The organism is Chitinophaga sp. GbtcB8, from assembly GCF_019091455.1.
In the GTDB taxonomy this organism is placed as follows: Bacteria; Bacteroidota; Bacteroidia; order Chitinophagales; family Chitinophagaceae; genus Chitinophaga.
Map to the genome: position 1 here is coordinate 1 of NZ_JAGXJN010000029.1, position 113,170 is coordinate 113,170.

General features: G+C 48.3%; 61 protein-coding genes and 1 pseudogene. 45 read left to right on the forward strand and 17 right to left on the reverse strand.

Annotated elements, in window-relative coordinates; translation table 11 throughout:
• The first annotated feature begins 10 nt into the window (after positions 1-10).
• From KVT36_RS22205 to KVT36_RS22275, 15 genes and pseudogenes are all read left to right on the forward strand, one after another.
• Positions 11-14,017 carry a non-ribosomal peptide synthetase gene (locus tag KVT36_RS22205; protein WP_254640141.1) on the forward strand — a complete coding sequence of 4,669 codons (14,007 nt, stop codon included), beginning with the start codon at positions 11-13 and terminating at the stop codon, positions 14,015-14,017.
• A pseudogene (locus KVT36_RS33270) lies at positions 14,014-20,154 on the forward strand (amino acid adenylation domain-containing protein); the annotation flags it as partial. The gene KVT36_RS22205 and the pseudogene KVT36_RS33270, both read left to right, overlap by 4 nt.
• 72 nt (positions 20,155-20,226) lie before the next feature.
• The gene (locus tag KVT36_RS33275) at positions 20,227-31,362 is read left to right on the forward strand and encodes an amino acid adenylation domain-containing protein (RefSeq protein ID WP_368670040.1); all 11,136 of its coding nucleotides are present in this window, start codon (positions 20,227-20,229) and stop codon (positions 31,360-31,362) included.
• 28 nt (positions 31,363-31,390) lie between these two features.
• The gene (locus KVT36_RS22220) at positions 31,391-34,783 is read left to right on the forward strand and encodes a non-ribosomal peptide synthetase (RefSeq protein ID WP_217605646.1); all 3,393 of its coding nucleotides are present in this window, start codon (positions 31,391-31,393) and stop codon (positions 34,781-34,783) included.
• An 11-nt stretch (positions 34,784-34,794) separates the two neighbouring features.
• Positions 34,795-38,526, forward strand: coding sequence for a beta-ketoacyl synthase N-terminal-like domain-containing protein (locus KVT36_RS22225; RefSeq protein ID WP_217605647.1), 3,732 nt, complete (start codon positions 34,795-34,797; stop codon positions 38,524-38,526).
• A 32-nt stretch (positions 38,527-38,558) separates the two neighbouring features.
• Positions 38,559-40,196, forward strand: coding sequence for an MBL fold metallo-hydrolase (locus KVT36_RS22230; protein WP_217605648.1), 1,638 nt, complete (start codon positions 38,559-38,561; stop codon positions 40,194-40,196).
• Between the two features lie 75 nt (positions 40,197-40,271).
• A complete protein-coding gene (locus KVT36_RS22235; RefSeq protein WP_217605649.1) occupies positions 40,272-41,912 on the forward strand; it encodes a cyclic peptide export ABC transporter in 1,641 nt (546 codons plus the stop codon).
• Positions 41,909-42,697 (forward strand): thioesterase II family protein, encoded by a 789-nt coding sequence (locus KVT36_RS22240; protein WP_217605650.1) that lies wholly within the window; start codon positions 41,909-41,911, stop codon positions 42,695-42,697. Before KVT36_RS22235 ends, KVT36_RS22240 begins: the two co-directional genes overlap by 4 nt.
• A gap of 2 nt (positions 42,698-42,699) precedes the next feature.
• Positions 42,700-45,174 carry an outer membrane beta-barrel protein gene (locus KVT36_RS22245; protein WP_217605651.1) on the forward strand — a complete coding sequence of 825 codons (2,475 nt, stop codon included), beginning with the start codon at positions 42,700-42,702 and terminating at the stop codon, positions 45,172-45,174.
• 13 nt (positions 45,175-45,187) lie between these two features.
• Positions 45,188-47,623, forward strand: coding sequence for a penicillin acylase family protein (locus KVT36_RS22250; protein ID WP_217605652.1), 2,436 nt, complete (start codon positions 45,188-45,190; stop codon positions 47,621-47,623).
• An 8-nt stretch (positions 47,624-47,631) separates the two neighbouring features.
• Positions 47,632-48,009, forward strand: a complete 378-nt coding sequence (locus KVT36_RS22255; protein ID WP_217605653.1) for a hypothetical protein — start codon at positions 47,632-47,634, stop codon at positions 48,007-48,009.
• Between the two features lie 42 nt (positions 48,010-48,051).
• Positions 48,052-50,064: a beta-L-arabinofuranosidase domain-containing protein gene (locus KVT36_RS22260; RefSeq protein WP_217605654.1), complete on the forward strand. Its 2,013-nt coding sequence runs from the start codon at positions 48,052-48,054 to the stop codon at positions 50,062-50,064.
• Between the two features lie 15 nt (positions 50,065-50,079).
• A complete protein-coding gene (locus tag KVT36_RS22265; protein ID WP_217605655.1) occupies positions 50,080-51,606 on the forward strand; it encodes a sulfatase in 1,527 nt (508 codons plus the stop codon).
• An 89-nt stretch (positions 51,607-51,695) separates the two neighbouring features.
• Positions 51,696-53,300 (forward strand): Na+/H+ antiporter, encoded by a 1,605-nt coding sequence (locus KVT36_RS22270; protein WP_217605656.1) that lies wholly within the window; start codon positions 51,696-51,698, stop codon positions 53,298-53,300.
• Positions 53,301-53,358: 58 nt separating this feature from the next.
• On the forward strand, positions 53,359-54,468 hold the full coding sequence (locus KVT36_RS22275; protein WP_217605657.1) for an acyl-CoA desaturase: 1,110 nt from the start codon (positions 53,359-53,361) through the stop codon (positions 54,466-54,468).
• Positions 54,469-54,472: 4 nt separating this feature from the next.
• Here the strand turns inward: KVT36_RS22275 and KVT36_RS22280 are convergent, their stop codons facing one another.
• Together KVT36_RS22280 and KVT36_RS22285 are read right to left on the reverse strand one after the other, a co-directional pair.
• Positions 54,473-55,843 (reverse strand): sigma-54 dependent transcriptional regulator, encoded by a 1,371-nt coding sequence (locus KVT36_RS22280; RefSeq protein WP_217605658.1) that lies wholly within the window; start codon positions 55,841-55,843, stop codon positions 54,473-54,475.
• A gap of 58 nt (positions 55,844-55,901) precedes the next feature.
• Entirely contained in the window at positions 55,902-56,162 is a 261-nt protein-coding gene (locus KVT36_RS22285) for an RNA-binding protein (protein WP_089915303.1), read from the reverse strand.
• Positions 56,163-56,542: 380 nt separating this feature from the next.
• Between KVT36_RS22285 and KVT36_RS22290 the strand changes: the two genes are divergently transcribed.
• Positions 56,543-57,637 (forward strand): AI-2E family transporter, encoded by a 1,095-nt coding sequence (locus KVT36_RS22290; protein ID WP_217605659.1) that lies wholly within the window; start codon positions 56,543-56,545, stop codon positions 57,635-57,637.
• Position 57,638: 1 nt separating this feature from the next.
• Here KVT36_RS22290 and KVT36_RS22295 read toward each other — a convergent pair whose 3' ends face one another.
• Positions 57,639-58,055: a secondary thiamine-phosphate synthase enzyme YjbQ gene (locus KVT36_RS22295; RefSeq protein WP_368670041.1), complete on the reverse strand. Its 417-nt coding sequence runs from the start codon at positions 58,053-58,055 to the stop codon at positions 57,639-57,641.
• A 189-nt stretch (positions 58,056-58,244) separates the two neighbouring features.
• On the opposite strand from KVT36_RS22295, the gene KVT36_RS22300 reads away from it, so the two are divergent.
• The 3 genes from KVT36_RS22300 to KVT36_RS22310 all read left to right on the forward strand — a co-directional run bounded on the left by KVT36_RS22300 (position 58,245) and on the right by KVT36_RS22310 (position 59,887).
• A complete protein-coding gene (locus KVT36_RS22300; protein WP_217605661.1) occupies positions 58,245-58,565 on the forward strand; it encodes a hypothetical protein in 321 nt (106 codons plus the stop codon).
• 181 nt (positions 58,566-58,746) lie between these two features.
• Positions 58,747-59,124 carry a PleD family two-component system response regulator gene (locus KVT36_RS22305; RefSeq protein WP_217605662.1) on the forward strand — a complete coding sequence of 126 codons (378 nt, stop codon included), beginning with the start codon at positions 58,747-58,749 and terminating at the stop codon, positions 59,122-59,124.
• A gap of 61 nt (positions 59,125-59,185) precedes the next feature.
• Positions 59,186-59,887, forward strand: a complete 702-nt coding sequence (locus KVT36_RS22310) for a hypothetical protein (RefSeq protein WP_217605663.1) — start codon at positions 59,186-59,188, stop codon at positions 59,885-59,887.
• 5 nt (positions 59,888-59,892) lie between these two features.
• On the opposite strand, the gene KVT36_RS22315 is transcribed toward KVT36_RS22310, so the two are convergent.
• A complete protein-coding gene (locus tag KVT36_RS22315) occupies positions 59,893-61,302 on the reverse strand; it encodes a hypothetical protein (RefSeq protein ID WP_217605664.1) in 1,410 nt (469 codons plus the stop codon).
• Between the two features lie 108 nt (positions 61,303-61,410).
• Between KVT36_RS22315 and KVT36_RS22320 the strand changes: the two genes are divergently transcribed.
• From KVT36_RS22320 to KVT36_RS22400, 17 genes are all read left to right on the forward strand, one after another.
• Positions 61,411-61,887 (forward strand): ABC transporter permease, encoded by a 477-nt coding sequence (locus tag KVT36_RS22320; RefSeq protein WP_217605665.1) that lies wholly within the window; start codon positions 61,411-61,413, stop codon positions 61,885-61,887.
• A gap of 13 nt (positions 61,888-61,900) precedes the next feature.
• Entirely contained in the window at positions 61,901-62,074 is a 174-nt protein-coding gene (locus KVT36_RS22325) for a hypothetical protein (RefSeq protein WP_217605666.1), read from the forward strand.
• 210 nt (positions 62,075-62,284) lie between these two features.
• Positions 62,285-62,695: a hypothetical protein gene (locus tag KVT36_RS22330; protein ID WP_217605667.1), complete on the forward strand. Its 411-nt coding sequence runs from the start codon at positions 62,285-62,287 to the stop codon at positions 62,693-62,695.
• Positions 62,696-62,789: 94 nt separating this feature from the next.
• Positions 62,790-64,499, forward strand: a complete 1,710-nt coding sequence (locus tag KVT36_RS22335) for an arylsulfatase (RefSeq protein WP_254640142.1) — start codon at positions 62,790-62,792, stop codon at positions 64,497-64,499.
• Positions 64,500-64,544: 45 nt separating this feature from the next.
• Positions 64,545-67,037: a glutaminase family protein gene (locus tag KVT36_RS22340; protein WP_254640143.1), complete on the forward strand. Its 2,493-nt coding sequence runs from the start codon at positions 64,545-64,547 to the stop codon at positions 67,035-67,037.
• Between the two features lie 170 nt (positions 67,038-67,207).
• Positions 67,208-67,702 (forward strand): VOC family protein, encoded by a 495-nt coding sequence (locus KVT36_RS22345; RefSeq protein WP_217605668.1) that lies wholly within the window; start codon positions 67,208-67,210, stop codon positions 67,700-67,702.
• Between the two features lie 240 nt (positions 67,703-67,942).
• Entirely contained in the window at positions 67,943-69,184 is a 1,242-nt protein-coding gene (locus KVT36_RS22350) for an acyltransferase (protein WP_217605669.1), read from the forward strand.
• Between the two features lie 33 nt (positions 69,185-69,217).
• Positions 69,218-69,982, forward strand: coding sequence for a polysaccharide biosynthesis/export family protein (locus KVT36_RS22355; RefSeq protein WP_217605670.1), 765 nt, complete (start codon positions 69,218-69,220; stop codon positions 69,980-69,982).
• A 9-nt stretch (positions 69,983-69,991) separates the two neighbouring features.
• Positions 69,992-72,352 carry a polysaccharide biosynthesis tyrosine autokinase gene (locus KVT36_RS22360; protein ID WP_217605671.1) on the forward strand — a complete coding sequence of 787 codons (2,361 nt, stop codon included), beginning with the start codon at positions 69,992-69,994 and terminating at the stop codon, positions 72,350-72,352.
• Positions 72,345-73,691 carry a flippase gene (locus tag KVT36_RS22365; protein ID WP_217605672.1) on the forward strand — a complete coding sequence of 449 codons (1,347 nt, stop codon included), beginning with the start codon at positions 72,345-72,347 and terminating at the stop codon, positions 73,689-73,691. Before KVT36_RS22360 ends, KVT36_RS22365 begins: the two co-directional genes overlap by 8 nt.
• A complete protein-coding gene (locus tag KVT36_RS22370; protein ID WP_217605673.1) occupies positions 73,684-74,376 on the forward strand; it encodes an FkbM family methyltransferase in 693 nt (230 codons plus the stop codon). The genes KVT36_RS22365 and KVT36_RS22370 overlap by 8 nt, the downstream gene beginning before the upstream one ends.
• Positions 74,376-75,026 (forward strand): methyltransferase domain-containing protein, encoded by a 651-nt coding sequence (locus KVT36_RS22375; protein ID WP_254640144.1) that lies wholly within the window; start codon positions 74,376-74,378, stop codon positions 75,024-75,026. The genes KVT36_RS22370 and KVT36_RS22375 overlap by 1 nt, the downstream gene beginning before the upstream one ends.
• Positions 75,026-75,931, forward strand: a complete 906-nt coding sequence (locus KVT36_RS22380; protein ID WP_217605674.1) for a hypothetical protein — start codon at positions 75,026-75,028, stop codon at positions 75,929-75,931. Before KVT36_RS22375 ends, KVT36_RS22380 begins: the two co-directional genes overlap by 1 nt.
• Before the next feature lie 23 nt (positions 75,932-75,954).
• Complete coding sequence (locus KVT36_RS22385; protein WP_217605675.1) at positions 75,955-77,400, forward strand: hypothetical protein; 1,446 nt, start codon at positions 75,955-75,957, stop codon at positions 77,398-77,400.
• Positions 77,401-77,441: 41 nt separating this feature from the next.
• Positions 77,442-78,542 carry a glycosyltransferase family 1 protein gene (locus KVT36_RS22390; protein WP_217605676.1) on the forward strand — a complete coding sequence of 367 codons (1,101 nt, stop codon included), beginning with the start codon at positions 77,442-77,444 and terminating at the stop codon, positions 78,540-78,542.
• On the forward strand, positions 78,539-79,276 hold the full coding sequence (locus KVT36_RS22395; protein WP_217605677.1) for an FkbM family methyltransferase: 738 nt from the start codon (positions 78,539-78,541) through the stop codon (positions 79,274-79,276). Before KVT36_RS22390 ends, KVT36_RS22395 begins: the two co-directional genes overlap by 4 nt.
• A 48-nt stretch (positions 79,277-79,324) precedes the next feature.
• Positions 79,325-80,728, forward strand: coding sequence for an undecaprenyl-phosphate glucose phosphotransferase (locus tag KVT36_RS22400; RefSeq protein ID WP_217605678.1), 1,404 nt, complete (start codon positions 79,325-79,327; stop codon positions 80,726-80,728).
• Here the strand turns inward: KVT36_RS22400 and KVT36_RS22405 are convergent.
• On the reverse strand, positions 80,725-81,534 hold the full coding sequence (locus tag KVT36_RS22405; RefSeq protein ID WP_217605679.1) for an FkbM family methyltransferase: 810 nt from the start codon (positions 81,532-81,534) through the stop codon (positions 80,725-80,727). The genes KVT36_RS22400 and KVT36_RS22405 overlap by 4 nt on opposite strands.
• A gap of 119 nt (positions 81,535-81,653) precedes the next feature.
• Between KVT36_RS22405 and KVT36_RS22410 the strand changes: the two genes are divergently transcribed.
• Positions 81,654-82,421: a phosphosulfolactate synthase gene (locus tag KVT36_RS22410; protein ID WP_217605701.1), complete on the forward strand. Its 768-nt coding sequence runs from the start codon at positions 81,654-81,656 to the stop codon at positions 82,419-82,421.
• A gap of 50 nt (positions 82,422-82,471) precedes the next feature.
• Here the strand turns inward: KVT36_RS22410 and KVT36_RS22415 are convergent, their stop codons facing one another.
• The 7 genes from KVT36_RS22415 to KVT36_RS22445 form a co-directional block, all read right to left on the reverse strand.
• Complete coding sequence (locus KVT36_RS22415) at positions 82,472-83,815, reverse strand: Fic family protein (protein ID WP_217605680.1); 1,344 nt, start codon at positions 83,813-83,815, stop codon at positions 82,472-82,474.
• Positions 83,816-84,025: 210 nt separating this feature from the next.
• Positions 84,026-86,281 carry a DUF4838 domain-containing protein gene (locus KVT36_RS22420; RefSeq protein WP_217605681.1) on the reverse strand — a complete coding sequence of 752 codons (2,256 nt, stop codon included), beginning with the start codon at positions 86,279-86,281 and terminating at the stop codon, positions 84,026-84,028.
• A gap of 9 nt (positions 86,282-86,290) precedes the next feature.
• A complete protein-coding gene (locus tag KVT36_RS22425) occupies positions 86,291-89,164 on the reverse strand; it encodes a tetratricopeptide repeat protein (RefSeq protein WP_217605682.1) in 2,874 nt (957 codons plus the stop codon).
• Positions 89,165-89,179: 15 nt separating this feature from the next.
• A complete protein-coding gene (locus KVT36_RS22430) occupies positions 89,180-90,676 on the reverse strand; it encodes a glycosyltransferase family 2 protein (RefSeq protein ID WP_217605683.1) in 1,497 nt (498 codons plus the stop codon).
• A gap of 23 nt (positions 90,677-90,699) precedes the next feature.
• On the reverse strand, positions 90,700-92,151 hold the full coding sequence (locus KVT36_RS22435) for a glycosyltransferase (RefSeq protein WP_217605684.1): 1,452 nt from the start codon (positions 92,149-92,151) through the stop codon (positions 90,700-90,702).
• Positions 92,152-92,159: 8 nt separating this feature from the next.
• Positions 92,160-93,305 carry a HEAT repeat domain-containing protein gene (locus KVT36_RS22440; RefSeq protein WP_217605685.1) on the reverse strand — a complete coding sequence of 382 codons (1,146 nt, stop codon included), beginning with the start codon at positions 93,303-93,305 and terminating at the stop codon, positions 92,160-92,162.
• Positions 93,306-93,372: 67 nt separating this feature from the next.
• On the reverse strand, positions 93,373-93,750 hold the full coding sequence (locus KVT36_RS22445; protein ID WP_089915214.1) for a PleD family two-component system response regulator: 378 nt from the start codon (positions 93,748-93,750) through the stop codon (positions 93,373-93,375).
• Positions 93,751-94,087: 337 nt separating this feature from the next.
• Here KVT36_RS22445 and KVT36_RS22450 point away from each other — a divergent pair, with 337 nt between their 5' ends.
• Genes KVT36_RS22450 through KVT36_RS22460 form a run of 3 tightly spaced genes read left to right on the forward strand, consistent with a single transcriptional unit; the run spans position 94,088 to position 99,388 of the window.
• Positions 94,088-97,456: a response regulator gene (locus tag KVT36_RS22450; protein WP_217605686.1), complete on the forward strand. Its 3,369-nt coding sequence runs from the start codon at positions 94,088-94,090 to the stop codon at positions 97,454-97,456.
• 13 nt (positions 97,457-97,469) lie between these two features.
• Positions 97,470-98,294: a protein-glutamate O-methyltransferase CheR gene (locus KVT36_RS22455; protein WP_217605687.1), complete on the forward strand. Its 825-nt coding sequence runs from the start codon at positions 97,470-97,472 to the stop codon at positions 98,292-98,294.
• 5 nt (positions 98,295-98,299) lie between these two features.
• On the forward strand, positions 98,300-99,388 hold the full coding sequence (locus tag KVT36_RS22460) for a response regulator (protein WP_368670039.1): 1,089 nt from the start codon (positions 98,300-98,302) through the stop codon (positions 99,386-99,388).
• A 54-nt stretch (positions 99,389-99,442) separates the two neighbouring features.
• Here KVT36_RS22460 and KVT36_RS22465 read toward each other — a convergent pair whose 3' ends face one another.
• The 3 genes from KVT36_RS22465 to KVT36_RS22475 form a co-directional block, all read right to left on the reverse strand.
• Positions 99,443-100,000, reverse strand: coding sequence for a group 1 truncated hemoglobin (locus KVT36_RS22465; RefSeq protein WP_217605689.1), 558 nt, complete (start codon positions 99,998-100,000; stop codon positions 99,443-99,445).
• A gap of 22 nt (positions 100,001-100,022) precedes the next feature.
• Complete coding sequence (locus tag KVT36_RS22470; RefSeq protein ID WP_217605690.1) at positions 100,023-100,451, reverse strand: hypothetical protein; 429 nt, start codon at positions 100,449-100,451, stop codon at positions 100,023-100,025.
• A 373-nt stretch (positions 100,452-100,824) separates the two neighbouring features.
• Positions 100,825-101,058 (reverse strand): alpha/beta fold hydrolase, encoded by a 234-nt coding sequence (locus KVT36_RS22475; protein ID WP_217605691.1) that lies wholly within the window; start codon positions 101,056-101,058, stop codon positions 100,825-100,827.
• Positions 101,059-101,370: 312 nt separating this feature from the next.
• Here KVT36_RS22475 and KVT36_RS22480 point away from each other — a divergent pair, with 312 nt between their 5' ends.
• Positions 101,371-101,628, forward strand: a complete 258-nt coding sequence (locus tag KVT36_RS22480) for a hypothetical protein (RefSeq protein WP_217605692.1) — start codon at positions 101,371-101,373, stop codon at positions 101,626-101,628.
• A 297-nt stretch (positions 101,629-101,925) separates the two neighbouring features.
• Here KVT36_RS22480 and KVT36_RS22485 read toward each other — a convergent pair whose 3' ends face one another.
• Positions 101,926-102,381: a helix-turn-helix domain-containing protein gene (locus tag KVT36_RS22485; protein ID WP_217605693.1), complete on the reverse strand. Its 456-nt coding sequence runs from the start codon at positions 102,379-102,381 to the stop codon at positions 101,926-101,928.
• Positions 102,382-102,602: 221 nt separating this feature from the next.
• Between KVT36_RS22485 and KVT36_RS22490 the strand changes: the two genes are divergently transcribed.
• The 4 genes from KVT36_RS22490 (at position 102,603) to KVT36_RS22505 (ending at position 112,471) form a co-directional block, all read left to right on the forward strand.
• Positions 102,603-106,670, forward strand: coding sequence for a two-component regulator propeller domain-containing protein (locus KVT36_RS22490; protein ID WP_254640145.1), 4,068 nt, complete (start codon positions 102,603-102,605; stop codon positions 106,668-106,670).
• A gap of 245 nt (positions 106,671-106,915) precedes the next feature.
• Complete coding sequence (locus tag KVT36_RS22495) at positions 106,916-109,903, forward strand: TonB-dependent receptor (protein WP_217605694.1); 2,988 nt, start codon at positions 106,916-106,918, stop codon at positions 109,901-109,903.
• A gap of 23 nt (positions 109,904-109,926) precedes the next feature.
• Complete coding sequence (locus KVT36_RS22500) at positions 109,927-111,441, forward strand: RagB/SusD family nutrient uptake outer membrane protein (protein WP_217605695.1); 1,515 nt, start codon at positions 109,927-109,929, stop codon at positions 111,439-111,441.
• 4 nt (positions 111,442-111,445) lie between these two features.
• On the forward strand, positions 111,446-112,471 hold the full coding sequence (locus KVT36_RS22505) for a glycoside hydrolase family 43 protein (protein WP_217605696.1): 1,026 nt from the start codon (positions 111,446-111,448) through the stop codon (positions 112,469-112,471).
• Between the two features lie 68 nt (positions 112,472-112,539).
• Here KVT36_RS22505 and KVT36_RS22510 read toward each other — a convergent pair whose 3' ends face one another.
• Positions 112,540-113,103, reverse strand: coding sequence for a hypothetical protein (locus KVT36_RS22510; RefSeq protein ID WP_217605697.1), 564 nt, complete (start codon positions 113,101-113,103; stop codon positions 112,540-112,542).
• Positions 113,104-113,170: the final 67 nt, after the last annotated feature.

The window sequence follows — 113,170 nt, forward strand, 5'->3', positions numbered from 1 at the left end:
TGATGGTAACATGGTCTTCATAGGCCGTAAGGACGAGCAGGTAAAGATGCGTGGTTACCGCATCGAGTTAGGTGAAGTAGAAAACACCCTGCAAACACAAACAGGCATTGAAGCAGCAGTAGTCATAGCCAAAGCTAACAACAGCGGTGAAAAGGAAATAGTAGCCTACATCGTTAGCGAAACAGCACAGAATATTGCTGATCTGCGTGCTAATCTTAGCAAAACCTTACCTGCTTACATGTTGCCGGCGCATTTTGTGCAGCTGGAAGTTTTGCCCTTAACGCCCAATGGTAAAGTAGATAAGAAAAAGCTGCCGGAACCAGAAGGTTTGGGCATTACCGGTGTTGAATATGTAGCGCCCCGCAATGATACGGAAGAAAAGCTGGCTGCTATCTGGCAGGAGGTGTTAGGTCATAATCATATTGGCGTCAAAGATAACTTCTTTGAAGTGGGCGGTCATAGCCTGAAAGCCACCCGTTTGTCAAGCAAGATCTATAATGCATTTGAGGTGAAATTAGCTTTGAAAGACCTGTTCAATTATGCAGTGCTGGAAGAGCAGGCCAGCCTCATTGAACAAAGCAGTAAAGCCGCTTTTGCAAACATACCGCTTGTAAACCCGCAGCCCGCTTATGCATTATCTGCCGCTCAGCGCCGTTTATGGGTGCTGAGCCAGTTTGAGGAAGGCAGCATTGCTTACAACATGCCCGGTGTGTATGTGCTGGAAGGCCAGCTGGATGAAGCTGCATTTTCCACTGCTTTCGATCAGCTGATAACACGGCATGAGATCCTGCGCACGGTCTTTAAAGAAAATGAGCAGGGCGATGTACAACAATACATTCTTTCGCCGGAAGCTGCCGGTTTTGCCATTACATTCCAGGACCTGAGAAAAGAAAATTGCCAGCCTGCAGATATAAAGCAATTAGTACAGGCAGTTACACAGGTGCCATTTAACCTGAGCGCCGGTCCCTTAATGCGCGCCGTGCTGTACCAGCTAACGGATGCCAAATGGCTGCTCAGCTTCACCATGCATCATATTATCAGCGATGGCTGGTCAATGGGCATCCTGGTGAATGAATTATCCAAACTATACAATGCACAGATCAACGGGGAGCAGCTTGCATTAACGCCCTTATCCATTCAATATAAAGATTATGCTGCCTGGCAACAGCAACAATTAGCGGAAGGTCAGCTGGCAGCACACCGCGCGTACTGGCTGCAACAGTTTGCTGCCGAACCACCGGTGCTGGACCTGCCTTCAGATTATGCACGCCCGGCCGTGAAAACCTATAATGGCAGCCATGTACAGCTGACAGTAAATAAATCTTTACAGGAAGGTTTGCAACAGCTTAGCCAGCGTACCGGCGCCAGTATTTTTATGAGTTTGCTGGCAGCTGTAAAAGTATTGCTGTACCGCTACACCTGGCAGGAAGATCTTGTTACCGGCACCCCGGTGGCAGGCCGTTACCATCACCAGCTGGAAGACCAGGTTGGGTTTTATGTGAATACGCTTGCCATCCGCTCGGCCATTAAAAGAACAGACAGTTTTATCCACGTGCTGGAACAGGTGAAGAAAACTACCCTGGATGCCTATACGCACCAGGCTTACCCCTTTGACCAGCTGGTAGATGAGCTGCAGCCGGAGCGTAGCTTAAGCCATCACCCCTTGTTTGATGTGATGGTAGTGCTGCAGGAAAAAGAAACAGCGGCAGCTACTATTGCCAATGGCAAGCTGCAGCATTTAACTGCAAGTCCGTTCAATGTTGAGCAAAACCTCAGCAAATTTGATCTCACCTTCAGCTTTACAGAATCTGAAGAAGGCATCATTGCTGACCTTGAATACAATACAGATATTTACGCTGCCTGGCGTATAGAACAATACCTGGCGCATTTTGTGCAGCTGCTTACTGCCATTGTAAAAGATCCGCAGGCGCCGGTAGGGCGTATCAGGTACACCAGCCCGCAGGAAGAACAGGTGCTGCTGGAACAATTTAACCCCGCAGCAATAGCCTATCCCCGGAACAAAACCATTCATGAGCTGTTTGAAGCGCAGGCCGCTCAAACGCCGGACCAGGTGGCTATTGTAGCAGGCAACACACAGCTTACATACCGCGAACTGAATGAGAAAGCAAACCAGCTGGCCGCCTGTTTAAGGGATCTTTACCAGGTAAAAAATGAGGAGCCTGTAGGCCTGATCACAGAGCGTTCTATAGAAATGGCCATCGGCATGCTGGGCATCTTAAAATCCGGTGCTGCATACGTGCCTGTTGATCCCGCACACCCTGCAGAGCGTATCCAGTACATGCTGGAAGATGCCGGTATAAGAACGGCTGTAATAACAGATGAAACATTAAAAGCCAACCTTAATATCAGCGCCTGCGAGCAGGTAGTAATAAAAGATAATGACCTTATAGCACAATTCCCCACAGCAAACCTGCCACTGGTAAATGATGCCGGCAGCCTGGTATATGTGATCTATACTTCCGGCTCTACCGGTAAGCCCAAGGGAGTGCAGGTTGAACACCGCTCCCTGGTGAACCTTTGTTACTGGCATAACCGTTCTTTTAAGGTAACTGCGGATAGCAAAGCCACGGTGTACAGCAGCATTAGCTTTGATGCAGCCGGCTGGGAAGTATGGCCCTACCTGTTGAGCGGCGCTGCTTTATATCCTTTGCCGGATGAGACCCGGCTGGATCTGCCGGCATTAGTGGCTTTTATACAGGAGCAGAAAATTACACATTGTTTTTTACCAACGGTGATCAGTGAAAAGCTGGCGGACCTTGCGCCTGGGGAGCTGGCAAATGTGCAGGTACTTACAGGAGGCGATGCCTTGCGGAACACCGGCAATGGCCATCTGCAGCTGGTGAACAATTACGGTCCTACGGAAAATACAGTAGTAACTACTTCTATCAATTTACACAATAGCAATGATCCCGCTTTAATACCTATTGGTAAGCCTATTGATAACACACAGGTATACATCCTGGATGAAGACCTGCAGCTGCAGCCCATTGGCATAACCGGTGAGATCTGTATAGCAGGCGATGGCTTAGCCCGGGGATATCTGAATCAACCGGTATTAACTGCCGGCAAGTTCATAGCGCATCCGTTCAAACCGGGACAGCGTTTGTACCGCACGGGCGATACCGGCCGCTGGCTGCCGGATGGTAACATAGCATTCACCGGCCGTAAAGATGAGCAGGTGAAAATACGCGGTTACCGCATAGAGTTAGGAGAGATTGAACATACACTGCAGAACCACCCGGATATTGAAACTGCCATAGTGCTGGCACAATCGCTTAGCGAAGCCGGGCCGGAGCTGGTAGCCTACATTGTAGCAAAAGCAGCATTGCCATTAGCAGAGCTGCGTGCTTACCTGGGCAAAACATTGCCTGCATATATGCTGCCCGCTTATGTGATGCAGCTGGAGCAGCTGCCATTAAATGCCAGTGGTAAGGTGGACCGTAAAAAGCTGCCCATGCCGGCTGGTGATGCATTAACAGCCGGAGCTACCTATGTGGCGCCGCGCAATGCTACGGAGCAGGAGCTGGTAAACATCTGGCAGGAGATCCTGGGCCGGGACGGGATTGGTATAAAAGATAATTTCTTTGAGCTGGGCGGGCATAGTTTAAAAGCTACCCGCTTAGCCAGTCAGCTCTATAAACGTTTTGAAACAAAAATAGCGCTGAAAGACCTGTTCAAACACGCAGTGCTGGAGGAACAGGCCAGCCTGGTATTACAGGCGGTTAAAAATGCTTTCGTTGGCATAACCCCGGTACCAGAGCAGGCTGCCTATACCTTATCATCCGCGCAGCGCCGTTTATGGGTGCTGAGCCAGTTTGAAGAAGGTAACCTGGCCTATAATATGGCCGGCACTTATGTGTTTGAAGGCAATCTGGATATTCCTGCGTTAACAGCCGCCTTTAATGCCCTGATAGCACGGCATGAAAGCCTGCGTACCACCTTCAGGGAAGATGAGCAGGGCGAAGTAAAACAATACATTGCTGCTTCCGCCGATCTCAGCATCACGTATACGGATGTACGTCCCGAGCCTGATCAGGCGGAAAAAGTGGCCGCCTTTATTCTGCAGCTGGCTGCTACGCTTTTTGATCTTCGTACAGGGCCCTTGCTGCGCGCGGTTTTATACCAGGTGGCAGACAATAAATGGGTATTCAGCTTTGTAATGCACCATATTATCAGTGATGGGTGGTCCATGAGTATTTTGATCCGCGAGTTGTTAGACTTGTATCATGCTTATACCGTTGGCGCTGCCCATCCACTATTACCATTGCGCATCCAGTATAAGGATTATGCAGCCTGGCAGCAATCACAGTTAAGCGAAGCTGCGCTGGAACCGCATAAACATTGGTGGTTACAACAGCTGTCAGGTGAATTACCGCTGTTAGACCTGCCGGGTGATCATGCCCGTCCCGCAGTTAAAACCTATAACGGTGCTGCGGTGAATATGCTGCTCAGCAAAACACTGACCCATGGTTTGCAATCCCTGGTAAATGAGCAGGGGGGCACTTTGTTCATGGGATTACTGGCTGCGGTGAATGTATTGTTACACCGCTATACCAGCCAGGAAGATATTATTATTGGTACGCCGGTGGCAGGCCGTATGCACAGCGACCTGGAAGATCAGGTAGGGTTGTATGTAAACACGCTGGCTATACGAAATCAATTCAGCAGTACGGACAGTTACAGATCCCTGCTGGAAAAAGTAAAACAAACCACGCTGGGCGCTTATGAGCACCAGGTTTATCCTTTTGATGAGCTGGTAGATGCCTTGCCGTTACGCCGGGACATGAGCCGCAGTGCATTGTTTGATGTAATGGTGATCTTGCAGAATGCCGGTGGAGTGATAGCAGAAGGCACGCAATTAGGTGATGCCCGCATCAGCAGCTATGAAACAGCCAGCAGCCGGTTCACCAAGTTTGATCTTACTTTCAACTTCGTAGAAGCAGCCGAAGAACTACAGGCAACTATTGAATACAACCGGGATCTTTATAATCAAGATACTGTTGAGCGTCTTACCCATCACCTGGAGCAGCTGCTGGCCGCTATTATAGCACATCCTGATCTGCCGCTGAACCGCCTGAACTATTTAGGTGCCGCTGCACAGCTGCAGCTGCTGGAAACGTTCAATGCAACGGAGGTGGTTTACAAACACACCGGCACTATCCTGCAAAAGTTTGAGGAACAAGCAGCGAAAACACCGGAGCAGGTAGCTATCCTGTTTGGTGAAACAGTACTGAGTTATGCGGCGTTGAATGAGCAGGCGAATCAGCTAGGCGATTATCTACGCACGCAATACAATATCCAGGCTAATGACCGCATAGGCATTCAATTAGACCGTAGTGAACAAACCATCATTGCTATATTGGCGGTATTAAAATCCGGTGGTGCTTATGTGCTTATTGATACAGAATATCCGCAGGAGCGCATTGATTATATTATAGCAGATAGCCAGTGTAAAGTAGTGATAGATGAAACGGAATTGGCTAAGTTTAAACAAGTAGCGGATCAATATTCAGCAGAGAATGTAAACACCGCCAGCCAACCTGGCGACCTGGCCTACATTATCTACACTTCCCGTTCTACTGGCAAACCTAAGGGTGTAATGATCACCCACAGCAATGCCACTGCTTTCATTAACTGGAGCCAACAAGAGTTTAATGTAAGTGCTTTTGATGTAGTATTTGCCGCAACGTCTATCTGTTTTGATCTTTCTGTTTTTGAAATATTCTACCCCTTAAGCGTAGGCAAGCCGGTTCGGTTCTTAACCAATGCATTGGCCATTCCTCAATACTTGAATACAGCAGAAAAAATACTGATCAACACCGTGCCCAGTGTAGTAGGTAACTTACTGAGTGAGGGTATTGATCTGAGTAATGTGACCGTATTGAACATGGCCGGGGAGCCCATCCCGCCGCGTTACCTGGACCAGCTGGATGCAGAGCGCATAGAGATCAGGAACCTGTATGGTCCTTCAGAGGATACTACGTATAGTACTGTTTACAGATTAAAGAAGGATGGGGACATCCTCATAGGTAAACCCATCTCCAATACACGCATTTATATTCTCAGTGAAGCCTTGCAGCTGCAACCCGTTGGCGTAGCAGGTGAGATCTGCATTGCCGGTGATGGCCTGGCACAAGGTTACCTGAACCAGCCTGAATTAACAGCGGCTAAGTTCATAGACAATCCGTTCAAACCCGGAGAGCGCCTGTACAGAACAGGTGACTTAGGCCGCTGGTTATCTGATGGCAACATCGTCTTCATAGGCCGTAAGGACGAGCAGGCAAAGATCCGTGGTTACCGCATCGAGTTAGGTGAAATAGAAAATGCGCTGCAAACACAAACAAGCATTGAATCAGCAGTAGTCATAGCCAAAGGCAACAGCAGCGGTGAAAAAGAAATAGTAGCCTACATTGTTAGCGCAACAACACAAAACATCGCTGATCTGCGCGCTGCGCTCAGCAAAACCTTACCCGCTTATATGTTGCCCGCACATTTTGTGCAGCTGGAAGTTTTGCCCTTAACGCCCAATGGTAAAGTAGATAAGAAACAGCTGCCGGAACCGGAAGGCTTGGGTATTACGGGTGTTGAATATGTAGCCCCCCGCAATATTACAGAAGAAAAGCTGGTAGCCATCTGGCAGCAGGTATTGAGCCGTGAGCAGATCGGTGTTAAAGATAATTTCTTTGAGCTGGGAGGGCATAGCCTGAAAATTACCCGCCTGGCCAGCCAGTTGATCAAAGAATTTGAAGTAAAGGTTGAGCTGAAGGAATTATTTACCCACGCCACACCGGAAGAGCAGGCACAGTTAATACAGCGGGCGCAAAAAACAGCGTATATACATATTGCACCGGCTGATAAAAAGCCTTACTACGCGTTATCCTCTGCACAGAGGCGGCTTTTCTTCCTGCATGAATTTGCACCCGAAAGCACCGGTTATAACATGCCTACAGTGCAATACCTGGGCAAAACAGTGGATAAGCAACGGATCATCTCCGTACTGCAGCAGCTGATAGCCCGGCATGAAAGTATCCGTACCTCTTTTGTGAAAATAGATGGTATTGCCTGGCAGCAGATCCATAAGCAGGTGCCGTTTGAGCTGGAAGAACATAACTGCCGGCCGGAAGAATTTAATGCATATGTGAGTGCCTTTGTACGCCCCTTTGATGTAAGCAAGGCGCCCCTGCTGCGTTCATCGCTGGTGAATATTGCAGGTATTGGTTATGCCTGGATCGTGGATATGCATCACATTATTTCAGATGGTACTTCCCTGCAGGTGCTGATCGATGATTTTCTGCAGTTGTACAATGGCCAGCCGCTGCCCGCTTTACAACTACAATACCGCGACTTTTCCGAATGGCAGAACAGCATCCTGGAAAGCAGCGCCGGCGAAAGCCAGAAACAATACTGGTTATCGCAGTTTGCAGATGGCATCCCGCGCCTGAACTTCCCGGCCAGCCGTCCGCGCCCAGCTACCTTTACTTTTGAAGGCGCTGTACACCAGTTTTCACTGGGCGCAGCACTCACCACGCAGGTAAGGCAGTATGGAAAACAACACCATGGCACCCTGCAAATGACCCTGCTGGCTGTTTTGAACGTAGTGTTACATAAATACACCGGGCAGGATGATATTGTGATCGGTTGCGGCATTGCCGGACGCCGCCACCCGGAAGTAGAGCGTATTGTAGGCATGTTTGTGAACACGCTGGCCATCCGCAACTATCCGCAGGGTGATAAACCTTTTGAAGCGTTTTACGGGGAAGTAATGAACGCCAGCATTGGCGCTTATGAAAACCAGGATATACAATTTGAGGACCTGCTGAATATGCTGAAGGTAGAACGTGAGCCTTCCCGCAATCCCATCTTTGATATTGCAATGGTGGTGCAGAACTTCACAGAAGCTAAAGCAGCGCAACCCGGCATCATAGGTGCAGGGTCAGCAGACGACTTTAAGCAAATGCCCTCCTGGAAAGGATCCGGTACCTCCAAGTTTGACATGACCTGGTTTGTAACGGAGCAGGATGAAGACATTATCATTGACCTGGAATATTATTCAGCCATTTACGATGCAGCTGCCATTGAGCAATTGGTAAGCCATTTCCGGAATACCCTGCAAACAGTAATGCTGCAACCGGCAATCACCCTGTCAGGCATTAATATTCTTTCTGCAAAAGAAGAACAGACCTTATTGCAAAACTTTGCTACAGGACCAGCAGGCTACTATCCATCCAGCAGCACCTTGCATGAGCTGTTTGAAGCACAATGTCAGCTTACGCCGGATAACATTGCCGTTAAAAGCCCCGCAGATAATTTTACCTACCGTGAGCTGGATGAAAAAGCTAACCGCCTGGCGAATTTCCTGCATCATACCGTGCAGCTGCAGCCGGAAGAAAGGGTAGGCATCCTGCAAACAAGAAGCAAAGAGCTGCTGGTGTCCATTTTTGGTGTGTTAAAAGCCGGAGGCGCTTATGTACCGCTGGATACAGACTATCCGGAAGAAAGGCTCATTTACATGCTGGAAGATGCCGGTGTGGATATTTTGCTGGTGGAAAAGAACCTGATAGAATTTGCCAACCGCATACAATGGCGCTGCAAAGGCATTAAACACCTGGTGTGCATTGACAGTGATAATATTCACCGGGAACAGGGCACCATCCGCAATGAGCTGATGCGTAAAGACCTCTGGGATCACGTAGGGGATACTGCCACCGATGCCATTACCGGTGGTGGATGGATGAGCAGCTATACCGGTGAATACCTGAGTGAATTAGAAATGCAGGAGTATGCCGTAAATGCTTATCTGAAACTGAAAGCGCATTTACACCCGGATGCAAAAGTGCTGGAAATCGGCTGTTCCTCCGGCTTAACTATGTTCCAGGTAGCGCCGCAGGTAGCCAGCTATCACGGTACAGACCTTTCTTCTTCCATCCTGGCTTATACCCAGCAGCTGGTAAATGAAAAGGGCCTTACCAACATCAGGTTATCCTGCCTGCCTGCAGATGAAATAGACCGTTTGGAAGATGGTGATTTTGATATCGTGATCATCAACAGCGTAATACAATCCTTTAACGGGCATAACTATCTGCGCGATGTATTGATAAAAGTGATCAGCAAGATCAAAGACAAGGGCCTGCTGTTCCTGGGCGATATCCAGGATGAAGACAAACGGGAAGCTCTGATCAGCGATCTGACCGCGTTTAAACAAAACCACCGGGAAGAAGATTACCGTACTAAAACAGATTGGTCGTCAGAGCTGTTCCTGTCGCGCGATTACCTGAGCGATCTGATCCCGGACCACATTGGCATTGTAGCTGCAGAGTACAGCGATAAAGTGCATACCGTAGCCAACGAGCTTACGCGTTACCGCTTTGATGCGCTGCTGCATATCAACAAACAGCAACCCGCTCAAACTACTGGTAAAAGGAAATACCAGCATGATATAAAGGAAATAAATGCGCAGCCGCTAACCACGCTGCCGGTATCCGTTAAACCGGATAACCTTGCTTATGTTATTTATACTTCCGGTTCTACCGGCAAACCCAAAGGCGTAATGGTAGAGCACCGCACCGTGGTGAACTACATTACCTGGTCAAAGAACACCTACCTGGGAGAAGGGCCTGCGCACTTTGGCCTGTTCACCTCACCGTCCTTTGATCTTACCGTTACCAGCATCTTCACGCCTTTATTAACGGGCAACAGCATCAATGTGTATGATGCTTCCCTGGAAATAACAGACCTGCTGAAGCTGCAGATGGACCGCAAGAATGGGGTAGATGTGATAAAGCTTACACCCTCCCATATTAACCTGATTGAGAATATCGGCTTACGCACAACAGCGGTGAAAAGCGCCATCGTAGGCGGGGAGGAGCTGCGGGATGCCCATATCAGTATTCTCTGGAAGCTGGACCCGGAAATGGAGATCTATAACGAGTACGGGCCTACGGAAGCAACGGTGGGCTGCGTGGTATGGAAAGTAGAAGGTGATTTCCGGCAGATACTTATTGGTAAACAGATCACCAATACCAGCATTTACCTGATGGATAATGAGCACAGGATAGTACCGGTGGGCGTGATCGGGGAGATCTGTATAGGCGGGGAATGCCTGGCCCGCGGTTACCTGAACAAACCTGCATTAACAGCAGAAAAGTTTGTAACCAACCCTTATAATACCAAAGAACGTATCTACAAAACCGGTGACCTGGGCCGCTGGCTGCCTAACGGTAATATAGAGTTCCTGGGCCGTAAAGACGACCAGGTAAAGATCCGCGGTTACCGTATAGAGCTGGGTGAAATAGAAAGCGTGCTGCAAAGCCACCCGGAAATAGATGCTGCTGTAGTAGTAGCCCGCTTTAATTCCAACGGTGAAAAAGAGCTGATCGCTTACATCACTGCCAGAAACGTATTGCAGGCAGGCGCTTTACGCGCTTACCTCTCCGGCCTTATACCAGTGTATATGCTGCCCGGCCATTATGTGCAGCTGGATAAATTACCTCTTACTACCAATGGTAAGGTAAACCGCAAGCGGCTGCCGGATCCTGAAGGGATGGGTCTTTCCGCCGGTGTAGAATACGTAGCCCCGCAAACGGAAACAGAAAAGAAGCTGGTACGTATCTGGGAAGAAGTGTTAGGCAAAGACCAGGTAGGATTAAAAGATAATTTCTTTGACCTGGGCGGCCATAGCCTCAAAGCTACACGCCTGGCCAGTTTGATACACCGGGAGTTTGATGTGAAGGTGCCCTTAAAGGAGCTGTTCACCAACATCATCCTGGAACAGCAGGCCAACCTGATCCAGCATACCCGGAAAACAGCTTTCATAGCCATTTCACCGGTAACAGAGCAGGAGCATTACCAGCTCTCTTCCTCACAGCGGAGGTTATGGGTATTAAGCCTGTTTGAAGGTGGTAATGCCGCCTACAACATGCCGGGTGTATATGTGTTTGAAGGACAGCTGAACCAGGATGCATTGGCTTATGCTTTTAACGCGTTGATTAAACGGCATGAAATATTAAGGACCATCTTCAAGGAAGATGCAGATGGCGACGTACGCCAATACATCCGCCTGCCGGAAGATGCCGGTTTTACTATCGATTATTATGATGTAAGGCAGGAAGGAGAGGAGCAGCTGCGGGAAAGGATCCAGCAGGAAATACTGAAACCTTTTGACCTCAGCGCCGGACCGCTGTTGCGGGCAGCCTTATACCAGGTAACAGATCATAAATGGATCTTTACCCATGTAATGCACCACATCATCAGCGATGGCTGGTCCATGGGCATCCTCATTAAAGAGCTGCTGCAATTGTATAATGCATATTGCAAACACAAAGATTTTCCGTTAAGCCCCTTGCGCATTCAGTACAAAGATTATGCAGCCTGGCAGCAGGCGCAGCTTACCGGCGTTTCCCTGCAGCGGCATAAAGGTTATTGGTTAACACAGTTTGAAGGTGAGCTGCCTGTGCTGGAATTGCCTGCAGATAAAGTACGCCCCGCAGTAAAGACCTATAACTCCGGCCTGGTACAGCAAAAGTTCAGCAAACAATTGAACAGCGGTATTAAGTCACTTAGCCAGGCACAGGGCGCCACCTTGTTCATGGGATTGTTAACGCTGGTGAAAGCACTGCTGTACCGCTACACCAACCAGGAGGATATTATCATCGGCACCCCTATTGCCGGCCGTGATCATATTGACCTGGAAAACCAGATCGGCTTTTACATTAATACCCTGGCGCTCCGCACCCGTTTTAAAGGAACAGATAGTTACCAGCAGCTGCTGGAACAAGTGCAGCAGGTTACGCTGGGCGCTTATGAGCACCAGATGTATCCCTTTGATGGGTTGGTAGATGAGCTGCACCTGCAGCGGGATATGAGCCGCAGCGCCCTGTTTGATGTAATGGTGGTACTGCAGAATGAAAGCGATGACCGGCAGGATGTACATTATGTGGATGGTTTGGAGATCAGCGGTTACAAAGGTTTAGTGGACATTGTCAATAAGTTTGATCTCTGTTTCACCTTTATGGAATGGGAAGAGGAGCTGCTGTTAAACCTGGAATACAACAGTGATATCTACGATCATGAAACCATTGCACGCCTGGGTATTCACCTGGAAAACCTGCTGGCGGCGGTTATTGAACAACCGGCTGCACCCATTTATCAACTGGGTTATTTACAGGAAAAAGAAAAACAGCAGCTGCTGATCAGCTTTAATGATACCGTACAACCCTGGTCTGCAGATAACACCGTGGTAGAGCTGTTTGAAGAGCAGGTACGGCAAACACCGGATAACATTGCCCTGGTATTTAAAGATACACAGCTCACTTACCGGGAGCTGAATGAAAAGGCTAACCAGTTAGGTAATTACCTGCGGCAGCAATACAACGTGCACCCTGATGATCTGGTAGGCATTACCCTGGAACGCAGTGAGCAAATGGTGATAGCCATACTGGGCGTGTTAAAATCCGGCGCCGCTTATGTACCCATTGATACGGAATACCCGCAGGACCGTATTGAATACATGATCACAGACAGCCGTTGCAAAGTGCTGCTGGATGCAGCGGAGATGGAACGTTTTGCCGCCGCTGAAAAATATATAGGAACAGATCTGCCTGTGCTGCACAAACCGGCTAACCTGGTATATGTGATCTATACCTCCGCCACCACGGGCAAACCCAAAGGCGCTATGATAGAACATGGCGCGCTGGCTGCAAGGATCGCTTACTTTAAACGCTCTTACGGTATTAGCGCCGGTGATAACATCCTCTTTTACCGCTCCTTCAGCTTTGACGGCGCAATAGAAGAATACCTGCTGCCGCTGCTCACCGGCGCCCGCTGCTGCATTGCACCTATGGACTTTAAGCAGGATATTATCAATAACTGCATTGAATACATTGAACAGTACAGGATCACTAAAATAAATATGCCCCCGGTAATACTGGGTGAGCTGATGCAGGCAGCCGATGCCGCCACCCTGCATAAACTATCTTCCCTGCGGCATGTGGTATCAGGCGGTGATAAGCTCACGGCCAACATTATCCGCCTGTTTCTGTCAAAGAGCAAGGCAAGGCTTACCAACGCATACGGGCCAACGGAAAATACGGACGATTCCACTTATTGGGTAGCTACCGAAATACCGTTGAATGCCAATGTACCCATTGGTAAACCGGTAGATAACTCGCAGGTGTACATCCTGGATAAACACCTGCAATTAGTGCCGGTGGGTATAACCGGGGAATTGTATGTGAGTGGCGCCGGCCTGGCCAGGGGATACCTGAATAATGAGCTGCTGACCGCAGAAAAGTTTATTCATAATCCTTTCCGGGAAAATGAGCGTGTGTACAAAACCGGTGACCTGGGCCGCTGGCTGCCGGATGGCAATATAGAATTTATAGGCCGTGGCGATGACCAGGTAAAGATCCGCGGTTACCGTATAGAGCTGGGCGAAATAGAAAGCGCGCTCATGAAATACCCGGACATGGAATCGGCCGTGGTAGTGGCAAAAGGCGCAGCAGACGGGGATAAGGACCTGGTAGCTTACCTGGTAAGCAAAACAGAGATAAATCCAACGGATATACGTACGCAGCTGGCAAATACCCTGCCCGCTTACATGGTGCCTGCTCACTTTGTACAGCTGGAAGCATTGCCCCTGAACCAGAACGGTAAGGTAGACCGTAAAAAGCTGCCCGATCCAGCAGGACTGGGCACCTATACCGGTGCTGCCTATATTGCCCCGCGGAATGAAACAGAAGAAAAGCTGGTGCTTATATGGCAGGAGCTGCTCAGCAAAGAGCGTATAGGCGTTAAGGATAACTTCTTTGAGCTGGGCGGCCATAGCCTGAAAGTAGCGCAGCTCATCTCCCGTATTAACCTGGCTTTCCAGGTGCGCATTAACATCCAGAGTATTTTCAAAGATCCTACCATAGAGAACATTGCAGAACAGATCAGCTTTATTCTTGAACAGAACAATCTCAAACAAAACACATCAGCGTTAATTCAAATTGACATATGAAAGAGTTATTAAAGGATATACGTGACAATAATATCGTGCTGGAAATAGTAGACGGTGAATTAAAGGTATTTGCCGGCACCGCGGAATTTGACAGATCAGTTATTTCCAGGATCAAAGAACGCAAAAGCGAGCTGGTACAATTCCTGCTTGCCAACAAACAGGGCGCTGCAGCAGATAATGCCTGGCTGCACATTCCCGTTGCTGCACCCGCAGCCGCTTATCCTTTGTCCTCCTCACAGAAAAGGATCTGGATCCTGAGCCAGTTTAAGGAAGGTAATATTGCCTATAACATACCAGGTGTATATGTGTTTGAAGGCGGGCTGGATGCTGCCCTGCTGGAAGCTGCCTTTAATAAGCTCATTGCCCGTCACGAAATATTGCGTACGGTTTTCCGGGAAGATGCGAACGCTGAGATAATGCAGTTTGTGCAACCGGGAGATATTGCTTTCAAATTAGCATACCGCGATCTGAGGAACCAGGATGATCAACAGCTAAAAGCCCTGGTACAGCAGGAGATCAACAAACCTTTTGACCTGGCCGCAGGCCCTTTGCTGCGCGCCGGTTTGTACCAGGTAGCAGATCAGCGGTGGATCTTCACTTACACCATCCATCATATTATCAGTGATGCATGGTCCATGAATGTATTGATAAAAGAGCTGCTGCAATTGTACAACACAGATGCAGGAACCGCTTTAACGCCGCTGCGCATCCAGTATTAGGAATATGCCGTATGGCAGCAGTCGCAGTTACGGGAAGGCGCTTTGAAAGACCAGCGGAATTACTGGCTGCAGCAGTTTGAAGGGGAGATCCCCGTATTACAGCTGCCCGGTGATAAACCCCGCCCGGTAATAAAAACCTTTAATGGCGGTATTGTGGAGAAACGCCTGCCGGCAGCTGTGAGCAATAAGTTGAAAGCACTGGCGCAGGCGCAGGGCGGCACCCTGTTCATGGGTTTACTGGCAGCAGTAAAAGCTTTGTTGTACCGCTATACCGGTCAAACCGATCTTATCATAGGCAGCTCCGTATTAGGCAGGGATAATTTTGAGCTGGAAAGCCAGATCGGGTTTTACCTGAATATACTGGCCATGCGCACCCGTTTTAACGGTACGGATACTTTCCGGGAGCTGTTCACCAACATCAAAAAAGTAACCCTGGGCGCTTATGAGCACCAGCTGTATCCTTTTGATGAGCTGCTGGATGAGCTGCACCTGCAGCGCGATACCGGCAGAAGCGCTTTGTTTGATGTGATAGTAGGTTTACAGAATATGAACAGCATGCCCACCGGCACGCAGCAATTGGGCAATGTGAAGGTAAGCGCTTATGAAGGGCAGGAGCACCAGTATAATAAATTTGACTTCACTTTCCTGTTTGCTGAAGTGGGCGATGAGATCCACGCCAGCATTGGCTATAACAGCGATATTTATAACAGGGCCACAGTAGAACGTTTGGGTGCTCACCTGGAACAATTGCTGACAGCAGTGGTTAGCAATCCTGAATTACCGCTTAACCAGGTGGATTATTTAAGCAAATCAGAAAAGCAGCAGCTCTCCCTGACCTTTGCAGAAAGCAAGGTGCCTTATCCTGCAGATAAAACCGTAGTACAGCTGTTTAATGAGCAGGCAGCCCGCACACCGGATAACATAGCCCTGGCCTTTGAAGGGCAGGAGCTTACATACCGGCAGCTGCAGGAACAGTCGGACCGGCTGGCTTATTATTTAAGAAGCAGCTACCAGGTAAAAGCCGATGATGTAATAGGCATTATGCTGGACCGCTCTGCCTCTATGATAGTGGCTTTGCTGGGCGTACTGAAATCCGGCGCAGCCTATGTGGCCATAGAGCCGGATACCCCGCGTGCACGCAAGGAATATATATTGAATGATACGGCGGTGAAAGCGCTCATCACCCAGTCAGATTATGTTTTTGATATTGATTACTACCGCGGTAACGCGTTTGCCATAGACATACAGCTGGATAGCATTACGATCGGTGATCCGCTGCCCGAAATAGAGGTGCAGCCCGGCCACCTGGCCTACGTGATCTATACTTCCGGCTCTACCGGGCAGCCCAAAGGAGTAATGATCAACCATCGTTCTTTGGTGGATTATGCTTTTGGCGCGTTGGCCCGCACCAATATTGCAGACTGTAAAAGTTTTGGACTGGTATCCACCATCGCAGCAGACCTGGGTAATACTGTTATTTATACTTCCCTGCTAATAGGCGCAAAGCTGCATGTATTCTCTGCCAGAGATGTAATGAGCGGGGAACGTATGCAAAGCGTGCAGCTGGATTGTATTAAGATAGTACCCTCACACTGGAAAGCGCTGCAGCTGGATAACCAATTATTTGCACCGGCAAAATGCCTGGTGTTTGGCGGGGAGCAGCTTACCCGCGATGTGCTGGACCTCATTAAAGCAGGTAATGCTACCTGCGAAGTGTACAATCACTATGGACCTTCGGAAACCACTATCGGCAAGCTCATTAACCGCATTAACCTGGAAGATACCTCGCTGCCCATTGCACTGGGATCGCCGTTCTGTAACAGTAACGTATATATTCTGGATGCGCAGCTGCAGCTGCTGCCCACCGGCCTGGTAGGGGAGATCTGCATTGGCGGTCACGGGCAGGCAAGAGGTTATCTCAACAATGCTGCATTAACCGCAGAAAGATTTGTAGCGGATCCTTTCAAGCCCGGGCAGCAGATCTATAAAACCGGCGACCTGGGTAAATGGCTGTCCAATGGCACCATTGAATTTTTAGGCCGTAAAGATGACCAGGTAAAGATCCGTGGTTACCGCATAGAATTAGGTGAAATAGAAAATGCCTTAAAGAACCATCCTGCAGTTGAAACCGCAGCAGTATTGGTGAAACCAAATGCCAGCGGGGAAAAAGAGCTGGTGGCCTATATTGTTGGCAGCGAAGCCCCTGGCAAAGCCGATCTGCAAAAGTACCTGGGCCAGACATTACCATCCTACATGGTGCCCGGCCACTTCATACAGCTGGAAACAATGCCCTTAACCCCCAATGGTAAAGTAGATCGCAAAAAGCTGCCGGACCCGGACGGGGATCAGAGCAGCGCCGGTTATGTAGCGCCCCGCAATATTACGGAAGAAAAGCTGGTGGCCATATGGCAGGACGTGCTGGGACGGGAGCGTGTAGGCGTTAAGGATAATTTCTTTGAGCTGGGCGGGCATAGCTTAAAAGCTACCCGTTTAGCCAGTCAGATCCATAAGGTGTTTGATGTGAAGGTGGATTTCAACGACCTGTTCACGCTGGTAGTGCTGGAAGATCAGGCCCGCCTGATCGATGAAGGGAAGCATACGGAATTTGTTACCATACCGGCTGCCGCTCCGCAGGCCGCTTACCCGCTGTCATCCTCCCAGCGCAGGTTATGGATCCTCAGCCAGTTTGAAGGCGGCAGCACTGCCTACAATGTACCTGCCGTATATGTGTTTGAAGGAGCACTGAACTACAACGCGCTTATGCTGGCTTTTGAGATGCTGATAGCCCGCCATGAAATACTGCGTACCATCTTTAAGGAAGATGAGCAGGGAGAAGTAAAGCAGTTCATAAGATCAACCATGGAGGCAGGCTTTAAGATCAACAGCCTGGACCTGCAGGATGATGCAGACCGGGAAGAAAAAGTAAAAGCATTGGTGCAGGAAACCATCAGCCGGCCTTTTAACCTGTCTGATGGCCCGCTGGTACGTGCAGACCTGTACCAATTGGCAAGCGATAAATGGATCTTTGTTTTTAACATGCATCACATTATCAGTGATGGATGGTCGCAGGATGTATTGATGAAAGAATTGCTGCAATGTTATAAAGCGCATACCAAAGGCACAGCCAACCCGCTGGACCCGCTGCGCATTCAATACAAAGACTATGCAGTATGGCAGCAGGAGCAGCTGCATAGTGAGGCTTTTAATGAGCACAGAAGCTGGTGGCTGCAGCAGTTTGAAGGATCATTACCTGTGCTGGAGCTGCCGCTGGACAAGCCCCGCCCGGCCATGAAAACATACAAGGGCGGCACCATTAATAAAACGCTTGACCCGCAAATAAGCCGGCAGCTGCAGGCCATTAACCAGGAGCAGGGCGCCACCCTTTTCATGGGATTGCTGGCTGCCGTAAATGTATTACTGTACCGTTATACCGGCCAGGATGATATTATTACCGGCACACCCGTAGCCGGCAGGGAGCATGCTGACCTGGAAAACCAGGTAGGGTTTTATGTAAATACGCTGGCGCTGAGAGCGCAGTTCAATGGCGCCGGCAGCTTTGAGCAATTATTGCAGCACATTAAACAGGTGACCACAGGCGCTTACAAACACCAGGCTTACCCCTTTGATAAGCTGGTGGATGAATTGCAGCTGCAGCGCGATCTGAGCCGGCATCCCCTGTTTGATGTAATGGTGATCATGCAGCATGGCGATGAACGGAGCGCAGCTGTAAATGCTCTGGAACAGGTACAGGTGAGCCGTTATGAAGGTCTGGCGGAAAATATGAGCAAATTTGACCTGAGCTTTGGTTTCGCAGAAACAGCAGCCGGCATTAACATTGGTATTGGTTACAACAGCGATCTCTATAACAGTGCTACTATTGATAACCTGGGCAATCACCTGGTGCAGCTCATAGATGCCATAGTGGCCGCGCCCCGTGCGTCCATACAGGAGCTGGATTACCTGGTTGCTGCGGAAAAGCAGGCGCTGCTGGAAACCCTGAACGATACTACAGTGGCTTATCCAAAAGATAAAAACCTGGTGCATTTATTTGAAGCGCAGGTAAAAGCCACACCGGATCATAAAGCAGTAGTGCTGGATAATATCAGCCTCACTTACCAGGAGCTGAATGAAAAAGCCAACCAGCTGGCTGCTTATTTAAGAGAGCAGTATCACATACAGCCTAATGATCTCACAGGCATTCTGCTGGACCGTAATGAATGGACCATCATCGCCATACTGGCGGTATTGAAATCAGGTGGCGCGTATGTGCCTATTGATACCGCATACCCGCAAGAGCGCATCGATTATATTATAGCAGACAGCCAGTGTAAAGTGGTGATAGATTCCATGGAACTATCTGTTTTCAGGGAAGAAGCCAATAAATATCCGCAGTATAACGGGGCGGTGGTAAACCAGCCGGATGACCTGGCCTATATTATCTACACCTCCGGATCTACCGGTAAGCCTAAGGGCGTAATGATCACCCACAGTAATGCTGCCGCCTTTATTCAATGGTGTGGGCAGGAGTTTAAGGCTTCGGTTTTTGATGTAGTGTTTGGCGTAACGTCTATCTGTTTTGACCTTTCTGTTTTTGAGATCTTTTACCCGCTAAGCATTGGTAAACCGGTACGTTTTTTACCAAACGCATTAGCTATTCCGCAGTACTTGGCTACGGCAGAAAAAATACTGATCAACACCGTGCCCAGTGTGGTAGGCGCTTTGCTGAGTGAAGGAGTTGATCTTAGTGCCGTAAGCGTATTAAACATGGCCGGAGAGCCCATCCCGCCCCGCTACCTGGAACAGCTGGATGCAGCGAAGATCGAGATCAGGAACCTCTACGGTCCTTCAGAAGATACCACCTATAGCACCGTTTACCGGCTCAGGAATAATAGTGAGATCCTGATAGGGAAACCTATCTCCAATACCCGCATCTACATCCTGAGTGAAGCGCTGCAGCTGCAACCCATTGGCGTAGCAGGAGAGATCTGCATTGCTGGTGATGGCCTTGCGCAAGGTTACCTGAACCAGTCGGCATTAACCGCACAGAAGTTCATAGATAATCCTTATCAGCCCGGTGAGCGCCTGTACAGAACGGGCGACTTAGGCCGCTGGCTGCCGGATGGCAACATTGTCTTCATAGGCCGTATGGACGACCAGGTGAAGATCCGCGGTTACCGCATAGAGCTGGGCGAAATAGAAAGCCTGCTGCAGCAGCACCCGCAGGTAGATACCGCCGTGGTGCTGGCAAAACAATATCAGCAGGCAGAGAAAGAGCTGGTAGCATATATAGTGGCAAAAGAAGAGCTAAACGTATCGGCTATACGCGCACACCTGGGCAGCCGTTTACCCGCTTATATGCTGCCCGCACATTATGTACAGCTAACAGCTTTGCCCTTAACGCACAACGGTAAAATAGACCGTAAAAAACTACCGGATCCGCAGAGTCTGCAAATGAGCAGTGGCGTAGCTTACGTAGCGCCCCGCAATGAAATGGAAAAAGCATTTGCAACCATTTATGAGCAGGTGCTGAACAAACAGCCTGTGGGTATAACCGACGATTTCTTTAACCTGGGCGGAGACTCCATTAAAATACTGCGCACCATTAGCGCACTGAGAAAACAGCTGGCCCTGAACATTTCCATTGCAGATTTTTATAAGCACAGCACTATTGAAAGCCTGGTGCAGTATTTATCAGGACGCAGTAATGAGAACAGTGAAGCGGAAAACCGTAGCAAAGCGGAAGTGCTGGCAGATATAGCCGCACTGAAAGACCGGGTGCTGTCAGGGCTTAATGATGCAGAACAGGTGGAAGACATTTTCCCCATGAGCGATATCGAAAAAGGCATGGTGTATGAATCCCTGGTGAACAAAGGGCTGGGCGTATATCACGACGTATTCGTAAACCACCGTGTACTGCCTGGTTTTGATATGGACCGCTTCCGCCGGGCCTTTGCGCTGTTAATTGAGAAACACGCATTGCTGAGGACTGCATTCCTGTTAGGTGATGATGATGGCGATCTGCAAATAGTATACAAAACAATAAATGCACCGGTGAATGAGCACGATCTTACTCACCTGGAGCGCGAAGCGCAGGAACAGGAGATCCGCAGTTTCCTGCAGGCAGATGCAACCCATCCGTTTAACGTAACCGCAGCCCCGCTGTGGAGGGCAGATGTGTTCAGGATCAGCAGGGATGAAATTGTACTGTCTTTACAGTTCCATCACGCCGTACTGGATGGCTGGAGCCACGCCAACCTGCTTACGGAGCTGAATAATGTGTACCTGGAGCTGGAACATTCCGCCATTGACAGGCTACCTTTATTAAGATCATCCTATAAAGATTTTGTGATCCAGCAGCAGGCAGATAAACGTAACCGCAGCTTGCATACCTTCTGGGAGCAGGAGCTGGCCGGTTACAAACGCCCGGATCTTTTTACCGGTGAGTATGAATACAATAGTTTTTTACAAACCCTGGATCATGCTTACCAGGATAAGCTGCAGGCGTTAGCCGTTACATTAAGCACCAGCATAAGAACCATTTCGCTCAGCGCCTACCTGTACCTGTTAAAAGTACTGAGTGCAGATAATGAGGTGGTAGCAGGGCTGGTGACCAATACCCGCCCCGGGTTGGAGGATAGTGATAAAGTGCTGGGATGCTTCCTGAATACGGTGCCCCTGCGTGCCACTATTGGGGAAGATGTTACAGCAGCCGGCTGGGTAAAACAGGTAGAGGGAAAACTGCTGGCCTTAAAGGAGCCGGAGCGTGTAAGCCTCGTAGAGATTGCGCGTTTGCACCCGGATGCCGGCCAGGGTGGCGGTAATCCCTTCTTTGATACCTTCTTCAACTTTGTAAATTTTCATGTATATGAAGGGTTAAAAGGTAATGACGATGCTACCGGTACGGAAGCCGCCGCAGCTGCCTTCAACAATAACACCCGCGCACGTACCAACATGCCGCTGGAAGTGAATGTGAACCTTACAGGTAATGTATTTAACGCACGTTTTTTCCTGAGCCGTAAATTAAGATCAGGATTAACGGTATCGGATATAGGAAAAATGTACTTCCGCATTCTGCAGCATATAGCAGATGCGCCTGATCAGCTTTTACGGCAGGCCGCTTATATAGATGCCGCAGAAGAACAGCAGCTGCTACATACCTTCAATGATACCGCAACAGATTTCCCGGCAGATAAGACCATGGTACACCTGTTTGAAGAACAGGTAAGCCGCAGGCCTGAAAAGGTAGCGCTGGTGTTTGGCGAAAGCACATTCACTTACCGGGAATTAAACGAGCAGGCCAACCGCTTAGCTGCGCATTTACGCAGCACAGCCGGTATTCAGCCCAATGACCTGGTAAGCATTCAGCTGGATCGCAGTGAATGGATGATCATTTCCATACTGGGTGTGCTGAAGAGCGGCGCCGCCTACATTCCCATTGATCCTTCATACCCGCAGGACCGTATTGATTATATGGTAGCAGACAGCCAAAGCAAGGTATTGATCAATGATGCCTGGCTGGCGGCTTTCCGCGAACAGCAGCAGCAATATGGCACAGAGAACCTGCCCATAGTGAACCAGCCTACGGACCTGGCATACGTGATCTACACCTCCGGCTCTACCGGCAGGCCAAAAGGCTGTATGCTGGAGCACCGCGGCGTGGTGAACCGCGTGGAATGGATGTACCGCCAGTATGCATTCAGTGATGAAGATGTGATCTTACAGAAAACAACCTTCACGTTCGATGTATCTGTTTGGGAAATATTCATGCCTTTGTGCTGGGGCGTAAAGATGGTATTATGTCATAAAGATGATATTGCCTCTCCGCAGCGCATCCTGCGCCTCATAGCCACACAGGGTGTAACCTGCCTGCACTTTGTGCCCAGCATGTTAAGCGCATTCATAACCGCTTTATTTGAAGAATCATCCACAAAAGCAGCCTTACAGGGCCTGCGCCTGCTGATCACAAGTGGTGAGGCCTTACCGGTAGAAACGGTAAAAAAATGGTACAGTCTTGTAAGCACACCCATTCATAACCTGTACGGGCCAACGGAAGCATCAGTGGACGTTACATTTTACGCTACCACTCCGCAGGATAACAGGGTCCCCATTGGCCGTCCCATCTGGAACACGCAGCTGTACATATTGGGTAAGTCCTTGGAGCTGCTGCCATTAGGAGTAGCAGGGGAGATCTGTATTGGCGGCGTAGGCCTTTCAAGAGGTTACCTGCACAAACCGGAGCTGACCGCACAGAAATTTGTGGAGAATCCTTTCCGCAAGAACGAACGCCTGTACCGCACCGGCGACCTGGGTCAATGGCTGCCGGATGGTAACATTGTGTACCTGGGCAGGATAGATGACCAGGTAAAGATCCGCGGTTACCGTATAGAGCTGGGAGAAATAGAATCCGTGCTGCTGCAATCCGGGCTGGTAAGCCAGGCTGCCGCTATTGTAAAAGCAGATGCAGCGGGGACTAAACGCCTGCTGGCATTTGTAGTGCCTGCAGCTGGTTACAGCTTGCCGCAGCTGCAGCAATATCTTACCGCACAGGTGCCGGACTACATGCATCCTGCTGCCATTATAGAGTTAAGCGTCCTGCCTTTAACGCCGAACGGCAAGGCAGATAAAAAAGCGCTGGCCGCCTTACAGCATGCCCTGCTGCCGGCCACGGAATACACAGCACCCCGGAATGCGACTGAACAAACCATTGCCGCTATCTGGGAAGAAGTGCTGGCTGCAGATCGTATAGGCGTGCACGATAATTTCTTTACTATAGGGGGGGACTCTATTATTTCTATCCGCATTCTCAGCAAACTGAAAAAGGAATTTCATAAAGAAATTGAGCTACGCACTTTTTATGAAATGCCTACTATAGCGGCGCTGGCAGCCCACGTAACAGCCTACGGCCATGTGCCAGATGCAAAGTTACAGCTACAGCAGGAGATCACCGCACAGCTGGATGCCATGCAACAGGAAGTGTTGCGCACGGCGCCCAATGCCGCTGCCATAGCAGAGGTATATCCCATGAGCGATATACAGAAAGGAATGGTGTTTGAGCAGCTGAAAGACCCGGAAAACGGTACTTACCACGATCAGTTTGTGTACCAGCTTCCGTTATTTGACCTGGATATTTTTAAACAGGCCTTTACCCTGCTGGTGGAAAAACACAGCATTTTAAGGACCGGTTTTGATATTTATAACATGGGCAGCGATAGCCTGCAGATCGTGTATAAAACCGTACCGGTGAACATGCTGGTAGAGGACCTGACGGATAAAGATGCCGCAGCGCAGCAGGCTTACATCCGCCAGTATATAACAGACGAACGCAAAAGACCGTTTGATCTTTCCATAGCACCCCTTTGGCGGATCAGCATTTTTGTCACCGCTGCAGATCAGATGGTGTACCTGTTCCAGTTCCACCACGCTATCCTGGATGGCTGGAGCGTAGCTTCGCTGAACACAGAATTGCATCACTTATGCCTGCAGCTGCAGCAGGATGCAGCTTACCGCCCCGCCCCGCTGATGGCGGATAATAAAACCAGCATTATAAGCTCCCTGGCAGAGAAAGCACAGGAAGAAAATATCCGTTTCTGGCAGCAGGAGCTGGCAGATCATAAACGCCTGTCCGTTTTTGAAAACAAAGCGCTGGCCGCTTCATTTGAAAAAAACTACCCGCCTGATTATTTACCTAAGCTGGAAAATGCAGCCAAACTGCAGGGGGTTCCGGTAAGAACATTGTTCCTTGGAGCTTATTTATATACGCTGCAATTGCTCACTGCAGAAACAGACCTCACTATTGGCCTCGTATCCAATGTACGGCCGGTATGCGAGGACGGGGATAAGATCCTGGGCTGCTTCCTGAACACAATTCCACTGCGCTATCAGCAGGGCAGTACCGCCGGTAGCTGGAGGCAGTACACAATGGAGCTGGATCATAAATTAAGATCCCTGAAGGGCCGGGACCGGTTAAGCCTCTATGAAATTAACCGCTTGTCAGGTGGTGATATAAGAGAAAGCAACCCGTTCTTTGATGTTGTTTTCAACTATATCAACTTCCATGTGTATGATGCGCTGCACGTGGTACTGGATGAAAAAGCCACGAAGGAAAAGAACAGCCTGGAGCTGAAATCTTTTGAATCCACCAATACCTGGCTGGATCTTTCTGTGAGCATAACAGGTGGCATGTTAAAGCTGATCTATAAACAGAAGAAAGAGTTAACAGGCGGTATTTCTCTGGCTGCATTCAATGAATACTTTGAACGTGCATTGGAAAATATTGCGTTTAACCCCACAGGCAGAACAGATAAGCAGGTTATGCTGTCGGCGCACGACCTGCAGCAGCTGCTGGGTACTTTTAACAATACCACGGTACCTTACCTTGCGAATGAAACCATACAGGAACAGTTTGAACGGCAGGCTGCAGCTACACCTCAGCAAATAGCTATTGTAACGGCAGATACGCAGCTTACCTATAAAGAGCTGAATGAAAAAGCTAACCAGCTGGCCGCATTTTTAAGGGGGGGCTGCCAGGTAACGGCAGAAACGCTGGTAGCCCTTGTAAGCGGGCGCTCCGCAGAAATGGTTGTTGGTATGCTGGGCATTCTGAAATCCGGCGCTGCTTATGTGCCCATTGATCCGGAGCTGCCGGCAGAACGTGTACGTTACATGCTGGAAGATGCCCGCATTAAAATAGTGATAATAGAAAACGAGCACCGCAAGGCGGTGTTGCCTACAGCCGGTTTTGAAGCAGTAGTAATAAAAGATAATCCGCTGTTATTGCAATACCCCGCTGTAAACCTGCCATTGATCAACAATGCCGCTAACCTGGCGTATGTGATCTATACATCGGGTTCCACGGGCAGGCCTAAAGGCGTTATGCTGGAGCATGCTGCTTTATCAAATTTATGCAACTGGCATAATCGTTATTTTGAAGTAACGGCGCAAAGCAAGGCAACCGTGTATAGCAGCATTAGCTTTGATGCCGCAGGCTGGGAAATATGGCCCTACCTGTTAACCGGCGCCACGCTGTATCCGTTACCCGGTAATATACGGCTGGATGTAACTGCAATAGCTGCATTTATAAAAGAGCAGGGTATTACGCATTGCTTTTTACCTACTGTAATATGTGAGCAGCTGGCAGATGCTGCCACCACTGGCCTGGATCAGGTAAAGATCCTTACCGGGGGCGATGCGCTGCGGCATACCGGTAACCTGAAGCTGATTAACAACTACGGCCCTACGGAAAATGCAGTGGTGTCTGCCTCCATTCATCTGAATGAGCTGAACGGCCTGTCTGTAATACCCATTGGTAAACCCATTGACAACACCGCGGTGTATATACTGGATGTTAACCTGCAATTACAACCGGTAGGCGTTACCGGCGAGATTTGCCTGGCAGGGTATAACCTGGCCCGCGGATACCTGCACCAGCCCGCATTAACCGCCGAAAAATTTGTAGCCAATCCTTTTAAACCCGGTGAGCGCCTGTACCGCACTGGTGACCTGGGCCGCTGGCTGCCGGACGGTAACATTGCATTTGCCGGCCGTAAGGACGAGCAGGTGAAGATCCGCGGTTACCGTATAGAGTTGGGTGAAATAGAAAGTATTTTGCAACAGCAACCGGGCATACAAGCCGCTGTTGTACTGGCCAGGCCAAACAGCAATGGGCAGAAAGAGCTGGTAGCCTACCTGGTAAGTGAGGTTACGCTTAACATAACAGCCCTGCGCGCTGCATTGGGCACAATCCTGCCTGCTTATATGCTGCCTGCACATTTTGTGCAGCTGGATGTATTGCCGTTGAATGCCAGCGGTAAGGTAGACAAGAAGAACCTGCCTGATCCGGAAACCGGGATAATGGCTGCTAACGTAACCTATGTGGCGCCGCGTAATGAAGCAGAACGTAACCTGGTGGCGGTGTATGAAGAAGTGTTGAAGAAACAGTCCATCGGTATTAAAGATGATTTCCTGGCCCTGGGCGGCGATTCCATTAAATCCATACAGGTAGTGGCCCGTTTAAAACAACGGGGTTTTACCTTAACCATCCAGGACGTGATCCGCTTCCCTGTAATAGAAGAACTAGCAAGTAAAGTGCAGGTAGTGACCCGCGCGGTTCCTCAGAGGCTGGTGGAAGGTTTGGTGCCGTTAGGCCCCATACAGTCGCAGTTCCTGAACGGGGCGGTCCTGCATAAACATCATTACAATCAATCTGTGTTACTCTACAGCAAAACGCCTGTTGATATTAATGCGCTGCGCGCCGCGCTGGATAAGATTGTTCAACACCATGATGCGCTGCGCATGGTATTCCGCCAAACGGAAACCGGCTGGCTGCAGGAGAACAAAGGCAAAACGCAAGGTTATATCTTTGAAGAGATCCGCAATATCAGCGAAACAGATTTTGCTGCACATTGCGACCGTCTGCAATCCGGTATGCAGCTGGAAGAAGGACCTTTGTTCAGTGTAGGTTTATTTCGCGGTGAAGCAGGCGACCGTTTATTAATGGTAGCCCATCACCTGGTAATTGACGGTGTATCCTGGCGCATTTTGTTTGAAGATCTTTCCACATTATACCAGCAATACATGGCAGCTCAGCCGTTGGAGCTGCCTTTAAAAACGGATTCCTTCCAGTACTGGCAGCAAATGCAGCAGCAATATGCACAAAGCGAAATCCTGCAAAAAGAAGCAGTCTATTGGGATGCGTTGGAAGCCATGCACATTCCGCCGGTACCGGTGGAACATGCAGAGGGCAGCAGCCTGATAAAAGATGCTGCCCGTCAATCTTTTCTGCTGGATGAAAGTTTAACCAGCCGCTTATTAACACAGTGTTACAGCGCATACCGTACAGAGGTGAATGACCTGTTACTGGGCGCTTTCAGCATGGCAGTAGCAGAGGTGTTTGAGCTGGAAAAAGTGCTGATCAACCTGGAAGGGCATGGCCGGGAGAACATAGGCGCTAATGTAGATGTAACCCGCACCGTAGGCTGGTTTACCAGCATGTACCCCGTGGTATTTGATATGCGCCACCGGGAGGATGCCATCCGGCAGCTGATCACCGTAAAAGAAACTCTGCACCGCGTGCCCAATAAAGGCATGGGTTATGGCATACTGCGTTACACAGCCGGCCGCAACTACCGGTTGCAGCCGCAAATAGCATTCAACTACCTGGGCGATTTTGGTGCAGGTGTACAGGACGCGGAAGGCAAACAGCTGTTTGGATTTTCCGGCGACTACCAGGGGCGTGCCATCTCGCCGGACGAACCGCGCGCTGTGCTGCTGGATGTACTGGGCATGGTAACAGAAGGGCAGCTCCGTTTAACCATCAGTTATAGTACCCACCAGTATTCCAAACCGGTAATTGCAAGGCTGCTTGCCTGTTTCCAGGCGCAGCTGGAAGAGCTGATAAACGCGCTCTCTGCAACAGCTGCCACGCATCTTACCCCGGTTGACCTTACTTATAAAGAGCTGAGTATGGAACAGGTGGAGCAGCTGGATGTGGATGGGAATACAGAAGATGTGTATCCATTAAGCCATTTACAGGAAGGGCTGTACTACCACTGGCTCAGCACACCTGGTTCACTGGCGTATTGCGAGCAAATGAGCTATCGCCTGAAAGGTACGCTGAACCTGGATGCGCTGGAACGCAGCTATGAAATGCTGGTGGCGCGCCACGCCGTGCTGCGCACCAGCTTTACACAGGAGCTGGATAGCAGCGTGCTGCAGGTAGTGAAAAAGAAAGTGTTGAATAATTTCCAATACCTGGATGTTAGCGGTCAGGCGGATCCTGTGATAGAAGATATTAAACGCAACATCCGCCAGCAAGGCTTTGACCTGCATAGCGGATCCCAAATGAACCTCACCGTGTTAGGTTTGGGTGCAGATACCTATGAATTTATCTGGGGTCATCATCACATTTTAATGGATGGCTGGTGTGTAGGTATCCTGATCAAAGAATTCTCTGAATTGTATGAAGGATTGTTGCAGGGCCGCAAAACCAGCCTGCCGGAAGTACAGCCTTATGCGGGTTATATTTCCTGGCTTATGCAGCAGGATAAAGAAAGGTCGTTACAATACTGGAGGCATTACCTGGCAGATTATGATACCGTAAGCACCCTGCCGCAGCTGGCTGCCGGCAACCATGCTGCCTTTGAACCGGCAGAGCGGGCCTTTAACCTGGGTACTGCTGCCACCGCCGCCATAAAAGCCCTGTGCGCGCAGCTGCGCATTACGGAAAATACCTTCATCCAAACCATCTGGGGCTTGTTACTATCCCGTTATAACAATACAAGGGATGTAGTGTTTGGCGCAGTAGTGTCCGGCCGCCCGGGAGAAATAAAGGGTATTGAAGAAATGATAGGCCTGTTCATTAACACCATCCCCGTACGTATACGTATAAATGAAGGCGCCACTGCGGAAGCGTTACTAAAAGCCGTGCAGGAAAGCGCCATCAGCGCAGCGGCGCATCACTATACACAGCTGGCAGATGTGCTGGCAGTAAGTGAACCGGGTGGCGGTTTGGTTGATCACATCCTCATATTTGAAAATTACCCGGTACAGGAAATGGTGGAACAGCATGCAGCCGGCCGGCAGCAGCAACAGGAGCTGTTAGTGATATCGTCTGCCGGTGTGGAGCAAACCAGCTACAACCTTTCTGTTTCTGTTATTCCCGGTAATAACTTCCGCATTCGTTTTGAATATAACAGCATGGTATATGCCGCACAGCTAATGGCGGCCCTGGAAGAACATTTTACACAGCTGGTTATACAGGTGCTGGATAATCCGGCAGTACAGATAGACACCGTTTGTTATTTAAGTGAAGCGGAAAAGCAGCAGCAGCTCATTGCCTTTAATGAGCCGGGCATCATGGATTATCCGAAAGACAAAACCGTTATAGAGCTGTTACAGGAGCAGGTAACCCGCACGCCGGAAAACATTGCCGTCATTTTCAAAGACCGCACGCTTAGCTACCAGCAGCTGCACGAACAGTCTAACCGCCTGGCGCATTATTTAAAAGCGCAGTATAACATTCAGCCCAATGATCTCATAGGCATAAAGCTGGACCGCAGCGAATGGGTAATGATAACGGTATTGGCCGTGCTGAAAAGCGGCGGCGCTTATGTGCCCGTTGATCCGGATTATCCGCAGGAGCGTATTGATTATATTGTTGAAGACAGTAAGTGCAAAGTATTGGTAGACGAAGACCTGCTGGAAGCGTTCCATAAAGCAGCACAGCAATACCCTGCCAGCAATCTGTCCACCATACCGCAGCCTGGCGATCTGGCTTATATTATTTACACCTCCGGCAGCACCTGCAATCCCAAGGGCGTAATGATCGGGCACCTATCCCTGGTGAACCTGGCCCTGGGTGTTATCAGACAGTATAACGTAACGGAAAAGGATCGCATTTTGCAATTTGCTTCCCTCTCTTTTGATATGTCGGTAGAGGAAACCTTCCCCTTCCTGCTGAAAGGCGCCGGGGTAGTAATACGGCAGGATGTGGAATTGCAGCCCTCCGGCTTCCGGCGTTTTGTAGTGGATAATAAGATCACCATTCTGAATATTCCACCGCTGTTCTTCCCCGTGATCCATGAGCTGGAAGAAAGCGAAAAGGCAGATCTGTTTGCTACCGTACGCATGATTGCATTTGGCGGCGAAGCCCTGCCGGATGGTGTGCTGCGGGCAGCGCAAGGTTATGGCATACAGCTCTTTAACGCATACGGTCCTACGGAAAGCACGGTGAATGCTGTCATTGCAGACAGCACCCATGGCGTGTCTTCCGTGATCGGGAAACCCTTTGCCAATACGCAGCTATACGTGCTGGATGCAGCGCTGCAGCTGTTGCCCATAGGTGTTAGCGGAGAGCTGTATATAGCCGGCGATGGCCTGGCCAAAGGTTACCTGTACCGGCCGGAGCTTACAGCAGAAAAATTCATTGACAATCCTTTTGGTGAAGGAAAATTATACCGCACCGGCGATGTAGTGCGCTGGACACAGGATGGGAATATTGTGTTCATAGGCCGGCAGGACGACCAGGTGAAGATCCGCGGGTACCGCATAGAGCTGGGTGAAATAGAAACCACCCTGCAGCTGCATGAGCAGGTGAATGGCGCAGTAGTAGTGGCCCGCAGTGGAACCGACGGTGAAAAAATGCTGGTAGCCTATGTAACCGGTAATGTAGAGCTGAATATAGCAGAGCTGCGCACACACCTGAATAAAACATTACCCTCTTACATGATCCCATCGCAGTTTGTGCAGCTGGATAGTTTCCCGGTAACCGCCAATGGCAAGGTGAATAAAAAGCAGCTGCCCGATCCGCAGGGCGCAGGCATGGCTACCAGTGTGGAATATGTGGCCCCGCGCAATGAAACGGAAGTAACGCTGGTGAGCATGTGGCAGGAGATCCTGCGGGTGGAAAAGATCGGTATTAAGGATGATTTCTTTGAGCTGGGAGGCCATAGTCTGAAAGTGGCACGGCTGGCGGGCCAGATCCATAAAACATTTGACTACCGCATAGCCCTGAAGGATATTTTCTTTAACCCCACCATTGAAGCGCTGGGCGATATGATCCGCGCCGGTAAATGGATTGAAAGCTCCCGGCAAATAAAACAGGAGAACCGGGATGTAATTGAACTCTAAGTTGTAAGCAAATAATTTTTATACGGATATGAAAAATGTAATTGACTTAATACTGGCACTGGCAGAAAAGGATATACAGGTATACGTGGAAGACGGGAAGCTAAAGATCAATGCACCGGATGGCGCATTGAAGGAGGATGTGATACAGAAAATAAAAGAAAATAAAAACGCATTGATGGCCTGGCTGTCTGTAACCCGGGCAGATAACCATAACGAAATACCGGCAGTCGAAGCCAGCGCCTCTTACGTGTTATCCTCCTCGCAGCGCAGGTTATGGGTATTAAGCCAGTTTGAGGAAAGCAATACCGCTTACAACATGCCCGGTGTATTTGTGTTTGAAGGTAACCTGGACCTGATAGCGCTGCAGGGATCTTTTAAGAACCTGATTGCTCGGCATGAGATCTTAAGGACGGTGTTCAGGGAAAATGAGCAGTTTGAGATCCGGCAGTACATTCAGCCGGCTGCTGATGTGAATTTTGAGATCGCCTACCATGATCTGCGGATGGAAGCAGAACAGGAAGAAAAGCTGAAGGCCTTTGTACAGCAGGATGCCGGGAAGCCCTTTAACCTGGCCACCGGCCCTTTGTTACGCGCTGTTTTATGCCAGGTGGCAGATAATAAATGGGTATTTACCTACACCCTGCATCACATTATCAGCGATGCCTGGTCAATGGATATCCTGGTAGCAGAGCTGCTGCAATTATACAATGCACGCACCCGTAATGAGGAGCTGCAGCTGCCGCCCTTGCGTATCCAATACAAGGATTATGCTGCCTGGCAGCAGGCGCAGCTAAGCGGCGGAGCGCTGAATGAGCATAAGGCCTGGTGGCTGCAGCAGTTTGAAGGAGAGCTGCCGGTGCTGCAGCTGGCAGGTGATAACATACGCCCGGCCGTAAAAACGCATCGTGGCGCGGTGGTAAATAAAAGCTTCAGCCCTGCATTAAGTAGCCGGCTGCAGGTATTGCTCAAAGAACAGGGTAGCACCCTGTTCATGGGATTGCTGGCAGCAATAAATGCATTGCTGTACCGCTACACCAGCCAGACAGATATTGTAATAGGCACTTCCATTGCCAGCCGGGAACACCCCGACCTGGAAAACCAGATAGGATTTTATGTGAACACGCTTGCATTAAGAGCGCAGTTCAAAGGCGATGATAGCTACACCGCCTTGCTGCAGCATATTAAACAGGTAACCCTGGGCGCATATGAGCACCAGGCCTATCCTTTTGATGAGCTGGTGAATGAGCTGCACCTGCAGCGGGATATGAGCCGCAGCAGCCTGTTTGATGTAATGGTGGTATTACAGAACGCTGATGGTGGTGATGCAAAGGAACCGCAAACATTAGGCAATGTACAGGTAAGCAGCTATGCTTCCGGGGAAGATGCTATCAGCAAATTTGACCTCACTTTCTTTTTCACAACTACAGAAGATGCGCTGTATGTACAGGCAGTGTACAACAAGGATATTTACAGCAAAGCCACCATTACCCGCCTGTGCAATCACCTGGAACAGCTGCTGGAAGCAGCGCTGGCAGCGCCTGAGCAACCCATTCAGCAGCTGGATTATTTAAGTGTAACGGAAAAACAGCAGCTGCTGGTGAATTTTGCAGAAAGCACCATCGCCTATCCAACCAATAAAACCATTGTAGACCTGTTTGATGAGCAGGCCGCCCGCACACCGGAAAATATAGCCCTCACTTTTGCAGGGAAAGACCTTACTTACCGGGAGCTGCAGGAGCAGGCAAACAAGCTGGCTGCCTACCTGCGCAGCAATTGCAATATAAAAGCAGATGACCTGGTAGGCGTTATGCTGGACCGCTCTGCCAGCATGATCATCGCTATACTGGGCATCCTGAAGTCAGGCGGCGCTTATGTGGCCATTGAGCCGGAAACACCCCGCGCAAGAAAGGAATTTATAATACAGGATACCGGCATTAAGTCGCTCATCACCCAAACAGATTATATTTTTGACCTGGACTATTACAAAGGCAATGTGTTTGCCATTGATATTCAGCTGGACGGTATTACAGATGCTGAGCTGCCGGTACGCAATGATATACTGCCGGCCGACCTGGCCTATGTGATCTATACCTCCGGCAGCACTGGCCAGCCCAAAGGTGTAATGATCAATCACCAGTCGCTGGTGGATTATGTGTATGGCATACTGGCGCGTACCAACATCCGCGAATGTAAGCACTTCGGGCTGGTATCTACCATCGCTGCAGACCTGGGCAATACCGTCGTATATCCCTGCCTGTTAACCGGCGGAAGATTGCAGGTATTTACTGCAGCAGATGTAATGAATGCAGACCGTATGCTGCAGGCGGAGCTGGATTGCATAAAAATAGTACCCTCGCACTGGAAGGCATTACAGCAGGTACACCAGCTGTTTGTACCGGCAAAATGCCTCATTTTCGGAGGCGAGCAGCTGACCAGTGATGTAATAGATCTGCTGCGCGCTTATGATGGCAGCTGTGAAGTATATAACCATTACGGCCCCTCTGAAACTACCATTGGCAAGCTGGTGAATAAGGTGAACATTAACACCGCTAGCGGTAATGTGCCATTGGGCATGCCCTTCTCCAACAGCCAGGTATATATCCTGGATGCACAGCTACAGCCCCAGCCCATAGGCGTTGCCGGAGAAATTTGCATAGGTGGCCATGGCCTTTCCAGGGGATATCTGAATAACAATGCGCTTACCGCAGAAAAGTTTGTAAATAATCCTTTCCGTTCCGGTGAACGTTTTTACAGGACCGGTGATGTGGGTAAATGGCTGCCGGACGGCAGCATTATTTTCCTGGGCCGTAAAGATGACCAGGTGAAGTTCCGCGGGTACCGCATAGAGCTGGGCGAAATTGAAACCGCATTACAGCAGCATCCTGAAATAGCGCAAGCCGTGGTGCAGGCTAAAGCCAATGGCAGCGGGGAAAAAGAGCTGGTGGCTTATGTGGTAAGTCAAACAACGCTCAGCAAACAGGATATGCAGCAGTTCCTGCAAAAAACACTGCCATCATTCATGCTGCCTGCACATTATGTGCAGCTGGAAGCTATTCCCTTAACGCCCAATGGTAAGATAGACCGCAAAAGATTACCGGACCCCGAAGAGCTGGGCACCCTGTCAGACGAAGTATATATAGCCCCGGATACCGGCATTGAAAAACAGCTGGTGGCTATTTGGGAGGAGGTGCTGGGGAAAAGCCCTGTGGGCGTGCAAACCAGCTTTTTTAACCTGGGCGGCAACTCACTGAAGATAATCAAGATGTCGCAGCTGGTAAGTCAGCAGCTGGGCGTTAGTTTTTCCATAGATAAGTTTTTCGAGTACCTGACTATCCGGGACATTGCCCGCGCTATAGAACAGGAAAAAATGATCAAAGAAGCAGCGCCTGCGGAGAAGGAAACCGAATTAATGATCTTTTAAAAACCCAAAACATGAAAACAGCCATTGCAATTATTGGTCTTTCCATGAAAGTAGCGGAGGCAGATAACCTGGAAGCATTCTGGGAAACTGTGCAAACAGGTGAGCATAGTTTTAAGCCATTATCAGCCCAGCGCCTGAACGATATATTTTCCCGCTTCGGGGAGTTTGAAGTAACGAAAGGCTCTTACCTGGACAGGATAGACCTGTTTGACAACGAGTACTTTAAAATATCGCCCGCAGAAGCAGAGCGTATGGATCCGGAGCAGCGCCTTATGCTGGAGCATGCGGTCAAGGCCGTGTACAATGCAGGTTATGTACCGGCGGAGCTGAGAGGACAGCGCATTGGTTTCTTTCACACGTTTGGCCAATCAATGTACCGGCACTTTTTTGATGAGTTTAATAACCTGGCCCTTACTGCGCACATGCCCGGCATGGTAGGCACTCGGGTAGCCAATTTTATGGATTGGCGCGGGCCGCTGATAGGGGTGGATACCACCTGCTCCTCCTCCTTGACTGCACTCTATTATGCTTGTCAAAGCCTGGCTAATGATGATTGCAGCCTGGCCATGGTAGGTAGTGTAAGCCTGAGCGTAAGCTCCAGGGACCATGCTGTGCTTTCACCGGTAATGTCCAAACGGGAGCAATGTCACCCATTTGACGGCGATGCCGATGGTATCCTGGGTGGGGAAGGTATTGTATGTGTGCTGCTTAAAAGAGCCGATGCCGCCATCCGCGATGGCGATCCCATTCATGCCATTATTAAAGGCGGCGCCATAAACCATGGCGGCGCGCTGATCCAGAATATTTCTGCACCCAGCCCGGTATCACAGGCAGAAGTGATCCGCATGGCATGGGAGAATAGCGGGGTAAACCCGGCGCATATACGATTTATAGAAGCGCATGGCACTGGTACCATCTTAGGCGATCCTATTGAGTTCAGCGGCATAGATGCTGCTTTTAAAGAAAGCCTGCCGGGCATGGACAAAGTTTGTTCCATCAGCTCCGTAAAGGGACAGCTCGGACATTTAGGCCCCGTAGCAGGGCTGGCAGGCCTGGCCAGGCTGGTGCTGGCATTAAAACAGCAGCAGCTGCCGCCGCAGGTAGGTTTTAACAGCATTAACCCGCATATACCGGAAAGTGATTCACCTGTAAAAGTGCAGCGCACGCTGCAGCCCTGGAATAGCGAAGTGCCACGGGCAGGCGGCGTAAGCTCCTTCGGATTAACCGGTACCAATGTGCACATGATAGTGGAGGAATATGCTGCGCCGGTTAACACTGCACCTGCAACAACCGAAAATGGCGTATATGCAATGAAGTTAGGTGGCGCTACACCCGCAAAAGCGGCTAACGTTAGCGCTTACCTGCTGCAATATTTACAGCAGTACCCGCAAACAAACCTGGCGCAGCTAAGCTATTCCGTGAACCGGATCATGGGCGAGGTTACTTACGGTGAGCTGGTATTGTTTAAAGACCGGGAAGAGCTCATTAACATCCTGCAACAAAAGCTAACAGCCAACAACCCACAGCCAACTCCATTCACAACACCCCGCAAAAAGGCAACCCCGCCGCAGGTGTTCCTGTTAATACCCGGCCTGCTTACCGCAGATAAGATAACGGCGTTCTTAGATCAAAGCCCGGCCATGGCAGCATTGTATACAGCAGTAACAGCAGGGCATGAGGAGCTGACAGCCACACAACAATCTTTCCTGTTACATTACTGCGCTGCCAAAACATTGAACAATGGCGGTTTTGCACCGGATAAGATCATTGGCGCACAATCCGGCAAGCTCTTATCCCTTTTGCTGATGGATAAGGTAACCCTGCCGGAAGCCCTGTTGCAGCTGGCTGCACAGGAACCCGTTCAGGAGCCGTTTAACAGCGCAGCCTTTGTACAATTCTTAAACACACTGGATGCGCAGCAACAATACCTGCTGGTTGTAATGGGCAGCCAGGGTGAAATGATCACTGCCTGCAGGCAATGGCTCACAGCACAGGCGCCCGCGCACATCCAGGCTGTATTTCCTACGCAAGGCCGCGACCTTTGCCTGGATATACTGACCGCTTATTACAACAGCGGGCATGAGCTGCGCTTTGCAAACCTGTTCGGCAAAACGCCTTTCCTGCATAACCTGCATTTGCCGGTACTCGAACCTAAACGCCACTGGCCGCAGGTAATATCACTGGCTGTAGTAAATAATGCACCAGCAGCCTTACTGCAGGAAACAGCTGCAGCGCCGCAGGTGTTTACCACGGCGGATATTATAGCAGGGGTAACCGCCATCTGGCAGGATAAGCTGAAGGTTACTGAAATAGGCCTTGAAGATGATTTCTTTGACCTGGGCGGTTCCTCCTTATTAGGATTGGATGTATTACAGCAAATAGCCAAACGTTATGCGGTTGACCTGGAATATGCCGACATTTTTGATTATTGCACCGTATCCCAGCAGGCCGCGCTGATAGAAGAAAAGCTGGGAGCCATACCACCGGTGCCCGTGGTTAATACTACGCCCGCAGCAACCGGCGTCATTAGCCGTGACGATCTGCGCAGCCTGGAATATGAGCTGCTGCTGCAGCGCATACAGGAGCAGGAAGCGGCTGAGCGCATTGCCCCGCAGCATATCCTGCTTACCGGCGGCACCGGTTTCCTGGGCGTGTATGTGATCAAAGAGCTGCTGGAAAAAACAAATGCAACTATTACCTGCCTGGTAAGGGCTGCAGATGATGCTGCCGCACAAACACGTTTAGCCGCCACAGTTAGCTGGTACTTCCCGCACCTGCAGCTGCCTCCGCAAAGGATCAGCGGTATCTGCGGGGATATTACCCTGGCAGACTTGGGCCTTACAGCTGCCGGCAACACGCATTTACAGGATGTGGATACCGTGCACCACCTGGCCGCCAACGTAAGCCATTTTGGTAAAGCCACCCATACCAACAGCATTAATTATGAAGGCACGGTAAAGGTGCTGGAATGGGCCAAAAAGAAGGGGGTGCAGTATTTCAATCACTATTCTACCAACGCCGTTGCCACTGGCGGGTTTATTGAGAACGTGGAAAGCATTAGCTTTTATGAAACAGACCTGGACCTTGGCCAGCAGTTCGGCCGCCGCATTTACCCCGCTTCCAAATTCAGGGCAGAACAATATATAAAGGAAAACAGCGGCCGCCTGCATGTAAATGTATTCCGCATCGGCAACATTGGCGGCGATTCGCAAACCGGGTTATTCCAGCAGAATATTGGCAGCAATAACTTTTACCAGCGCCTGAGAACATTGGCTAGCCTGGGTTATTACTGTGAGGAAATAGCCGCCACCACGTTTGAAACCACCCCGGTGGATATTGTGTGTGGTATCACCGTAGCGCTGTCACTGCATAAAAATGAGCTGTTCAGCACTTTTCATATTATGGAAGCTAACCCCATCCGCTTAAGCCAGTTTGTACAACAGCTGGCCGCCTGCAACATTGAGCTGCAGCTTACCGATGCCGCCACTTTTGAGCAGCACGTGCAAAAGCTGATGGACGGCGCAGACCTTTCCACGGAAAATACGGCCCTGGGCATACTGCGCTACAGCAGCACAGATGCAGCGGATACACGTTTTATGATCCAGCAGCAGGCCACCAAAGCTTACCTGGAAAAAATAAGCGCCCGTTGCACCTACGATATAGAAAAGTATGCGCACACCATTGTGCAGTATTGTGTGCGGGAAGCCTTTATACAGGTACCCCGGACTCAGGCAACGATCTAAATTTTATTCAACAATCTATTAAAGTAATAAGTATGAAAAACAACACCTGGTATGCAAAACCAAATCTTGTAGTAGAACCCCTTTTTGACAGATGGTATGCATGGGCACACCTCATATCACCCGCCACCTCTGCCATGAATGTTGTGAACCGGCATCTCAAGATCCTGGATTCGTATATACAGAACCCGCAGATCCATGCCGCTGCAGCTAAGAACCCCAAAATGCGCGGCGGTCCCTTTGTGGACCTGAATGGCGGCCGGGTAGAGGAGATCCGCAAGCTAAGAGAAGAAACCGTTGAGAAAAAAGCGCATGAAATAGCCTTTGCACAAGCCGTTGTGGAGCTGGACAGAATGCTGAAAACACATGCCAAAGGTTTTGCAATGGATACCCTGTACAGCAAAGTGCCGGAGATATTGAAAGGACATGTGGAGCTGGTGTATGACCTGAACAACTACCCCTCTTTCCGTTTCTTTGAGCGCCTGTTGTATAACAGCCCCCTGTATAACGAAGCATCCCAGAGCATAGCCCTGTGGATCACCAATAATGATGAGCGTCCTTTTGTACTGAGCACGCCCCGCTTGAATGAGCCCAATGTGATCCATGTGCAGGTGCCATTCAAACATGCCGGCATTGATATGATCAGCCGCATGAGAAGAATACCCGGCGATATAGAGGAAGTAGCTGCCGCCTTTGACATTAAGGAAGAGGACCGGGAGCTGTTTAACACCTTTTTTACCCAGGAGCAGCCGGTGGAATACACGCCCTATACCGGCGATAAGATCCGTATGCGCTACTTCGGCCATGCCTGCATCCTGGTAGAAACCAAGGACACCAGCATCCTGGTAGATCCTGTGATCAGCTACCACGGCTATTCTACAGATGTAACCCGTTATTCGGAAGCGCACCTGCCGGATAAGATAGATTATGTGATCATCACCCATAACCACCAGGATCATATCCTGTTTGAAACCCTGTTATCATTGAGGCACCGTATAGGCCACATCGTAGTGCCCAAAGGCGGCAATGGCTCCCTGCAGGATCCTAATCTGAAAATGATGTTCAACATGCTGGGCTTTAACAACGTGCTGGAAATAGGCGAGTTTGAAACCGTGGGATCAGGACATACCCGCATCACCGGCGTGCCTTTCATTGGAGAACATTCCGATCTGGATATCCGCTCCAAGCTGTGCCACCATGTACGCATTGGCAAATACACCCTGCTGTTTGCGGCAGACTCCTGCAACGTGGAAGCCCGCCTGTACGAGCAGGTGTTTAAGATGATAGGCACGGTAGACAGTTTGTTCCTGGGTATGGAATGCGATGGCGCGCCTCTTTCCTGGTTATACGGACCGCTGTTAACGGAAGAGCTGCCCCGCGATATGGATGGCTCCCGCCGCCTGGCCGGCTCCAACTATGAGCGGGGAAAGGCCATGGTAGACGTGTTCCAGCCTAAAGAGCTGTACGTGTATGCCATGGGCATGGAACCCTGGCTGGAGTTCATTAGCTCCATCAAGTACACAGACGAATCCAACCCCATTGTACAATCCAATAAGCTCATTAAAGAATGCCGGGCTAACAACATTATATCAGAGCGGCTGTATGGCGAAAAAGAGCTGTTCTATGAAATGGGAGTGCTGGAAGAAAAAGAGCAGCCGCAAGAGCAATATTAATTAAGGCGCACAGGCTGGAAAACGCAAACGTATATACGAATAGGTATTATCAGATCATTTTTTAAGTAAGCAAACATGAAACGGATTTTGAAATTAGTATTACCAATGACGGGTAAATGGGGATTCCTGAAATATGTGTGTCTGGGCATCCTTTCCGGCCTGTGCAGCTTTCTTTTTATTAAAACAGTAACGGGGATCATGGGGCTTATTATAGCCGGTGATTTCACGGTTAATAAAGAGTATATCCTGGTTTTCCTGTCCATCATCCTGGCATTTGTATGGATCAGGAAAACCTTGTCACTGGCCATTATACGGCTCTCGCAAACCCTGTTCTGGGATCTCCGCAAACAGATCTTAAGGCTGGTGCTGAACACCAATTACCAGCAGCTCTCCGGCCGCCGGGCAGATGTGCATTCCGCTATTGTAAGCGATGTGAATATCCTTACCACGGCCTCCATGAGCATTATTGATTTTTGTACCTCCACCGTGCTGGCTATTTCCTGCCTGGTATACCTGGCCTCTATTTCCATGCTGCTGTTTGGGTTAACGCTGGGCGTAGCATCCATCGGGGTATCTATTTACCACCTCCGTTCCAAGGCAGATACGGAAAACTTCCGGCGCGCCCGCGGCCTGGAAACCAGGTTTCAGGCAGGATTAAATTCCATCCTCGACGGCTTTAAGGAAATTTACATGGAGCCCCGCAAAGGCGCCTACATTTTTAATACCCGCATTAATACTGTTGCTAAAGAAGCGTATACGAACAATACCAATGCCTATGCAGGTTTTCTGACCAACCAGATCACCGGGCAGGTGCTGTTCTACGTGCTTATTTCTTCCATCCTTGTTTTCTTCAGCGTAGCGCTGAAGATCAATACGAAGGATACGGTAAGCTTTGTGTTCACCTTGTTGTATTTACTGGGTTCTATAGAAACCATTATGGTGCTGTTACCTGCCCTGGCGCGTGCCCGGGTGGCCTCCACACATTTGTTTGACCTGAAAGCCAAGCTGGAAGCCGCGAGCCAGCCGCCGGCGCTGCGGGAGCCCACCATTTTTAATGATGAATTTGAGCAGATCACGGTACATAACCTGGAATATTATTACGGGGAGCAGGATAAAGCTTTTGGCATTGGGCCGGTGAACTTTGAGATCCAGAAAGGCGATACCATTTTTATTTATGGCGGCAATGGCAGCGGCAAAACCACCTTTGTACATACGGTGCTGGGCTTGCGCATACCATCTGCCGGCGGCATCCGGTATAACAATATACTGGTGGATGAAGATAATTACCCGGATTACCGCACTGCCTTTGCAGTGGTGTTCAGCGATTTTTACCTGTTCAATGAGCTGGTGGGCCTGGAAAATGTGAATATGGAAAAATGGGAGTATTACCTGCAGCTTTTTGAAATAGAAGATAAGGTAACCATGGAAAAAGGTGTCTTCTCCACTACAGACCTTTCTACCGGGCAGCGGAAACGCCTGGCCCTGATAGCCGCCCTGCTGGAAGAAAAACCTATCCTGGTAATGGATGAATGGGCCGCTGACCAGGACCCTTATTTCCGGAGAAAATTTTATACAGAGATCATTCCCCTGCTTAAAAAAGAAGGGTTTACCATTATAGCTATTACCCACGATGATAAATATTATCACTGCGCAGATAAGTTATATAAAATGGATTACGGCAAATTAATCGCAGAAAGTGTAAGCGTATATCAATGAATGAACGTATGAAACAGGCACAATTATTTTTACTGCATTTTGCAGGAGGTAACCGGTATTCCTTCGCCTCCATGCTGCAGTTTTTACGGGAATTTGAGGTGGTTTCCCTGGAATTGCCGGGCCGTGGAAAACGAATGAGCGAGCCCCTGCTGAAAAATTTCGAGCTGGCCGCCGCAGATATGTACCGGCAAATAACCGCGCAGCTAACATCGCCCCGCTTCGTATTGTACGGGCATAGCATGGGCGCCTATCTTGCCCTGCGCGTAGCTTATATGCTGGAAAAAGCAGGTAAGTTCCCCAGCTGTATAATTGTGAGTGGAAATGCAGGTCCGGCATTGGAAAATCGTAAAAAAAGAAACCTATATTTACTGGATCATGAAAACTTTGTAGCAGAGCTGCAGAAACTGGGCGGTGTACCCCCTGAGCTTATTGAGAACGAAGAGCTGTTTAACTTCTTTGAGCCCATTCTGCGAGCCGACTTTGAAATTGCTGAGAGAAATGAAATAACAAATGAAACGGTAGTAAGAGCCCCACTTTGTGCTGTGATGGGAACCCAGGAAGAGGATGTGGACGACATAGTCAACTGGTCCAGGTTCACAAAGGCCGGTTTCAGCACAGAGATCCTGGATGGAAACCATTTCTTTATTCACCGGCACCCCCAGGCAATGGCTGACATAATTGGCACTTGGTACAGCAGGGCAAACGCCCTGCGGCAGGAATCGTTAACTGAAAACCCATATAGACCCATACCTGTGAACCCGGCAGGTAAAAACACCAACATTTAATTATGAGAATAGTTATTGAAAAGATCACCCGTTCCCTTATGCCATGGTACACCGGCGCAGCCCTGCTGGTATTGCTGTTATCTGCTACCGGCCTGCAGGCCCAAACCACAGGCAGCATTACAGGCAGCCTGGTAAGTGAGCAGAACGCAGCTGTGATCAATGCCACCATTTTATTAAGGAACACTTCCGATTCCGGAATTTATAAAACCACCTTAAGTAATGAGCAGGGCTTGTTTTCCATTGAAGGTATAAAGGACGGCAATTACTTCCTGGAGGTGAACCTGATCGGTTTTGAAAAGATCAGCAGAACCGGTTTACAGATCAGCAGCGCCACCCGCACTACAGACCTGGGTGTGCTTACTCTAAGAACAGCCACCAAGAACCTGGGAGAAGTAGTGGTAAAAGGACAGGTGCCTTTTATAGAACGCAAGCTGGATAAAACCGTGGTGAATGTGGAGAACAGCATTATTGGCGCCGGTTCTACCGCCCTGGAAATGATGGATAAGCTGCCCGGTGTGGTAGTATCGCCCAGCGGGCAGATACAGCTGAACGGCAAGTCGAACGTAAATGTGTTCATTGATGGTAAGGCCACCTTTTTATCTTCCGAAGACCTGGCGAATTTATTAAGAGGCACATCCTCCTCCTCCATCCAGAAAATTGAGATCATGGCCAAACCCTCTGCTAAGTTTGATGCGGGCGGTAGCGGCGGTGTTATTAACATCATCAGGAAAAAGAACAAGAAAGAAGGCTGGAACGGCACGGTGAACGGCAGCTACGGACAGGGTGGCTATCCCCGCTACAATGGTGGCTTTAACATGAGCTATAAGAACAAGGCCTATAACTTATTTGTGAGCGGCACTTATGTGAAAACACAGAATTTTTTTAAACGCGGTATTGTCAGCGATATCTTTAACGGCGATAATACTTTCCTGCTGCAGCAGGTTTCCAACAGTAACACCATTACCACCACTAAAACATTCACGCCGCTGGCAGGTATTGACCTGTACCTTTCCAAAAGAACTACGCTCACTGTATCCGGTACCGGCGCGCTGCAAACCAATAACGTGCGCTTAATGGCCAATACCGATGAAAAGGACGCGCAGTATGTAAAAACAAACCGGCTGGATTTTAACAGCCTCAATAAAAGCAAACCCTATAATTACAACGCCAGCGCACACCTGGTGCACCAGATAGATACCATCGGTAAAGAGTTCTCCGCTGACCTGGATTATGCACATTATTACAGTGATCCGCAGCAAAATATTACCAATAATTATTTTGATGCCAATGATAAGTTCATGAACCAGGAGCTTTCCCTGCTGGATGGGAACCGCAAGCTGGATATTTACGCCGCTAAGGCCGACTATTCCCAGCCCCTGGGTAACGGTCACCTGGAATTTGGCTGGAAATCAAGCTACGTAAGGGCTGTGAACGATAATAAATTCTTTAATAATGAAAGCGGGCATAATGAGCTGGATTCATCCCGGAGCGATTATACCATCAATAATGAGAACATTAATGCCCTGTATGTGAATGTGGATCAGCAGATCAAAAAGTTCACCATTCAGCTGGGCCTGCGTGGGGAGCATACCTGGAGCACCGTAGAGCAGCATTATATTAATGCGGAAGTAAAACGCAACTATGTGCAGCTGTTCCCCTCCCTGTTCGTAGATTATAAGATCAATGATCAGAACATCTTAAACCTGAAAGTAACCCGCAGAACAGACCGTGCAGCCTATGCGGATATGATTCCCTTCCGCCGCCCGCTTTCTGCCACTACCTATTTTAAGGGTAATCCCAACCTGCGCCCGCAGATAGTTTTAGGCAATGAATTTACCTATGCTTATAAGGATGCGTTATTTGTAACGGTGGCATATGAACATACCAAAAATTATATAACCACGCTGGCCTTCCTGGATGATAATAAGCAAACCGTAACCCGCATACCCAGTAATGTAAACAAAGCAGAAGTGTGGGAGCTGGATATCATTTACTCAAAAAAGCTTACTAACTGGCTGGCCACCAATAATACCTTTGCAATTTTTAACCAGTCGTTCAAAGGCACCGCAAAAGATTTTGTGCTGGATAACAATGGCACTCCCACAGTGATGTTCAACGCCAATAACAGCTTTTTTATTACCAGCAAATTATCAGCAGAAGTAGCATTCCGCTACATGAGCCAGCGTAAAATGGTAGCAGAAACCTATGATGGTTACTACAGTGTGGGAGCCGGCTTAAAATACCTGGTGCTGGCTAACCGCGGTAACATTGCGCTGAATGCCAGCAACATTTTTAATTCAGAGAACCGTAATTCAGTAGACCATTATCAGAATCTGAACCAGTACTGGAACCTGATGTTTGATACCCGCGTGGTAACCCTGAGCTTTACCTACCGCTTTGGCCGTGGTAAGGCATCCAACAAACGGATCAACACCGCATCAGAAGATGAGAAGAAACGCACCAAGGTAAGTAACTAGAAAAAACGTAATGATGAAAAAAATAAATAAAGATGCGGTATTTCCGCTGGCCGCATTAGTGATGCTTGTTTTTGCACTGTCGCGCCAAATGTTTATGGTGCCCCCATTGGGCAAGCTGCTGGATCCCTTTATTGGCGCAGTGCAAAATGAGGATGAAGGCCGTTTGAATGCCGCCGCATTATCCATCCCGGGAAAAGAGCTGAAAGCGCCGGTACAGGTATACTTTGACAAACGCAAGGTACCGCACATTTATGCACAAAATAACAGCGACCTGTATTTTGCACAGGGTTATGTAACTGCCAGCCTGCGTTTATGGCAAATGGATTTTATGACCTACGCCTCCGCAGGCCGCCTGGCTGAAATATTTTCCCAGAAAGATTTTTTTGATTACGACCGTAACCAGCGCAGGATAGGCATCCTGGAGGCCGCCAAACAATCGCTGAAAGTAATAAATGCCAATCCTCTTACCAAAGAAGCGCTGACTGCCTACACCAAAGGCGTGAACGCTTACATACACCAGCTGAGCTACCGGGAAATACCATTGGAGTATAAGATGCTGGGTTATGAGCCGGAACCCTGGACTGAGCTGAAAAGCGTGCTGATACTGAAAAGCATGGCCAATAACATGACGGGATATGAAGAAGACCTGTTTATGTCAAAAATGATCCTGGCGCTGGGTGAGGAAAATTTTAATAAGCTGTACCCCGATTATTATGAGAACAGTACCCCGGTAATGAATGCAAATAAGCCGGCCCTGTTTGCTGCAGCAGCGCCGCTTAAGGTACCCTCGTACCTGGATTATTCCTTTCTTTCTTCCAACTCCGTAATAGCAGAAAGCCCTTATAACCCGCGCCTGGGCAGTAACAGCTGGGCGGTATCCGGCAAAAGAACAAAGTCCGGTTTTCCCATCCTGGCCAATGATCCGCACCTGGGCCTTAGCCTGCCCAACATCTGGATAGAGATGCAGCTAACAGCGCCGGGCATGAATGTATATGGCGTGTCCATTCCGGGCGCACCGGCCATCATCATAGGCTTTAATGAAAAAGTAGCCTGGGGCATTACCAATGGCAGTGATGATGTAAGGGACTGGTACAAGCTGAAAATAACCAATGATTATAAACAATATGAGTTGGATGGACAGTGGCGTAACCTGGCCTACCGCGTAGAAGAAATAAAAAGGAGAGGGGAAGCGCCTTTCTATGATACCGTATACAGCAGCGTGCATGGGCCTATTGTGAACAACCGCAGCTTCCCCGGCAAGGATCCTGATATGATGGATATGGCATTACGCTGGGAGCTGCACCGCCCTTCCAACGAGTTTTACACTTTTATTAAGCTGAACACAGCAGCTGATTATAATGATTATAAAGCCGCCATCCGCAATTACAGCACCCCGCTGCAGAACTTCACCTATGCCGGCAAGGATAACATCATTGCCATTAATCACCAGGGCAGCATGCCTGTTAAATGGGCCGGGCAGGGGAAATTTATACTGGACGGCACCCGCAGCGCACACCTGTACACGAAATATATACCGGTAGATAGTTTGCCACAGCGGTATAACCCGGAATGTAATTACGTGCAGTCAGCCAACCAGCACCCCACGTACGATAACTACCCTTATTACTATAATGGTTATTACAGTGAAACCCGCGCTAACCGTATAGAGCAGCTTTTATCTAAAAGTGACAAGCTGGATATTGCAGGCATGGAAGCCATTCAGCTGGATAATACCAACTCTTTTTCAGCAGAAGCATTGCCGGTGTTGTTAAGCAAAATTAACAGGAGCCGTTTAAACCCGCAGCAGCAAAAAGACCTGGATGCCGTAAGCAAGTGGAAAGGCAATTACGATTTTAAGGATAAAATAGCACGCCTGTACGAAATTTGGTGGGCCAACACCGTCTTTTATACCTGGGATGAGTTTAAGAACTACCGCTTTTACCTGCGGCCGCCGGATAAAGTGGTGCTGCTGGACCTCATCCGCAAAGAACCTGATAACAAGTATTTTGACCTGCAAAGCACCGCACAGCAGGAGAATGCATCGGATATTATTACAGATGCTTTCATCACCTCCTCAAACGATTTCACTAAAACCCGTAAAGAAGGGCGGGAGCAATGGGGCGATTATCATAAAGTGAATTTAATGCATCCCACTAACCTGCCGGCCTTTAGTGAAATGAGCCTTTCTGCCGCCGGCCAGTCAGAAGCCATTAATGCTACCTCCCGCAACTGGGGCCCATCCTGGCGCATGATCGTAGAGCTGGGAGATAGGCCAAAGGCATACGGCATTTACCCCGGCGGCCAGTCCGGTAACCCGGCCAGCGAGTATTACAACAATTTTACCAAAGACTGGAATAAAGGCAAATACTATCCGCTGCTGTTCTTTATGAACAGTGCAGAAGCCAAAGCACAGGCCAGCAGTACCTGGACATTCAACACCGCCAAATAACAGACCGTATGAAAAAGAATATACTGAATAATATAAAGATCCTTGCGCTCACCATTATACTCATTATACTTACCCGCATGATAGGCATACTGCCCTGGTGGAGCTTTATTATACCCGTAGGGGCATTGGGCATTGTTATGACTGTAAAGAAATGGAGCAGGGCCGGTTTTGGATTAGGTTTCCTGGCAGGCTTCCTCACCTGGGCCGGCGCAAACCTGTACTTCGATGCAGCTTTGCAGGGCGCTGTGCTGGATAAGCTGGGCCTTTTATTATCCGTACCCGCCATTGTAATAGTACTGCTCTCCGGCATTATAGGCGGGCTGTTAACCGGGCTGGCGCTGTACACCGGCAAAGCGCTGGTAGCGGAACGCAGTATCAATATTTAGGGAATTTTTCTATCTTGTTCATGCTCAAACGCATTGAACAGGATGAAAATAAGAAGGCTGATTCCACTGGTACTCATGTTCATTTCCGTGCATAGCTATGCACAGGATAAAACTTACATCACTAACCGCGCACCCCTGCGCCCAAACCCTTATATAGAGCTGCCTTTGGGCGCCATTAAACCACAGGGCTGGTTAAAGGAAATGCTGGTACGCCAGAAAAATGGCATGACGGGTAAGCTGGATGAGCTGTACCCGTTAGTAATGAATGAGCGCAATGGCTGGCTGGGCGCCGATGGCGACCAGTGGGAGCGGGGCCCTTACTGGATAGATGGATTGCTGCCGCTGGCCTATATCCTGGACGATCAGCAGCTGATAGCAAAAGTAAAACCCTGGGTGGAATGGGCTATCAAAAGCCAGCAGCCCGATGGTTATTTTGGTCCTTCCAAAGATTACCCTTACGAAGCAGGTTTGAACCGCGATAACAGCCGCGACTGGTGGCCTAAAATGGTGATGCTGAAAGTGCTGAAGCAATACTATATGGCCACGCAGGACCCGCGTGTGATCACTTTAATGACCAGGTATTTTAAGTACCAGCTAAAAGAGCTGCCGCAAAAACCGCTGGATCACTGGTCTTTCTGGGCCCGCTACCGCGGCGGCGATAACCTGATGGTAGTATACTGGTTATACAATATCACCGGCGATAAATTCCTGCTGCAGCTGGGTGATCTGCTGCACAAACAAACCTTTGATTATACCAGCGCTTTCCTGCAGGGCGGTCTGTTAGCCACCCCCGGCAGCATACACGGCGTAAACCTGGCCCAGGGCATGAAAGAGCCGCTCATTTACTACCAGCAGCACCCGCAACAGCAGTATATAACGGCAACGGATAAAGGATTACAGGACCTGCGTAAGTTTAACGGGCAGGCCAATGGTATGTATGGTGGCGATGAAGCCCTGCACGGCAACAATCCCACACAAGGCTCTGAATTATGTTCTGCTGTGGAAATGATGTTTTCGCTGGAAAGCATGCTGGAAATTACCGGCAGCGTAGCGTATGCAGACCATATTGAAAAAATTGCTTTTAATGCATTACCCACACAGGTAACGGCGGATTGTATGAACCGCCAGTATTTTCAGCAGGCCAACCAGGTCATGATCTCCCGCCACATCCGCAATTTTGATATTAACCATGACGGTACAGATGTATGTTATGGTTTGCTCTCCGGTTATCCCTGCTGCACTTCCAACATGCACCAGGGCTGGCCCAAATTCACCCAGAACCTCTGGTATGCCACAGCTGATAAGGGTTTGGCGGCATTGTTATACGCACCCAGCGAAGTAAAAGCCCATGTAGCCAATGGCCGTGAGGTTACCGTAAAGGAAACAACTAATTACCCTTTTGAAGAAGCCATTCAATTCACCATTACTACAGATAAAGGAGGAGCCGTTAGTTTCCCACTGCACCTGCGCATACCCAAATGGTGTACAAAAGCTGTTGTAAAAGTGAACGGCAAGGTATTACAGGAAGCTAACAGCAATCAGATAGTAAAGATCAGCCGCGCCTGGACTTCCGGCGATGTGGTGGAGCTGGCGCTGCCCATGCATATTTTTAAAGAGAATTGGTATGAAAATTCTATGTCGGTAGAGCGCGGCCCTTTAACCTATGCGTTGAAAATAGGAACATCCGTAAAAAAGGTAAAGAACGATAAAGACCCGGTAGATTATGGTGCGGAATTTTATGAAGTTCATCCCACCACACCCTGGAACTATGGCCTGATAGAAGTGCCGGATAATAAGCTGGAAGCCAGCTTCAGCGTAGAAAAGCAAACCACCATAGCCGCTTACCCCTGGGACCTGGAAAATGCACCGGTGATCCTGAAAACAAAAGCCCGGCGCATTCCATCCTGGCAATTGTATAACGATATGGCAGGCCCCATTCCCTTCAGCGTTACCTACCATATGGAAGCTGCGCAGGAACCGGAAGACATTATACTGGTACCCTATGGCTGTACACAGCTGCGTATAGCCCAGTTCCCGGTAGTAGGAAACAGATAACTGATAAATAATTATATGAAAAAGTTTGTCCGGCTTTTGCCCGCGCTGTTATTGCTGTTCATCAGCAGCTACGCGCAAAAGAAAACCACCCAGCCTAATATCATTTTCATCCTGTCTGATGATCATGCGTACCAGGCCATCAGCGCATATGGCAGTAAGCTGATGCAAACACCCAACATAGACCGCATTGCACGGGGAGGCGCCCTTTTCAGGAATGCGCTGGTAGGCAATTCGATTTGCGGCCCCAGCCGCGCTACCCTGCTTACCGGCAAGTATAGTCACCTGAACGGGTATACGCTGAATGAAAAGAAGTTTGATATTTCACAGGAGCTGTTTCCCCGCATTTTGCAGCAGCATAATTACCAGACCGCCTGGATAGGGAAGTGGCACCTGGGCAGCCTGCCGCAGGGGTTTGACTACTGGAATATTTTACCCGGCCAGGGCCAGTACTACAATCCTGACTTTATAAAAATTGGCGGCGATACTTCCCGTTCCAGCGGTTATGTAACCAGCCTGATAACAGAATTTTCTATTAACTGGCTGCAGCAGCGGGATACCAGCAAACCATTTTTTATGGTGGTAGGGGAAAAGGCTACGCACCGCGAATGGCTGCCGGATCTCCAGGACCTGGGCGCTTATGATAACGTTGACTTTCCTTTACCCGCTAATTTTAAAGATGATTATAAAGGCCGTATAGCCGCGCAAAACCAGGACATGACCATTGCCAATACCATGCGCCTGAAAGAAGACCTGAAAGTACATGCTGATTATGAAAAAAACGGCATCTACAACCGCTTTAACCCGGAACAGAAAAAGGTCTTCATGGATTATTATGAAGCTAAGGTAAGCAAGGAATTTGATGCGAAAAAACTAAGCGGCGATACCCTGGTAAAATGGAAATACCAGCGCTATATAAAAGATTATTTAGCCACCGCCCGCTCACTGGACCGTAACATTGGCCGGCTGCTGGATTACCTGGATCAAAGCGGTTTGTCAAAAAATACGGTAGTGATCTACGCCTCTGACCAGGGATTTTATTTAGGAGAGCATGGCTGGTTTGATAAACGTTTTATTTACGAAGAATCTTTACGCACCCCCTTTATGATCCGCTACCCGGGCGTAGTACAGCCGGGTACTTCCATTCCGCAGCTGATGGTGAATATTGACTGGGCGCCCGCTATTTTAGATATGGCCGGCGTACCCGCACCTGCAGAAATGCAGGGCACCTCTTTTTTGCCCTTGCTGAAAGGAGATACAACGAACTGGCGCAAGGCGGCTTATTATCATTACTATGAGTTTCCACAGCCGCACCATGTATACCCGCACTTCGGTATCCGCACAGAAAAATATACCCTGGTACGGTTCTATGATCAAACCAACACCTGGGAGTTATATGACCTGCAAAAAGACCCACAGGAAATGTTTAACCTGTATGGACAGGCAGCTTATAAACAGCTCACTGCAACGCTGAAACAGCAACTGCGGCAGCTGATACAGGAGTATAAGGATGGGGAGGCATTGAAGATCATGGATCAGCAATAAAGAACCGTCCGCACTCTGGAAGCGGTAAATATATATACAGGCATGTTTATTGCCACACCTGGTATTAAAGTGCAGGCCGGGAAGAGATTATGGAGAACTTTGAAATAGTGATCATTTTGTTTGTTGTACTGCTTGCATTAATGGCAGTAGCAGACAAAGCAAGATTGTCTAATGCAGTGATGCTGGTAATAGCAGGTATCGTTATTGGTTTTATACCGGCATTGCCATCCCTTGTGCTGGACCCTGAGATCGTGTTCCTGCTTTTTTTGCCCCCGGTCTTATATGATGCGGCTTCCCACACCTCCTGGCACGACTTTAAATCCGAGATTGTTCCCATATCTACGCTGGCTATTATATTAGTGTTCTTTACTACTATCGCAGTAGCTATTGCCTCTTATTTTTTAATTCCGGGATTTACCTGGCCGCTGGCGTTTGTTTTAGGCGCTATTGTATCACCGCCGGATGCCGTAGCAGCCACCAGTATTACAAAAGGGTTGGGATTAAATAAAAGGGTCGTTACCATTTTGGAGGGAGAGAGCCTGGTTAATGATGCTTCCGCTCTTATCTCATACCGCTTTGCTATTATAGCCATTGGCACGGGTTCATTTGTGCTGTGGAAAGCTGGAATAGATTTCTTGCTCCTGGTTACGGGAGGCATCATAATTGGAGTAGCCATTGGGTTCCTGTTGATATATATACACAAACTGATCCTTAACAATTCCCTTATCAGTACCTCGCTCACCTTATTAACGCCATTCATCTCCTACCTGGTAGCAGAACATCTGCATACTTCTGGCGTACTGGCAGTAGTGAGTACCGGTCTTATTATATCCTGGCGCGCACCCGAAGCATATTCTTATCAGACCCGGATCAGGAACCGCGCCGTTTGGGATACGATGATCTTCCTGCTCAATGGTTTCATTTTCATCCTTATCGGCTTACAGCTTCCCGCCATCCTGGCAGACGTAAAGAAATATGGTATTGTTAATCTTTTGATGTACGGTCTTCTTGTAAGCGGGGTTACAATTATTATCCGCTTATTATGGGTATTCGGCGCTGCTTACTCGCCCCTTATAAACGGCAGCGGTAAAAATAAAAAAGCAGATGGCAGTCAGCTCACCGCCTGGAAAAGTGTATTGATCATAGCATGGACCGGCACCCGCGGAATTGTATCCCTGGCCACCGCGCTGGCATTACCGTTAACTTTCAGTAACGGACATGCTTTTGCGCAGCGTTCATTGATCCTGTTCCTGGCCTTTGTTGTTATTTTTATTACCCTGGTAGTGCAGGGGCTGTCACTTCCCCTGCTTATAAAAATGCTGCGCATAAAAGCTAACCCCGATCCTTTTAAAGAAGAGCGGGAGATGAGACTGTTAATGGCAGGCCAGGTGATCGGCTTTATTGAAACTCAGCTTCCGGAAAAGGCTGATGGATCATTAATAAAGCGGCTAAAACAACGCTATACTATTATAATAGAAGAATTGGAAGATCTTTCCAGGCGATTGCCTGAAAAGCCTGTGGTAACAGATATAACCTCATTATCCATTCAGCAGGAGATCATAGAATGGCAGCGCAAGCTGCTGATCGCCTTTCATAAAGAAGGCCGTTTTAACGAATATACCATCCGCATGCTGGAACAGGAGCTGGATCATGAAGAAGTAAGGCTAACCAGCCGTTTCAGAAAAATGAAATAATATACGTAATACAGATCAGGGTATAATTTTTGCGTTAACATTTGCAGATCTTAATTATATGGTGCCGGAAAATCTGGATATAGTTCGTTTTGCGCCCCGCGGCAAAAATAGTTTTTATGAAACAGTATTAACTAAGGTTAATGCGTATCTCAAAACACAGCAGATCTCCCCTTATGCTAATGCCGGCATGTGGATAAAGGCCATCGTTATGCTGCTGCTGTACACAGCGCCTTATGTTTTACTGGTAACCGGTGTAGGTGCAAATAATCTCTGGATCTTCCTGGGTTTATGGTTCCTGATGGGGTGGGGAATGTGCGGCATTGGCGCAGCAGTTATGCACGATGCGAATCATGGCTCTTTCTCTTCCCACAAAAAGGTGAACCGTTCCATTGGTTATCTCCTGGAAATGATAGGCGGCTACTCCGTGAACTGGAAGATCCAGCATAATATCCTGCATCATACCTACACCAATATAACGGGCTTGGATGAAGATATTGACAGCATTACCCTGTTGCGCTTTTCCCCCCGGCAGCCCCGGTATTGGTTTCACCGGTATCAATATATTTATGCCTGGGGTTTTTATATGATCATGACCCTGTTCTGGATGACGGTAAAGGATTATATGCAGGCTATCCGCTACAAACACCACAACCTGCTCATCAAGCAAAAGGTATCACTCAAACAGGCCATATCCAGCATTACCTTGTATAAGGTTTTTTATTACGGATATATCATGGTATTGCCTCTTTTCTTATCAGGGCAGCCCTGGTATACAATAGTGTTTGGATTTTTATTAATGCACTTTACAGCGGGATTATTCCTTTCCTGCGTTTTTCAGCCCGCGCATGTGATGGAGGAATCGCCCTTTTCATTACCGGTAAATGTGGATGGTACGCCGCGTATGGAAGATTCATGGGCGATCCATGAGCTGGTCAATACTACCAATTATGCTCCCCGTAGCCGTGTACTATCCTGGTTTATAGGCGGCCTCAATTACCAGATAGAACATCATTTGTTTACCGGTGTATGCCATGTACATTATAGAAAAATAGCACCAATAGTAAAAGCTACTGCTAAAGAATACGGATTACCCTATAATGAGCAGCGTACTTTTTTACAGGCGCTTTACCGGCATGCCGGCATGTTGAAGTTGTTGGGAAGAAAATGATCCGCTAACTCAGCGTATCAGGCAGTTGAAGTTTATCACACAACGTTTTGCGGTCTAAATGCAGCGCTCCTGCTGCTTTTGTTTTATTATTCCCGGCCGGTTTTTTAGTGACCATAATTTTCGGGAGTGTTGTTTTCCCGGCTTTTATCTTCAGGTGGTTCCTTGTGGCCGGCGACCTATGCGGGGCCATCGTTACAGGGTTATAGGCATTAATGATCTCTTCAGGTAAAGAGGTTATATCACATTCCGGTACATCGGTAGTTAACAGGCATGCTTTCCGGATCACATTTTTCAATTCCCGGATATTGCCCGGCCATGAATAGTTACGCAGGCATGCCAGCGACTGTGCTGAAAAATGGCCCGTTTCTTTACCTAATGTTATTGCGGTATCGCGCATAAAGGTGGCTATAAATAAAGGCAGGTCTTCCAGGCGGGAACGCAGGGAGGGTACAGAAACGCTGAATTCATTCAGCCGGTAAAACAGATCCAGCCGGAATGCACCCCGCGCTACAGCAACAGCCGGGTTTTCATTGGAGGCTGCCAGCAATCTGATATCTACCGGTATTTCTTTCAGGCTGCCCACCTTCCTTACTACCCGCTCCTGTATCACCCGTAATAAAGCGGTTTGAATAGAATAGCTAAGATTGGTGATCTCATCCAGGAACAGGGAGCCGCCCTGCGCCAGCTCAAAAGCGCCTTTCCGTTCCGTAGCAGCGCCGGTAAAAGCGCCTCTTTCATGACCAAAAAGCTCGCTGGACGCCAGCTCGTCAGAAAGGGATCCGCAGTCAAGGGCAATAAAAGGCTGGTGCGCCCGCTTGCTTTGCAGGTGTATGAGCCTGGCCACTGCCTCTTTACCGGTACCCGTTTCTCCAAGAATAATAATACTATAGTTGGTCGGGGCTACCATGGCTATCTGGTGATATAGCTCTTTGGAAACAGGGCTTTCCCCATACACGTACTGGTCATTATGGTTAAGGGAAAGAGGGCGCTCATGCTTTAAAGGATACCTGGTATCATTTATGATCTTACCGGTCAGCGCCAGCACTGCTGCAACGCTGAAGGGTTTTAACAGGTAATCATAAGCGCCCTCTTTGATCATCCGTATAGCCACCCGCACATTGGGATATGCCGACATGATGACCACTGCAGTATGCGGATGCAGCTTATGAATACTATTCATCAGCATACCACCATTCAGCTCTTTATCTTTAAGCTGGTAGTCACAGAATATAATATCATACGCTGTTTCTTTCAGCATTCGCAGACCGGTACTGCCGGATAAGGCCGTATCTACCGTAAATCCCTGCTTCCTCAGGATTTTTCTTAACAGCATGCAAATACCAATCTCATTATCTACTATCAGGATGTTGCTCATATGTTAAGTTTAGTCTAAGGAAGACAGTACGGTATGTCAGTTACCCGGCACAGGGCTTTTAGTAAGCCTGGCGGTCCGTACGCTGGCGGGCCTCGGTAATAGAAATACCTTTGCCATCCATGTTTTTGCCATCCAGTTCCTTCATAGCTTTTTCAGCTTCTGCCTGCTGCGGCATCTCTACAAATGCAAAACCGCGTGAAGTGCCGGTGGCCCTGTCCATAATTATTTTGCAGGAAGCCACCTGTCCATAAGCAGTAAATTCTTTCTTCAAATTGTCTTCTGTAACGTTCGACATTAAATTAGATACGTATAAGTTCATAATAAATAAATTAAAAAATTAGTAAAACAGCTGCCAGGGGCTTATGATAAAGCCCCTTTAAAAGCGCAATCTTATAGTTGTAGGTTTAAATAATTGCATGATAATATGACCAGGAACAACATGGAAAATTCGATGATAAGACTGCCAGGAAGAGTGGGGACGCTGGAAAGCAGAATAGAAAAGAATTTGGTGTGTATTCCCTTAGGGCCTAAAGGTACCGATAATAAGTGTTAAGTAGCTCACAACGACATAAATAAAAACCGCGGGGGTATTATACCCCGCATTTGTGCATTCGGGAATATGCGTTACATTAGTAAGAGATCATTTGATATTACGGTACCGTTTACATCCCCTAATTTCCTGGATATTAAATCAAACTTATGCGTATCTCTAATCCACGCACGCCGCGTAGTATTATTGAAACTGTACTGGTGCTTTTATTACTGCTGGCATTATTGTATGCACTGTATGAGGTGCTGCAGGTGTTCTTTGGAGTGTTCACTTTTGCGCTGATCTTTTTTGTGTCGTTTGAAGCGCCTTTTGAATGGCTGGCCCGGGTGCTGGGAAACCGGCGTAAGCTGGCCGCTGTCATTTATTCCATTGTGCTCATTGTTATTGTGGCGCTGCCCCTAGTATACCTCATTGCATCTTTAGGCAGGCATGTAAAAGAAGGCTTACGCATTATCACAGATATACAGACAAACGGGTTGCCGGCCCTGCCGGACAATATTGCGCAGCTGCCGCTGGTCGGGGAGGCCATCAGCGCTTTCTGGCAGCATTTGCAGGACAATCCCCGGGAAACGCTGGCCGGTTATGAGCAACAGCTGCGGCTGGCGCTGCGCCATGTTCTGTTGGGCGGGGCCGGCATTTTAGGTACTGCGCTGCAATTTATACTGGGTATTATTATTTCCGCTTTTTTGCTGGTAAGCCGGGAGCAGGTATTGCAGCCCGTTAAAACTACCCTGCAGCACCTGCTGGGCAGGCGGGATGGTTTAACCATGATGGAAGCTACCTCGCATGCCATCAAAGGAGTGTCTATCGGGGTAATGGGCACTGCGTTCATTGCTACCGCTGTTTCCTGGATAGGGTTTACTATTGCCGGTTTGCACTTTAAGCTGGCCTTGTCTGCGCTGGTATTTTTTCTGGTATTGATACAGGTAGGCCCGCTGATAGTATGGCTGCCGCTGATCGTATGGATGGCAGCGCAGGGGCATACCGGTATGGCCATATTCCTGGCCATCTATGCAGCTTTTTTACTGGTAATTGATGGCATCCTAAAACCCATCCTCATTGCCAAAAGCGGTGGTAAGCTGCCCTTCCTGGTATTGTTCCTGGGCGTAATAGGCGGGCTGGCAGCCTGGGGTTTTACGGGAATGTTCAAAGGCGCTATTATACTGGCGGTGTTTTATACCATCTTTACCTCCTGGCTGCAAAGAAGGCGCGAGCCTGCCAGCACCGGCACGGTAAGCGGCTGAATTATGCTCCCCAGGCCGTAATAACTATTCTTCTTCTGCCGCCGTGGTTGCGGTGCTCGCATAAATAGACCCCCTGCCAGGTACCCAGCGCAAAGCGCCCGTTACGTATAGGGATCATTACGGAGCTGCCCAGCAGGGCTGCTTTCAGGTGGGCAGGCATATCGTCCGGGCCTTCGTCATTATGCAAAAAATCAGGATCGTTTTCCGGAACTGCTTTATTAAAGTAGGTTTCAAAATCTTTCCGTACAGTAGGGTCTGCATTTTCATTCAGGGTGAGCGATGCAGAAGTATGTTGTATGAAAACCTGGCAAATGCCCGCCTGAAGCGTGCTGATCTCCGGTATGGCACGCGCGATCTCCGGGGTGATAAGATGAAAACCCCGGGGCCTTGCACTTAATTCCAGTGTTTGCTGATACATTTTCATGGCGTTGAAATTAGTCCAAATTTATGGGTATTTACAGGCGGCACTTTTGTTGCAGCAGGGGGATTTTGAATATTTTATGAATATTTCCTTATTTTGAGAGCCCGTTGGAAACAGACTATGAGCAATTGGAAGATTTTTCATAACTATATTTTACTATCAGCCTTTGCATTCAAAATACTGATAATGGGGACGTTCCTTACCCTGGCGTCTCACAATATCTGTTGGGCGAATGCGATGAATGAAGATGTGAACTGGAGCCGGCTGGTCATCAAACAACGGAAAAGGAACGATGAGCCGGTGCATCCTATGACCTCTCATAAGCGCGAAGCAGCCACTGAAGGTAACCGGCACGCTTTTACCAGGAAACTGTTTTTATTACCCCTCATTTTCTTTCTGACAGGCATTACGGTCTGTTCTGTTTTATCCCTCGATTCCTTTCTCACTTTAACACACCGCTACAAACCGGAGAAGATCTTTCTACGCCATTGCTCCCTGCTTAGATGATACGCCCGCTGTACATTTAATTGTTTGGATACTGACAGATACACAGGGATCTGGCTGTGGCAGCCATTATTTTATACGTTACAACACCAGGCCTTTGCCAGCAAGTCTTTACCGGTATACCTGCCGGTAATATGCATCATTAGGGGGGATTTATATTCGATAACTATCTGGGATTACTGCAATGGAAAAAACTATATTAATTATAGAGCGGAATACTGAAACGGTTTTCTTTTACAGGAAATTATTGCCGGACCACGGCTATGCAATAGAACATGTATCATCCGATAGCCAGTTATTAAAATACGATTTTCCTATACCGGACCTGTTCATCATCCATAGCCGTTTCCTGACATTAAATGAGTGTGAGATCTGCCAGCACCTTAAGAACGGCCCGCTCACAAAAGACGTTCCGGTGATCATTATTTCCGGTACGCGTAATATGGACGTGATGGCCAAACAATGCGGCGCAACCGCTTTGGTGGAAAAGCCGTTCACCTCTGCCAACCTGCTGGCGGTTATTAAAAGCTGCCTGGGGGAAACAGGCGGCCAGCAGTTATAGCTATTTTTGACTACAGGTTAGGACATCTTATTTTCGTATATTCATTTGCAAATTCACGTTCATGAAAATATTTGCAAAAACAGGTATGCTGTTTATGCTGTTCCTGTTGGGTATACAACAGTTAAAAGCACAATCAGCAGAAGGGGCCTGGCAGGTGAAAACAGATTCTACTACCACCATCATGCTGGTTACCCCCGACTATTTTACTATTACCACCTACACACCCGCTGCTTTTATATCTACCATGGGCGGCACCTGGCAGGGTACCACTGAGGGCAATGCCACTACTACAATAGAATTTAACTCTGCAGATAAGGCGCAGGTAGGACAGCACCCGGATGCTGCAGCTGCTTTTGAGGGCGATCAGCTAGCCCTTACCCTGGGCGGCAAAAAGCTTGTCTTTACCAGGGTGGATGATGGTGTTGCAGCACTGGCCGGCCGCTGGCAGATCACGGCCCGCGAAGCCAATGGCAAAATGAACAATATGCCATCCGGCGCACGCAAAACCATTAAAATATTAACCGGCAGCAAATTCCAGTGGGTGGCCATTAATACGGAAACCGGCGAGTTCTTTGGCACCGGCGGCGGTAGCTACACGTTTGAAAATAACGAGTATACGGAGAAGATAGAATACTTCTCACGGGATAATAACCGGGTAGGGGCTTCGCTTAGCTTTAAAGGCAGTGTGAATGGTAATAAATGGGAACATAGCGGTAAAAGCTCTGACGGCAAACCGCTGCATGAGGAGTGGAGCCGGAAATAGATTAATCACTTTTTTTGTTGAGCAAATAACCAATCCCACAGGCCGGGTGTTATCTCTACCTGGTAGCCAATATTATGTCCTTCATGTGCGTATTCCGTATACTTAGGTCTTCCGCCGGCTTTTCTGATAGCCGCGATCATATCCCGGGATCCTTTTACGGGAACATTTCTGTCCTTTGCACCGTGAAAAGCCCAAACCGCTACCGCTGCAGCTCTTGGAGCAAGCAAGGGATTGCCTCCCCCGCAAATGGGTATAGCCGCTGCAAACAGGTCCGGGCGTATGCATATGAAATTCCATGTGCCATATCCTCCCCTGGAAATTCCTGTTACATAACGTCTTTTGGGGTCTATCTTATACTGTTCATCCAACGATGTTATGGCTTCATATACAAGAGAATCCACTGACGGATAACCCGGGATCCCTCCCCATCCTGAACCTGGCGGGCAATTAGGCACAAAGAGAAATGCAGGATATTTTTTCCGGTTGGTATCACTTGATAATAGCTGGGCTGCTCCTGCTCCCTCTATTTGCCTGATGGTATCTGTTCCCGGCTGCCCACCATAAGGCAGGGATATAACCAGCGGGTATTTCCCGGAGGTATCATAACCAAGCGGTTTTAACAGGCGATAGCGTAATGTATCTCCATGATGGTTAATAAAGATCCGGGCTTCGAACAACTCCGCCAGCTCCCTGGTTTTTTTAAAGTTGTAATTGGCCCAGTGTATAGATGAACCAGCTTCTTCCAAAAGCAATATGCTAAGTGGTAATGCTACTAACCAGCTAAGTATAGCAGCTATCCTGAAAACTTTTTCCTTTATTGTTATGGAGGGCAATGCAGTTCCTACCTCCTGAATCGTGCTTCGTTCCTTCAGGAAATGCAGGATGAGTAATACAGGTACCACACCGTTAGCCAGGTAGCTCCATTGGGTAATACGTTCTGATGTATTACTACTCAGTTTTGTGATCCAGAGAAAGGCAAAGACAAGAACAAGTCCATTGAAGAATATAAAAATACCCGCTGCTTTTAGCCAGAATTGCTTCCGGGCCTGTGAAAATATAAGGGCTGTCCCATATATAATACTAACGCCTAGCAGTATGTAAGACATGGGTATAACATATTGTATCAGGCTTCCCCAGGCAAGCGCTGAATACACGACAATGCCATAACAGAGTGTTGAAAGGGCCAGAGCAATACCAGTGCAAAAGGCAAACCAGTAATGCCGGCTGCGATAGTAGCTTAATATTAACACCGCTTCAATAAGCGTAATAATATCCATTGCCAGAAAGCTGCTTTTAAATAGTTCCAGTCTAAATATCTGGTTACCAACCATAAAACGCACAATACCCTGTAGCAGCGCTATTAATGCGGATAGTGATAACAGGTAAATTAAGAGGGTATAAAGTTTCCTGGACATAACTAATGCTTTGCGCTGTACAAATTACAGCAATATCTGTTATGTTCACCAACGTACACCGGTTGTATCATAACCGGACGTTTTCATCGTTCCTTCCCATATAAATTATTGATTGCTAACCGTTATGACATAACCGGTAAAGATAAGATAGCCACCTCCAAAGAGGATCCGGTAGGCAAAAAAATTAAAATGAATGTGCAGGAAAGTTATAGTGTGGACGGCTCTTTTATGGTCACAGGTGTTTTTAAGAACCTGCCAGCCAATGCTACTATAGCTCCTGTCAATGGATCTGGTAAGGATCTGAACGATAAAATATTCATTCATTCCAATGCAGTAAGTCCGGAATATCTTTCCACCATGCATATGCAGCTGGTTAGCGGAAGGGACTTTTACAGCGATGGCCGTTCTGTTAACAAGGAAATTATCATCAATGAAAGCCTGGCAAAAATAATGGATAAGGAAGGGCAGCCCGGCGGTATGCTGCAGGTAGATACAACGCACTTGCAGGTAGCAGGGGTGATCAAAGATTTTGTATATAACGATATGTATGGCGCCAGTATGCCGGCATTATTTGTATGTACCTAATGCTGCCACTTTAATGACTATACGTTTTAAGCCCGGCATCAGCCAAACCAAAGCACTGGAAAAAGTAGCGGCTGTTATCCAGGCCAATAACCCCGGTTTTCCATTTGAGTTCCGGTTTGTGGATGATGATTTTAATAAGCCGTTCATTACAGAAACGCTGATAGGCAAGCTGGCTGCAGCATTATGAATACCGCACGGTTTTCCCTGGTGGGTCTATGTGCTGGCCGGTATAGCTGCATTAATGATCACGCTCATCACTGTAAGCCTGCAGGCTTACAAAGCAGCATTGGCCAACCCGCTAAAGAGTTTAAAAATAGAGTAAGCTTACTTTCTTTATACAAAGAGGCCGCTCCCCGATGGCCTCTTTATAATAGAATAATTGCTTATCATTGTAAATATGAAATTACTACTCACTATTATATTAAGCGTACTATGTTCGCCCTTGTTTGCCCAGGTGCCGGATAGCTGTGGTATAAACAATGACGCCCGCCTTACGGCCATAGAAGCTACTTTTCTGAATACTTACTATGCTGGCATACGCAAAAATTTTGATTTCACTGACAAGAAGATCCTTTTTGTAACCGGTACCGCCGCCACCCGGATCACTGGTAAAACTGCATACTTTAAGAGCATCCGGTCCAACTGGAATCCCGCTACCAATCCTGTAGGCGGTTCCGGTGTAGATCCGTTAACGGTATCAGAAAAAAAACGTTCCAACGGATATGATGCCGTTGTGTACTATTGGGTAAAGCTGATACCACCCAGGGGCAAACAAAAGATCATTGAACAAGCCGCAGCAGGCTTATAATTATACATCCTCAATTCCCCATCCATCATCCTGCTTCCTGCCTTCATACCGGAGATTATGACTTATTGTGCAAACGCTCTATATTCGTTTTACTATGCGAGCGAAAAAAACACCCGTTTATACCTGCATGTTGCTGGGCATAACATCATTGCTAACACTCAGTGCTTTTAAAAAAGGCCCGCGCCCACCCAAAGCCCAACGGCCCAACATTGTGGTGATCCTGGCCGATGATATGGGTTTTTCAGACCTGGGCTGTTATGGTGGGGAAATTCACACGCCTAATATCGACTTCCTGGCCCATAACGGTCTCCGTTATACGCAATTTTATAATACCTCCCGTTGCTGCCCTACCAGGGCCTCCCTGCTTACTGGTTTATACAACCAGCAGGCAGGCATTGGTAAAATGACGGATGCGGAGGATGAACCAGGTTACCTGGGCCACCTCACAGATAGCGCAGTAACCCTGGCGGAAGTATTAAAGTCAGCAGGCTACCACACCGCTATGTCGGGCAAGTGGCATGTGTCCAACACCAACGGGCAGGCCACTCCGCAGGAGCAGCTGAACTGGCTCAATCACCACAAATTTTATAATGAGTTTTCGCCCATCAGCCAATACCCTACCAGCAGGGGTTTTGAAAAGTTCTTCGGCACTATCTGGGGTGTGGTGGATTTCTTTGATCCTTTTAGCCTGGTAAGCGGCACCACACCTATCAAAGACGTACCCGCCAATTATTACCATACAGATGCAATTAATGATACGGCCGTAGCTTACATTAACGGTTATGCAGGGTCAGACAAACCTTTCTTTTTATACGTAGCGGAAAATGCGCCGCACTGGCCTTTGCATGCGCTGCCGGAAGATATTGCCCAATATAAGAACACCTACAAGGCCGGCTGGGAAGCCATCCGCGAAGCGCGGTATAAACAAATGGTGAAAATGGGACTTATAGACCCGGCAAAAACCAAACTTTCCCGCCGCTGGAAAGCAGACCTGGAATGGAAGAACAACCCGGATACCGTATGGGATGCTGCCGCCATGGCCGTGCATGCCGCTATGATAGACCGGATGGACCAGGGCATTGGCCGCATTATTAATGCCCTGAAAAAGAACGGGCAGCTGGATAATACATTGATCTTATTCCTGTCTGACAATGGCGCGAGCCCGGAGAATTGTGCCGCCTACGGCCCCGGGTTTGACCGGCCCAATGAAACCCGCGACGGGCGCGAAATTGTATATGCCACTAAAAAGCAGGCCATGCCCGGCCCGGAAACCACTTACTCCTCTATTGGGCAGCGCTGGGCCAATGTAGCCAATACGCCCTACCAGTATTGGAAGGCAGAATCTTATGAAGGCGGTATTCACACCCCCATGATCGCGTTCTGGCCCAAAGGTATTACCGCTAAAAAAGGAAGTTTTAACGGCCACGTAGGGCATGTTATGGATTTCATGCGTACCTTTATCGATTTAGCAGGTGCGGAATACCCGGAAGTGTACAACGGCCGCCCGGTGCAGCCTACCACTGGTATTAGCCTGGTGCCCTCTTTCAGCAACCTGCAAACACCAGGTCATGAAGCGTTGTTCAATGAACATTTTGGCGCCCGCTATGCAAGGCAGGGCACGTGGAAGCTGGTATCTTTAAGCAACGACAGTACCTGGCATTTGTATAACCTGGCCACTGACAGAACAGAAACCATGGATCTGGCAGCGCAGTACCCCGCTAAGGTACAAGAGCTGCAAACCCTGTGGCAGCAGTGGGCCAGCACACATAAGGTATTTCCGAAGCCCGGTAAAAAACAAAAGTAGACGAACCACATTGTTTACATAAAAAGCGCAAATAACTTCACGCTCATGAATGGACTGTTTAAAAGGATCTGTACCCATGGTATGTTATCCGTAATGGCAATTGGAACCAATCTTTACGCGCAGGAAAAAATGCCTGCCTATCCGTTGATCACGCACAACCCGTATTTCAGTATCTGGTCCAACACAGATACGCTCACCTCATCCGCTACCCGGCACTGGACCGGTAAGGAACAGGCTTTACTGGGCATCCTGAAAGTAGATGGGGATTATTACCGTTTTATGGGGCAAACCACGCCTGAATACAAAGCAGTATTACCGGCCGGTGATGAGCAGGCCTACAGCTGTAAGTACCTGATGGAAACCGCGCCGGCAGCAGGCTGGGAAAAGGCAAAGTTTAATGATAATGCCTGGAAGACCGGCGCAGCCCCCTTTGGCGACGACCGCGCTAAAGCAGGCACCAAATGGACCGGCAAAGACATCTGGATGCGCCGCAAATTTAAGCTGGCAAGTGTACCCACCGGCAAGCTGGCCCTGCGCCTGTTTCATGACGATGGTGCAGAAGTGTACCTGAACGGGCAAAAGATCACAGAACAGGGCGGCGCTAATGGCGATTATGAATTGATACCGCTGTCAGATGACATCCGCTCAAAGCTGGTAGCAGGGGAGAATGTGCTGGCCGTGCATTGTAACAACACCGGCGGCGGCACCTGGATAGATGCCGGTATAACAGAGCAGCTGGTGAATAACAGCGAAGCCGGTTTAAAAGTAGCATCGCAAACCAATCTAAAGGTAACGGCTACACAAACTATGTACAGCTTTACCTGCGGACCGGTGAACCTGGAAGTGACCTTTACCTCCCCGCTGGTGCTTACTGACCTCGCGCTGCTGGCTACACCGGTATCCTACATTACGTATAAAGCTACATCTGCTGATGGAAAGCCCCATAACGTAATCGTTTACCAGGGGGTATCATCCAACGTAGCAGTGAACCAGCCTACACAGGAAGTACATGCATCCGCCTACCTGAAGAACGGCCAGCAGGTGCTGCGGGCCGGTACTACAGAGCAGCCGGTGCTGCAAAAGAAAGGGGATAACCTGCGTATAGACTGGGGTTATGTATATGCAGCCGCACCAGCGCCCACCGGCATACAGCAGTATATTACCACAGAAGCAAACGCCATCAGCGCTTTTATGCAAGGGCAAAAAGGCGATACCGGTGTTACCGGCAAATCGCTGATGCTGAACAGCATTATTTCCCTTGGCAGCGTAAGCAGCACACCGCAGTCTAAATACCTGATGATAGGGTATGATGATATTTATTCCATTCAATACTTTGGCACCAACCTGCGTCCCTGGTGGCGTAATACGGCCGGTGCAACCATAGAAGGCATCCTGGAAAATGCCGCCAACAACTATGAGCCGGTAATGGCCGTATGCGGTAAAACAGATCAGCAGATCTATGCAGATGGTGTTAGGTCAGGTGGTGAAGATTATGCTAAGCTGTGCGTAATGGCTTACCGCCAGAGCATAGCCGCCCACCAGCTGGTGAAAAGCCCGGAGGGCGAGCTGTTGTGGCTTTCCAAAGAGAACTTCAGCAATGGCTCTATTAATACGGTAGATGTAACGTACCCTTCCGCACCTTTATACCTGGCCTATAACCCCCAGCTGTTAAAAGGTATGCTGAATGGTATCTTCTATTACAGTGAAAGCGGTAAATGGCAAAAACCTTTTGCAGCGCATGACCTGGGCACCTATCCGCTGGCTAATGGCCAAACCTACGGGGAGGATATGCCGGTGGAAGAATGCGGTAACATGATCATCCTCACCGCTGCCATCGTAAAAGCAGAGAAGAACCCGGCCTATGCTAAAAAGCATTGGAAAACGCTCACCATCTGGACAGACTACCTGGCGCAGGCCGGTTTTGATCCCGGTAACCAGCTGTGTACCGATGATTTTGCAGGCCACCTGGCGCACAACGCTAACCTGTCTGTAAAAGCTATTGTAGCTATTGGCGCTTATGCGCAGATGGCGGAGCAGCTGGGCAAGCCCGTTACTGCTATTGGTAAGGCCGCCATCAAGTATAAAGCAATGGCAGCTGATATGGCGCAGAAATGGGTAGCTAAAGATGATGCAGGCGACCACTACGCCCTGGTGTTTGATGATAAAAATACCTGGAGCCAGAAGTACAACATGGTATGGGATAAAGTGCTGCACTTAAACCTGTTCCCGCAAAAGGTATACGATACGGAAATAAAATATTACCTGTCGCACCAGAATGAATATGGCCTGCCGCTGGATAGCCGCAAAACCAACACTAAATCCGACTGGATCCTGTGGACCGCTGCCATGACGGATAACAAGAGCGATTTTGACGCTCTGCTGGCGCCTGTTTATAAATACGCAAAGGAAACGCCTTCCCGCGTGCCCTTATCTGACTGGCATGAAACCAAAGATGGTAAAATGGTAGGCTTCCAGGCCCGTAGCGTAGTAGGCGGTTATTATATGAAAACGCTGCGCGATAAAATGAGGAACAACTAAGTATATTATTAGGATCATATCATATAAAGGGCTGCTCTGCACAGGGCAGCCCTTTATTTTTTGGGGGATGACGCTTTTCCCCCTTTAATATGTCGCTTTCACACACGCTGGTTTAACACACAGCCACCTACCTTTGAAGTAATAAAAGCAACAACAAAAAATTTCATTTTATGGCAAACAAAATAGTAGCACAAAAGATCGGACCCTGCTTATGGTTCGGTGGGAACGCAGAAAAAGCCGTTCAATTTTATACCGGTGTTTTTAAGAACTCCAAAACAGGCCGTGTTACGCATTACGGCAAATCGGATGATGAGCATAGCCTGCCGGAAGGTACGGTGCTGACCATGGAGTTTGAGCTGGATGGACAGCCCTTTTTAGCATTGAATGCAGGCCCGGTCTTTACGTTCAACGAAGCCGTTTCCTTTGTGGTGTATTGCGATGACCAGAAGGAATTGGATTATTACTGGGAAAAACTTTCAGCCGGTGGTGATGAAAAGTCACAGATCTGCGGCTGGCTTAAAGACCAGTTTGGCTTATCCTGGCAGATAGTGCCGCGGGTGCTGGCCGATCTGCTGGCAGGCCCTAAAGCAGATAAGGTAATGGCCGCAGTAATGAAAATGAAAAAGCTGGATATTAAAGCGCTGGAAGCAGCCGCTGCTAAGTAGCTCATCTATCGAAAACAAATATCATTCATAATACAGGGTGTGTCCGTATAAGGGTACACCCTGTTTTTTATTTGTACGCATTCGATTGTTGTTTATGGTTGAATACGGTTACCATTTTATTTATTTCAAATCACTCCATCCATTTTATTCATTCCTGCTACAGTTTTGTTATCACTTTGTTATTATATCTAAATTGGCTGCTATTGAACGAACGCCCTAAATACGGTTTCGCAGATCCATATGATGAAAACGCTAAGCCTGCACCCCGGAAAAACGCAGCCTGCATACCTTTACACACTGGACACTATCCGAGCTGTCTCTGCCTTTATAGTAATATTTGCTCATTGGCAATTCTTTTATTATACGAATGATGTATATACAAAGGACGGATATGATCCCGCAGCTTTACCCGGGTATCAAAGGTTATCGCTTATTTATGACCATCCAATGGTGGTGGTGGATCTTTTCTTCCTGTTATCAGGGTTTATATTCTTCTGGCTGTATGCGGAAAGGGTTAGCAGCGGTAAGATAGGATTTGGCAAGTTCATGTGGTACCGCATTACCCGTCTGTATCCTATTCAGTTTGTCAGCTTGCTGCTGGTAGCCCTGCTGCAATATCTCATGCTGCGTAATGCAGGGCATTACTTTATTATTCAGTATAATGATGTATACCATTTCTTCCTGAACCTTTTGTTTATTCAGAACTGGGGCCTGGAAAAAGGTCCTTCTTTTAACGGCCCTTCCTGGTCCGCTTCAGTAGAGGTATTCCTCTATATCATCTTTTTTATCACCTGCCGTTTGCATTTACAGCGCAGGCTGGGTGTACTGGCATTGCTGCTGCCGGCCGGTTTGCTGGTATATTGTTTTTATGATCTGCTGGGCAAAGGTATTTTTTCTTTCTTCGAAGGTGCGCTGGTGTATTATGCCTACAAGTGGATTGTGGAAGAAAACAGGATCCGGCAGCTGCTGCCGTGGATAGCCGCCATAACTATATTATTATTTGCAGGATTAGTGGTGACCGGTAATTTTTCTTCCCTTTCGCAAATAGTAATACGCCTGTTGCAACAGATAGCCCCCGGCCGTGATGAAGTTTTCTATCTTTCTGCACCTGTTATAGCAGGCCGGGTTTTTTTCCGCAGCATCATAGCCCCCCTCATTATATTAACCCTGGTGTTGTGGGGCACCAACAGCAGTGGGTCCGGTAAAAGATGGTCATGGCTGGGCAATAGCAGCTACGCCATGTACTTACTGCACTTTCCCCTGCAAATAACCTTTGTGCTCATCACGGACTACTATGGTATCAGCCGGACCGTCTACCACTCTCCATACACTATACTGTTATTTTTTACCATACTGTTGCCCTTAAGCGTTGCCGCACACTATGGTTTTGAATATCCTGTTCAGGAAAAACTGAGGAGCCGGCTTTTCAGAAAGGCAAAACAACCCATTAGCATAGCAGAACCAGCGATCATAAGCCAATAATACCAACTTTAACAGCATTTGATAGATTAATCTATGAGATTACAACTGAACATGGCACTGGCTATATTATGTATTGTAATATTGTCCGCCTGTAGTACAAACAGGAAGCTTACCTATTTTAATGACATTGCAGCCGCCACGGGAACCGATGCTGCAAGCCGCCTGCCGCAATTACGCATACAACCCGGCGATGTTTTACAGATCACCATTACAACGTATGATAAAGAGGTATCCATGCTGCTGAACCCTAACCAGGTAAGCACGCCCGGTATTTCCGGCAATGGTATGGAACAGGGGTACCTGGTAGATAGTGCTGGTAATATCAGCTTACCCATGGCCGGTAAGCTGAATGTGCAGGGTAAAACCACTGCCGAAATTAATGACCAGGTAGCACGGGAGCTGGAAAAAACAATTAAGAACGCCTATGTATCTACCCGGCTGGTTAATTTCCAGGTGTCGGTGCTGGGCGATGTGGCCCGTCCCGGTTCCTTCAGGATAGGCGCTGAACGGGCCTCTGTACTGGATGCGCTGAGCATGGCCGGCGATCTGAATGTTACCGCCAAAAGGGACGATATCATGATCATACGGGAAGTGAATGGCATAAAAAATTATACCTCCATTAATCTGAATGATAGCAAAATGCTTTCCTCACCTTATTACTACCTGGTTAATAATGATGTGATCTATGTAAAGCCCGGCCCCGGCAAGCTGTTTCCCACGTCTAAGCTCCTGCAGCTTTTGCCGGCTATTCTCTCCACTATTTCATTGATCACCACTATTGTTATTCTCAGTAAATGATGCCACCTTATGAATGAAAAGAACACACATAACAAACCCGCCGTTATTGACCTGAACGATCTGTTCCGGAAAATAGTTTTTCACTGGCCGCTCTACCTGATGGTGCTGCTGCTGGCAGTTGGCGGCGCCTTCTTATATCTTAAATACAAAAAGCCGCTGTATATGTCGGCCGCTAAGCTGTACCTGAAAGATGAGAAGAAAACAGGCGGGGAAGAGGCGGATATCCTGAAGTCATTATCGCTCTTTAACAGTGGTAAGAATATTGAAAATGAAATGGAGGTGCTTAAATCACCCATCCTGCTGGAAACAACCATCAGCAAGAACCATTTTAATATCCGGTATTATGCAAAAGGTACGGTACGGAATGAGGAGCTGTATCATAATACACCCCTCATCATCCGGGTGCTGAGCGATAGTGCAAAGGTGGGCTACTATAAATTTGACGTAACACCTGAGAACGGGCAGCTGAAAATAAAGGCCAGCATGCCGGACCATGATTCCAGTGTACAGCTGAAGGTGTTTCCCGGGGAGCCCTTTAGGGTGATGAAAGACCGTTTTGCCATTAGCTACGGCCCCGCAGCAACTGCTGCAGACCTTACAGGCACCTACCGCATACGGGTAGATTCTGTGATAGAGCAGGCCTACGATATAGCGGAAGATATCAGCACCGCATTGGTGAACAGGGATGCTACCATTGTGCTGATCACTTATAAAGACCCGGTGCCGGAAAGAACAGCGGATTTCCTGAATGCGCTGCTGGATAACTATAACGATTATACGCTGGACGATAAGAACCGGGTATCCTATAAAACCATTAACTTCCTTAATGGCCGCATAGATTCACTCAAAGAGGAGCTGGGACTGCTGGAAAAACAGGAAGAGCAGTTTAAGGTACAAAGAGGTATCACGGATATTGATGAAGGCGCCAAGCTGGCGCTGGAGCAGGTAAAGGAAGCAGATCTGAAGCTGAATGAGGCTAACCTGCAGCTCTCCGTATTTGACCAGGTAGAAAACTATGTAAGCAATCCCTCCGGCGATTATCCTTTTGCGCCGGTAGGCAATGTGGATCAAACGCTCACGGCCCTTATCAACCGTTATGAAGAAACACTGAAAGAACATAAAAGATTATCCTTAACCCTGCAGCCCAGCAGCGAGATCCTGCAGAATGTGGATGCGCAGATCAGCGACGCACGTAAAACCATCCGCGAATATATTGCCGGTTACCGCCGCACCGCAGGCGTAGTACAGCAGCAAACACAAAGCAAGGTAAACCAGCTGCAGGGCCGCATTGCCAGCATACCCGCCTACGCCAGGGAATACATTAATATAAAACGGCAGCAAAGCGTAAAGGAAAACCTGTATCTGCACCTGCTGAAGAAAAAAGAGGAAGCAGCCGTGGCCAGTGCCAGCAATGTAACAGATAATAAGACCATTTCACCGGCCTATGTGCCTGATAAGCCGGTAGCGCCCCGCAAGCCCCTGGTGTTTATAGGATTTATAGCCGGCGCGCTGGTGCTTGCCAGCGCATACATTTACATCAAGTATTTCCTGAACCCGCGCGTGCTCAGCAAAAAGGAAATAGAGCAGGTATTTAATATGCCGGTAGTAGCAGAAATTTTCCGGCATGAGGAAGGCGTCAGGAACCTTTCCTTAGGTAACCGCTCTATATTGCGGGAGCAGATCCTGAACCTGCGCACCAATATCAAATTCCTCCTTACGGAACATACGGGTACCGCCACCATTTTACTCACCTCCAGCATCTCCGGTGAGGGCAAAACTTTTTTGTCGGCCCACCTGGCCAGCACCCTCACGGTAAACAATAAAAGCGTGGTGCTGGTAGAGCTGGACCTGCGTAAGCCCAAGCTGTCCAAGTTCCTGGGCATGGACCATAACACCGGCATCACCAACTATATACTGGGTACTGAAACGGAGGATGAAATTATCCGCAGCGTGCCCGGCGTACCGCGCCTGTTCATTGTATCATCCGGCCCCATTCCGCCCAATCCCATTGAGCTCATGGAAGGGCAGCGCATGAGCAATTTGCTGACTTCCTTAAAGGAAAAGTTTGATTATGTAATTATTGATACCTCGCCTATCGGCATTGTATCAGATGCAAAAAGCATCCTGGCGCATATTGACTGCTCCCTGTTTGTGGTGCGGTATAACTATACCCTTAAATCCAAGCTGGTAGCAGTGGAGGAAGGATTGCCGGAAGAGTTTTTCCGGAAAACGGGCATTGTCTTTAACGGTATAGAGCAGGATACTTTTTACCCGTACTACTATTACTACCAATACCGGTATGAGGAAACAAAACGGGAAAGAAATACCTGGGGTTCATTCATTAAAAAAACAGCCAAAAGAATTGCATAAGGTATTTGAAAATAGCGCCTGGTTAATGATCGATAAGGTCAGCAAGCTGTTTCCCGGTATTCTGATAATGGCGGTTATAGCCCGTCATTTGGGGCCGGAGCAGTTTGGCATATGGAACTATGCTATTGCCCTTACCACTATTGTAGGCAGCATGGCTTTGCTGGGTATGGATAAAATTGCAGTAAAGGAGCTGGTGGAGCATGAGCAGGAGCAGCCGGCAACGGTGGCTACGGCTATTAGCATGCGTGTGGCAGCCGCATTGGTTTGTATGGCCATTAGCACCGGTATTGTGATCCTTACCCGCCCGCAGCAGCAGCTGTACCTGTATTGCACCCTGTTTGCAGCAGCTACCATAGTATTACAGTCTGCTGATGTGCTGGATTATTTCTACCAGGTGAAGAACGATGTAAAGAAGGTGATCATTCCCAAAGTGAGCGTGTTCCTGTTTTTTTGCGTGGTAAAGATGCTGGTTGTTTTTTTCAGCGGTACGCTTATCACCTTATTATGGGTTACGCTGCTGGAATCACTGGTAACCTTCCTGGTAGTGATCATTGTATACAGCTATAACCAGGTACCTCTATCTGTGCTGAATGTACAGCCTTACCGGGCAGGCCGCTTACTTACGCAAAGCTGGCCCCTGGTATTTTCCAGCCTGCTGGTAATGCTGTTCGTAAAGGTAGATCTGTTGCTGCTGGATATGCTGGGCAGCGCTGCCCAGCTGGGAGCCTATGTGGTAGCAGCGCGCATTTCCGAATTATGGTATGCCATTCCCACTGTATTTGCTACCGCCATGCTGCCCACGCTCATGCGGCAAAAACAGCTCAGCAGGGAAGCTTACCTGGAGGTGCTGCAGAAATGGCTGCGTTTATCTTTCTGGTCATCCCTGGTCATTGCCGTATTGGTCACCTTATCCGCACATATCATTATTCCGCTGTTGTATGGCGCTAAATACCTGTCTGCATCCCCCATCCTCATGATCCATACCTGGGCCGGCATACCGGTGTTCCTTAGTGTAGCTTTTGTGCAGTACCTGATCATTGAAGGGAAGTATAAAATATACCTGTACAGCAATATCAGCGGCCTGGTGGTAAATGTGGGGCTTAACCTGCTGCTCATTCCATCCTTTGGCGGTATAGGAGCGGCAGTAGCTACCGTAGCCGCCTATACGTCGGTATACGCTACCATGGTGGTGCTGGACAAAAGCGGGCAGGGATGGCTGCTTTTAGGAAAAGTGATGGCGCCGTCACTGGTCCGTAATGATCTGCGGCAGGCATATAACAGGCTGAAAATTTTTACAGGCAGGCGCTTGTATCCCGAAAATATAGCAACGAATGACTAACCTCAAAAATATACTGAGCAATACAGCCGGACGGTTATTTCCGCAGCTGCGTTATGGTGTAAGGGCCTTTAGCTCCGAAGGGGAGGACCTTATCCTGAAAAGGATCTTTCACCAGCAGGCAGAAGGTGTGTATGTGGATGTAGGCGCGCATCATCCCTTTCGTTTTTCCAACACCTACCTGTTCTACAAAATGAAGTGGCGGGGCATTAATATTGATCCCATGCCAGGTTCCAGGGCCTTGTTTGATAAATACCGCCCGCTGGATACTAACCTGGAAATGGGCGTATCTGCACAACGGCAGTCGCTCACGTATTCCATTTTTAATGAACCGGCCCTGAGCACTTTTTCCTGTGAAAAGGTGAGGGAATACACGCAGGACCCGCAGTACCACGTAATAGGACAGCAGCAGATAGAAACCTGGCCCCTGGCCGATATCCTGGACCGTTACCTGAACGGCAGCCCCACCATCGACTTCCTGACCATTGATGCGGAAGGGCTGGATATGGAAGTGCTGCAATCCAATAACTGGAAAAAATACCGCCCGCGTTACGTGCTGGTAGAGTCGCAGCCTTTTGAGCTTTCACGTATTGATGATAGTGAATTGTGCCGGTTTATGGAGCAGGTAGGCTACCGCATTTTTGCCAAAACCTATTACACTTACTTCTTTAAAAATATGCAACCGTAATGATGAATGGCAACCGGTTATATGTACAATATGGCAGTGGCCCTTATACTGCACCAGCCGGCTGGAAGAATTTTGACGCTTCCCCAACGCTGCGGCTGCAGCAGCTGCCGGTAATTGGTAAGCTGCTTAAAAAAAGGATGCACGTAGCCTTTCACCCTGATGCGCTGCTGGGCGATATCCTGAAAGGGCTGCCCGGCATTCCGGAAAACTCCTGCGATGGTGTTTACTGCTGTCATGTGCTGGAGCACCTGTCCTACGCAGACTGCATTACCGCTGTACGCAACACCTACCATATCCTTAAGCCCGGCGGCATTTTCCGCTGTGTGCTGCCGGACCTGGAATGCGCTGCCCGCCGGTATATAGATAACCTGCAGGGGAATGACCGCGAAGCCAATGTGAAGTTTATGGAAGAAACATTGCTGGGCAGGCAGCAACGCGTGCGCGGTATGCGCCAGTTAATACAAACAGCCTTTGGTAATAAAGAGCATCAGTACATGTGGGACCATGTATCCCTCACACACCAGCTGCAGCAGGCCGGCTTCCGGCAGGTGCGCAGGTGCGCGTTTAATGATGCGGCAGATGAAATGTTTAAGCGGGTAGAAGAAGAAATAAGATTTCAAAACGCTGTTGCATTGGAGGCAACCAAATAATGTTAAGCACCCCCATTCTGTTACTGGTATTTAACCGCCCCCTGCAAACTATGCAGGTGTTTGAGCAGATCCGGCTGCAACGGCCGCAGTGTTTGTTCATAGCGGCAGATGGGCCCCGTGCAGGTAAACCGGGAGAGGAAGCGCTGTGCACGGAAACGCGTGACAGGCTGCTGGCAGGTATAGACTGGCCCTGCGAGCTGCAAACCCTGTTCCGCCCCGCTAACCTGGGTTGCGCAAAAAATGTTAGCAGCGCCATTGACTGGTTCTTTGGCCAGGTGGAGGAAGGGATTATACTGGAAGATGACTGCCTGCCGGATCCTACCTTTTTTACATTCTGCACCGTTATGCTGCAACGGTACCGTAACAACAGCAATATCATGCATATCAATGGCGGCAATTTCCAGGCAGGCATACAGCGGGGTAATGCCAGCTATTATTTTTCCCGTTACTCCCACATTTGGGGATGGGCCACCTGGCGAAGGGCCTGGCAGTACTATGATTTTACATTACAGGCTTACCGGCATGCCCCTTTAAATGGGCTTAACCGCTGGCTGTTGGCTGAGCTGGAAGCCATGCGCAGTAAAAAATTAGATACCTGGGATATACAGTGGTTTATGACCGTATGGTTTAACCGCGGCCTGGCCATTACGCCCAATGTCTGCCTGGTCAGGAATACCGGGTTTGGGAAAGATGCTACGCATACCAGGCGCGCCCCGGGCTGGTTCCGCAAAATAGTGTATGGCGCTGTTACAGATATCATACATCCGCAGGCGCAGGTAATAGATGCGGAGGCCGATCATTACACGGCCAGCACCGTATTCCATATCAACCGGCTTACCATGCGTATTAAAAAAATAGTGAAGGGCAATACATTGTTGTATGGGTTATACAAACGCATTTCATAATCCGCTAAAAGCAAGCAACATATATGCAGGGCATTTATAGCAGGTTACAAAGCAGTAGTTTCTTCGTGGAGTGTTTCCGGGAAAGCATGCCTTTGCTCATTGCAGCGGTGTTGTTGTATTTGTATTACAAACGGCGGATCTCTATTATAGATACCCTGTTGTACGCCTTTGCTTCAGAAGCGTACACCATACTGGCCATAGGACCCACATTCACCGCTACCTTTTTTGTTAGCACCTTTATTTTTATTGACCAGGCGCACCGGCTGTTTACCGGCGGGCAGCACATCCGCAGGGAATATTTGCTGCTGTTATTACTGCCGTTACTATCGCATATAACGGTATTCCTGATCACACAGCTGTACAAAGATCCTTTTAATTATCCCGGTGGCAGGTATTATGCTTTTTATACCAAGCCGCTTTATTTCTACATTAAAACCTACCTGCCGCTGTTTGCGATCGGCAGCAGAATAGTACAGGAAAGAACCCCTTTATCCTGGGATGCGTTCTGTGAAACCGTGAAACGCATTACAAAGATCTCCCTGTGCATAGCCGGTCTCCAGATCTTTATACAGCTCACTTTCCAGAATGTAGCGTTAAGTGAAATACTGGGGCTGCAAAGCCGCTACCTGGCAGAGCAGATCAGCGGCCCCCTGGGATTGCGGGTACAGGCCTGGTTTGGTGAGCCCAAAGTATTCAGCGCATTTTTATCCCTGGCCATCCCCATTTTGTTAAAGGACAAAGACTATAAGATTGCGGGCGCCGCCTTTGTGGTAGGCATTCTTACGGCTTCCCAAACCTTTTATATTAACCTGCTGGTAGCAGGGGTAGTATTTGTAATATTCGGCCGGCTCAATGGGGTACGGCTCAAAATACTGTGCACACTGGGCCTTATCATAGGCATTTTTATGACGGTGGCCGCTTCAAAAGATTACCTGCTCAAAACTTATATGGCCAATCGTAACGATCCCGTGTATAAAGCGCTTTTTGAAAGATCGGCCTACCGTTACGATAATGAAATATGGCAGAAGAACAATATTGTACTGGGCATGCCGCTGCAGCGGGATATGGAATTACCGGTAGTGGATTTCCTGCGCGATGAGCCCTACCTGCTGTTATCAGGTTATGGGGCCGGCAACAGCACCTTTATCCCGCCTTCTTACTTTTTCGGGCAGCCGCTCTATGAATTCCGGGTAGCAGGCGTAGGCGGGCATAATCTGAATATGCGCTGGTTTTTTATACTGGCCGAATTTGGCGGGGTAGCGCTCGTCTTTTTCTTCCTGGTGCTTACCCGCGTTGGCAGTGGTGTATTGCTTTTCCAGCGCAGCTATTTTGCCTTTGTAGCCGTCTGTTTTTTCTTTAGCCAGATAGATCTGATTATGATCATAGTAGCCATGTTAGGTGCTTATGGTACAGCGCCTGCACAGGAGCCGCTATACGAAAAAGATATACGCTTAGCCTGGGGGCGTTAAGCACAGGCCTTTTTATCATATCCTATTAACCGATTCCCGTTATGCAGGTGTACTTGGATAACATTGTATTCTCTATTCAAAAAGCAGGTGGCGTATCCGTTTACTGGTATGAGCTGCTACAGGGTATTTTTAACAGCGGCTTGTCCGTGAACCTGCTGAATACGCAACGCGCCTCTGCAAATATTTTTGAGCGCAGGCTTGATTACAGCCGTTTTGCATGCCTGCGGGAAAGCAGGCTTCCCTTCAAATACCTGCGTTACATGCCCATCCGCTGCAGGTTACCGGCAACATCCATTTTCCATGGAGGATACCTGCGCGTATCGCCCCAAAAGAATGTCCTGAACATTTTAACCGTTCATGATCTTGCGCATGAGCGCAAGCTGGCTACAAAGTTCCCCAGGGGTTTAACCAACATTATACAAAAGGCATACGGCATCCGCCGGGCAGATGGTATTATCTGCATCTCTGAAAGCACCCGGCAGGAGCTGCTGCATTTTTATCCCTTTGTAAACCCGGAAAAGGTAAAGGTGGTGTATCATGGCATAGCCAATGATTTTTACCCGCTGAATAAAAGCATCCCGCCATTTTTTACCCTGCCCTTTAACCTGCGGCAGCCTTTTATATTATATGTAGGCGCGCGCAGGAACTATAAGAATTTTGGTATAGCCGTAAAGGCCCTCAAACAGCTGCCGGAGGTTTATAAGCTGGTGATCGTGGGCGGGGAGCAATGGAGCCGGGAAGAAATGATTGGTTTGCAGGAAATAGCAGGCCGCTATCACATTTTTGAAAATGTGAGCGCTGCAGATCTGAATGTGCTGTACAATTATGCATTCTGCCTGTTGTATACTTCCATTTATGAAGGCTTCGGATTTCCGCCGGGCGAAGCGTTGAAAGCAGGCTGCCCCGTGGTAACCACCAACCGCACTTCCATGCCGGAAGTGGTGGGCCCCGCCGGCCTGCTGGTCGATCAGCCGGATCCCCTGGCCTTTGCAGAAAAGATCACCTCACTGGAAAATCAACCCTACCGGCAAAGGCTTACCAGGGTAGGGTTACAGCAGGTACAAAAATTTACCTGGGAAAAAAGCGTACAGGAAACTATCTCTTTCTATCAAGATTGTTGGAATTATAAATTCTCAAAATGAACCTCCTATTTAAAATTGCCGATACCGCAAAAGTGTATCTGACCGCAGGCCGGGGAATTTCTTCGCTGCTGGAAAAAGGCGCTTCAGTGGCCTCTACCCAGATCCTGCATAACTGCCGGCATTACATCCCTGACCTGAAAGTAATTATAGATGTAGGCGCCAATAAAGGGCAGTTTACCATGGCCGCCAATCATTATTATCCCCGGGCTGCCATCCATTCATTTGAACCTTTGCCGGAAGTGTTCCAGGTATTACAGCATACTACCCGCAAGCTGACCGGCGTAAAAACCTATAACCTGGCGCTAGGGAGTTCCAGCGGTTGCCTGAAATTTTACCGCAATGCTTATTCCCACGCCAGCTCTGCCTTACAAGTGTCAGGCCTGCAAAAAGATATGATGCCCCAGACCGCTGACACGGACCAGATAACGGTACCGGTTAAACGCCTGGATGATCTGCTGCCGGATATCCGGCTGTTATCGCCCGCATTATTAAAAATGGATGTGCAGGGTTATGAGAAGGAAGTGCTGAAAGGCGCTGTGAACGGCCTGCGTAATATCGACTACCTATTATTTGAATCATCCTTTGTACAGATGTATGAAGGGGAGCCCCTGTTTGATGAGATGCATAATTTCGTAAAAGAGCTTGGGTTCGAGTTTATTGCCCCGGTAGGATTTTTACAATCGGATCAGCTGCAGATCCTTCAGATGGACTTGTTATACAAAAGAAAAAGATAGTTGTTATTCCGCTGACCTCAATTTCTACTGCCCCCAAATAAGTGTTTTATGAAATGGAATACAGATGTTAGTTATTATATTAGACTGTTGATCGATTATGTGGTGCTGACCTTGTTTTTCCTGTGCACGCGCCGGTATATAGCCGGACAGGGAGATGTGTTCTTTTCTTCCTTTAACTGGCTGCTGCTGGGCATCAGCTTAATTGCATGGACTATCATCGGCATTTCAGTGCACTTATATGACGACTTCCGCACCCGCCCCTTTTCCATTGAGCTGGTAGCTATTCTTAAAACAGTGCTGATCCATGCCTGTTTACTTACCTTCCTGTTCTTTTATTTTTTTAAATACTATCCATATCCCCGCACCTTCACGTTGCTGTATAACCTGCTTGTTTTTTCAGGGATCGTTATCGTCAAATACATCGTTAAAAAATCCCTGCTGCGCTTACAGATCATGGGTTATAATACAAAAAATGTACTGATCGTAGGCACGGGTGATATGGGGATGAACTTTTACAAGACCATCCTGGATAATGAGCATTTTGGCTACCGCTGTGTAGGTTTTGTAGATGAGCAAACCAATACGCACCTCAACGGGCAGTTCCTGGGCACCCTGCCGGATCTGAAAAGGATCCTGGAAGAGCATGATATTGACGACGTGGTAGTAGCCATGCCCGGCGGTTTAAATGAGCAGCTGCACCAGATCATTGTAATGAGTGAGCAGGAAGCCAAACGGGTACGGATCATTGCAGATTGTTATAACTACTGTACTAGTACCGCCAGTATGCACCTTTGCGGTAACCTTCCGTTGTTAACCATCCGTTCCTCCCCGCTGGATGATCCTGCCAGGCAGCGCCTGAAACGGTTTTTGGATGTTACCATCAGCATACTGCTTTTTATTTCCATGTTTAGCTGGCTGTTCCCCATCATAGCTCTGCTTATTAAGCTCACCTCCAAAGGACCGGTATTGTATAAGCAGGAAAGATGGGGATTAAAGAACCGGAAAATAACCTGTTACAAGTTCCGCTCCATGGTACAGGATTGTGATATGGTGGATGCCAGCGGCCGTTTTTTACAGGCTACCCCAAATGATAAACGCATCACCCCCATTGGTAAGCTCCTGCGTAAAAGCAGCCTGGATGAGCTGCCGCAGTTCATTAACGTACTGCGGGGCGATATGACGCTGGTAGGTCCCCGGCCGCATGCCATACCCCTGCACATGGAGTCTAAACAAACTATACAGCGTTATATGCTGCGCCACCTGGTAAAACCGGGTATTACGGGCTGGGCCCAGGTAAATGGCTGCCGTGGTGAAACCCGCTTGCCCGGGCAAATGCAAAAGCGGGTAGACCTGGACCTGTGGTATATTGAGAATTACAGCTGCTGGCTGGATTGCCAGATCATTCTGCAAACCTGCATGAATATGATCAAGGGAGATAAACAAGCGTATTAACGGGCGCTTTTGCGCAGCGCCACAATATTCTGGAAGGCAAATATTTCATATTGGGTAACATTGTATTTCCCCAGGGGTTTCAAACCATCCGGCAATAAACGGTAAAAGTCATAACCGGGCAGCACAGCTACAATATCCCTGAAAAAAGTGCGGGATATTACATTCATTTCATTGAACTCTATTTGCACGGCTGCTATAAGGCCACGCGCAATGGCTGTTTGAGCGCCTTTTAATACACCCAGCTCATGCCCTTCGGTATCAATTTTCAGTAAGGCAATTTTGGAGAGCTGGTTACCGGCTATAAAATCATCAATAGTAGTAAGGGTAATATGTTTTTCCTCTGCCTGCCCTTCATGCAATTGCTCTATAACTTCTTTGTAAATGCTGGCGTGTTCGGAGCCCCCATCGCCCGCATAATCATAAATGGCGGCAGTAGCAGGTACTTCACCGGCGCCCAGCTGCACAGGGGTGAACCGGTAGGTGCGGGCAGCGGCTTCCAGCTTTTTAAAAGCTGCAGGGTGCGGCTCAAAAGCAAAAAGAGGCAGGCGTATGTGCTGCTTACGCAGCATAATGGAGTAATGCCCTATATTAGCGCCAATATCAAGAATAACCCCGTCATTCAGCTTGCCATTGTTAATAAGGTAACGGATAAAAGCCTTTTCCCCCGACAGGTAATCATTTTCAGAGTTGCGGATGCCCAGGCCGGACATGCTTAGCTTATACAGGAACAGGTGCGCCGGGTAAAACATTTTCCGGGCAAACAGGTATGCATAGGCTTGCTTGAAAGATCTGCCAAGGAGATTCATGGGTGATATTGTTAGGGTATTGCAGGTATTAAATATACCATTATTGGGTAGGGGAAAGTTGTTCATTTTGTTCATTGAGATTTGATCCTATCTTTGCCGTGGAATTAATCATGGAAACTATGAATTTTAACCTGGATAAGATCCCCGGACGTACCGCACAGCCACGCACTTACGGGCTTACAATGGTAACTGATAAAGGTTTAAGCCTGCAGGATACCAAAGACCTCCTTTCCGTGGCGGCTCAGCATGTGGATATAGTGAAGCTGGCCTTTGGTACCGCGCATGTAACGCCTAACCTGGCAGAAAAGATAAAAACATACCAGTCGTATAATATACCCGTGTACTTTGGCGGCCTGCTGTTTGAAGCCTTTTTGGTACGTAACCAGTATAATGATTATGTAAATGCCATAAAGGAATATGGCATCAATTATATAGAAGTATCCGATGGCTCCATCGATATTCCGCATGCGGAAAAGTGCGGGTATATAGAAAAGCTGGCTAAGCTGGGCGCCGTATTAAGTGAAGTCGGCTCTAAAGATAAGGACCGGCAGCATATTACGCCGCCGTATAAATGGATAGAGCTGATGAAAGCAGAAATGGAAGCCGGTGCGCAATACGTAATTGCAGAAGCGCGTGAAATGGGTACCGTAGGGCTGTACCGCGATTCAGGGGAAGTAAGGGAAGGGCTGGTGCAGGAGATCCTCACAAAAATCCCCCATGAAAAGATCATCTGGGAAGCGCCGCAAAAGAACCAGCAGCTTTATTTCCTGGAGCTCATAGGCTGTAATGCCAACCTGGGTAATATTGACCCGCATGAGGTAATTCCCCTGGAAGCCATGCGCATAGGGCTGAGAGGGGATAGTTTTCATTTTTATTTAGGAGAATAGCCGAATAGTTATAAAAGGTCCGGCAGGTTTTATAGGCTGCCGGGCTTTTTTTATTTTTTGATCCTTGCTTCCGCATTTTGGGTAGGAAAGTATTGTAGCCTGCTTCCGTTTTTCCTGAAAGCAAGTATGCCTTTATCAACCAATAATTGCAGATCAGTTCTGGCAGTTTGGTTACTTATTTTAAATCGTGTTTCTACTTGTTTTACCGTAAAATAGACAGTGTTATCCAAAAGGATATCCTTTAAAAGTATCACTTGCCGGTCATTATAATCTGTATAACGTATAAGTGCAAGTGTGTTTTGTTTCTCATCTGTTTTTTTGCGGATGTACTTTTTCAGGTCTTCCAGGGCTGTCTGGATCGCTTCAAGATTATAAAGAATGAAATACGTAAGATCGTTTTCATCCAGTTCTGTATGTAAATAGGCTCTTGCATACCTGGCCTTTGATTCCAATATAATTCTCGACACAGACATGTACTCAATTAACCAATAACCCTTCTTTATCAGGTACCAGTAAAATACAGTGCGTGCGGTACGGCCATTCCCATCAGAAAAGGGATGGATGTATCCAATTAAGAAGTGTAATATAATGGCTTTGGAAATAGGATGAACAAATAATGCATCTTTATTATGATCGTTGGCATAATGGCAAAAAGCATCCATAAGTTCTTCCAGGTATATATGCGATGGTGGGGTGTAAATTACATTGCCGGTTTGTACATCCACAACGTTTACCTGGTCATCCTTTCTGAATTGGCCCTCTTCTGAAACTGCTCCCAGTGTTCCTTTTGATATAATGCTATGTATCTCAAGTATTCTTTTTGTTGTAATAGTAAGGCCTTTATTCGCAACTACCCACTGCATAGCGGCATAGTTGTTTGCAATCATTTGTTCAGAAGTGTTTTTAGGCTTACGGCTGGTTTCCAGCATCTCTTTAGCAATCTTGCGGGTTGTAGCCGCTCCTTCCAGCTGACTGGATGCGATGGCTTCCTCCATTAAAGAACTGATCAGGTACCGGTCCTTATCATCTTCTGGGATAATAGAGCTGCTTTGCAATACACCGCCCAGGTTCATATCCAGTTCATGTAAGTATTGCTGGATTATAGAAGGGGAGCTAATATTAAAATGAAAACCCTTATGATCTGAAAATAGGACTTTACGTTTTCCAAGTCTGGCTGATTTTACGGCAAACCATAGTTTCTCTGGCAAAATGCCCCATTCCTTTGCAATATATTTCCATTTTTCCCAGTATGGGTAAGCAGTTTCTTCTTTTTCAAAAAAAGGTTTGAACTTTTCCAACCGGGTCAGCTCTTCTAATACATTTCTATAGTCATACTTTTTACCAGTAAATGGAGGCCGCTGAGGTATTCTCATAATATCTCCTAATTTCTCCAAATTTAGGAGATTTTCCCCATTTTCCTCCTAATTTCGGAGAAATTAGGAGATATTAGAAAATTGCATAAGTAATTGATTATAAAATAATAGTAATAAAAATTCCTTTCTTTCATCTACAGGTGCTCCTTAGTTTTTTGCAAATCAATCTACTGGTCCACCATATCTTCCGGGCCCCAAGCTGCGTCTTAAATATCAGGCACATGATTAAGCCTACTCCACATACACCTCATCACAACACACTGCCGCCAGCTTATTCCCCGGCGCTCCGCGCCAGGCCGGTATCACCGGTAGGCAACGCGCCGTTATTCGTACATACCGCGCCTGCACCCCCGCAAACCGTATATTACAATCATTGATCTGCACCGTATAATCTTCCGCTTTCAGCTGTGGTAGCTGCTGTGACCCCATGGAAATAAAATTCACACCGTCAGCAGAGCTTTCCACTATCACCGCCACCGGGTTAAAAATATAATGCCGCGCATCCTGCAAAAAATGTGTGCTTATTTGTTGTATGGTTTTGTTATCCCCAAGATCTATCGTAGCTACCAGGTCTTTGCCGTAAATAAACAGCCAGTTGGTGCTGAAATCATTTGTGCCCGTTACGCCGTTGGTAAGTGTTTGTTCTTTATTGGCAGGGTATTCCGGTGCATAGGGGTTTAATAATTTCACCGGCGCTCTGAAAGCCAGGCTGTTCACCCATTTCCGGGCAAACAACGTGTCCCATTCCCGCTGGTAGTCATCCGGGCTAATGCCGTTTTCAGCAAGCACAGTTACACCGGCCTGTTTGCACTGTTCCACAAATTTTTGCACACGCCCGGGCCACCGCGGATTTACAGTATACCCGTTGCCATCCGGCACCAGGTAACCATGTTTTTCCGTACCAAAAAAACGGGATTGTTGTAACACGGTGTATTCCAGCGGCAGGCGGGCATTCCGCACCCGGCTGGCCAGCAGGGTATCCCCATCCACGGCTTTTTCCGCATGATCTAATAAGGTAGCATATTTATCAATAGCGGCAGGCGAAAGGTAATTGGAAAAATTATTTGCCGGGTTACCGTAAATATCCAGCTGTGCCTTAGTGTGTTGCAGGGTATCGCTCAGGGCTTGTAAATACTGCGCTATAAAAGGGCCGGCCTTGCCATAATAACCATCCAGGAAACCGGTGATAATAGCCGTAGCCAGTTTGTCCGGGTTCCACAGCAGCTTGGCCTGCAGATAGCTGTTAAGCTCCGCCATATCGCTATACGTATCTGCGCTGCCTTGTGAAAAAACGCCTTTTACTTTATTGGCGGCAAAGTATTGCAGGTTAGCCTGCAGGTTATTGTAATCCGGGAATGGCGCCAGGTAATTGGTGAACTGGGTGGTGTAGTCCCAGACAAATAAATTAGGGGTCAGCGCGCCCCAGTCCTGCAGGTTTTTGCGGAAGCCGGCAGCAGAAGGCGCACTGCTTAAAGGCTCCTGCCGGTAAGCGTCAATGCTGCTAAGCATAATGTACACATTAGCTGCAGGTTTGGTTTGCTGCGGCGGGCGGGCTGTTTGCTGGTAGGCCAGGGTGCTGAACTGCTGTTTCGGGAAAGTGGCCGCCACCTTATTTACAAAACGTATAAGCGTACCTGTGGCACTGCCCTCTGCAGCATTTATCTTACTGCATTGGTCGCAGGTACAAAAGCCGCCTCCATCTTCTGCTGCAATGGACCAATATAATGCATCGGGGTTATCAGCAATGGCTTTGCGCAAATGATCTACAGTGATCTTAAACACGGCTTCATTGCTTAAGCATAATTGGGTAGCCTGCCGGCTGCCATTTACCAGCGCATAATATTCCGGGTGGGCGGCAAAATAAGTATTGGGGGGCACCAGCTTAAAAAAGGAATGCCCCCATAAACCCCAGAGATCCTCAAAACGCTGCAGGTGGTGCCATTCCAGGTATTCGTTATCAAATGCAGCAGGGTAGTAGGTTTCCCGGTAAAGGAATGCAGGCTCCTGTTTATCCGTTAGCTGTGCGGGCAGGTGCAGGTTACTGCTGTGTGGCACGGTGGCTGGTATGCCGGCATATTTACGGCAGCCGCAGTATTTTTCCAGTAAGGTATATACGCCGTATACCACACCTTTTCCCCGGCTGCCTTTTATGTACAGGTTGCCTTGTACGTCGGTAGTAAGTAAAAAACCTTCATTTTTCAGCGGGCGTGTATCATACTTTTCTCCTGCGCCGGTATTACCAATAAAAATGGCCGGTTGCTGCCGGTAGCTTTTTTCTTTGATCAGGGGCAGGCTGGCGCCGGATATGCGTTTTACATAATCCTGTAACACGCCGGCGGCATGGGTTTCATTCTTACCCGCATCTTCCGGTATTACGATCACGTATTTGGAGGCGCCATTGGTTACAAGGTTAATTTGCCCCGGCTGGCAACCGGTGTAGCCAAATAGCGTTATTAGCAGCATCCATGTAAACATAGTCCTGAACATGTAATGTGATTAAAACCTGCGCTGCAGTGTTACATAAATATCATACTGGTTCTGGAAATTGGTATCGCTGATCTTTTGATTGATCCAGGTACCATATAAGCCCACTGTAGTGCGGTATTTAAATGTTTTCTGGTAACCCGCGCCCACGCTGCGCGTAAGCAGGCCGGATAGTTTGGGGAACTGTATCAGGCGGCTGCGGTCATCCGGCGAGGTGCCCAGGCCTGCTATAAACGAAATATAGTCCTGCCCGTGGTTCATATAATAACGGGTGGTCAGGTTAAAAGAAGTATAGAAGTCCGGCGAATCACTGATGAAATATGCCCGCAGGTTCACATAAAAATCTTTGAATGTTTTGCCTAATGATGCCACACCGGAAATTACGTTGCCGCTGTCTGCCTGCTGCAGGTAACGTGCGCCCAGCTCCGCTTCCACATCATGCTTAAAGGTTTTAAATAAAGAGTAGGCCAGCCTTACTTTTGGAAATACCAGCTCATTGGAATAGCTGGCCAGCGCATAGGAGTATAGCTGTTTGTTGTGCGTGTAATACAGCTCTGCTTCGCCCATTAATCCGGTGCCCTGTTCCCGCCCGGCGTAGTTTAACCGCGCAGCATAGGAGCCCCGTTTAAAAAAATGCCGGTATTCCAGGGTGGCAATGTTGTACTTATTATCGTTGTAGTCATAGCTGGAATGCAGGAAGAACATACCAAACTGGTTCTTCAGTGTTTTGCTTTGCAAAAAGTCTGCATAATCAATATTGGCGGCACTGCCCTGCAGCTTCACTACAGAATCTGCTGCTGCGGCAGCCTGCGCATACTCCTTTTTATTTTCCAGGGTAATGGCTCTTTTCTGTAAAAAGGCTACATTATCAGGGTAGTAATGTATGCCCCGGTTGGCATATAGCAGCGCGCTGTCATATGCCTGCCTGCCGTTTAAAATATTAATGCTGTATAACAGGGCCAGGGAATCCCGGCTATTTACGGCCAGCACCTGGCTAAAAGCCTGCAGGGCGCTGTCCGGCGTATTGTTCCGCTGGTAGCTGGTACCGGCTGCCAGCAAATTCTCCGTATAGGCGTTGCGGTATTTGGTGGAAAAAGGGTAGCGCTGCATTAAGGCGTAAGTGATAGCGCCGGCTTCCTCATAGCGTTTCATATCTGTGAGCAGGCCGGCTTTTTTCAGCAGCAGGTCTTTATCGTCCGGATGGTATCCGAGGGCCAGGTTGGCGTAGTGCAAAGCGCTGTCAGGCCGCTGCCGGGCACTTTCCAGGTTAATGAGGTAGTTCAGCGCTTCTGCGTTATCCGGCTGTTGGGCCAGTACGGCCTGCAGCTGTAAACGTGCCATATCATACTCTTCTGCCTGCATTAATATGCGGCCGGCTGTTAAACGGGTATCTGTAAGCATACCGCTGTACCTGGGATCATTGGGATATTGGGCCAGCAGCGCAGCGGTTATATCTGCTGCTTCATCATACCGCCCCATATCCGCCAATATGTTGGATTTCTTTAGCAGAAAGCGGGTGTTATCCGGGTAAGTGTTCAGCGCCTGGTTCAGCACCTGTAAGGCGCGGGCAGGATTTTTTTGTACCAGGTAGGTGTTGGTAAGCATATCCAGTGCTACAGTATCAGCAGGAGCAGCCTGCAGGGCCATCTCAAATTCAGAGAGGGCCAGGTCATATTGCTGCTGCGCCAGGTAATCCCGTCCGCTGGCCACTTTCAGGCTTACATAGCGGTTCTTCAGATCTGCAGATGAGGGGTTGCTTTGCCGCAGCCGCCCGGTAAGCGCAGCTGCTTCCGTAAATTTGCGGTCGCTTTCCAGCACATCTATTTTTAATCCCAGCAAACGCTGATCATTAGGGTTTTGTTTCAGTCCCCGGTTAATCCATGCCAGCGCTTCCCGGTATGCTCCCCTGGACATGCTTAGCCCAATTACTTTATCCAGCGCCTCCCGGTTACCTGCATCTTTTCCCAGTATGTTTTGGTATAACAGGTAAGGGTCTGTTTGTGCATAGTAGGCTGCAGCCTCCATACGCAGGGATACATCCATACCGCGGGCTTTGGCATCATTGGGATAATATTTCAGCACCTGCTGCAGCACGCCCAGCGCATCTGCATAGCTGTGCATGTCCTGCAGCAGTGACAGCTTGCGCATCAGCAGCTCGTAAGATGATGGATTGGTGACCAGCGCAGCATTCACCTGTTCCAGTGCAGGAGAAAAGTTACCGGAACGTATATACATGTTAGTGATGGCGGTTTTGGCTTCCTCGTTATCCGGCTCCATCATCAGCGCTTTTTCATAGCTGCTGCGCGCCAGGTTAGTATTGCCCCTGGCCCGGAAATAGTTGCCGGAAAGCAGGTAGTGGCCGGTATAGGCATTGCGCACCGTAGTATCTTCCGGGTAGGTATTCAGCAGGGTAGTGGCATACGCATCGCCCTTGTAAAAGTTGGCGGCTGCATCCAGCACGCTTAGTTTCTTTAACATCAGGTCGTGGTCATTGGGAAAATAACCCAAGCCCTGATCTGCATAACAGGAGGCTTCCTCGTATTTCTTTTCAGACAGCTCTATATTGATCGCGTAAAAGTAAGCATCGCGGTAGCGCGGGGCAGCTGCCAGCACCTGTTTTACATACTTTCTGGCCAGATCGTTCTGCCCGGTAAGCATGTACAGGTGGCCCAGCAGCAGCTGCTGGTCTGTCATATCCGGTTGTTTGGCCAGCGCCTGTTTGGATATTTCAATAGCCTGTTTATAATTTTGCGCTTTGGTTTGCCGTACTGCTTCATTGTACAATTCCTCTGCATCCTTCCCCTTTTTTCCAAATAGCTGGGCCGTGGCCGGCAGATAGCTGCACAACATCACAACCGGTAACAGGTATTTTATAACACTCCGCATGTATAACAGTTTGGTCTAAGCAGCAGTCGTTTTTTTCTGTCCAAAACCCTGGCGCTGCATATTTCCCCAGGTATGTTTTTTTCCTACAATAAAGAAATAATATCCGCGCAGCGCAAAGAACACGATCAGCGGATGATATACGAATGGTTCCAGGAAAGCCATCAGCGCCAGTCCCATTACCTCTTTCCAGGTTTTATAATAACGGTAGGTCATCTGGTCCCACCAGATAGCCAGGGTAGTGATCATTACGGAATAGAGGTACACAAACAACAGCAGTATGGTAGCAAAGGGCCAGTTAATATGGTTGGTGATGATCAGGTAGATGTAATACAGGATACCCGTAAATTCAATAATAGGCGCCAGGAACTCAAAGAACAGGTTATACGGCAGCACCACCATGCCTAAACGTTTATACCGCGGGTTAAAGATCACCTTGCGGTGTATGGTCATGATCTCTGCCAGGCCGCGCCCCCAGCGGGTACGCTGCCTGCTGAACACTTTGAGGTTAGGCGGCCCTTCTGTCCAGCACTGGGAGGTAGGGATGTAACGCACGGCGTATTTCAGCTTATTATCTATCATGTAGGTGCACATGCGCGTTACAATATCCATATCCTCCGCAAAGGATTTGCTGTCGTAACCGCCGGCTTTAATAGCAATTTCTTTATCAAACAATCCCAAACCGCCGGATACGTTGGGCACGCAGTTAATAAGGCTCCAGCCCATTTTACCCAGCACATAGGCGCGTATATATTCCATTTCCTGGAAGCGGGGCAGCCAGTGCCGGGGCGGCCGCACACGGGTTATTACGCCTTCATCCACCTCGCAGGAGTTGGCCAGGCGCAGGGTAGCGCCTGTGGCTATTACCCGAATGCTGTCTTCCACCACATGCACATACCCGCATTCCGGGCAGGGCTCGCCTACTTCCCTGATCTTTTTGTTCTCCTCATCCATAAAGGGTTTGATCATGCGCAGCAGCGTATCTTTTTCAATAATGCTGTCCACATCCGTACACAGGAAATAAGCATAGGCAGCCGCGTTAATGCCGGCATTGGAGGCATCTGCCTTACTTTTACCATTCACCTTATCAATCACTACCAGCTTATCATAGGCGGTATTAACGGACTTGAATACACGTTTTACAGGCTGGGATTGTATGCGTTCATTATAGGCAAAAACCACTTCTGTAAGCTGGAACTCGTTAATAAGCTTTTCCAGCGTATCATCCGTGCTGCCGTCATTTACAATGATCACTTCAAAAACAGGATAGTTCAGCGTAAGCAGCGACCGTACATTGGAGATAATGGTAACCCCTTCATTATAGGCCGGTGCAATTACGGAAATGCCCGGCGCCAGGGGCGATTGTACCATAATATTATGATCCACATAACTGTTCTTGCGCTGGTACCGGATAATGCCCCGCAGGGAAAGCATGGCCAGCAGCGCATACCAGAACAGCATGGTACAGCCATACACAAAAACAAAACCCTCATAAAAATTCTTAATAAACTCCACGCGCGTTCAATTGGTTTTTATGGTTAAACGGCGGCTGTTTTGGCGCCAGGCACATTTTGCCGGAAGCCCCGCCGCTGCATGTTGCCCCAGGTACTTTTCTTCCCCGTCAGGAAGTAATAATATCCCCGCAGGGAGAATAATACGATCAACGGGTGATACAGGAAAAATTCCATAAAGGGCGTCATACACAGGTAAGCCACTTCTTTCCAGGTGCGGTAATACCGGAAGGTAAGCTGGTCCCACAGGATGGCGATGGTAGTGATCATCACCGAATACGTATATACGAATACCAGCAGCATAACAGCGGTAGGCCAGTTGATCTGCCCCAGGCATATCATGACGATATAATAGATGATACCGGTCACCTCCACCAGGGGCGCCAGCAGCTCAAAAAAGAAATTATAGGGGAAAATGATGAGGCCCATTTTTCCATACCGCGGGTTCAGGAACATGCCAAAATGGGAAAACATCAGCTGCGCCAAACCTCTTGACCAGCGGGTACGCTGCCGGTTAAAGATCTTTACGGATTCCGGGGCCTCGGTCCAGCAAAGGGTTTTGGGAATATAACGGATGGCGTAGTTGATCTTATTATCATGCGCATACCGGCACATGCGGGTCATCAGCTCCATATCCTCGCCAAAAGAGCTATGATCGTAGCCGCCGCTGCGGATGGCCACTTCCTTATCAAACAATCCCAAACCGCCGGATACATTGGGCACGCAGTTCAATAAGCTCCAGCCCATTTTGCCCAGTACAAAAGCGCGGATGTATTCCACTTCCTGGAAGCGGGGCAGCAGCTGCCGGGGCGGCCGCATGCGCGTCATTACGCCCTGGTCAAACTCGCAGGAGTTGGCAATGCGTAAGGTAGCGCCGGTAGCAATCACCCGTTTGGTGCCTTCCTGCATTACAGGTTTAATAAGCTCCAGCAGGGTGTTTTTATCCAGTATGCAATCCACATCCGTACATACAAAATAGTTATAGCTGGCCGCGTTAATACCGGCATTCACTGCATCCGCCTTGCTTTTGCCATTTACTTTGTCAATGATCATCAGCTGCGCATACGCCGGGTTAGTGGATTTAAAGATCTTGCGTACCGGCTGTGTTTTTATTTTCACGTTGTAGGCAAAATCAACCTGCACCAGCTCAAATTCCGTGATCAGCTGTTCCAGGCTGTTATCCGTACTGCCATCGTTCACAATAATGATCTCATATTTGGGATAGTTCAGTGTAAGCAGGGAGCGTACGTTATAAATAATGGTAAGGCCTTCATTGTAAGCCGGCGCCAGCACGGTAATACCCGGCGCCAGGGGTGAGCTGTTGAGCATATTGCCTTGCCCCAGCTTGTCTTTGCGGGCATAGGCGCGCACCGCTATCATAGAAAAAACAGCCAGCATGGCATAAATAAACAACAGCACCGTTCCATATACAAAAACGCTGCTCTCATAGATCCGTCCTATGGTTTGCCAAAAGCTCATGCTGCCGTTCAAAATTTAATCAAAGGATTCATGCAATGTTTCAGGATGCGTTTGTTTTCCGCAGTAGCGGTATCCACCAGCTCGGTGATCAGGTTTTTGGCTGCCCATTGATTCTTGATCAGTGATTTGGCGGCGTTCTTGCGCAGATCAAAATCGGTGGAGTGTAAAAATTCCTGCCGCAGAAAATCCACGTGTTTGCCGCTGCTAACACGGCCCATCAGCTTCAGGATCTCTATCTGGCAGTTCAGCGGCTGGCTGTTGTACATGCGTATCAGCTTATCTTCCACTTCCGCTATCTGCATTTTGCCCAGGCAGTTAATGGCATCGGCCCGCAGGTAATGGTCGCGCGTATCCAGCAGCTTTTCAACGGCCGGCACTGCGCTGATCTGGTTGTAATGCACTACCAGCTTCAGGCAGAAAGAGATAATGCTTTTATTGGATGAGTAGGTGATCCATTGTGCAAAATTGGGAATAGCAATTTTTTCCGTAGTGGAAATAATACGGAACAATTCCACCTGGTCCCATAACAGCAGCGGTTCTGTAGCCAGGTCAAAGAACTTGAAGGGCTCGTTCTTACTCAGTTTAATATACGCATGCCGGGCGGCCGCACGCAGCTCGCGGTTGCGGCTGTTGGTAAGCGGCAGAATGGTAACATCGGCTATGGACATGTTCATGCTGGTAAGCTCCGCCATGGCCTGCACCTTTTTATCCCATTTGCGCGACTTCATTTTTTTCAGGGATTCTTTATCCAGCTCCAGCTGTATGTACAGGTTGCGCAGCTGCTCGCCCATAATACCGCTTACATTATTGCGGTAGTGTATCAGCCGGTCTATCAGCGCCTGCCGCGCCCAGCGTTTGCGGAACACAGGCTGGTGAAAAGCATCTGCCGCCACGGGAATTTCTTCAGCATCTTCATGGATAAGCGCCTCGTTCATCAATACATTATCCAGCAGCAGCTGGTCAATGAGCGGGTGCAGCTTAGCCAGCTTTTTTTCATGCCGGTGGCCTTTATAGCGGCCTATGAGTATAGACAGGTAAGCAGTAATAGTGCAGGTAACGGCAATAAATATAAATACGCATGCGATCTGGATGATCAGCGGCGCATACCTAAGGTTATATAGGACAGATGTAAAAAATACAGGTAACACATTCATTTTTCAGTAGGATCAGTTATAACAGTGCCTGGCATACCGGCTAAAGCACCGGCAGCAAGCCACATGCCTATTTATATTGCATGAGCAATCTTTTTACGCGGATCAGTAATTCACCGGGCATTACCGGCTTTTTCAAAAAATCGTCGGCACCCAGCTTAAAACCTTCCAGCACCATATCCTCATTGCCCGCATTGGAAACAATGATCACCGGGATGGGCTTACCTTCTTTACGGTTCTTTACCTTGCTGATGATCTCAAAACCACTGGCGTAAGGCATTAATATATCTGTAATAATGAGGTCATAATCATAACCGGTGTCATCCAGCTTTTGAAAGGCCTCTTTACCGTTGGTAACATGGTCTATGCGGTATTCCTCCCGGTGCAGGATCCTCTCAACAATCTTTGGCATGACTTCATCATCTTCAACTAATAAGATCTTATTCATGTTGGCAGTTTTGGAATACCCCTATCGTTCACTGTATTCATAGAGTAGGGATTGTGGTGATGCATTAATTTTTTTAATAAACCGTTATCCGGTTAAAACAAGTATCAGTTCGGTATCCTAACGAGAAATTTTATCGAATATAAGCCATCGTAGCAAAAAAAAAAATATTACTCTTGTTTTACAACAAGGCGTGACGGCCTTTTTGGCGGATTGAGCATTAAGGGTGCTGAATGATAAAATGCAATCGAATGTTTGTATAACATTAAATTAACTGATATTTTTAAGTATATATTTGTCCATCACGAATTGATCATTTCCACTAGTTGGCGCCATATATATGAGACCAAAATTGAAGATAGGGCTATTCCTGGGCTTTGGGGTGGCCCTGGTATTAGTGATCACAGCAGGGATCTTTTCTTACCTGACCTTTAATAAACAACGTACAGAAGCCGGCTGGGTGGAGCATACGTATGAAGTAATTACCCTGAGCCAGCGTATTAACCGCATTGTGTACGAAATAGAATCCGCCGGTATCACCTTCCGCAGCACACATGATACGCAATACCTGGCGCCTTATTATGCCCAGCGCAGTAAGCCCTTGCCGCTGGTGCAGGAACTGAAGAAAATGGTGGCCGATAACCCAGCTGAAGCCCGGCGCGCCACGCAGATAGAAAATAACATGATTGCCCTGCTGAATTTCTGGGAACGGCTGGACACCAAACAGGACAGCAATTATATTTTTAGCCATGTAGTACCCATTGCAAAGGAGGAAAGAAAATACCTGAACCAGGTACATACCAGCCTCGCAGACCTGACAACTGCGGAAAGAAACCTGCTGGTAACCCGTAATGAGCAGAGCAACCGTGCGGTAAGCCGCGCCACAGTTATGCTGATCATTAACACCCTTTTAATTCTTCTGGTAGCCAGTATATTAATGATCATCTCTTACCGGGAGCTTAGCAATCGTATAAAAGCGCAGCGGGAGCTGAGGCACAAGCTGAATGAGCTGGTAAGCCTGAACAATACTACCAATGAAAAGAACTGGCTCCTAAGCGGTATAGGCCAGGTGAATGAAAGCCTGCACGGGCAAACCAGCATAATTCAGCGGGCAGAAAAATGCCTGCAAACATTGGTACAATACCTGGCCCTGCCTGCCGGTGCGATCTATTATTATGATGAAGAGGAAAAGCTGCTGAAGCTGGCCGCCGGCGTAGCCCTGCAGGCTAATCCCGTAAAAAACTATACTTTACAGGAAGGTTTGATCGGGCAGGCCGCCACTCAAAAAGAAATACAGGTACTAAAAGATATTCCAGCTCATTACTGGCAGATAAGCGCTGCAACCCTGACCGGCCAGCCTGGCGCTTTGTTATACGTACCGTTGTGGGTGGATAACCGGTTAATAGGCGTACTGGAGCTGGCTTCTTTCCTGGAGGTACAACCCAAGCAGCTAACCTTTTTAAAAGGCGTTACAGATGCTATTGCCATTGGCTTCCAGGCCGCTATTTCCAGAACCCGCATATTAAGCCTGCTGGAAACCGTGCAATCCCAAAAGCAGATACTGGAAACGCAACAAGGCAAATTACAGGAAACCAATAGTGAGCTGCGGGCCTCTGAAGAAGAATTGCGGGTGCATGAAGAGGAGCTGCGGCAGGTTAATGAAGAAATGAAAGCCAAGAACCATACCCTGGAGCTGGCTAAGCAGGAACTGGCGCGGAAAGCGCAGGAGGTGGAACAAAGCAGCAAATACAAATCGGAGTTTTTAGCTAACATGTCGCATGGGCTGCGCACGCCGCTGAATAGCGTGTTAATACTGGCCCGTCTGCTGGAAGAAAATAAAGAGCGCAACCTTTCTGCCAAGCAAATGGAGTACGCCGGCATTATTCACCGCTCCGGCTCCGACCTGTTAAAGCTGATCAATGACATACTGGACCTTTCAAAGATAGAAGCCGGTAAGCTGGAGATCAATATAGAGGAGGTGTCCATAGCCGCTGTGATGTACGACCTGGAACAGCTGTTCTATTTTGTGGCAGAACAAAAGCAGATCCACTTTATTACAACAATAGCGCCCGGGGTGCCCGCCAATATTCATACAGACAGGCAGCGGCTGGAACAGGTGATCCGGAACCTGCTGTCCAACGCATTTAAATTCACACCGTCAGGAGGTACCGTACGCCTGCAATGCCATATGCAGGACGATGGTTTGCATATAGCCGTTGCCGATACCGGCATGGGCATACCGTTGGATAAACAGCTGCAGGTGTTTGAAGCCTTCCGCCAGGCAGATGGTTCCACCAGCCGCAGGTTCGGCGGTACAGGACTAGGGCTTTCTATTAGCCGCGAGCTGGTGAAAATGTTAGGCGGTGAAATACGGCTGCAAAGCAGGGAAGGACAGGGCAGCACCTTTACCGTGGTAATGCCCGTAGCAGCCATTACACAGCAGATTTCTGCCGGCGTGGCCATCCCGCATGCCCCCATACCGTTTGGTTACCAGAAAGAGGCGGCGCCGGTTACAGACGACCGTGAGCAGCTGAGCAAAGGCGATACCGTAGTGCTGATCATAGAGGACGATGCGAATTTTGCCACCATCCTGCGCGACTTTGCCCGGCAAAAGGGATATAAAACAGTGGTAGCGCTGAATGGTAGCGATGGCCTGTTCTTTGCGCGCAAATACCTGCCGGCAGCCATTATACTGGATGTAAACCTGCCGTTTATTGACGGGCATAGCATTCTGAAGGTGATCCGCAATTCACCGGAGCTGAAACATATCCTTGTACACATCATTTCTTCCGGAGAAATATCCTTACAGGTAAGCGATCACATACAGGGATACACGCAAAAGCCTTTGCAGATGAATGACCTGGAAGCCGTATTCTCCGGCATTCAATACCATGTGCAGGAAGATCTGAAAAAGGTGCTGGTGATATCCGCTAACACCTTGCTGCAGGCGCCCTCCCTGCAACCGCTCAGCGATGAGCGGCAGCTGCACACAGAATACCGCCATGTAAAGCATATACAGGAAGCAGCCGGCATTTTGCCGCAGGAAAGCTTTGACGGCATAGTGCTGGATATTGGCAGCAATGTGCAGGAAGGCATCCGGCAGCTATCACTGTTAAGGTCTATAGTGGGAAAAGATAAGCCACTGATCGTATACCTGGACCGCGACATTTCCGAAGCAGATGAAATGCAGCTGAAAAAAGAAGCCGCTGCCATTATCCGCGATTCCACTTTTTCCCGTGACCGCTTGCTGGATGAGCTGGCGCTATTCCTGTTCCGGGTAAATGAAGCAAAGCAAGCTCCTTTGCAGGCAACAGCCCCGGCCCCTGCAGAGCAAAGCCTGGAAGGGCAAAAGGTGCTGCTGGCAGATGATGATATGCGCAACCTGTTTTCTTTAAAGGCATTATTATCCGGCAAAGGACTGCAGGTAATAACGGCTACAGATGGTAAAGAGGCACTGCAGCAGCTGGAAACCCACCCGGATATACGCCTGGTGTTAATGGATATTATGATGCGGGAAATGGACGGTTATGAAGCTATACGGCATATCCGCAATAACGAGCGTACCGCCCTGCTGCCGGTAATAGCGCTTACAGCCAAGGCTATGGGCGGCGACCGCGAGAAATGTATAAGCGCCGGCGCATCAGATTATATTGCCAAACCGGTAGATGGAAATAAACTTTTTTCACTGTTGCGTGTATGGTTAGGGTAAGCAGGTATATCCTATGAGTAATGAATTAAGCAATCACGATCTTTCCGGTGTATTACATGTGCTGAAGCTGCAGTATGGATTTGATTTTACCGGTTATATGCAGGCCTCCGTTAAACGGCGTATCCTTTATTTCATGGGGCATGAGGGAGTGCCTGGTGTGTTTGACCTGAAACACCGCCTGGTAAATGAGGCCGGTTTCCTGAACCGCATGGTGCAGTACATAACTGTGAATGTTACGGAGATGTTCCGGGATCCATCGTTCTTTAAAATATTGAAAACACAGGTGCTGCCTAAGCTGGCCGCCTATCCCATTATTAAGATCTGGCATGCAGGCTGTGCCACAGGCGAAGAAGCGCTGTCTATGGCCATCTTATTGCACGAAGCAGGTTTATTGAACAGAACGCGCATTTATGCCACGGACCTGAACCCCGCTAACCTGGAACGGGCCAGGGCGGGTATTGTGCCGGTAAGCGCCATGAAGCATAACACGCACAATTATATACAATCCGGTGGCCAGGCCGATTTTTGCGATTACTATACTGCCAAATACGACAGTGTGATCTTTAAAAAAGAGCTGCGTAAGCATATTACTTTTTCACAGCATAACCTGGTAACAGATGGTTCTTTCAATGAGTTCCAGCTGATCTGCTGCCGCAATGTGTTCATCTATTTTAAACGGGAGCTGCAGGCGCAGGTGTTACGGCTGTTTGAGGAAAGTTTGTCGCCGCACGGTTACCTGGCCCTGGGCACTAAAGAATCTATTCACGCCGCTGAAATAAGCCGGCAATTTGATACCGTGAATTTGCAACATAAAATATACCGCCATAACCAATCATAATGAATGTGAGCCGAACAAAAAAGATCACCATCCTGTTGGTAGATGACCGTCCTGAAAATCTTCACTCGCTGCAGGCTATGCTGGAAGCGGATCACCGGGAGTTTATACTGGCCGGCTCCGGCAGCGATGCCTTAAAGGAAGTACTGCGGCATGAGGAGATCGGGCTTATTTTACTGGATGTGCAGATGCCGGATATAGATGGCTTTGAAGTAGCCCGCCTGTTAAAGGCTGATCCGGAAACACGCAACATCTCCATTATTTTTGTAACTGCCAGTAATAAGGAAGAGCAGGATATGATGATGGGTTTTGAGCAGGGCGCCGTAGACTACCTGTTAAAACCGCTGAATGTAAATATATGCCGTGCCAAGGTGGATGTGTTTGAACGGCTGTATTTCTATGAACAGGAGCTAAAGCAAACCCTTGAAGAAAAAGAGCATGTGAACGGGCAGCTGGAACGGTTCATGCATACGGTAGCGCATGACCTGAAATCGCCGCTTTCCGGTGTGGCCGGCCTGTTATTATTACTGAAAGAAGAAAAGCAATTGCAGCAGGCGCCGGAACTTATGAACTACCTGGAAATGGCTATCAGCTCTGCTACCCAGCTTTCTGATATGATCAGCGCCATACTGGAATACAGCAGCCTTCACCCGCTGCAGCAGGCAGCGGAAGAGGTGGATGTGCCGGAGCTGCTGGAACAGCTGGTAGAGCTGCTGTTTCCGCCGGATCATGTGAAGATCCACATTGAGCCGCAGTTACCGGTGCTGCATACCAACCGGCAAAAGTTATGGCAGGTGTTCCAGAATTTATTAAGCAACGCCATTAAATACAACGATAAACAGGAAACCGTGATCAGTATAGGCGGGGCATTAAAAGGAGAGTTCTACGAATTTTATGTAAAGGACAATGGCCCCGGTATTGAAGAAAAAGACAACACCCGCATTTTCCGGTTATTTGAAACACTGGATGAGGATGATACAAAAGGAACAGGTGTAGGGCTTAATATCCTGAAACTGCTGGTGGAAGCGCAGGGCGGCAAGGTGTGGGTAAGATCTGTAGCAGGGGAGGGGAGCTGTTTTTATTTTCAGTGGAGATAAAAAAAGTGCCTCAACTTTCATTGAGGCACGTTACTGTATATATGAAAACCCCGTTTATTTCTGCACCACTGCAGGGCGTACTGTTTCTACTACTTTACCAACCTGGCCGATCAGCTGGTCAGAAAGGCCGTTCTTTTTAGCCGCAGCTACCAGGTCCACTATGAACTCATCAAAATCAGCATTGGCTGCTTTGCCGTTCATACGGGAGTTCTGGGCCGGGTCGTGCGCAGCCACCATGCTCTTACCGCCATACTGGAAGTTTTTAGCGCCTGTAGCCACACAGAAAAAGTCTGTCAGATTTTTGCTCAGCGCCTGGAAACCGCTGGTATTGCCGGAGGTAACCTCTGCCAGTAATACGGTAAAGAAACCATTGAGCTTTGAATCACCTGCAATTACAAAAATGGCGCTGTCCACTACAGAACGGAGGCCCAGGCGGCCCTTTTCTATCATCATGCCTGCATTCGCAGGGTCGCTTACCATCGTAGTGCCACCTAAGGAATCATACAGGGTCATTTTAGTGGGAGTGTCTGTATTCTTGTCTTTCTTACAGGATTCCATTACTGCAAAGGCGGCCACCAGGCCAAGGACAAATAACAATGTTGACTTTTTCATGTGGGTTGATTGATTTTACTATTTAAAAAATGTATTTAACAATGCTGGTGATCTTAGACGCAAAGGAGGCGCCCATAGCCGGGCATCCCTGCTTCATTTCTTCAGCGCCTGGCAGATACCGGTCACCTGGATAATGAAGCGCCATTTTAAAATTGTGTACGATGTCGGTAGCGCTGGTTTTTACCGGAAAAAAAGTAAACACCACGATCCTGGACTGCGGGTTTACCATTACGCGGTCTACTCCTTGCTGCTGGTACATCCAGGAAGATATCTTATCCGCATCCTGCTGTGAAAGCGGCTGTTTAATATCTATCCGAGCCATAATACGGGTATGTGCATCCGGTGCCTTGGGGCGTGTAACCATATAAATGTGTACCGCTAATACTACTGTCAGGCACAGGAATATACTACCTCCCCACAGGAGGATCTGTTTTACAGTTTTCCTTTTCATAAATGTGTTTTGAATATGTTTAGGTCCTGTGTATAGCAGGGCCACAGGATTGTTGACCTTAAGAATAATGCTTCTGTATATTTGTTGTTTCCTGGAACGGTTACATATACGAGGGGGTTTTATAAAAAGTTTGGGAGGGGAGATTTTTTGTTTTGTGGTGTTTGATGGCGAGGAGGGGTGGCTTATAGTAGATAATATTCCTGAGCCTGTAGTTTAAAATGATTGATTGAAACTGCTAGTACAAGGAGGAAGTGGAAAATCGGCTGGGGCAGGAAGGATAAAGCTTACGGAAGATAATCACCGCATGTATTGCAGCGAATAAACTTAAATGGCTTTAAGTATTTTCATAAATGTATCCGCTTGTTCCTGAGTTTTAATAACTCTGTACTTCGGGTAGTATATCTGCCTCAATTTCTAAATAGTTATTGTCGCGTTTTAAGGTAATGAAAGGACCCGATTTTCCGTATCCCAGCCTGTCATACGCCAATACATTGCAATCAGCTAATGCGCCAAGGTTTTTCGGGAAATCCCTCCAAAGTTCAATACAGCCCAGGCTATCATGTAAAAGAACGATGGTAGGCTTGTTTGGATCTTTTTCATGTTTCAAAACATGTAGTTCGCCAACAGAAGTGCTAATATTAAAGTGCATTGTTGTATCCTCCTCCTTTTGTCATATTCCATACGGAAAATGATGTAATATTACCGGAAATCCATCATAATGGAATTACCTATTGTTCAATATAAAAGGCACCGCGTTGCTTATTCAGTAGCAGCAGTCATCGGTTTCCTGGCCGCATGCCAGGGTTTTTACTGGCTTGCAAGTAGGAGTGTAGCTTCGTTTTTCGGCTGGTTTTTTTTGACGATAGGCCTTATTGCATTTGGCCGCTGTACCTGGGTTGCTATTAAAAATTCCCTGGTGATGGAGCTGAATCATGAAGGAATTAAATACAAAGGATCTTGTTATGCATGGAACACCCTGCGCAGTTATGGTATAAGGGAGGAGACCGGTGAAAGCGGCTCATTCAATTACCTGATATTATACTTTAATGATGGCGGAGGCGCGTTAGAGATCCAGCTGGATTGGATGGATAATAATGAATCTATACCGGAACAAATGGCGGTTTATGCAAAAGCTTTCCAGGTTGAGTTTGATGGGGTAGTGAAAAAGGAAGTGTGAGATCAAAGCGCCTGTCATCTTTATCAGGCAGCGTAAGATCTTTAATTAGGGATCTATAACCTTTTACACTTGCGTCAGGAAAAGCAGTGTTCATTGCCTTTACTGTCTTTCGCAATTTACTTTCTGATAATGCCGGCCGGTTGATCAGGAGATTGCTGATCCACTCTTGCTGGATTTCATCGGTCCACTTAGGCTTATATAAGTTGGTTGCTGCCAATCGTAACAAAAAATCCCGTAATGGAGCCGGGTAAAGTACATTGGCATCCAGTATTACAATGGGGTTAAACAAATTGACCATCAGTATCCCATGTTAAGTTCTTGTGCTTGTTTAGCAAGAAAATCAAGGTTCTCTGTTCTGCTCTTTTTCTGTTTCTTATCGTACTCCACCAGGTCTTTAAGCAGGATACGGCGATGTGTACCGGCTTTACTAAAAGGAATGATACCTTTTTCCAGCAGTTTAATGACGTGTGGTCTTGAAACGCCCAGTAGATCGGCTGCTTGTTGGGTGCTAACTTCATTATCAGGTTGGATGATGGCAATGGATCTTCCATCAGCCATATTATCCAATATGTCGAACAATAAGAACAGTGCCTTGGTTGGAATTTCCAATGGTTCGCCCTTTCCCTGAATATTTATAGTAACTACATTGCTACGATCATCTGAAACTTTTTTTGATGCCAGGTGAACCTGCTTGATAGAGGCTTTTGCGATCTGCTGATCCTTTTTAGTAGTTTTTTCAATAATTGCGTCCATGTCTCTTTACTTTAGCTATACAAATATAGCTAAACGAAATAAACGAAACAAAATAACTACCAGGCAAGTTACGAGTAAAGAATATAATTAATTGTATTGCAATTAATTATAAGAATTGTTTGTAGGGGCCTTTTATTGTGAATAAAATGTCAATACACCCCAATTAACCAAAATATTTCCTTACTTTATAGCACGTTGTGAATAACATAAATCAGTGAACAATGATGAGGTATCTCAAGCCGGCTATTTTGTGGGCATTATGTGCTTTTTCCATACGGCCAAACACCTTTGCCCAATCCATTCCGCCGCTTACTTACCTGGGTATTGAACAGGGGCTGTCCAATAATGCCGTTACCAGCATTTACCAGGACTATAACGGGTTTATGTGGTTCGGAACCTATGATGGATTGAACCGTTATGATGGATATAACTTCACCATTTACCGGAATGAATTTAATGATACCAATTCCGTGGCCGATAACCGCATAACCTGTATCACAGAAAGCCACGACAACCGCCTATGGGTAGGCACCCGCAGCGGCATCAGTATTTATAACAATGCTACAGCGCGTTTCTCCGGCCTTAGCTACCTCCCCTATAAAGGCAGCGCAGCCAGGAAGGTGCTGGTTTCCATAAATGCCCTCAAACCAGGGTCTAAAGGAAGTATGTTCATTGGCACTGATGGGGAAGGCCTGCTCATTTATAACCCGGGCGGCGCAGCAAAACAGGCGCCCCTCAGGAACGGGAACACGGTTAGCGCGCATTATGAGGTAATGTCCATAGAGCTGGATGCTGGGCAGCATGCCTGGCTGTTTGTGCGCAATGTAGGGCTTTGCCGCTATGATGATAACAGCGGCACCATAAGTGTGATCAATAACAGCATCCGGAATGGCATTGCCCTGCAGGCAGATAACCACGGCCGCCTGTGGCTGGGTACCGATGACGGGCTATATAAATACACCATTGCATCCAATACATTTAACAACATGCTGTTAACGCATTCCAAAAGGGTAGTGCGCCTGGCCATAGATAAACAGGATCAGCTGTGGATAGCATCTGACGGGGAAGGCGTTTTTACAATGCCGCTGGCCACCGGCAAGGTTACGCGGCTGGTATCGGCCAAGAACAAAGAGCTGCTTACCAGCACCGCGGTATATGCTATCCACGAAGATCATGAAGGCCGCAAATGGATCGGTACCCTGCGGGGTGGCATCAATATCCTGGATCCCGGCAAAACCGGTTTTGCCGCCATCACGCACGATCCCCTTAATGCCAATAGCCTGATCAATGATTTTACCCTCTCGCTTTGTGAAGATGCGGATCACAATATCTGGATCGGTACCGATGGCGGCGGGCTCAGTGTCTGGAACCGCAAACAGGACCGGTTCACCAACTTCCAGCAGCTAACAGGCAGCCATTCCCTGTGCAGTGATTTCGTAACCAGCATTGTCAGCGATTTTCAGCATACCATATGGATCACCACCTGGGGCGGGGGCATTTACCGCTATAACAAAACAGCCCGCTCTTTTGAGCATTATGCCTGTTTTAATCCGCTCAGTGGGCGGGAAGATAAAAATACCTGGCTGCTCTATGAAGATACCCAAAAAACGCTGTGGGCAGGCGTTTGCACCAATGGGTTGCTTTACCGGCTAAACAGGGCCGCCAACCGTTTTGAGGTGTTTGACAGTACCCTTACCAACATCCTTTCCATGGCGGAAGACAGCAGCGGCAATTTCTGGGCAGGAAATTATACCTCCTTAATAAAAGTGGACAGGGTCACTAAAAAACACCGGGTATATGATATTGGTTATGCCGTGCGCGTTTTTCATGAGGACAGGGACGGCAATTGCTGGGTAGGTACTGAAGGCGGAGGTCTGCTGCAATTTAACCGGGAAACCGGCGCCTATACCAGGTTCACAAAAGCCAATGGTCTTTCCAATAACTCCATTCTGAATATACTGGAAGACAAACGAGGCAACTTATGGATCAGCACATTTTACGGCATCTCAAAATTTAATCCCCGGGAAAAAAGCTTTAAAAATTTCTCCCAATCCGATGGGTTGCTGTGCAACCAGTTCAACTATAACGCCGCCCTGGCCCTGCCTTCCGGCGAGTTTATCTTTGGCGGCATCAAGGGGCTCAATATCTTTTACCCCGATAGTTTGCAGTATGTTTCAAATATGCCCAAAGTAATGCTCACGGGGTTAAAGATCGCAAATACCCCGGTAGAGCAGGCCGGTGCTTATGTTACACAAAGCACACAGGATCATGTACAGGCGCTGAGCATACCATATAATAAAGCAATGATCGCATTTGATTTTGTAGCGCTTGAATACTCAGCCCCGGACAAAATAGACTATGCCTATTATATGGAAGGCTGGGACAAGGACTGGAACTATGTAGGCAAATCAAGAACCGCCAATTACACCCGTTTAACAGAAGGCAGCTATACCTTCCGGTTAAAGAGCACCAATGCAGAAGGTGTTTGGAACACCCATGAGTACATCCTGAAAATAACCGTGCTGCCACCCTGGTACAGAACCTGGTGGGCCTACCTGCTGTACCTGTCCGCCATTGCCGGCCTGGCCTACATCTACCTCCGGTACAAAGCGCAAAAAACAAAGCTGGCCTTTGATATACGGGTAGCCCGCCTGGAAACAGAGAAAGAAAAGGAGCTGAATGAAAAGAAGTTGGCCTTTTTTACAAATGTATCCCACGAGTTCAGAACGCCGCTTACGCTCATCATTAATCCCGTGAAGGAAATGCTGAACACTGGTGATAAACCGGCAGGCAACGGCCTGGAAGTAGTATACCGGAATGCCCGGCGCCTGCTAAGCCTTGTGGATCAGCTGCTGCTGTTCCGTAAGGCCGACAGTGAAGGCGATAAATTGAAAATAACCTGTATCAACCTCCATGACCTGTGCAAAGAAGTATACCTGTGTTTCATTCAGCAGGCCGGCGCTAAGCATATTCACTACACCTTCAGCTGCGATAACCAGCAGCTGGAAGTATATGCCGACCGGGAAAAGATAGAGATCGTGTTATTCAACCTGCTCTCCAATGCGCTGAAGTTTACGCCGGACAGTGGAACAGTTAGCTTTATGGTCAGTGAGGAGGAGAACGATATTATTGTTAACATTACAGATACCGGCTGCGGTATCACCGAAAGCGCCCGCCAGCGGATGTTTGAAAGATTTTACCAGGTAAAGGAGAAGAGCGTGCCGGGCAAAACCGGTTTCGGTATAGGGCTATACCTCTCAAAGCATTTCATTGAAAGCCATAAAGGTCATCTATCCTTTACCAGTGTGGCAGGGCAGGGAGCTTCATTTACCGTGCGCCTCAAAAAGGGAACCAGTCACTTTGCCGGGCAGTATATTTTTGAAGAGCTGCCGGAAAGCGCTGCGCTGCTGGAAGAGCTTATGGGCAATATCAACACGGAAACGCCCCTGGCAGAAAAAGAGCAAAGCCTGATGGGCGATATTATTTCCGGTAAGCGGTCCATCCTGGTGGTGGACGATAACCCGGAGATCAGGGACTACCTCCGGCAGCTTTTCCGCGAAAAGTTCCTTTTCCATGAAGCAGACAATGGAACGGACGGGCTGGAGCTGGCCCGGGAACATTGCCCGGACATTATTATAAGCGATGTGGTCATGAAAGGAATGAACGGGGTGGAATTGTGTAACGCCATCAAACAGGATCCCTCCCTGAACCATATCCCGGTGGTGCTGCTCACCGCTAACCCTTCCCAGGAAACCAAGCTGCGGGGCATTGAATGCGGTGCAGACGATTATATTGTAAAACCGTTTGAAAAAGAGCTGCTGCTGGCCCGTATTCACAACATCCTCCAAAACCGGAATGTGCTGCAGCGCTATTTCTTTGACAAGATCACCCTTAAAAAGAACAATGCCCGCGTCTCTGCCGAATACAAGGATTTCCTGGAACGCTGTATCAGCATTGTAGAGGATAACCTGGATAATGACACCTTTAACATTAAGATCCTGGCCACAGAAATAGGCATGAGCCATTCCGGCCTTTATAAGAAAGTAAAATCAGTTTCCGGGCAATCCGTAAATGCCTTTATCCGGTTCATCCGCCTGCGCCGTGCAGCAGTATTATTGCTTAGCACAGACTGCAATGTAAGCGAAGCCGCCTTTGAGGTAGGCATCAATGACATGAAATATTTCCGGGAACAATTCTACAAACTCTTTGAAATGAACCCCTCTGAATACATCAAAAAGTACCGCAACACCTTTAATAAGGACTTTAATGTGGTAAACTGGAAAGAATAACCACCATTTTACCAGTTTACCCCCTCTATTTGATCATTTACCCCCGGTGGTTTCCCGGCCGGCGGTCCTATACTTGCATTCAACAACACAGACCGGGCATTGCAAATGCGCGGTTCAGGGAGGCAAGAAAAGGGACAACATTCAACCAATTAGTTTCCACGGTACAAAAATCAGATTGTCATGTAGCCGGCCCCGAGTAAGCAGGGCGGTACCATCTGGCAATTAAAAATTTAAATCCTTATCAGATGAAAATTTATCTCGCGTTATGGAAGAAATGGGGATTCCTCTGTTTCATTTTCTGCAACTATTCAATGCTCCTTTATGCACAGCAGCCCGTTAGCGGAAAGGTCAGTGCCGGTGATACGGCCCTGCCGGGTGTGGTTGTGTATATAAAAGGTACCTCCGTTAATACCCAAACAGACGGTAGCGGGCGGTTCACCGTTAATGCTCCTGCCGGGGCCACCCTCTCTTTCAGCCTCATGGGCTACGGCAGCAAAGAGGTGCCGGTAGGTAACCGCAGCTTTATCAATGTACAGCTGGAATCCGTTACCCAGGGCCTGGGCGAAGTAGTAGTGGTAGGTTATGGCACCCAAAAGCGGAAAGACCTTACAGGCGCCATTTCCTCCCTGAATGCCACGGTCTATAAAGATCAGCCGGTGCTCAACGCCTCCTCCGCACTGCAGGGCAGGGTGGCCGGCGTATCTGTAGCTAACAGCTCCGGGGCGCCAGGCGGCGCGGTAAAGATCCGCATCAGGGGCGCCAATTCCATCAACGCCAGTAATGATCCCCTCTATGTAATTGACGGGGTGGCGCTGAGCAGCATTAGCATACAGGACATCAATGTAAATGATATTGCCTCCATGGACGTGCTGAAAGACGCCTCCGCCACCGCTATTTACGGATCGCGCGGCGCCAATGGCGTTATCATTATCACCACCAAAAATGGTAAGGCCGGCACCATGCATATTGAATACAATGGTTTCCTGAGCAGCAACAAACCCATGAAGAAGTATGATCTGCTGGATGCGGTAGGCTATGCACAGCAGGCCAATCATATTGCGGGATCATCCGTTTTCGCGGATCCTTCATCTTATGCCGGTAAGGGAACCAACTGGCAGGATCTGATCTTCCATACCGGTATTACACAAAACCACCAGCTTTCCGTTTCCGGCGGAACAGACAAGTCCAGGTATTATATTTCCGGTTATTACGTAAACCAGTCAGGCCTGTTGGTGAACACCGGCCAGGAAAAGTTTGCACTGCGCGCTAACCTGGATAGTAAGTTAAGCAACCGGGTAAGCATAGGGCTGGGCATCTTTGCCGCACATTCCAACTCAAACAATAACGGCGATATTGGCGGCAAGGGTAACCCCGTAACCGCAGCGCTGGCATGGGCGCCAACTGAGCCGGTATATGATTCCGGTTCCCAGTACAACCGCTTTGCCATTTCCCCCATCTGGTCTAACCCTTACATGACCATCAGGGAAAGGAACAGCGTTACCTCTTCCAATTCCGCAGTGCTTAACGGACACCTTGCCTACAACATTACAGACTGGCTTGCACTGAACATTAACCTGGGGCTGGATGTAAATAATTCACGCAATGCCTATCTGAATAACGACTGGATAAGCCCCGGCAATCCGGGGTCCGGCCAAAGCTCTGTAGAAAGCTATACTTTCCAGAACAGTAACTCGCTTACCTTTCACAAAAAGTTCAATGAAAAGCATGACCTAACGGTAATGGGTATAGTGGAAGAAACTTCCAGCAAGTACAATTCTTTCACCGCCGCCGGCTCAGGGCTTACCTCTACCTCTAACGGTTATTATAACCTGGGGCTCAATACCTCCCAGGGTATTTCATCAGCCTATACCAATTGGGCGCTGCTCTCTTATGTAGGCCGTGCTTCGTATACATTTAACGATAAATATCTTATTACTGCTACTTACCGGGCAGATGGTTCTTCCAAGTTCCAGACCACCGCCAACAAGTGGGGATACTTTCCTTCCATTGGAGTGGGCTGGCGCCTGTCTGAAGAATCCTTCATCAAAGACCTGGGCATTTTCTCCAACCTGAAGCTGCGCGCCAGCTGGGGCATTACGGGCAACCAGTCCATTAATCCATACAGCAGCCTTGGACTGCTTACAGGCATGCAATATTCTTATGGCACCACTACGCTGTACCAGGGTTACCTGCTGGGAAGCCCCAGCAATCCGGATCTGAAATGGGAAACTACCAAGCAAACAGATATAGGCCTGGATGTAGGACTGCTGGGCGGACGCTTGAACATTAGCGCCGATTACTATAACAAACGCACAAAAGACCTGCTGCTGCAGGTGCCCATTGCCAGCTACGACGGCGGCGGCACCATGTATAAAAATGTAGGTGTGGTAAATAATAAAGGCTTTGAAGTTTTTGTGGATCTGACAGCCATACAGCAGGGTGATTTTTCCTGGACCACCAGCATCAACGCATCTGCTTACAGGAACAAGGTCGTAAGCCTGGGTAAAGATTCCATCCTGTACCGGCCTGTTATTGGCGGCGGATTAATTAACACCAACATACAGGTGGTAAAAACCGGGGAGTCGCTGGGCGCATTCTATCTTATTCCCTGGCAGGGCATTTACAGGACCGATGACAACAGAACAGGAGGTAAAGCAGGCGATAACCGCTATACAGACGTAAGCGGCAACGGCTCTATCGGTTATGAGGACCGTGTTATTGCGGGCAGCGCCATCCCCAAATTCCAGTGGGGCTTTAATAACAACTTCCGGTATAAGCATCTTGAGCTGAACGTGTTTGTGCAGGCATCGCATGGCAACAAGATCTTTAACGCCACCTATGCAGGTATAGCAGCGCCAACCAGCGATGTGAAATACCCTACCCTGGCAGCATCCGCTAACTATTGGACAAGCAGCAATACCGGCACCGTATGGGCCGATCCTGCCAGTAAAACTAACCGCAGCTACGTGGAATCTACCCAGTACCTGCAGGATGGCAGTTATGTGCGGCTGAAGAATATTAGCCTTTCTTATACACTGCCAAAAAAGGCTACCCGTTTTGCCGATGTACGCTTTACCCTGAGCGCGCAGAACCTGTATACCATCACTAATTATAAAGGATACGATCCGGAGGCCACGTCTACTTCCGCTACCAGCGATGCTGATGCCGGTATTGACCTGGGTGCGTATCCCTCTCCGCGCACCTTTACATTCGGGGTAAATATTTCTTTATAACGATCATGTTAAAACTTGAACGAATGAAATCGCATATAATAATTGTTTGCCTGCTGCTTTTGCTAACCGCATCCTGCAGCAAGGATTTCCTGAAGGAAGATCCGAGAAGCAACCTTACACCGGATAATTTCTATAAAACATCAAACGATCTGAATATGGCCGCTATTGGGCTGTATACACAAGTGAATGGAGCCTTTAACCAGTCTGCAGGTTTCTCTACGCTGTGGGGCGGGGATGATATGACCGTGGCCCGTGCCGGCAACAAAATATCTTACTCCGATTTTGATACCTACCAGGCCAACTCCTCCAACGACCGTATGACCAACTGGTGGAGCTATTTTTACGCCACTATCAAATCAAGCAATTCGTTGATCAATAATTACCAGAATGCTACAGAAGCATCGGAAGATGATAGGAACCACGCAGCCGGCCAGGCTTATTTTTTCCGTGCACTCAGCTATTTCTTCCTTACCCGCACCTGGGGAGAGGTACCGCTGACCACAGATAATACGGTAGATTATAACAGATCCAAATCACAGCCAGCAGAGATCTACGCATTAATAGTAGCTGATCTGCAGAAGGCAGAAGTTATGCTGCCCGATGTATGGGATGGCACTAAAAGGCAGAGCGGTGTAGATATACCGCCTACCCGCGGCTCCGCAAAAGCGCTGCTGGCCAATGTATACCTGACCATGGCAGGCTGGCCGCTCAAACAAACAGATAAATATGCGCTGGCCGCAGCCAAAGCCAAAGAGGTGATAGATAACAAGGCTACCTGGGGTTATGACCTCACCACCAACTATGCAGACCTTTGGAAGAAAGGAGGGAAGTTCAACCACGAAACAGTATTCGGCTGCTACTACAATGTAAATGTATCCGGCTGGGCATGGGAAAACTACAATATGCTAACGCCAAATGCGTATGCGCCGGATGATGAAGGCGGCTGGGGCGATGGTTACGGAGAGATCAATTTCTACAAGAAATTTCCGCCGGGCCCCAGGAAAGAAGCTACTTACCAGTCTGTATACTATCTCAACAACGATCCCGGTAAAGCTGTTGACTGGACTGGCACACTGCACAAACATCCGTATTTCTTTAAGTTCCGTGATGATGATGCGTTCAACCCGGTAAACCATGTGAACAATAACTGGATTGGCGGCCATACCGTGCCGGTGATCCGCTATGCAGAAGTATTGCTTACTTATGCAGAAGCAAAGGCCATGTCTGCCTCCCCGGATGCAACCGCCTATGCCGCCATCAACCAGGTAAGGAACAGGTCCGGGATTGCTAACCTTGTTGCCGGTTTATCCCAGGCAGCCTTCCGCGACTCGGTAATAGCAGAGCGGGGCTGGGAATTTGCAGGTGCTGAACCTGCAGCCCGCTGGTATGATCTGATACGTACGGAAACAGTGGCCAAAGCCAATTCAGACCGGGATGTTTCAGAAGAAGCATTGAAGAACATTCCGAACGATGCTTCACATACCTTTTACTGGGCGCCCATACCCGTAGGCGATAAGCAACTGAACCCAAATCTGTAACAACATGAGAAGCATTACAGCACTATGGTTATTCCTGCTGGTAGTACCGGCATACATAACAGGTTATGCGCAACAGCAATATATTATTCCCGGCGCCAGCTGGCAGGATACCGCAGGTAACCAGATCAATGCGCATGGCGGCGGTATCCTGTACTACAACGGCATCTATTACTGGTATGGCGAAATAAAGAAAGGCACCACCTGGCGGGTACCCGGATCCACCTGGGAAAACTACCGGGTGAATGCAGGCGGCATCTCCTGCTACTCATCCAAAGACCTGCTGCACTGGAAGCCGGAAGGGGTAGCCCTGCAGTCCGACGCAACAGACAGCACCAATGACCTGCATATCAGCAAGGTCATAGAAAGGCCTAAAGTGATCTATAACAAAAAGACCGGCAAGTTTGTGATGTGGATGCACATAGACTCCCAGGATTACAGCTACGCCAGGTCAGGTGTGGCGGTAAGCGACAAGCCCGAAGGGCCCTTTCAATACATTGGCAGCGTGCGGCCCAATGGCAATATGGCCCGGGATATGACCATTTTTCAGGACGATGATGGCAGGGCCTATCATTTCTATTCATCAGAAGAGAATCAGACCATGCATATCTGCGAGCTGACGGACGATTATCTTTCACACACTAAAAATGATCACCGTATACTGGTACAACAGGCCAGGGAAGCGCCGGCTGTATGCAGGTACAATAACCGGTTTTACCTGTTCACTTCCGGCTGCACCGGGTGGTCGCCCAACGCAGCATCTTATGCCACGGCAGATAGTATTATGGGCAGCTGGACCGCGCATGAAAATCCCTGCCATGGCAGGGATGCTGACAGCACCTACCATGCGCAAAGCACCTATGTGCTGCCCGTGCAGGGCCAAAAGGACACGTTTATTTTTATGGCAGACAGGTGGAACAAAACTGACCTGGAAGCATCCCTATACATATGGCTGCCGCTGAAATTTAATGCCGAAGGAAAACCGGATATTTGGTGGAAAGAAGAGTGGACGATAGAGGGAGCAGCGCTGTAAGCGCTGTTCCTCTTTGAATAGTAGCATTATTGTCTTTGTCGGCTGGCTGCGTATATTTTTTTCCTCATTTAATTTACTGGATATCGCCCAACCGCCTCAATACCTTTGTCTGTGAATTTTAGAATTTCTGTTGTTATGGGATAGCCAGACTGCTTATATTCGTCAACTACTACCTGGCCAATACGTTTTGAGAAAAAGTCGAGGTCTTTTTCTGAGAAAATATAACAAAAATCTCTGACTGGAATAACTGCATAAAAAGGAAAGCCAAAATCTTTTTTTACTTTTTCTTTCATAGCCGGAGCAAACAGTAAAGCAGCTTTCAACGTTGGATATTCAGGTTCTATAAGTCCAAGTTTACGGTTTTCTATTGTGTCAAATGAAATTTCAGTCTTTGCCAAAAGATTGTCAGCATTTGTATTTGCCTGGCTGTCCAATTCAGTTTCAGTTATTCCCCATTTATTTAAATCGTCTTGTGAAATCCAGGAAAATTTGCTTTGTCCGCTATGTACATATACTTTACTGAATTCATCTGTAACTTTAGTGTGAATAAAATCCTTAAACTCGTAATCGTTAGGGAAAAGCGAAATGTAAATGTCGCTTTTAGCGTCAACCCATTTTGAAGGTATCCCCACGAGCAAATACATATTTTAGCATCACGGCAGTTGGCATACATTAGACATTCAAATCTAAGCGATGCCA

Bases quoted from the DNA above. Each gene is read 5' to 3' on its own strand.
- KVT36_RS22205 (WP_254640141.1), top strand. From the start codon at position 11: ATGGTCTTCATAGGCCGTAAGGACGAGCAGGTAAAGATGCGTGGTTAC.
- KVT36_RS33275 (WP_368670040.1), top strand. From the start codon at position 20,227: ATGGAAAAAGCATTTGCAACCATTTATGAGCAGGTGCTGAACAAACAG.
- KVT36_RS22220 (WP_217605646.1), top strand. From the start codon at position 31,391: ATGAAAAATGTAATTGACTTAATACTGGCACTGGCAGAAAAGGATATA.
- KVT36_RS22225 (WP_217605647.1), top strand. From the start codon at position 34,795: ATGAAAACAGCCATTGCAATTATTGGTCTTTCCATGAAAGTAGCGGAG.
- KVT36_RS22230 (WP_217605648.1), top strand. From the start codon at position 38,559: ATGAAAAACAACACCTGGTATGCAAAACCAAATCTTGTAGTAGAACCC.
- KVT36_RS22235 (WP_217605649.1), top strand. From the start codon at position 40,272: ATGAAACGGATTTTGAAATTAGTATTACCAATGACGGGTAAATGGGGA.
- KVT36_RS22240 (WP_217605650.1), top strand. From the start codon at position 41,909: ATGAATGAACGTATGAAACAGGCACAATTATTTTTACTGCATTTTGCA.
- KVT36_RS22245 (WP_217605651.1), top strand. From the start codon at position 42,700: ATGAGAATAGTTATTGAAAAGATCACCCGTTCCCTTATGCCATGGTAC.
- KVT36_RS22250 (WP_217605652.1), top strand. From the start codon at position 45,188: ATGAAAAAAATAAATAAAGATGCGGTATTTCCGCTGGCCGCATTAGTG.
- KVT36_RS22255 (WP_217605653.1), top strand. From the start codon at position 47,632: ATGAAAAAGAATATACTGAATAATATAAAGATCCTTGCGCTCACCATT.
- KVT36_RS22260 (WP_217605654.1), top strand. From the start codon at position 48,052: ATGAAAATAAGAAGGCTGATTCCACTGGTACTCATGTTCATTTCCGTG.
- KVT36_RS22265 (WP_217605655.1), top strand. From the start codon at position 50,080: ATGAAAAAGTTTGTCCGGCTTTTGCCCGCGCTGTTATTGCTGTTCATC.
- KVT36_RS22270 (WP_217605656.1), top strand. From the start codon at position 51,696: ATGGAGAACTTTGAAATAGTGATCATTTTGTTTGTTGTACTGCTTGCA.
- KVT36_RS22275 (WP_217605657.1), top strand. From the start codon at position 53,359: ATGGTGCCGGAAAATCTGGATATAGTTCGTTTTGCGCCCCGCGGCAAA.
- KVT36_RS22280 (WP_217605658.1), bottom strand. From the start codon at position 55,843: ATGAGCAACATCCTGATAGTAGATAATGAGATTGGTATTTGCATGCTG.
- KVT36_RS22285 (WP_089915303.1), bottom strand. From the start codon at position 56,162: ATGAACTTATACGTATCTAATTTAATGTCGAACGTTACAGAAGACAAT.
- KVT36_RS22290 (WP_217605659.1), top strand. From the start codon at position 56,543: ATGCGTATCTCTAATCCACGCACGCCGCGTAGTATTATTGAAACTGTA.
- KVT36_RS22295 (WP_368670041.1), bottom strand. From the start codon at position 58,055: ATGTATCAGCAAACACTGGAATTAAGTGCAAGGCCCCGGGGTTTTCAT.
- KVT36_RS22300 (WP_217605661.1), top strand. From the start codon at position 58,245: ATGGGGACGTTCCTTACCCTGGCGTCTCACAATATCTGTTGGGCGAAT.
- KVT36_RS22305 (WP_217605662.1), top strand. From the start codon at position 58,747: ATGGAAAAAACTATATTAATTATAGAGCGGAATACTGAAACGGTTTTC.
- KVT36_RS22310 (WP_217605663.1), top strand. From the start codon at position 59,186: ATGAAAATATTTGCAAAAACAGGTATGCTGTTTATGCTGTTCCTGTTG.
- KVT36_RS22315 (WP_217605664.1), bottom strand. From the start codon at position 61,302: ATGTCCAGGAAACTTTATACCCTCTTAATTTACCTGTTATCACTATCC.
- KVT36_RS22325 (WP_217605666.1), top strand. From the start codon at position 61,901: ATGACTATACGTTTTAAGCCCGGCATCAGCCAAACCAAAGCACTGGAA.
- KVT36_RS22330 (WP_217605667.1), top strand. From the start codon at position 62,285: ATGAAATTACTACTCACTATTATATTAAGCGTACTATGTTCGCCCTTG.
- KVT36_RS22335 (WP_254640142.1), top strand. From the start codon at position 62,790: ATGCGAGCGAAAAAAACACCCGTTTATACCTGCATGTTGCTGGGCATA.
- KVT36_RS22340 (WP_254640143.1), top strand. From the start codon at position 64,545: ATGAATGGACTGTTTAAAAGGATCTGTACCCATGGTATGTTATCCGTA.
- KVT36_RS22345 (WP_217605668.1), top strand. From the start codon at position 67,208: ATGGCAAACAAAATAGTAGCACAAAAGATCGGACCCTGCTTATGGTTC.
- KVT36_RS22350 (WP_217605669.1), top strand. From the start codon at position 67,943: ATGATGAAAACGCTAAGCCTGCACCCCGGAAAAACGCAGCCTGCATAC.
- KVT36_RS22355 (WP_217605670.1), top strand. From the start codon at position 69,218: ATGAGATTACAACTGAACATGGCACTGGCTATATTATGTATTGTAATA.
- KVT36_RS22360 (WP_217605671.1), top strand. From the start codon at position 69,992: ATGAATGAAAAGAACACACATAACAAACCCGCCGTTATTGACCTGAAC.
- KVT36_RS22370 (WP_217605673.1), top strand. From the start codon at position 73,684: ATGACTAACCTCAAAAATATACTGAGCAATACAGCCGGACGGTTATTT.
- KVT36_RS22375 (WP_254640144.1), top strand. From the start codon at position 74,376: ATGATGAATGGCAACCGGTTATATGTACAATATGGCAGTGGCCCTTAT.
- KVT36_RS22380 (WP_217605674.1), top strand. From the start codon at position 75,026: ATGTTAAGCACCCCCATTCTGTTACTGGTATTTAACCGCCCCCTGCAA.
- KVT36_RS22385 (WP_217605675.1), top strand. From the start codon at position 75,955: ATGCAGGGCATTTATAGCAGGTTACAAAGCAGTAGTTTCTTCGTGGAG.
- KVT36_RS22390 (WP_217605676.1), top strand. From the start codon at position 77,442: ATGCAGGTGTACTTGGATAACATTGTATTCTCTATTCAAAAAGCAGGT.
- KVT36_RS22395 (WP_217605677.1), top strand. From the start codon at position 78,539: ATGAACCTCCTATTTAAAATTGCCGATACCGCAAAAGTGTATCTGACC.
- KVT36_RS22400 (WP_217605678.1), top strand. From the start codon at position 79,325: ATGAAATGGAATACAGATGTTAGTTATTATATTAGACTGTTGATCGAT.
- KVT36_RS22405 (WP_217605679.1), bottom strand. From the start codon at position 81,534: ATGAATCTCCTTGGCAGATCTTTCAAGCAAGCCTATGCATACCTGTTT.
- KVT36_RS22410 (WP_217605701.1), top strand. From the start codon at position 81,654: ATGAATTTTAACCTGGATAAGATCCCCGGACGTACCGCACAGCCACGC.
- KVT36_RS22420 (WP_217605681.1), bottom strand. From the start codon at position 86,281: ATGTTCAGGACTATGTTTACATGGATGCTGCTAATAACGCTATTTGGC.
- KVT36_RS22425 (WP_217605682.1), bottom strand. From the start codon at position 89,164: ATGCGGAGTGTTATAAAATACCTGTTACCGGTTGTGATGTTGTGCAGC.
- KVT36_RS22435 (WP_217605684.1), bottom strand. From the start codon at position 92,151: ATGAGCTTTTGGCAAACCATAGGACGGATCTATGAGAGCAGCGTTTTT.
- KVT36_RS22440 (WP_217605685.1), bottom strand. From the start codon at position 93,305: ATGAATGTGTTACCTGTATTTTTTACATCTGTCCTATATAACCTTAGG.
- KVT36_RS22445 (WP_089915214.1), bottom strand. From the start codon at position 93,750: ATGAATAAGATCTTATTAGTTGAAGATGATGAAGTCATGCCAAAGATT.
- KVT36_RS22450 (WP_217605686.1), top strand. From the start codon at position 94,088: ATGAGACCAAAATTGAAGATAGGGCTATTCCTGGGCTTTGGGGTGGCC.
- KVT36_RS22455 (WP_217605687.1), top strand. From the start codon at position 97,470: ATGAGTAATGAATTAAGCAATCACGATCTTTCCGGTGTATTACATGTG.
- KVT36_RS22465 (WP_217605689.1), bottom strand. From the start codon at position 100,000: ATGAAAAAGTCAACATTGTTATTTGTCCTTGGCCTGGTGGCCGCCTTT.
- KVT36_RS22470 (WP_217605690.1), bottom strand. From the start codon at position 100,451: ATGAAAAGGAAAACTGTAAAACAGATCCTCCTGTGGGGAGGTAGTATA.
- KVT36_RS22480 (WP_217605692.1), top strand. From the start codon at position 101,371: ATGGAGCTGAATCATGAAGGAATTAAATACAAAGGATCTTGTTATGCA.
- KVT36_RS22485 (WP_217605693.1), bottom strand. From the start codon at position 102,381: ATGGACGCAATTATTGAAAAAACTACTAAAAAGGATCAGCAGATCGCA.
- KVT36_RS22490 (WP_254640145.1), top strand. From the start codon at position 102,603: ATGATGAGGTATCTCAAGCCGGCTATTTTGTGGGCATTATGTGCTTTT.
- KVT36_RS22495 (WP_217605694.1), top strand. From the start codon at position 106,916: ATGAAAATTTATCTCGCGTTATGGAAGAAATGGGGATTCCTCTGTTTC.
- KVT36_RS22500 (WP_217605695.1), top strand. From the start codon at position 109,927: ATGAAATCGCATATAATAATTGTTTGCCTGCTGCTTTTGCTAACCGCA.
- KVT36_RS22505 (WP_217605696.1), top strand. From the start codon at position 111,446: ATGAGAAGCATTACAGCACTATGGTTATTCCTGCTGGTAGTACCGGCA.